Annotated in this window: 99 protein-coding genes and 2 tRNA genes (1 of these 101 running past the window's edge); 56 read left to right on the top strand and 45 right to left on the bottom strand. The window is 44.3% G+C overall.

Annotated features, from left to right (window positions below):
* From ABR189_RS12285 to ABR189_RS12250, 8 genes are all read right to left on the bottom strand, one after another.
* Positions 1 to 1,648 carry the 5' portion of a TonB-dependent receptor gene (locus ABR189_RS12285; protein ID WP_354660792.1) on the bottom strand. It extends 866 nt beyond the left edge of the window, so 1,648 of the gene's 2,514 nt are visible here — the first part of the coding sequence; the start codon lies at positions 1,646 to 1,648; its stop codon lies beyond the left edge, outside the window.
* Positions 1,649 to 1,680: 32 nt separating this feature from the next.
* Positions 1,681 to 4,266 carry a TonB-dependent receptor gene (locus ABR189_RS12280; RefSeq protein WP_354660791.1) on the bottom strand — a complete coding sequence of 862 codons (2,586 nt, stop codon included), beginning with the start codon at positions 4,264 to 4,266 and terminating at the stop codon, positions 1,681 to 1,683.
* Positions 4,267 to 4,496: 230 nt separating this feature from the next.
* On the bottom strand, positions 4,497 to 5,093 hold the full coding sequence (locus ABR189_RS12275) for a DUF445 domain-containing protein (RefSeq protein WP_354660790.1): 597 nt from the start codon (positions 5,091 to 5,093) through the stop codon (positions 4,497 to 4,499).
* An 82-nt stretch (positions 5,094 to 5,175) separates the two neighbouring features.
* Positions 5,176 to 5,249: transfer RNA gene (locus ABR189_RS12270), tRNA-His, on the bottom strand.
* Positions 5,250 to 5,307: 58 nt separating this feature from the next.
* Complete coding sequence (locus ABR189_RS12265) at positions 5,308 to 5,598, bottom strand: hypothetical protein (protein ID WP_354660789.1); 291 nt, start codon at positions 5,596 to 5,598, stop codon at positions 5,308 to 5,310.
* A gap of 158 nt (positions 5,599 to 5,756) precedes the next feature.
* Positions 5,757 to 6,467: a LytR/AlgR family response regulator transcription factor gene (locus tag ABR189_RS12260; protein ID WP_354660788.1), complete on the bottom strand. Its 711-nt coding sequence runs from the start codon at positions 6,465 to 6,467 to the stop codon at positions 5,757 to 5,759.
* Complete coding sequence (locus tag ABR189_RS12255) at positions 6,464 to 7,492, bottom strand: sensor histidine kinase (protein WP_354660787.1); 1,029 nt, start codon at positions 7,490 to 7,492, stop codon at positions 6,464 to 6,466. The genes ABR189_RS12260 and ABR189_RS12255 overlap by 4 nt, the downstream gene beginning before the upstream one ends.
* Positions 7,493 to 7,629: 137 nt before the next feature.
* The gene (locus ABR189_RS12250) at positions 7,630 to 8,319 is read right to left on the bottom strand and encodes a FadR/GntR family transcriptional regulator (protein WP_354660786.1); all 690 of its coding nucleotides are present in this window, start codon (positions 8,317 to 8,319) and stop codon (positions 7,630 to 7,632) included.
* A gap of 130 nt (positions 8,320 to 8,449) precedes the next feature.
* Between ABR189_RS12250 and ABR189_RS12245 the strand changes: the two genes are divergently transcribed.
* The 19 genes from ABR189_RS12245 to ABR189_RS12155 all read left to right on the top strand — a co-directional run bounded on the left by ABR189_RS12245 (position 8,450) and on the right by ABR189_RS12155 (position 32,349).
* Entirely contained in the window at positions 8,450 to 11,662 is a 3,213-nt protein-coding gene (locus ABR189_RS12245) for a SusC/RagA family TonB-linked outer membrane protein (protein WP_354660785.1), read from the top strand.
* Between the two features lie 9 nt (positions 11,663 to 11,671).
* Complete coding sequence (locus ABR189_RS12240) at positions 11,672 to 13,144, top strand: RagB/SusD family nutrient uptake outer membrane protein (RefSeq protein WP_354660784.1); 1,473 nt, start codon at positions 11,672 to 11,674, stop codon at positions 13,142 to 13,144.
* A gap of 28 nt (positions 13,145 to 13,172) precedes the next feature.
* The gene (locus ABR189_RS12235) at positions 13,173 to 14,306 is read left to right on the top strand and encodes a sialidase family protein (RefSeq protein WP_354660783.1); all 1,134 of its coding nucleotides are present in this window, start codon (positions 13,173 to 13,175) and stop codon (positions 14,304 to 14,306) included.
* Between the two features lie 12 nt (positions 14,307 to 14,318).
* A complete protein-coding gene (locus ABR189_RS12230; protein WP_354660782.1) occupies positions 14,319 to 15,017 on the top strand; it encodes an SGNH/GDSL hydrolase family protein in 699 nt (232 codons plus the stop codon).
* Positions 15,001 to 15,936, top strand: coding sequence for a succinylglutamate desuccinylase/aspartoacylase family protein (locus tag ABR189_RS12225; RefSeq protein WP_354660780.1), 936 nt, complete (start codon positions 15,001 to 15,003; stop codon positions 15,934 to 15,936). Before ABR189_RS12230 ends, ABR189_RS12225 begins: the two co-directional genes overlap by 17 nt.
* Complete coding sequence (locus tag ABR189_RS12220) at positions 15,926 to 16,741, top strand: SDR family NAD(P)-dependent oxidoreductase (protein WP_354660779.1); 816 nt, start codon at positions 15,926 to 15,928, stop codon at positions 16,739 to 16,741. Before ABR189_RS12225 ends, ABR189_RS12220 begins: the two co-directional genes overlap by 11 nt.
* A complete protein-coding gene (locus tag ABR189_RS12215; RefSeq protein ID WP_354660778.1) occupies positions 16,738 to 17,835 on the top strand; it encodes a threonine synthase in 1,098 nt (365 codons plus the stop codon). The genes ABR189_RS12220 and ABR189_RS12215 overlap by 4 nt, the downstream gene beginning before the upstream one ends.
* Before the next feature lie 11 nt (positions 17,836 to 17,846).
* Positions 17,847 to 18,776, top strand: coding sequence for a dihydrodipicolinate synthase family protein (locus ABR189_RS12210; RefSeq protein WP_354660777.1), 930 nt, complete (start codon positions 17,847 to 17,849; stop codon positions 18,774 to 18,776).
* A 9-nt stretch (positions 18,777 to 18,785) separates the two neighbouring features.
* Positions 18,786 to 19,433, top strand: coding sequence for an RraA family protein (locus ABR189_RS12205; RefSeq protein ID WP_354660776.1), 648 nt, complete (start codon positions 18,786 to 18,788; stop codon positions 19,431 to 19,433).
* A gap of 43 nt (positions 19,434 to 19,476) precedes the next feature.
* Positions 19,477 to 19,860: a RidA family protein gene (locus ABR189_RS12200; protein ID WP_354660775.1), complete on the top strand. Its 384-nt coding sequence runs from the start codon at positions 19,477 to 19,479 to the stop codon at positions 19,858 to 19,860.
* 6 nt (positions 19,861 to 19,866) lie between these two features.
* Positions 19,867 to 21,336: a M81 family metallopeptidase gene (locus ABR189_RS12195; RefSeq protein ID WP_354660774.1), complete on the top strand. Its 1,470-nt coding sequence runs from the start codon at positions 19,867 to 19,869 to the stop codon at positions 21,334 to 21,336.
* A 10-nt stretch (positions 21,337 to 21,346) separates the two neighbouring features.
* Positions 21,347 to 22,207, top strand: a complete 861-nt coding sequence (locus tag ABR189_RS12190; protein ID WP_354660773.1) for an SMP-30/gluconolactonase/LRE family protein — start codon at positions 21,347 to 21,349, stop codon at positions 22,205 to 22,207.
* 59 nt (positions 22,208 to 22,266) lie between these two features.
* Positions 22,267 to 23,292, top strand: coding sequence for a hypothetical protein (locus ABR189_RS12185; protein ID WP_354660772.1), 1,026 nt, complete (start codon positions 22,267 to 22,269; stop codon positions 23,290 to 23,292).
* A gap of 18 nt (positions 23,293 to 23,310) precedes the next feature.
* Positions 23,311 to 24,252 carry an aldo/keto reductase gene (locus ABR189_RS12180; protein ID WP_354660771.1) on the top strand — a complete coding sequence of 314 codons (942 nt, stop codon included), beginning with the start codon at positions 23,311 to 23,313 and terminating at the stop codon, positions 24,250 to 24,252.
* Between the two features lie 24 nt (positions 24,253 to 24,276).
* A complete protein-coding gene (locus ABR189_RS12175; RefSeq protein ID WP_354660770.1) occupies positions 24,277 to 25,074 on the top strand; it encodes an SDR family NAD(P)-dependent oxidoreductase in 798 nt (265 codons plus the stop codon).
* Positions 25,075 to 25,110: 36 nt separating this feature from the next.
* Positions 25,111 to 27,471, top strand: coding sequence for a sodium:solute symporter (locus ABR189_RS12170; protein WP_354660769.1), 2,361 nt, complete (start codon positions 25,111 to 25,113; stop codon positions 27,469 to 27,471).
* Between the two features lie 256 nt (positions 27,472 to 27,727).
* Complete coding sequence (locus tag ABR189_RS12165; RefSeq protein WP_354660768.1) at positions 27,728 to 30,106, top strand: alpha-L-rhamnosidase-related protein; 2,379 nt, start codon at positions 27,728 to 27,730, stop codon at positions 30,104 to 30,106.
* Between the two features lie 337 nt (positions 30,107 to 30,443).
* On the top strand, positions 30,444 to 31,652 hold the full coding sequence (locus ABR189_RS12160) for a hypothetical protein (protein ID WP_354660767.1): 1,209 nt from the start codon (positions 30,444 to 30,446) through the stop codon (positions 31,650 to 31,652).
* Positions 31,653 to 31,803: 151 nt separating this feature from the next.
* The gene (locus ABR189_RS12155) at positions 31,804 to 32,349 is read left to right on the top strand and encodes a DUF8685 domain-containing protein (RefSeq protein ID WP_354660766.1); all 546 of its coding nucleotides are present in this window, start codon (positions 31,804 to 31,806) and stop codon (positions 32,347 to 32,349) included.
* A gap of 11 nt (positions 32,350 to 32,360) precedes the next feature.
* On the opposite strand, the gene ABR189_RS12150 is transcribed toward ABR189_RS12155, so the two are convergent.
* Positions 32,361 to 33,473, bottom strand: a complete 1,113-nt coding sequence (locus ABR189_RS12150; RefSeq protein ID WP_354660765.1) for a lipase family protein — start codon at positions 33,471 to 33,473, stop codon at positions 32,361 to 32,363.
* Positions 33,474 to 33,597: 124 nt separating this feature from the next.
* Between ABR189_RS12150 and aspA the strand changes: the two genes are divergently transcribed.
* Positions 33,598 to 35,001 carry an aspartate ammonia-lyase gene (gene aspA, locus ABR189_RS12145; protein WP_354660764.1) on the top strand — a complete coding sequence of 468 codons (1,404 nt, stop codon included), beginning with the start codon at positions 33,598 to 33,600 and terminating at the stop codon, positions 34,999 to 35,001.
* A gap of 135 nt (positions 35,002 to 35,136) precedes the next feature.
* Entirely contained in the window at positions 35,137 to 36,471 is a 1,335-nt protein-coding gene (locus tag ABR189_RS12140; RefSeq protein ID WP_354660763.1) for an anaerobic C4-dicarboxylate transporter family protein, read from the top strand.
* Positions 36,472 to 36,626: 155 nt separating this feature from the next.
* Here the strand turns inward: ABR189_RS12140 and ABR189_RS12135 are convergent, their stop codons facing one another.
* Entirely contained in the window at positions 36,627 to 39,080 is a 2,454-nt protein-coding gene (locus ABR189_RS12135; RefSeq protein WP_354660762.1) for an MG2 domain-containing protein, read from the bottom strand.
* Positions 39,081 to 39,219: 139 nt separating this feature from the next.
* On the opposite strand from ABR189_RS12135, the gene ABR189_RS12130 reads away from it, so the two are divergent.
* Positions 39,220 to 40,461, top strand: coding sequence for a BaiN/RdsA family NAD(P)/FAD-dependent oxidoreductase (locus ABR189_RS12130; RefSeq protein WP_354660761.1), 1,242 nt, complete (start codon positions 39,220 to 39,222; stop codon positions 40,459 to 40,461).
* Positions 40,462 to 40,600: 139 nt separating this feature from the next.
* Here the strand turns inward: ABR189_RS12130 and ABR189_RS12125 are convergent, their stop codons facing one another.
* From ABR189_RS12125 to folK, 3 genes are all read right to left on the bottom strand, one after another.
* On the bottom strand, positions 40,601 to 42,088 hold the full coding sequence (locus ABR189_RS12125) for a catalase (RefSeq protein WP_354660760.1): 1,488 nt from the start codon (positions 42,086 to 42,088) through the stop codon (positions 40,601 to 40,603).
* 205 nt (positions 42,089 to 42,293) lie between these two features.
* On the bottom strand, positions 42,294 to 42,923 hold the full coding sequence (locus ABR189_RS12120) for a deoxynucleoside kinase (protein WP_354660759.1): 630 nt from the start codon (positions 42,921 to 42,923) through the stop codon (positions 42,294 to 42,296).
* Positions 42,924 to 42,974: 51 nt separating this feature from the next.
* The gene (folK, locus tag ABR189_RS12115; protein WP_354660758.1) at positions 42,975 to 43,481 is read right to left on the bottom strand and encodes a 2-amino-4-hydroxy-6-hydroxymethyldihydropteridine diphosphokinase; all 507 of its coding nucleotides are present in this window, start codon (positions 43,479 to 43,481) and stop codon (positions 42,975 to 42,977) included.
* A gap of 168 nt (positions 43,482 to 43,649) precedes the next feature.
* Here folK and sppA point away from each other — a divergent pair, with 168 nt between their 5' ends.
* The 6 genes from sppA (at position 43,650) to ABR189_RS12085 (ending at position 49,983) form a co-directional block, all read left to right on the top strand.
* Entirely contained in the window at positions 43,650 to 45,404 is a 1,755-nt protein-coding gene (gene sppA / locus ABR189_RS12110) for a signal peptide peptidase SppA (protein ID WP_354660757.1), read from the top strand.
* A 222-nt stretch (positions 45,405 to 45,626) separates the two neighbouring features.
* Positions 45,627 to 46,730 carry an ABC transporter permease gene (locus ABR189_RS12105; protein ID WP_354660756.1) on the top strand — a complete coding sequence of 368 codons (1,104 nt, stop codon included), beginning with the start codon at positions 45,627 to 45,629 and terminating at the stop codon, positions 46,728 to 46,730.
* Between the two features lie 75 nt (positions 46,731 to 46,805).
* Entirely contained in the window at positions 46,806 to 47,333 is a 528-nt protein-coding gene (locus ABR189_RS12100) for an SRPBCC family protein (protein WP_354660755.1), read from the top strand.
* Between the two features lie 61 nt (positions 47,334 to 47,394).
* Positions 47,395 to 47,934, top strand: a complete 540-nt coding sequence (locus tag ABR189_RS12095) for an SRPBCC family protein (protein ID WP_354660754.1) — start codon at positions 47,395 to 47,397, stop codon at positions 47,932 to 47,934.
* Between the two features lie 51 nt (positions 47,935 to 47,985).
* Positions 47,986 to 49,413: a glycoside hydrolase family 30 protein gene (locus ABR189_RS12090; RefSeq protein WP_354660753.1), complete on the top strand. Its 1,428-nt coding sequence runs from the start codon at positions 47,986 to 47,988 to the stop codon at positions 49,411 to 49,413.
* Between the two features lie 72 nt (positions 49,414 to 49,485).
* Positions 49,486 to 49,983 (top strand): DUF2911 domain-containing protein, encoded by a 498-nt coding sequence (locus ABR189_RS12085; protein WP_354660752.1) that lies wholly within the window; start codon positions 49,486 to 49,488, stop codon positions 49,981 to 49,983.
* Between the two features lie 85 nt (positions 49,984 to 50,068).
* On the opposite strand, the gene bioA is transcribed toward ABR189_RS12085, so the two are convergent.
* The 5 genes from bioA to ABR189_RS12060 form a co-directional block, all read right to left on the bottom strand.
* Positions 50,069 to 51,355 (bottom strand): adenosylmethionine--8-amino-7-oxononanoate transaminase, encoded by a 1,287-nt coding sequence (bioA, locus tag ABR189_RS12080; RefSeq protein ID WP_354660751.1) that lies wholly within the window; start codon positions 51,353 to 51,355, stop codon positions 50,069 to 50,071.
* Between the two features lie 79 nt (positions 51,356 to 51,434).
* Complete coding sequence (locus ABR189_RS12075) at positions 51,435 to 53,996, bottom strand: ATP-binding protein (protein ID WP_354660750.1); 2,562 nt, start codon at positions 53,994 to 53,996, stop codon at positions 51,435 to 51,437.
* A 234-nt stretch (positions 53,997 to 54,230) separates the two neighbouring features.
* Positions 54,231 to 56,393, bottom strand: a complete 2,163-nt coding sequence (locus tag ABR189_RS12070) for a TonB-dependent receptor (protein WP_354660749.1) — start codon at positions 56,391 to 56,393, stop codon at positions 54,231 to 54,233.
* A gap of 81 nt (positions 56,394 to 56,474) precedes the next feature.
* The gene (gene porY / locus ABR189_RS12065) at positions 56,475 to 57,746 is read right to left on the bottom strand and encodes a PorY family sensor histidine kinase (RefSeq protein ID WP_354660748.1); all 1,272 of its coding nucleotides are present in this window, start codon (positions 57,744 to 57,746) and stop codon (positions 56,475 to 56,477) included.
* A 45-nt stretch (positions 57,747 to 57,791) separates the two neighbouring features.
* Positions 57,792 to 58,469, bottom strand: coding sequence for a response regulator transcription factor (locus tag ABR189_RS12060; protein WP_354660747.1), 678 nt, complete (start codon positions 58,467 to 58,469; stop codon positions 57,792 to 57,794).
* Between the two features lie 62 nt (positions 58,470 to 58,531).
* Here ABR189_RS12060 and ABR189_RS12055 point away from each other — a divergent pair, with 62 nt between their 5' ends.
* The gene (locus ABR189_RS12055) at positions 58,532 to 59,101 is read left to right on the top strand and encodes a pentapeptide repeat-containing protein (protein WP_354660746.1); all 570 of its coding nucleotides are present in this window, start codon (positions 58,532 to 58,534) and stop codon (positions 59,099 to 59,101) included.
* 106 nt (positions 59,102 to 59,207) lie between these two features.
* On the opposite strand, the gene ABR189_RS12050 is transcribed toward ABR189_RS12055, so the two are convergent.
* On the bottom strand, positions 59,208 to 59,540 hold the full coding sequence (locus ABR189_RS12050) for an RNA recognition motif domain-containing protein (RefSeq protein ID WP_354660745.1): 333 nt from the start codon (positions 59,538 to 59,540) through the stop codon (positions 59,208 to 59,210).
* Positions 59,541 to 59,798: 258 nt separating this feature from the next.
* On the opposite strand from ABR189_RS12050, the gene ABR189_RS12045 reads away from it, so the two are divergent.
* A tRNA-Pro gene (locus ABR189_RS12045) sits at positions 59,799 to 59,872 on the top strand.
* Positions 59,873 to 60,053: 181 nt separating this feature from the next.
* On the opposite strand, the gene ABR189_RS12040 is transcribed toward ABR189_RS12045, so the two are convergent.
* The 3 genes from ABR189_RS12040 to ABR189_RS12030 form a co-directional block, all read right to left on the bottom strand.
* A complete protein-coding gene (locus ABR189_RS12040; RefSeq protein WP_354660744.1) occupies positions 60,054 to 60,977 on the bottom strand; it encodes a helix-turn-helix domain-containing protein in 924 nt (307 codons plus the stop codon).
* A gap of 93 nt (positions 60,978 to 61,070) precedes the next feature.
* Positions 61,071 to 61,958: an SDR family oxidoreductase gene (locus ABR189_RS12035; protein WP_354660743.1), complete on the bottom strand. Its 888-nt coding sequence runs from the start codon at positions 61,956 to 61,958 to the stop codon at positions 61,071 to 61,073.
* A 271-nt stretch (positions 61,959 to 62,229) separates the two neighbouring features.
* Positions 62,230 to 62,694, bottom strand: a complete 465-nt coding sequence (locus tag ABR189_RS12030) for a hypothetical protein (RefSeq protein ID WP_354660742.1) — start codon at positions 62,692 to 62,694, stop codon at positions 62,230 to 62,232.
* 304 nt (positions 62,695 to 62,998) lie between these two features.
* Between ABR189_RS12030 and ABR189_RS12025 the strand changes: the two genes are divergently transcribed.
* The gene (locus tag ABR189_RS12025; RefSeq protein WP_354660741.1) at positions 62,999 to 63,577 is read left to right on the top strand and encodes a dihydrofolate reductase family protein; all 579 of its coding nucleotides are present in this window, start codon (positions 62,999 to 63,001) and stop codon (positions 63,575 to 63,577) included.
* A 42-nt stretch (positions 63,578 to 63,619) separates the two neighbouring features.
* Here the strand turns inward: ABR189_RS12025 and ABR189_RS12020 are convergent, their stop codons facing one another.
* The 7 genes from ABR189_RS12020 to ABR189_RS11990 all read right to left on the bottom strand — a co-directional run bounded on the left by ABR189_RS12020 (position 63,620) and on the right by ABR189_RS11990 (position 67,336).
* On the bottom strand, positions 63,620 to 64,030 hold the full coding sequence (locus tag ABR189_RS12020) for a carboxymuconolactone decarboxylase family protein (protein ID WP_354660740.1): 411 nt from the start codon (positions 64,028 to 64,030) through the stop codon (positions 63,620 to 63,622).
* 141 nt (positions 64,031 to 64,171) lie between these two features.
* Positions 64,172 to 64,624 carry a DUF1569 domain-containing protein gene (locus ABR189_RS12015; RefSeq protein ID WP_354660739.1) on the bottom strand — a complete coding sequence of 151 codons (453 nt, stop codon included), beginning with the start codon at positions 64,622 to 64,624 and terminating at the stop codon, positions 64,172 to 64,174.
* Positions 64,625 to 64,632: 8 nt separating this feature from the next.
* A complete protein-coding gene (locus ABR189_RS12010; protein WP_354660738.1) occupies positions 64,633 to 65,043 on the bottom strand; it encodes a VOC family protein in 411 nt (136 codons plus the stop codon).
* Positions 65,044 to 65,090: 47 nt separating this feature from the next.
* Entirely contained in the window at positions 65,091 to 65,543 is a 453-nt protein-coding gene (locus ABR189_RS12005; RefSeq protein WP_354660737.1) for an AraC family transcriptional regulator, read from the bottom strand.
* Positions 65,544 to 65,699: 156 nt separating this feature from the next.
* Positions 65,700 to 66,143 carry a hypothetical protein gene (locus ABR189_RS12000; RefSeq protein WP_354660736.1) on the bottom strand — a complete coding sequence of 148 codons (444 nt, stop codon included), beginning with the start codon at positions 66,141 to 66,143 and terminating at the stop codon, positions 65,700 to 65,702.
* On the bottom strand, positions 66,127 to 66,624 hold the full coding sequence (locus tag ABR189_RS11995; protein WP_354660735.1) for a GNAT family N-acetyltransferase: 498 nt from the start codon (positions 66,622 to 66,624) through the stop codon (positions 66,127 to 66,129). The genes ABR189_RS12000 and ABR189_RS11995 overlap by 17 nt, the downstream gene beginning before the upstream one ends.
* Before the next feature lie 55 nt (positions 66,625 to 66,679).
* Positions 66,680 to 67,336, bottom strand: a complete 657-nt coding sequence (locus ABR189_RS11990) for a GIY-YIG nuclease family protein (RefSeq protein ID WP_354660734.1) — start codon at positions 67,334 to 67,336, stop codon at positions 66,680 to 66,682.
* A gap of 224 nt (positions 67,337 to 67,560) precedes the next feature.
* Between ABR189_RS11990 and ABR189_RS11985 the strand changes: the two genes are divergently transcribed.
* The gene (locus tag ABR189_RS11985) at positions 67,561 to 68,535 is read left to right on the top strand and encodes a 3-keto-disaccharide hydrolase (protein ID WP_354660733.1); all 975 of its coding nucleotides are present in this window, start codon (positions 67,561 to 67,563) and stop codon (positions 68,533 to 68,535) included.
* Between the two features lie 88 nt (positions 68,536 to 68,623).
* Here the strand turns inward: ABR189_RS11985 and ABR189_RS11980 are convergent, their stop codons facing one another.
* A complete protein-coding gene (locus ABR189_RS11980) occupies positions 68,624 to 69,238 on the bottom strand; it encodes a TetR/AcrR family transcriptional regulator (RefSeq protein ID WP_354660732.1) in 615 nt (204 codons plus the stop codon).
* 67 nt (positions 69,239 to 69,305) lie between these two features.
* On the opposite strand from ABR189_RS11980, the gene ABR189_RS11975 reads away from it, so the two are divergent.
* Positions 69,306 to 69,500, top strand: a complete 195-nt coding sequence (locus ABR189_RS11975) for a hypothetical protein (RefSeq protein WP_354660731.1) — start codon at positions 69,306 to 69,308, stop codon at positions 69,498 to 69,500.
* Between the two features lies 1 nt (position 69,501).
* Positions 69,502 to 69,900, top strand: coding sequence for a hypothetical protein (locus ABR189_RS11970; protein WP_354660730.1), 399 nt, complete (start codon positions 69,502 to 69,504; stop codon positions 69,898 to 69,900).
* A 57-nt stretch (positions 69,901 to 69,957) separates the two neighbouring features.
* On the opposite strand, the gene ABR189_RS11965 is transcribed toward ABR189_RS11970, so the two are convergent.
* Together ABR189_RS11965 and ABR189_RS11960 are read right to left on the bottom strand one after the other, a co-directional pair.
* The gene (locus ABR189_RS11965) at positions 69,958 to 70,341 is read right to left on the bottom strand and encodes a rhodanese-like domain-containing protein (protein ID WP_354660729.1); all 384 of its coding nucleotides are present in this window, start codon (positions 70,339 to 70,341) and stop codon (positions 69,958 to 69,960) included.
* 74 nt (positions 70,342 to 70,415) lie between these two features.
* The gene (locus ABR189_RS11960) at positions 70,416 to 76,115 is read right to left on the bottom strand and encodes a hypothetical protein (RefSeq protein ID WP_354660728.1); all 5,700 of its coding nucleotides are present in this window, start codon (positions 76,113 to 76,115) and stop codon (positions 70,416 to 70,418) included.
* 411 nt (positions 76,116 to 76,526) lie between these two features.
* On the opposite strand from ABR189_RS11960, the gene ABR189_RS11955 reads away from it, so the two are divergent.
* The 3 genes from ABR189_RS11955 to ABR189_RS11945 all read left to right on the top strand — a co-directional run bounded on the left by ABR189_RS11955 (position 76,527) and on the right by ABR189_RS11945 (position 83,595).
* Positions 76,527 to 77,195 (top strand): GNAT family N-acetyltransferase, encoded by a 669-nt coding sequence (locus ABR189_RS11955; protein WP_354660727.1) that lies wholly within the window; start codon positions 76,527 to 76,529, stop codon positions 77,193 to 77,195.
* Positions 77,196 to 77,855: 660 nt separating this feature from the next.
* Entirely contained in the window at positions 77,856 to 82,655 is a 4,800-nt protein-coding gene (locus ABR189_RS11950; RefSeq protein WP_354660726.1) for an Ig-like domain-containing protein, read from the top strand.
* A 25-nt stretch (positions 82,656 to 82,680) separates the two neighbouring features.
* Positions 82,681 to 83,595, top strand: a complete 915-nt coding sequence (locus ABR189_RS11945; RefSeq protein WP_354660725.1) for a PorP/SprF family type IX secretion system membrane protein — start codon at positions 82,681 to 82,683, stop codon at positions 83,593 to 83,595.
* Positions 83,596 to 83,745: 150 nt separating this feature from the next.
* On the opposite strand, the gene ABR189_RS11940 is transcribed toward ABR189_RS11945, so the two are convergent.
* Positions 83,746 to 84,327, bottom strand: a complete 582-nt coding sequence (locus ABR189_RS11940) for a PhnA domain-containing protein (RefSeq protein ID WP_354660724.1) — start codon at positions 84,325 to 84,327, stop codon at positions 83,746 to 83,748.
* A 224-nt stretch (positions 84,328 to 84,551) separates the two neighbouring features.
* Here ABR189_RS11940 and ABR189_RS11935 point away from each other — a divergent pair, with 224 nt between their 5' ends.
* The 3 genes from ABR189_RS11935 (at position 84,552) to ABR189_RS11925 (ending at position 86,866) form a co-directional block, all read left to right on the top strand.
* Entirely contained in the window at positions 84,552 to 84,971 is a 420-nt protein-coding gene (locus ABR189_RS11935; protein WP_354660723.1) for a VOC family protein, read from the top strand.
* Between the two features lie 99 nt (positions 84,972 to 85,070).
* Positions 85,071 to 86,018 carry a quinone oxidoreductase family protein gene (locus tag ABR189_RS11930; RefSeq protein ID WP_354660722.1) on the top strand — a complete coding sequence of 316 codons (948 nt, stop codon included), beginning with the start codon at positions 85,071 to 85,073 and terminating at the stop codon, positions 86,016 to 86,018.
* A 314-nt stretch (positions 86,019 to 86,332) separates the two neighbouring features.
* A complete protein-coding gene (locus ABR189_RS11925; protein ID WP_354660721.1) occupies positions 86,333 to 86,866 on the top strand; it encodes a GNAT family N-acetyltransferase in 534 nt (177 codons plus the stop codon).
* A 32-nt stretch (positions 86,867 to 86,898) separates the two neighbouring features.
* Here the strand turns inward: ABR189_RS11925 and ABR189_RS11920 are convergent, their stop codons facing one another.
* Positions 86,899 to 87,420, bottom strand: a complete 522-nt coding sequence (locus tag ABR189_RS11920; protein ID WP_354660720.1) for an SRPBCC family protein — start codon at positions 87,418 to 87,420, stop codon at positions 86,899 to 86,901.
* Entirely contained in the window at positions 87,404 to 87,748 is a 345-nt protein-coding gene (locus ABR189_RS11915; RefSeq protein ID WP_354660719.1) for an ArsR/SmtB family transcription factor, read from the bottom strand. The genes ABR189_RS11920 and ABR189_RS11915 overlap by 17 nt, the downstream gene beginning before the upstream one ends.
* A 143-nt stretch (positions 87,749 to 87,891) precedes the next feature.
* On the opposite strand from ABR189_RS11915, the gene ABR189_RS11910 reads away from it, so the two are divergent.
* The gene (locus ABR189_RS11910; RefSeq protein ID WP_354660718.1) at positions 87,892 to 88,404 is read left to right on the top strand and encodes a hypothetical protein; all 513 of its coding nucleotides are present in this window, start codon (positions 87,892 to 87,894) and stop codon (positions 88,402 to 88,404) included.
* Positions 88,405 to 88,413: 9 nt separating this feature from the next.
* Here ABR189_RS11910 and ABR189_RS11905 read toward each other — a convergent pair whose 3' ends face one another.
* Entirely contained in the window at positions 88,414 to 89,559 is a 1,146-nt protein-coding gene (locus tag ABR189_RS11905; protein WP_354660717.1) for a trans-sulfuration enzyme family protein, read from the bottom strand.
* A gap of 117 nt (positions 89,560 to 89,676) precedes the next feature.
* On the opposite strand from ABR189_RS11905, the gene ABR189_RS11900 reads away from it, so the two are divergent.
* Together ABR189_RS11900 and ABR189_RS11895 are read left to right on the top strand one after the other, a co-directional pair.
* On the top strand, positions 89,677 to 91,107 hold the full coding sequence (locus tag ABR189_RS11900) for an aminotransferase-like domain-containing protein (protein WP_354660716.1): 1,431 nt from the start codon (positions 89,677 to 89,679) through the stop codon (positions 91,105 to 91,107).
* Positions 91,108 to 91,182: 75 nt separating this feature from the next.
* Positions 91,183 to 91,701, top strand: coding sequence for a hypothetical protein (locus ABR189_RS11895; RefSeq protein ID WP_354660715.1), 519 nt, complete (start codon positions 91,183 to 91,185; stop codon positions 91,699 to 91,701).
* A 69-nt stretch (positions 91,702 to 91,770) separates the two neighbouring features.
* Here ABR189_RS11895 and ABR189_RS11890 read toward each other — a convergent pair whose 3' ends face one another.
* The 3 genes from ABR189_RS11890 to ABR189_RS11880 form a co-directional block, all read right to left on the bottom strand.
* Positions 91,771 to 92,187 (bottom strand): hypothetical protein, encoded by a 417-nt coding sequence (locus tag ABR189_RS11890; RefSeq protein WP_354660714.1) that lies wholly within the window; start codon positions 92,185 to 92,187, stop codon positions 91,771 to 91,773.
* Between the two features lie 139 nt (positions 92,188 to 92,326).
* Positions 92,327 to 92,965 (bottom strand): NAD(P)-dependent oxidoreductase, encoded by a 639-nt coding sequence (locus ABR189_RS11885; protein ID WP_354660713.1) that lies wholly within the window; start codon positions 92,963 to 92,965, stop codon positions 92,327 to 92,329.
* Positions 92,966 to 93,036: 71 nt separating this feature from the next.
* On the bottom strand, positions 93,037 to 93,852 hold the full coding sequence (locus ABR189_RS11880) for a DUF6597 domain-containing transcriptional factor (protein ID WP_354660712.1): 816 nt from the start codon (positions 93,850 to 93,852) through the stop codon (positions 93,037 to 93,039).
* Between the two features lie 167 nt (positions 93,853 to 94,019).
* On the opposite strand from ABR189_RS11880, the gene ABR189_RS11875 reads away from it, so the two are divergent.
* On the top strand, positions 94,020 to 94,478 hold the full coding sequence (locus tag ABR189_RS11875) for a DoxX family protein (protein ID WP_354660711.1): 459 nt from the start codon (positions 94,020 to 94,022) through the stop codon (positions 94,476 to 94,478).
* Between the two features lie 56 nt (positions 94,479 to 94,534).
* Here ABR189_RS11875 and ABR189_RS11870 read toward each other — a convergent pair whose 3' ends face one another.
* From ABR189_RS11870 to ABR189_RS11855, 4 genes are all read right to left on the bottom strand, one after another.
* Positions 94,535 to 95,083 carry a DUF4199 domain-containing protein gene (locus ABR189_RS11870; RefSeq protein WP_354660710.1) on the bottom strand — a complete coding sequence of 183 codons (549 nt, stop codon included), beginning with the start codon at positions 95,081 to 95,083 and terminating at the stop codon, positions 94,535 to 94,537.
* 106 nt (positions 95,084 to 95,189) lie between these two features.
* Positions 95,190 to 95,660: a response regulator transcription factor gene (locus tag ABR189_RS11865; RefSeq protein WP_354660709.1), complete on the bottom strand. Its 471-nt coding sequence runs from the start codon at positions 95,658 to 95,660 to the stop codon at positions 95,190 to 95,192.
* 78 nt (positions 95,661 to 95,738) lie between these two features.
* Entirely contained in the window at positions 95,739 to 96,344 is a 606-nt protein-coding gene (locus ABR189_RS11860) for an NADPH-dependent FMN reductase (RefSeq protein WP_354660708.1), read from the bottom strand.
* 28 nt (positions 96,345 to 96,372) lie between these two features.
* Positions 96,373 to 96,804, bottom strand: a complete 432-nt coding sequence (locus ABR189_RS11855; RefSeq protein WP_354660707.1) for an SRPBCC family protein — start codon at positions 96,802 to 96,804, stop codon at positions 96,373 to 96,375.
* Between the two features lie 253 nt (positions 96,805 to 97,057).
* Between ABR189_RS11855 and ABR189_RS11850 the strand changes: the two genes are divergently transcribed.
* The 4 genes from ABR189_RS11850 (at position 97,058) to ABR189_RS11835 (ending at position 100,139) form a co-directional block, all read left to right on the top strand.
* Complete coding sequence (locus tag ABR189_RS11850) at positions 97,058 to 97,756, top strand: HAD family hydrolase (protein WP_354660706.1); 699 nt, start codon at positions 97,058 to 97,060, stop codon at positions 97,754 to 97,756.
* Positions 97,753 to 98,376, top strand: coding sequence for a CatA-like O-acetyltransferase (locus tag ABR189_RS11845; protein WP_354660705.1), 624 nt, complete (start codon positions 97,753 to 97,755; stop codon positions 98,374 to 98,376). The genes ABR189_RS11850 and ABR189_RS11845 overlap by 4 nt, the downstream gene beginning before the upstream one ends.
* Positions 98,377 to 98,411: 35 nt before the next feature.
* Positions 98,412 to 98,759: a TfoX/Sxy family protein gene (locus tag ABR189_RS11840; protein ID WP_354660704.1), complete on the top strand. Its 348-nt coding sequence runs from the start codon at positions 98,412 to 98,414 to the stop codon at positions 98,757 to 98,759.
* A gap of 138 nt (positions 98,760 to 98,897) precedes the next feature.
* Complete coding sequence (locus tag ABR189_RS11835; RefSeq protein ID WP_354660703.1) at positions 98,898 to 100,139, top strand: DEAD/DEAH box helicase; 1,242 nt, start codon at positions 98,898 to 98,900, stop codon at positions 100,137 to 100,139.
* A 50-nt stretch (positions 100,140 to 100,189) separates the two neighbouring features.
* Here ABR189_RS11835 and ABR189_RS11830 read toward each other — a convergent pair whose 3' ends face one another.
* Positions 100,190 to 101,254 carry a sialidase family protein gene (locus ABR189_RS11830; protein WP_354660702.1) on the bottom strand — a complete coding sequence of 355 codons (1,065 nt, stop codon included), beginning with the start codon at positions 101,252 to 101,254 and terminating at the stop codon, positions 100,190 to 100,192.
* Positions 101,255 to 101,329: 75 nt separating this feature from the next.
* Here ABR189_RS11830 and ABR189_RS11825 point away from each other — a divergent pair, with 75 nt between their 5' ends.
* Together ABR189_RS11825 and ABR189_RS11820 are read left to right on the top strand one after the other, a co-directional pair.
* Positions 101,330 to 101,902, top strand: a complete 573-nt coding sequence (locus tag ABR189_RS11825) for a hypothetical protein (protein WP_354660701.1) — start codon at positions 101,330 to 101,332, stop codon at positions 101,900 to 101,902.
* A 266-nt stretch (positions 101,903 to 102,168) separates the two neighbouring features.
* The gene (locus ABR189_RS11820) at positions 102,169 to 104,718 is read left to right on the top strand and encodes a phosphocholine-specific phospholipase C (RefSeq protein ID WP_354660700.1); all 2,550 of its coding nucleotides are present in this window, start codon (positions 102,169 to 102,171) and stop codon (positions 104,716 to 104,718) included.
* A gap of 84 nt (positions 104,719 to 104,802) precedes the next feature.
* On the opposite strand, the gene ABR189_RS11815 is transcribed toward ABR189_RS11820, so the two are convergent.
* Positions 104,803 to 106,089, bottom strand: coding sequence for an alginate export family protein (locus ABR189_RS11815; protein ID WP_354660699.1), 1,287 nt, complete (start codon positions 106,087 to 106,089; stop codon positions 104,803 to 104,805).
* A 294-nt stretch (positions 106,090 to 106,383) separates the two neighbouring features.
* On the opposite strand from ABR189_RS11815, the gene ABR189_RS11810 reads away from it, so the two are divergent.
* The 6 genes from ABR189_RS11810 (at position 106,384) to ABR189_RS11785 (ending at position 115,301) form a co-directional block, all read left to right on the top strand.
* Positions 106,384 to 107,619 carry an ROK family transcriptional regulator gene (locus tag ABR189_RS11810; protein ID WP_354660698.1) on the top strand — a complete coding sequence of 412 codons (1,236 nt, stop codon included), beginning with the start codon at positions 106,384 to 106,386 and terminating at the stop codon, positions 107,617 to 107,619.
* Positions 107,620 to 107,646: 27 nt separating this feature from the next.
* A complete protein-coding gene (locus ABR189_RS11805; protein WP_354660697.1) occupies positions 107,647 to 108,192 on the top strand; it encodes an RNA polymerase sigma factor in 546 nt (181 codons plus the stop codon).
* 66 nt (positions 108,193 to 108,258) lie between these two features.
* Positions 108,259 to 109,179, top strand: a complete 921-nt coding sequence (locus tag ABR189_RS11800; RefSeq protein ID WP_354660696.1) for a FecR family protein — start codon at positions 108,259 to 108,261, stop codon at positions 109,177 to 109,179.
* A gap of 185 nt (positions 109,180 to 109,364) precedes the next feature.
* The gene (locus ABR189_RS11795) at positions 109,365 to 112,775 is read left to right on the top strand and encodes a SusC/RagA family TonB-linked outer membrane protein (protein ID WP_354660695.1); all 3,411 of its coding nucleotides are present in this window, start codon (positions 109,365 to 109,367) and stop codon (positions 112,773 to 112,775) included.
* Positions 112,776 to 112,797: 22 nt separating this feature from the next.
* Positions 112,798 to 114,582 (top strand): SusD/RagB family nutrient-binding outer membrane lipoprotein, encoded by a 1,785-nt coding sequence (locus ABR189_RS11790; protein ID WP_354660694.1) that lies wholly within the window; start codon positions 112,798 to 112,800, stop codon positions 114,580 to 114,582.
* A 137-nt stretch (positions 114,583 to 114,719) separates the two neighbouring features.
* A complete protein-coding gene (locus tag ABR189_RS11785; RefSeq protein WP_354660693.1) occupies positions 114,720 to 115,301 on the top strand; it encodes an RNA polymerase sigma-70 factor in 582 nt (193 codons plus the stop codon).
* Positions 115,302 to 115,343 lie beyond the last annotated feature (42 nt).

Below are 115,343 nucleotides of genomic sequence, written 5' to 3'. Positions count from 1 at the left end.
TTGGAAAAACATTAAAGAAACGGTTGTCAACTGTTGTATCTTTTGTAAAGGAATAACCTTTCAGGAAGGATTGTTCCATGCGGGCGCCTACCTGATAACCGAGGTTGCCGATAGCATTGGCAAAATTAAAGTAAGCCCCAAAAATATCTTCTTCATAGTTATAGGTATTGGATAGCTGATTGCTTTTTTGGTAAGACGCTATATCGTAGTCGTATACCATCGCGTTGTAATCGTTTTCGATCATACGCATGGTACCTTTTACACCCGCTTCGAGCTTACCTTTCTGGCCTATGGGAGAAGTATAATCTGATTGTATGTTCCAGAAACGGTTTTCATTATTGCTTTTGTTCTGTTGCAGTCCCGGCAGGTCGGGTTCCGGAGCACCGGCTTTTTGGTACTGGGTGCGGTAGTTGCTGTTGCTATTGCTGCCGTTGGTACTGTAGCTCACATATGCCGTTAACTCCTGGTTGGGCTTGTCAAAAGTATGTTTGTAATTAAAGTTGGTATTATGATGGCTGTTTTTATTGCTGCTGTTATTATTGCGTGCTCCGGATCTTAACGGCGACTGGTGCAGGTCCAGGTAGTTCAGGAGGATATTGTCCTCGCTGGCGCCGGTGTTTTTATTCATGCCCTGGGAAATGGTAAACGTATTATGATCATCAAGAAAGTAATCAAATCCCAGGCGGGCGCCATAACCATTACTGCTGTTATTATTGGCGCTTTGTTGTGTAAAGAAGGTAGTGCCGCTTTGGTCAGGGACCAGGTTCTGCCTTCTGCTGAATCCGCTGCCATCAGCGTGATTATCGCGTCCATTGAGATTGCCAAAGAAGTTGAATTTCCTGAGCCGCAGGCTGGCATTGGCGCTGCCGTTTAGTTGTCCGCGGGAGTCTACCCCTGCATTCAGCATTACATTGTATCCGATTGCCTTATCTTTTTTCAGCACAATATTAATGATCCCACCGCCCCCCTGGGCTTCAAATTTGGCAGAAGGATTTACGATCAGTTCCACCCGGTCTACGCTTTCTGCCGGAATCATCTGCAGGGCTGTTTTCGCGTCACCAAAAGGAGAGGGTTTGCCATCCACGTATACCGTAACGGATTTGCCGCGCATGGTAAGATTATCATCGATATCCACATCTACGCTGGGAACGTTCTTCAATATATCAGTAGCGGTGCCGCCATCCGCTGTTAAAATGCTACCGGCATCAAACACCTGCCGGTCTATCTGCATGGAGAATGCCGGTTTTTCTCCTTTTATTTCTACCGCAGCCAGGGTTTGTCCGCTGGTTTGCAACCGGAGGGTACCCATGATTACCGTATTTTTGCCCGGCGTTGTTTTTACCCCCTTTTCCAGTTTCTCATATCCCATGAAAGTAACCCGCACTACATACTGGCCAGGTGCGATTTTATCAAAAGTAAAGTGGCCATCAGGCGGTGTATACATACCCGATATTACCGCAGAGTCTGTTGCACGCAACAGTACTACAGAAGCATATTCCACCGCTTTAGTAGTATTGCCTTCCACTACCTTGCCCACTATTTTCACTCCTGTAGCAGGAGGTATTTCATTTTTGGTACCGGTAGATTGTGCATAGCCGGAGGCAGTAAAAAATGTTGCTGCCCATAGCAGTAATAAATGAGTGCGCATTACGTGGATAAGGATTTAAATATTGGTTGTCATCAGAAACCCTGACCAGGATCTCCCATTTGCATATTGCTGTCGTTATCTTGTTTCTTGTTTTTATTGCGTTTGAATAATTGTGAGTCGAACTTACCAAAACGGTAGCTGAACTGTAATTTCAGGATACGTGATTCCCGTTTCCGGATATAATCCTGCCAGAAAGAAGGCGTGGTCTGATCCAGTTCATATTGCCGGGTGTTAAATACATCCGACAGGCTAAGCGTAAGGGAGGCTGCTTTGTTTTTCAGGAAGTCTTTCCGGACAGCCACATCCACACTGCTGAACCCTTTGATCATACCCTGTGCCGAAGCAGGTACCATCATGAATCCACCACCCCGGCCACCGCCGTTATTAGGCAGCGCAATCGTAGGAGCCTGGTAGGTAGCATTTACCTGGAAGGTAAAATTAGCCGGCAACTTGGTTTCGGAATTGATTTTGGCAAACCAGCTGAATCCTTTATTGTTGAAGTTCTCTTTTGCGGTACGTACCTGTAATTCACTCTGGTAGAGATTGACGTTGGTAGTCAGGTCCCAGCCTTTTATGATCTGGTTCTTTACAGTAAGTTCTGCACCATAGGAATTATTTTTATTGGCATTCACAAACTGTGTTAACAGCGTGTCTTTACCAATAGGTGTACTGATGGTGGAGATCATATTGTTGGTATTGCGGAAATACAGGGTACCGAGGAAGTTTACATTGGTCCAGTTTTTAACGTAAGAAAACTCCAGGCTGTTGGTAAATTCCGGCTTCAGATTAGGATTACCTTCCCGTTGGTTCTGCGGATCTGTATAATCCCGGTAGGGGATTAACTGGAAGAAATTAGGCCGGTTTACCCTGCGGGAATAGTTTAACTGCAGTTCCTGGTCATGCTTCAGCTTCTGTGATAAATACAGGCTGGGGAAGAACCCTGGCGCTGCTTTGGTGGGGCTGTACTTTTTTTGCTGACTTGGAATCTCCCCGGCATATACATACTGTTCCACCCTTAACCCTGCCTGGTAACCAAAGTTGCCAACTGTATTGGCATAGTTCACATATCCTGCATAGATCTGTTCATTGTATTTGTAATCATTGGAAAGGGAGTCTACAAAATTATATTTTCCGGTAAGCGTATCCTGGTTATATACTTTGTAGATGCTGCTGTAATCACGGAAGGTAGCTTTGGCGCCCAGTTCCAGTTTACCATTTTTACCGATGGGATTGGTATAATCTGTTTGAATGGTGATAAAGGTACTTTTGCCATCACTGTTATTGTTTTGCAATACCGGTTGCCCCTTTGGTGTGCCATCCGGCAGGAGGCTTTGCGTATTAAAGTCTCCGTCACGGCCGTTTGAGCTGCGATTATAATTAAAGTCTCCGCTCCATTCTTTGTTAGGTTTGGCATAAGTATGCTTAAAGCCTACCTGGGTAGTATAGTTACGGAAATTAAAATTACTGTGATTGATACGGTCGTTCATTGCTGTCACTGCTTTGTTACTGTTAGAGAAAATGCTTTGCAGGTTCTCTGAAGTTTTGAAATCGCCCGCAACAATATTCTGCGAGATGGAGATGGTATTCCGGTTATCCAGGTAATAATCCAGGCCAAACCTTCCAAACTGGAATAAGGGCTGGCTGCGGCTATCACTGTTCTGAAACAGGTAGTTGGTATCGCCGGGCGTCCCATTAAACCCGCCGAAATTGGTACGGTGGGTAGTGCCCTCACCCACTGTTCTGTTGGCATTAATATTATAGTTGGCAAAAACGTTGAATTTGCCCTGGCGTACATTCAGGTTACCACCGGCATTGTATTTATCGCCTGTACCTACACCGGCCATTACCATACCGTTGATGCCCGCCTTTTTATTCTTTTTCAGTACGATGTTCAGAATGCCGGACATCCCTTCCGCATCATATTTGGCGGATGGGTTGGTAATCAGTTCCACGCTTTCAATGGCATCTGCCGGGATCTGATCCAGGGTGAGGGTAGAAGGTTTACCATCTACAAATATATTAGGAGAAGCATTGCGTACAGTTACATTCCCATCAATATCCACATTTACAGCAGGCACACTTTTAAGTACGTCAGTAGCCGTACCCCCTACGCTTACCAGGTTTCTGTCTACATTAAATACTTTTTTATCGATGCCCATGGTAAAGGCGCTTTTTTGCCCGGTAATTTCTACCTCCTGCAATACTTTGGTATTAGCCTTTAGTTTTATATTGCCCAGATCCTGATCTGTTGTTTGCGGAGTGATGGTCACCTTTTTGTAGACGGTAGTATACCCCATGAAATTGATACGCATGGTAAATGCACCAAAGGGAAGGTTTTCCAGGCTGAAGTCGCCATTGGGCTTAGTGAGCATCCCGGTTACCACGCTGGAATCTTTTTGTTTGAGGAGGGCTACGGAAGCGTATTCTACCGGTTTACCGCTCTGTGCGTCCACCAGTTTGCCATAAAGCCGGCCTATTTGCGGCATAGCCGGGCGCTGTCCGGAGGCGCCATTGGTTTGTGCTGGTCTGTTGCCTGAAGCGGGAGTACCTGGGGCCTGGGCCAAAACAGCTGTCTGCCAGAGCAGGAAACCCGCTAAAACTGCGTACCATTTTTTCATCGTAACTTATTTTTCCTTCCCGATAGGGGTTGATGGAGCAAAATTAGCTTGTCAGCTGTATGAATGGTTTATTATTGTGATGAGTGGGTTTTTTGCCCCCAGGAAATTAAAAAAAGGGGCGGTAAAAGGTCTTAACAGTAGTTAACAAAGCCATGGAGATGGGTTGCAGAGGAGAAGGGCAGCCCCCAGAGGGGATAAAGAAGAGGGAACCCGAAGGCTCCCTCATGCTATCAGAAAGGTTGGGTCATTAGTAATTGCAGCAGACCGATCAGGAAGCCCAGCACACCGCCAATGATTTCAACAAAGCGGAATTCCCTGGACATGATACCATTCAGGATATCTTCCAGTTTATCAGAAGAAAAGGAAGCTACTTTATCCGTTACTATTTTCTCCAGATCCAGTTCACTTTTTACATTATCCAGGTATTGATCTATCATTAAAGGAAAGAGGGTATGCAGTTCTTCCATTAATACGCCTTTGATTTGTGCGATGGTGCTGTCGCCAATAAACATGGCGAGCATAGGCATGGCCTTGGGGAGTTTTTCTTTCAGGAATTTGTGCAGGTGGGCTTCCACCAGTGGCATGATGTTCTTTATCTTTTCAGGATCCGTTAATTTATGACGGATATCCTCAAAAGACAGTAATTCTGACGCCACCAGCTTACCTAATTTTTCTGCAAATTGTTGTTGCCGTTTTGGAAAAATGCCCTGTAAAGTGAAAAATCCCAGTTTCAATGGCTGCCGGGGATGAAACAACATTTTTATAGCTACCCAGTTAGTAATCCATCCTATAAAAGCAGAAATAAATGGAATGAAATAAACAGACATCTTTAACCTTGTTTTGAACGAATTGCAAAGAAAATAATGAGAAAAGGCGACTCATTTCTGAATCGCCTTTTTTGCTTTTCCGGGTGGATGAGGGGGTTCGAACCCCCGACCCCTAGAACCACAATCTAGTGCTCTAACCAACTGAGCTACAACCACCGTTTGTTTGTTGGGAGTGCAAAGATAGCATAATTTGTTTTCAATTTCCAAATGAAAACTAAAATATTTTTTTGCCTGCTGGCGTATCCACGCCATGTGGCATGGATAGGGTGGTTTTGGCTGGCTCGTTGCAATGTGGCCATGCATGCTGTCCGTTAGCCCGGTTAAACGCGAAACGCATCAGCATGATGTTGACCAGGATGAACAGCACAATACTTAATATGGCAGCCACCCTTGCACCTTTTGCCAACCCTGGTTTTTTGGAGAAGCCACCGAAAATGTACCCGATAATGAATACCATACAAACACCAAATAGTATGCGTACGATAATAATGAATGCAAATCCCATGATCTGAAGTTTTGTAGTGAGTAAATCGTTTTCCCTGTTGATCCCTGTGTGATTACAGCGAATCATTTGAAGTCAAAGCTATTATAGAAAAACAGGGTGGCGATCCTGGTATAGACCTGATGGTGAAGTGTGTCGACAAAGCGGTAATTACCGGTGTTTTAAGGTTTGGGAGGATGAAGCAGGCGGGTCACATTCTCCTTATAAAATTCACTTACCGGAATGGCTATCTTGCCAATGCAAACCAGATCGCGTTTAATTGTGGTGATTTTCCCGGCTGCCACCAGGTACGATTTATGCGTGCGGATAAAAGCAGGAGCGGGGAGTTTTTCTTCAATGGCTTTCATCGTCATACGGGTCAGTACTGGTTTGGGGGTAGAAGACAGGTGGATCTTGATATAGTCCTTTAAGCCTTCTATATATGCAATGTCTGCTACTGTAATTTTAACCAGGGTGTATTCTACATTTACAAAGAAGTCTGCTATAGCATCAGCAGGAGTAGTGTTGTTTTGTTGTAAATGATACAGTTCATTCGCCCGGTTGCAGGCCTGCAGAAAACGTTCAAAAGGAAAAGGTTTCAACAGATAGTCTACCACCTGCAGGTTAAAGCCTTCCAAAGCATATTGTTCATAAGCTGTTACCAGTATCACCAACGGCGGATGCTGTAATGATTTCAGAAACTGTAATCCGCTGAGCCGTGGCATCTGAATGTCTAGGAAAATCAGGTCTATTTGTTCATGCTGCAGTATATCATAAGCCTCCAGTGCATTTTTACATGTTTTTACCAGCTGTAAAAAAGGTAGCTGCCGGATATTATCTTCCAGCAAATCACGCACCAATTGTTCATCATCAATTACAAGACAGCGTATCATATAAGTTCCAGCGTTAAGGTAATATGAAAGCAATTATTATCATCGCGAATCACCAGGTGGTGTTTATCCTGATATAGTAAATTTAAACGGTATTGAACATTGGGAAGACCTATGCCTGAACTTTCATCTTTGCTGGTATCTTGTTCCCGGTCAAATTTATTCCATACTTCAAAAGTCATCACTCCCTGTATAAGAGATAGCTTAATATTGATCTGTGGGTCCTGTATATAGCCTACGCCATGTTTAAAGGCATTCTCTACAAAAGGGATCAGCAACATGGGCTCAATCATATATGCACCATCCTCAGGAGGTAAGCTGATCTGACTGTTAATCTGTACGTCGTTGCCAAAGCGTAGTTTTTGTAATTCAATGTAGCTGTTAAGGTATCCGATTTCTTTTTCCAATGCTACCTTTTTGCCCTGGGCATCATACAGCATGTACCGCATCAGGCCAGACAACATAATAAGAGAAGGCTCCAGCTGATCAGATTTTTTCCGTGCCAGGGAAACGAGGTTGGTCAGCACATTAAAGAGGAAGTGAGGGCTGATCTGGGAGCGTAGAAATTTTAGTTCTGTAAACAGTTGCTGGGTACGTTTTTCCTTTTGCTCTTTTTCCCGGCGGATAGCATCTATTACCTTGCGATATACGATACTGATGATAAATATACCTGTTGAGGAGCCGTACACAAATTTGTAGGAGGCACTATCTTGCAGCATCTCCGGAAACCAGGCCGCCATAACCATGTATTTCAATTGGAAGGATACCAGGAGTAGTAATGCTACGGAAATGAAATAGCCCCACCAGAAGCGCCGGTTCAGCAATTTCGGATATAGGTAACAGGCATTGGTATAAAAAATACCCATATGGATTGTGCCCATGATGGTGAAGAGGAACCCCGGTATTGGTCCTATTTTATAATCATTGGAAGCCGTAGATACCAGATAAGGCAACAGCAGAATTGTGCTCCAGATAAGCGCATGGAGGGCAAATGCATTATAGGTCGATTTATTTTGAATGACTTTCATGGGCGACGTAGCTTAAAGTTACTACTTAAAGGGTTGCCCGGTTACATCTGTAGACAAGAAAGGCATTTGTGTATACGAAAACAGGTATATTCCCTTTAAAGAAAAGCTATTCCGGCATACTAAAATGGGAGTACCAACTATATACTTTGATAATAAGGTGACAGGTGTTTATGCATGGCTGCTCTGAATTTTTCAGGGGTACCTTTCTTCAGTACATTTACCAGATCTTTATGGGTCACAGGGTCCTGTATTTTAATTTCTACCTCTTTTTTGCTGTATTCATAAACATGATCAAATACGGGGAACAGTAATATCTGGAAGCGTTTCAGCGTTTCATTACCAGACATTTCATATAGTTTACCATGAAATTCTATTTCATCTTCCTTGCTAAGGGTTTTGAGCTGTACTTGTTTTTGTACAATGGCTTCCAGTTCAGTGATTGCTTTGGATGTTTTGCGTGCAAAAAGCAGTTCTGCCAGCCCCATTTCCAGGATTAACCGTAATTCAAAAATATCTTTCAGTGTATCTTTTCCCAGTATATAGGGATTGAGGACCCGTTCAATACCCCCTAGCACATCCGGGCGGCTCATAACCATTCCCCTTCGTGGGCGGGCTTCTATCATACCTAACATCCTTAACCTGCTCAGTGCTTCCCGTACTACACTACGGCTTACCTGCAGTCTTTCAGCAATTTCCAGCTCATTCGGGAGTGCATCTCCAGGCTTAAAAGCATTCTCTTCAAAGAATTCACGTAGCTTATTTTCTACCCGGTCTGTCATAGACAGGCTTTCCAGCGGCTTCAGTAATGGCTTTTTTTTCTGTGACATACTATTATATATATGGATGTTCCAGCGGTAAAATTAATCCAAATAATAATTATTGTATTTAAATATTAATTAGTAATTTGTCCTACAAATAGAATTATAGTATGAATGCCTAATTTATAAAAGCTACTTTATGTATCAACCAAGGTCATCTTTTTTGGCCCTCTTCTGCATGATGATGCTCGGGGGCAAGCTGTCTGCGTCTCCTACCTCTCGCGGAGTAACCGAATTTTCATCCCTACAACAGCATAAGTTATCCGGTACTGTCGTTTCCGCAGACAATATGCCACTTCCAGGCGTGAGTGTTTCAGTAAAAGGTACTTCCAATGGAGTAACCACTGATAATAATGGCAGGTACAATATTATTGCCAAACAGGGGGATGTGCTGCAGTTCAGGTATGTGGGATATATTACCCGGGAAGTAACGGCAGGTACTTCCGCAACACTGAATGTTGTATTACAGCCAGATGTTAAGACATTAAACAGTCTGGTAGTAGTGGGGTATGGCAAACAATCCCGGGAAATGCTTACCACTTCCATTTCCAAGCTCGATACCAAGGTGTTTGACAATGTACCTTATGCTAATGCGGCGAATGCTTTACAGGGAAGTATAGCAGGGGTGCGGGTACAAACCACTTCCGGCCAGCCAGGGGCTGCTCCAAGAATTATATTAAGAGGAGGGACCTCTATTAATAACCCTAACGGAGCTGCACCATTGTATATTATTGATGGCGTAATCCGCACAGATATGAATGACATCAACGGTGATGATATTGAATCATTGCAGGTACTGAAGGATGCGGCTGCTACTTCTATCTACGGCGCCAGAGGGGCAAATGGTGTAATTATTATTACTACCAAAACCGGAAAAGCAGGTAAAATACAGATCAGTTACAAGTATGATGTAACCGTTTCCCAGTTGGCTAAAAAATATGACCTGGTCTCTGCCAGAGACTATGTATACTATGGCCGTATGGGAATCCTGGCAAGGGCAGAAAAAGATCCTACCAAGCTAAACTCCCTGGGATTAGCCACAGGCTATGGTACAGGTAATAATCTGACAAAGAATACCTATGCTACCACACAATATTTAACGGCAGAAAATGAGCATAAGCTAAATGAAGGATGGGAGAGTATACCTGATCCGGCAGATCCTACAAAAACACTCATATTTAAAGGAACCGATTGGCAGGACATGCTATTTAGAACGAGTGTGTCGCACAATCATTACATAAATGCAAGCGGAGGGACGGAGAAAGCGAATTTTAATTTAGGAGTCGGCTATTTAACCACCGATGGGATAGCTATTAATAGCGGATTTAAACGATTTGCAGCCAATTTGAATGGGGGACTAAAACTAAAAGAAAATCTCCGGGTAAAAGCAATGGCCAATTTTACCAATTCAAAAGATAACCAGGTATTCAATGTAAACCAGATTTTTGAAAGGGCGCTGGCACTACCGCCTACTGTAAAATATACATTTGAAGATGGAACATTGGCGCCAGGTCAGAACAGGAGCATTGGTAATCCTGTATACCAGCTGAGCAGATCAGATTCTTATAATAACCTGAACAGGATTACGCTGGGAGGGGGATTGGACTGGGATATTCTTCCGGGGTTGAAATTTGAGCCCTCTGCCTCTTTATACGTTGTACAGACAGCGAATAATGCTTTTCAGAAATCATACTATGACGGTGTAGCGTCCTTTATTGACTCAAGAGTAGCGAGTACTTCCAGCTCTACTTATTGGCAAAAGCAAGCAGATGCAGTCTTTACTTACAATAAACAATTGAGTAAGCATAGCCTGGAAGCTAATCTGGGTGGTTCGTATTATGACCGCAAGGACCTGAGCCAGTCGGCCTCCGGAAGGGGGGCTACAACCGATCTGGTACCTACATTAAATGCGTCTGCGGAACCTGTGAGTGTAAGTAGTTCTTCCAGTAGTCAACGACTGATCGGTTTTTTTGGGAGGATCAATTATAATTACGATCAAAAATATTTGTTAAGCATTAATTCCCGCTATGATGGTGCTTCAAATCTGGGAAAAAATAACAGATGGGGTATTTTTCCTGGCATCTCAGCCGGATGGAATATGCATAATGAATCTTTCTGGCAAGGGAGTATAACAAACTGGGTGAATAAATTGAAACTGCGCGCCAGCTATGGTGTGAATGGGAACCTGGGGGGATTGGGAGATTTTCAGGCGCAGGGAGTGTATGCTGTTGGTGGTCGTTACAACAGCCAGGGCGTGATCCTGAATAATACCATGCCTAACCCTGATCTGCAATGGGAACAAACAGAAACATTTGATATGGGGTTTGATCTGGGATTATTGAATGATCGCATCAGTATATTATTTGATTATTACAATAAAAGGACAGACCACCTGCTTACCAACCTCAGTCTTCCCAAAGAAACAGGCTTCGAAAGTATTTTAACAAACTACGGAAGTCTGCAGAACCGGGGCATTGAAGTGGAACTGTCTGCTGTCATTATTCAATCTAAATCAGGGTTTAACTGGAATATGGGATTTAATATCGCTACTAACGTACAGAAAATATTAAGCCTGCCTGATAATATTAATGAGCGTAACCGTGTAGGAGGTGTGTATGTATATGATCCTGCGGCAGGTAAATATGATTGGAAAGGAGGACTGCAGGAGGGAGGAAGGATAGGTGATCTTTATGCTTACAAACAGTCAGGGATATATGCTACTGATAAAGAGGCGGCTGACGGGCCATATGATGTATTGGTGCAAGGGCTTGATAAAAGAAAGTTTGGAGGAGATGTAAACTGGCTGGATACTGACAGAAATGATACCATTGACACCCGTGATCAGGTGTATATGGGAAATATCTATCCCCGGGTTACGGGCGGGTTATCCTCCTATTTCTCTTACAAAAATATCTCATTGACTGTCCGGATGGATTATACACTCGGCCACACGATCTACAACTATTCCAGAGCAGGTTTTGACGGACAGTTTCAGGGAGATATCGGGATCACTTCAGACATTTACAGGTCCTGGAAAAAGCAAGGAGATCAGACAGACATACCAAGATATTATTGGGCGGATCAACAAGCGCAGAACAATATTTTCAGAGGGAATTCCATCTTTTATGAAAAAGGTGACTTTCTTGCCCTGAGAGAGGTAAGTATTGCTTACAGTCTGCCAACCTCTCTATTGTCGGTACTCAGGATCAGTAACCTGAGGCTGAATTTTACGGCGAATAATCTAAAGTACTTCACAAAATACAAAGGGTTAAACCCGGAAGATGGAGGTACTGACAATGGCAGGTATCCGATACCACGTAGTTATATTTTAGGTGCTAACGTAACATTTTAAATGATCATTATGAAAAAGATCAGCACATTTATCGTATTGGTAATTTCCTTCACAGTATACTCCTGCACAAATAAACTGAATTTAAATCCGATAAGTCAGGTAACCGTTAATTCTTACTGGAAAACGCCAGATGATGTAAAAGGATATGTGAACGGTATGTATGCCCGTTTCAGAATGCGTACAAATGCTACCCTCTTTTATCTGGGGGAAGCCCGGAGTGAAGTAATAGGAGAAGGCAGCATCCAAAACCCGGCAGAAAAACGCCTCTATTTTGAGAATACGTTGGATAAGATAACCGCTCCTGACTGGATAGGGTTGTATACCGTGATACATGATGCCAATTTGCTGCTTAAATATGTACCTGGTATTTCCTACACGGTGGAAGGGGATAAAAACAATGTACTCGCACAGGCGTATGCGATGCGTGCTTATATATACTATATATTGGTACGTACCTGGGGAGGCGTTCCCCTGGTAAAAGAGCCTACAGAGAGTTATGATGCAAACACTATATACCGGCCACGTAATAGTGCTGAAGAAGTATTCACGCAAATCAAATCGGATATAGATAAAGCACTGGAATTATTTTCAGATAACGCTTTCCGGAATAAACGGCATGAATGGAGTAACCCGGCTGTGAACGCACTAAAAGGAGATGTATATCTGTGGACTGCTAAACGGAATGGAGGTGGAGATAAGGATTTACAAATAGCATTGACTGCTTTGCAGGAAGCACAAAAGGCTGATATAACCCTGCTGGGCAACTTTAATGATGTATTTGATTATGCCAATAAAGGGAATAAAGAAATACTATTTGCCGTCAATTATGCCGACCTGGAAGCAGAAAGCAATTATAACCAGGACCTGTATATCCGGCCGGTAGATATTCCCCAAGGGCTGGATGATGCTACCAAACAAAAATTGGGAGCCGGCGGGGGAAATAATTGGATTACCCCTTCCGAAACGTTAAGGAAACAATTCAATGCGGATGATCTCCGTAAAGACAGAACGTTTCTTGAACTATATGCCAAAGATGCTGGGGGAAACGCCAAATATTTTACAGCCGTTGTTTTAAAGTATAAAGGATTTGTAGATGCAGGAGGGCGTAAGTTCCTGGATGATGTGATCATATATCGTTATGCTGATGTATTATTGATGATAGCAGAAGCAAAGAATGCACTGAAAATGGATCCCGCGAATGAAATAAACCAGGTGCGCCAAAGAGCATACGGTGTGAAATTTGAAGACCACCGGTTTGTATCAGCTTCATTGCAGGAAAATGATGATGCTATCTTGAAAGAAAGGCTATTGGAGTTATCCTTTGAAGCTAAACGCTGGTGGGATCTGGTAAGATTCAACAAAGCGTTTGATCTGGTACCTTCTCTGCAAAACAGAAAGGGAAAAGACTACCTGTTGTTGTTTCCTATTTCGGAAAGTACTATTAGCCTGAACGCAAAAATTACTCAAAACCCTGGATATTAATTATCAGTCACCTAAAATTAAATTCGCAATGAATGTTTTATCAAAAATAGGAATTGGCCTGCTGATGGCAGGGACCATTCTCGGATTTAAAAACATATCTGAAGATAACAAACACCCACAGGACCCAGGCAAGGAAGTGGTTTTAAGCCTTGACCCAGGTCCTGATAATCCAAGGAATAGTGAAGGTGATTTTATTGATCTGAAAGATGGGCGCATACTGTTTGTGTATAGCCGCTATACCGGTAAATCAGGAGGTGATCATGCCCCTGCTTTTCTGGCGGGCCGGTATTCCGGTGATGGTGGCAAAACATGGACTACTGAAGATAAAATGATTGTAGCGAAAGAAGGGGATATGAATGTAATGTCTGTTTCCTTACTCCGGCTGCAAAATGGTGCCATCGCCTTGTTTTATGTAAGGAAAAATTCCGAGGAGGATTGTATTCCTATGATGAGAATCTCCACTGATGAAGCTGCCACCTGGGGCGATCCGGTTCCATGTATTACTGATAAGAAGGGATATTTTGTACTGAACAACAATCGTGTTATCCAGTTGAAAAATGGCAGGATACTTTTGTCAGTAGCATTGCATAAGGTACCTGGTGAAGAGAAATGGCATGAAAACGGACGCTTGTTCAGTTACTATTCGGATAACAATGGTAAAACGTGGCAACCAGGTGCAGAAGTACCTAACCCGGACAAAGTAATCACTCAGGAACCCGGACTGGTAGAACTGAAGAATGGAAAAATTCTTATGATCATCAGGACAAATGGCGGGGTACAGTATTTATCATATTCAAAAAACAAAGGGAAAACCTGGAGCCCTGCTGTGCCCAGTAATATTAAATCTCCGGTATCTCCTGCTTCTATTGAACGGATTCCTTCAACAGGAGATTTGCTGCTGGTATGGAATAATAATGATGGTAGTAATCCAGACATCAAAGGCAAGCGCACCCCATTTAATGTAGCGGTTTCGAAAGATGAAGGTAAAACATGGGAGCATATCAAAACGGTGGAGGATGACCCGGATGGATGGTATTGTTATACAGCTATACATTTCACCGGTAAACATGTACTGTTAGGACATTGTGCAGGTGACCGGAGAAAAAACGGGCTGGCTGTGACCCATATCACCCGTCTCAGTTTGGACTGGATTTATAATTAATCAACTGCCATTATGATCAGACCTTTCAATAAACGGAAGCATGAGTTCGGGCAACTGCAAGGGATGCTTAAAGCTAAAGCTCCTTTGATCTGGGTATTTACTGGTGATAGCATAACACAGGGGGCTAAGCATACAAATGGCTTCCGGTCTTACCAGGAAGTGTTTTCAGAGCGTATCAGATGGGAGCTGTCAAGAGTACGGGATTTTGTGATTAATACAGGCGTGAGTGGAAATACTACCGCTAATGTATTGCCGGATTTTGACTGGCGGGTAGCGCAATTCAAACCTGCGGTGGTATCCCTGATGATCGGAACCAATGACTGTGCTTCCGACAGGCGGGTAGCACCGGATGATTTCAGGAAGAACCTGCAACTGTTGGTGACTAAAATCCGTGAACTGAAAGCCATTCCATTGTTGCAAACGCCTAACATTATCCGGATACAGGATGCCCCGGAACGGGCTACTCTGCCCGATTATATTAAGATTATTCAAACGGTGGCAGAGGAACAAAATGTGATTCTGATTGATCAATGGGAGTATTGGACAGCAATGGCAGCGCAGCATGATATCCGGAGTACCTGGTTGAAAGATCCATTGCATCCTAATGGGACAGGGCATCTGGAAATGGCCCGGTTGATTTTCAAAGAGCTGGAAATTTTTGATCCGGCATCATTCACCTGTTCAGCAAATATTCATGAAAATATTAAGTGACCCATTTAATGCCTATGCAATTACTGCTGAACAGCCAGGCCCGCATGTGCTCATTGCGGCAGGAGTGCATGGGGATGAATTTGAACCCATGCTGGCAGTCAGGGAATTATTGCAGCAACTGTCTGCTGGGTTACTGGTGGGGAAGGTAACGCTTGTTCCGGTCGTAAACACGAGTGCATTTGTAGCTGGTACGAGGTACGGCAGTGATGGAAAAGACCTGGCACGCATTTGTCCCGGAGATGCGGAGGGGACCCCTACAGCGCGGAGTGCTGATGCTATCAGTAAATTAATTCATACGGCGGATTACTTTATTGACATGCATACCGGTGGAATACTATATGATTTATATCCTTTGTGCGGCTATATGTTGCACCCTGTAGAAACAATATTGAAAAGTCAGCAAAAGATGGCATATGCCTTCGGGTTGCCGGTAATATGGGGTACTGATCATTATGCAGCAGGCAGAACACTTTCTGTGGCAAGAGATGCACAGGTACCGGCTATTTATGTTGAATATGGAGGCGGCACCGGTATCCGGCCGCAAGTAATAGATGCCTATGTAAAGGGCTGCAGAAATGTGCTGCGGATGTTAGGAATGACAACAGACAGCGGTGGAGAGGAGACGGAGGTATCCTATTGGGTAGAAGACTTTATAATCAACAGCGGGCACTTGCAGGCTAAGCTACCAGCACCGTCAGCAGGCATATTTGTACCGCAGGTAGCCTTGGGAAAACAGGTGAAGAAAGACGACGTATGGGGACATGTTTTGTCACCATACGGGGAGGAGGCAGTTGTATTGGCTGATATGGATGGGTTGGTATTTATGTTGCGTGCAGTGGTGCATGTTAAAAGGGGAGATGCCCTGGGTGGCATACTTCCTATTCTGAAACCGGGAAAAGTTGTAATACATGGAACTTAAAAAAGTGGTGATCATCACAGGGGCGTCCCGGGGGATTGGGCGGGCTGTTGCCGAACGGTTTGCAGCTGCCGGCTACCGGCTTGTACTGGCTGGTCAGGATAAGGAGGCACTACAGCAATTAAAAACACTGCTGGAAGAAAAATACAACAGTGAATGTTTGTTGTCGATAGGAGATCTGGCGGATACGAGTTATCTGAAAAGTATTACAGCGAAAACTATAGAACATTGGAACCGCATTGATGTATTAGTAAACAATGCTGCCTGGAGAACGATAGGTACGATGCGCACGCTGGAAATAAATACATGGGAACAGACCTTACGGGTATGCCTTACCGCTCCTGCATTTTTGGCTAAGTGGTGTGCGGCTGCCATGGAAGCGCGTAAGACAGGTGGCGCTATCATCAATATATCGAGCGTCATGTCAGAAAGGGCAGCAGGTAATAGCCCTGCTTACATTGCCGCTAAGGGAGGGATGGAGAGTCTTACATATGAACTGGCCGTTACCTATGGCAGGAGTAATATCCGCGTTACCGGTATTTGTCCTGGTTATATTGATACAGAGATGAGCAATGACTATGTGGATGCAACAGGTAAAAACGTTAGCAATGCGATGACTGCACACCTGCAGGGATTAACGCCGCTGGGCCGTGGCGGCACGGCGCAGGAAGTTGCCAATGCTGTTTACTGGTTAAGCTCAGCAGAGGCATCATATATTACCGGCACTACACTGTTGGTAGATGGTGGGTTCAAGCATAATTTCAACGATTATGCTATTAAAAAACTACAATTCCCTGAAGAGTTTTGAAAAGTATCTGGACATACGGCGACCTGCTTCCTGCTATTCCGGAAGCATACCGGGTAATGCTGGGTGAAGGACATACGCCATTGGTGAAATCAAGATCAATAGGTCCGGCCCTGGGATTGCCATCGTTATATTTTAAACTGGAAAACCTGAATCCTACGGGTTCTTACAAAGACAGGTTTGCTGCGGTATTTATCAGCCTGCTCAATAGTATGCAGCAGCGTTTATGTGTGGCTACTTCCAGCGGGAATACCGGTGCTGCATTGGCGGCTTATAGTGCCGCTGCAGGGATTACCTGCGCATTAGCCATCGTAGATGGTGCCCCATTACCTAAAGTCCGGCAGATGCAATTGTATGGTGCGATAGCATATATGGTAAAGGATTTTGGAATAGACCCGCAAGTAACATCCGGACTGTTTGAAATGCTGGAAAGGTTAGCTGCTGAAAAAGGTATTCCCTTGCCGGTAAGTGCTTATCGGTACTGTGAAGCAGGCATGCAGGGGGTACAAACAATTGCTTACGAATTGCTGGAAGAAATGCAGCAGCCTCCTGCGCATATTTTTTCACCAGCAGGTGGTGGTGGGCTCACCCTGGCAGTTGCCCTTGGTGTAATGGCATACGGTAATAAATACCAGTTGCCTCATTTGCCTGCTGTGAACTGTGTACAGCCGGAAGGTAATAATACGATTGCAGGAGCATTAAGAAACCAGGAGCTAAAGGCTACTGCTATCAGGAGTGCCACTACTGCTATCAGTGGGCTGCAGGTACCTGGTATACTGGATGGTAATGAGGTAATTACCGCCTGCCGCCAGTTAAATGGTAACGGCTATGTGGTCACCGATGCTGCAGTATTTTCCTGGCAGCAGCAGTTGGCTTCCAGAGAAGGTATTTTTTGTGAGCCGGCAGGGGCAGTAGCATTGGCTGGTGTGGAAGCTGCATTAAAGGAAAAGAAAATAACAGCAACGGATACGGTGGTTTGTCTGGTTACTGGCAGTGGCTTTAAAGATATGGCTGCTGTAGAAAAACATTTCGGATTGCCGCAATTGCAGCAACTGGATGGAATAAAAGCACTTAAAGAAATACTTATACAATTTTAAAAAAAGCAAATATGGGCAGTAAAAACAAGGAAGAACAGTTTCAGGGAGTTTGGCCTGCTATGTTCACACCAGTAAATGAAGCAGGCACGTTAAACACGACTGAACTGGAAAAGCTAATAGAATTACTGGTCAAAGAACAGGTAGACGGGCTTTATCTGCTGGGTTCTACAGGACAGGGATTTTTGTTCAGTGAAGCGCAGCGTATGCATGTTACAGAAGCGACCCTGGAAATCGTAAACAAAAGATTACCGGTAATGGTACAGGTAGGTGCTTTGAATACAGATGAATCTGTTCGTCTGGCTAAGCACGCAGCGCAAAAGGGAGCGGATGGTATTTCTGCAGTGGGGCCTATTTATTACGGAGCATCGGAAAAAATGGCTATCCAGCATTATAGCCGTATTGCATTGGCTACAGACTTGCCCTTCTTTCCTTATCAGATAGGTAAGGTGACAGCAGGTAATGAAGAGTTGATAAAAGTACTGCTGGAAATTCCGAATGTATATGGAATGAAACTGACAACACAAAATCTCCTGGAAATCAGTAGTATCCATCTCCGCGCCGGTAATAACTGGAAATTGTTCAGTGGTGCGGATGAGTTACTTTGTCATGCAGCATTGTGTGGTACGGCGGGTGCTATAGGTACTACTTATAATCTGATAGGCAGTACCTGCAAGTATATACGCCGTAGTTTCCTGGATGGGCAGGTGATGGAGGCCAGCACTTTTATGCTTGAATTGCAACACCTGATAGAACAGATCCTTCCGGTAGTATGGTCATTCTTCAGAAGAGCGATGATAGTAAAACATGGAATTGATATAGGTGATCCCAAACCGCCTTTATTACCAGGAAAATTACCCTGGAGTGATGAGGAAATACTGGAAATGGTAAATAAACTGGACAGGTTTGCTGTACAACAATTACCGGCTATTGATAATCATTAAACAAAGTATATGCTTCCATTGGATCAATTAAAAGAGCTATTATATGTGGCAGTTATAGCAGATGCATTAGATAGTATGGGATTCAGGCAACAGGCGGTAAGTATTCCTTTTCAGGCTTATACAGGGATTGCCAAGCTGGCAGGACGTTGTAAAACCACCTTGTGGGCAGATATGTATGATGAAGATAAACATCCGTATGAGCTGGAATTGGAGGCCGTAGATAGCTGCAGGTCAGGCGATATCCTGATCTGTGCTGCGGGCGGCTCCCGGCGTTCCGGTATCTGGGGAGAATTATTATCAACGGCTGCCATGAATAGTGGTTGCTGTGGTGCTATCGTACATGGTGCTGTCAGAGACATAGAAAAAATGCGTGCGATGCAGTTCCCGGTGCTGGCAACGGATAAAAGCCCGTATGATAGTTTGCACCGGCAGCGGGTGGTAGACGTAGATGTAAAAGTGGTAATAGATGGAGTAGTATTTGCTCCCAACGACTTAGTGTTTGCTGATGAAGATGGTCTGGTAGTGATACCAGCACATATCGAGGAAGAAGTGATCCGGAAAGCACTGGAGAAAGTGCAGGCAGAAAATATCACCCGGGATGCCATCAGGGAAGGCATGAAGGCAACGGCGGCTTACGAAAAATATGGCGTGCTGTAAAAAGGGTACATACACCGCTTTATCAGCAATTAAATGCATAAAGATGAAAAACAAGATCGTAATAAAAGGTGCACATGTACCTGCAAGCCCCTTGCCTTTTTCTCCGGCAATACTGGCGGGCGACTATTTATTTGTATCCGGACAGGCTTCAGTAGACAAAGAAGGAAACATTATCAAGGGAACCTTTGAAGAAGAATGCAGACGTTCCTTTGAAAATGTGAAGACGATACTCGCTGCAGCTGGCTGTAGCCTGGAAGATGTGGTGCAGGTAAGGAACTATGTAGGCAAACAGGAAGATCTGGCAGCTTTCAATGCAATATACCGGGAATACTTTAGTGAACCGTTTCCCGCAAGAACAACATTGATAGGTTGCCTGGGGGAGCTGCTGAAGTTTGAAACGGATGTGGTGGCATATGTTAAAAAGTAAAGGACGATGACTAAGCGGATTGCTTTGCTGGGGATTTATCATGAATCGAATACATTCATTAATACGCCAGTTACACGGATTAATTTTGAGCAGGCACGACTGCTGAAGGGAAAAGATATCCTGCACGAATACCGGGATGCCTTTCATGAAATTGGAGGGATGATGGAAGTGCTGGAGCAGGAGGCTATTGAATTGGTACCGGTCTTTTATGCTACCGCTACGCCCGGAGGTATTATTGCCGCCGAAACATATCAGTCATTGCTAACAGAAATGCTGGCGGCATTGCAGGAAGTATTACCAGTTGATGGTTGCCTGGTAGTGCCGCATGGTGCTGCTGTAAGTGAGGACTATCCGGATATGGATGGACATTGGCTCTCGTTGTTGCGGGAAATGGTGGGTCCGCTGATCCCCATTATAGGAACCCTTGATCCTCATGCCAATGTAAGCCCGGCTATGATAGCTGCCACGGATGCATTGGTAGCCTATAAAACCAATCCTCATATTGATCAGCGGGAAACAGGCAGAGCAGCTGCCCGGTTGCTGTTGCAGTGCTTGCAGGGAAAAATAAAACCCGTGCAATATCTGGGGATGTTACCACTGGCTATCAGTATGGAACAGCAATATACAATGCAGGAACCTTGTGTGAGCTTGTATCAGCTGGCAAAAGCAATCAACCAGCGGGCAGGAATCTTATCAGTGAGTGTGATCCTGGGATTCCCGTATGCAGATGTAGCCGAAATGGGGAGCGCTTTTATTGTGGTAACCGACAATGCACCTGCTTTGGGAGAAGACGCAATTGGAGAGTTAACTTCCTATATGCGGGAGCATAAAGCATTATTCACAGGCAATCGCCAGTCGGTCGGTGACTTGTTGCCATTGGTAGCTGCTGCCGAAAAGCCGGTCCTGATGCTGGATATGGGCGACAATGTAGGTGGGGGATCACCAGGCAATAGCACTATTTTGCTGGAGGCTATAGAAGAGGATTGCAGGTACCGTACTTTTATTTGTATCTATGATCCGGCTGCAGTGGCAATAGCATCCACTTTTAATCCAAAAGATACTTTTGATTTATCCTTTGGAGGTAATTGCAGCAGACAGGGAGCAGCTTTTTCTACCCGGGTTGTATTACAGCAGTTGTGTGATGGCGATTTTAAGGAAACTACACCCCGACATGGAGGGCAGGTGAATTATGATATGGGAAAGATAGCCATTGTAACAACTGCCAATGGAAATATGGTGATGCTGACTTCCTTGCGTGTACCGCCTTTCAGCTTGCAACAGCTCACTGCATTTGGTGTAGCACCTGCTGCATTTGATATCGTGGTGGCAAAAGGAGTGAATGCCCCGGTTGCGGCTTATAGTTCGGTTTGCCCTACTATCATGCAGGTAGATACTCCGGGTGTTACACAAGCTAATATGACCTTATTTGATTATAAGCACCGGCGTAAGCCCATGTTTCCTTTTGAAGAAATATAAAAGAAACTTAGTGAAAGCAATACCAGCCAATATAGTAACAGCACAACTGGCAGTATTACCGTTTTATACAGAGGGGCCTGTGCTGGATGCAGCGGGTAATCTTTTTTTTACCACACTTGCTGGCGGCAGTATAATAAAAATGGATACTACTGGCCAAATGATCACATGGGCAAAGGGGGAGCGTCCTAATGGCCAGGTGATATTACCGGATGGAGACCACCTGGTATGTGATAGTAAATCCGGCAGTATTCATCGGTTTGATCCGGATGGCAGGTTTGTAAAACATGAGCTGATGGGAAGTTGTGCAGGACACAAAGTGCATGCAGCCTGTGATCTTGTTTTCCAGGCTGGAGCAGGTATTTATTTTACGGATGCTGTTCGTGAAAGAGGAAACGTTTTCTTTATCGGCATAGATGGTCATCAAGAGATAGTAGCACAGGATATAGATTTTCCGAATGGGCTGGTACTGTCTCATGATCAGCGTTCCCTGTTTGTTGCGGAAAGTTATCGTAACCGTATTTTACAGATTCCGCTTGCTACACCCGGGGTGGCGGCTGGTCCTGCAGAGGTATGGGCAACCTTACCCGTACACCCATCCGGAAAGATGATAGACAATCTGCCGGATGGTTTGGAATTAGATGAGGAGGGGTATTTGTTGGTAGCCCATTACGGTATGCAGGCGGTGCAGGTGTTGGCGCCTGATGGAACATGGTTGTATGCTATTGATACGGGATTACCTTTAACTAGTAATGTAATGCTGCTTCAAGGGGAAGGCCCGCAAAAGACAATCATTGTTACCGGGGGATATGCAGAGCCGGGGCCGGGTGCTGTGATGCGCATTAATATTCAATGGGATCAAAATGAAAAATGAATATGATACCGGACAGGCTTAAAATATTGTTAACTGGAATTTTATTATTGGGTCATGTTATGATGAATGGTACTCAAACACAGGCACAGGATAAACTTACGTGGACAACATTACCTGCATTACCCGGAGAGGGATGGGCAGGGATGTTTGCAGGCGTAAGTAATGGAACGCTTTTTTGTATGGGAGGGGCTAATTTTCCGGGAAAACGGCCATGGGAAGGAGGCAAAAAGAAATGGTATGATAATATCTACAGATTGGAAAAGGGAAAAGGATGGGTACTATTAAAAGAAAAATTGCCATTGCCGCTGGCATATGGGATAGCCGTTAATTATGGCAACCAGATGATTATTGTGGGCGGAAGCTCACCGGATAGTTACTCCCGTCAGGTAATCGGGTTTAGCTGGGAGCATCAGCAGTTAAGCCAGACCCGTTACCCCGATTTACCGGTACCATTGGCCAATATGGCTGGTGCGCTTACCGGAAGTTTATTGATAGTGGCAGGTGGAAACAGTAGTATTACAGGGCCTCCGTTGTCTGAAATGTATGCATTGGACCTCGTGAATCCTGCCAATGGCTGGTTTGAATTACCATCCTGCCCTGGCCCGCAAAGGCTGTTGCCGGTATGTGGGGTGTATAATGGGAAGTTCTATCTTTTCAGCGGGGAAAATACAGGAAAGAATGCGAAGCACGGGAGCTTCCGGCATATTTTACAGGATGCTTATTGTTTTACGCCGGTGTGGTCGGATAACAAATGGTCCGGTACCTGGCAACAGCTGGGGCCCATGCCCAGGGGAGCGTCGGCGGGTGCAAGTCCATTACCGGTATTGCAGGATGGTAGTCTGTTATTATGGGGAGGAGTCGACGCTGTTACTGCATTGTATGAAACCCCTGCAACGCACCCGGGTATCACCCGGAGTGTACTGCGCTATTATCCGGAGAAAGATAGCTGGAAGTATGATAGTACTATGATCAACATATCAGCAAGGGTTACTCTCCCTGTAACCTATTGGGAAAATAAGTGGATTTATATCAGCGGAGAAATAAAACCTGGTACCAGAACCAACACCGTATACGCGGTACAGTAATGATTTAATTCCTGTGTTATGCAATATGTAAGTTTTAACGGGATGAAGGTATCGCGGCTCACATTGGGAACGGTACAACTTGGGATGGACTACGGAATTTCCAACAATAGTGGGCAGCCTTCCGGAGAAGAGAGTTTTGGTATTTTGAAGATGGCCATGGCGGCAGGTATCAATACCCTGGATACTTCGCCACATTACGGAAATGCGGAACAATTGCTGGGAACATGGTGCGCTGGTTTCGGGGCAACATCATCCCCTCAGATTGTCACTAAATTCAGGATCAGTGATCACCATTTAGGCAATGTCAAAGCTGCCCGGGAAGAAGTGATCGCAAGTGTACGTGCTTCCCTGGCAATGTTGAAAATACCGCAAATCCCCTGTTGTTTATTCCATAAGGGAAAAGACCAGCCGGTAGAACAGGTGCTGAGGATCCTACCTTCCATCCTTACCGAGCTGCAGGAACTTGGGTTGATCGATACCGGGGGCATTTCTGTTTATTACCCTCAGGAAGTAAACCAGGTACTGGCATATGATAACATTACCGCGTTACAGGTGCCTGTGAATATTTTTGATCAGCGACTGGTACATAACGGAATGTTTAAACAGCTGGCAGCAGCTGGCAGGTTGGTATTTGCCCGAAGCATATTCTTGCAGGGATTGTTTTTTATGGACCCGGATAGTTTATCCGGCACACTGACAGGGGCAAGGCCTTACCTCCGGCTGCTACAGGAACTGGCAGTAAAAGCAAACCGGAGTGTAGCAGCGCTGGCATTTACCTATATACGTGATATGCCAGGAGTGAGTAGTCTTGTTTTCGGAGCTGTAAATAGCCGGCAGGTACAGCAAAATGTTGACTGGTTAAAGGAGGCGGCTTTGCCCATTGAAATAACAGAATCTATTGAAAACATATTCAGGGATATACAGGAAGACATACTCACTCCTGGTGTATGGTTGCCCTAGTCAGAACTTTTAAATAATATCTGGATGCACACAACAAATATGTTCCGCCTGGATGGCAAAATAGCAATAGTAACAGGTGGTGCTGGTTATTATGGCAAGCCTGTTTCCCTGGCACTGGCTGAGTGCGGAGCAACAGTAATACTGGCCAGCCGCGATGTAGCAGCTTGTGAAGCATATGCGGCCGATTTACGGGCACAGCATCTGCAGGCGGCAGGTATGCAGCTGGACCTGGGTAATGAACAGTCCGTGAAAGATTTTACTGCGCAGGTATTAAATAGCTACGGCAGGATCGATGTATTGGTGAATAACGCCGTTTCGAGGGAAGGGTTTAAAAACCTGGATGATATTACTAAAGCAGAATGGGAAGGCGCACAACAGATTAATGCTACCGGAATGATGCTGATTACACAGGCTGTAATAAAACAGATGTGTATGCAGCAGTCAGGCAGTATTATCAATATAGGGTCTATCCAGGGAACTGTGGGGCCAAACTTTAAAGTATATGGCAACACAGGGATGACCAGCCCGGTGAATTACACTTACGATAAATGGGGGATGGTGGGCTTCACAAAATGGCTGGCTAATTATTATGGGCAGTTTAATATCAGGGCAAACTGTATCAGTCCGGGTGGGTATGGTCCGGGTATTGCGGCAAGTATTGGGGAAAATGAATTTGTAACTAATTATAAACGGCTCACGCCATTAGGCAGGTTTGCAACGGATGATGATATTAAAGGGCCGGTAGTGTTTCTGGCATCAGATGCTGCGGCATATGTTACCGGCCATAACCTTCTGGTAGATGGTGGCTGGACCAGCTGGTAGTATCAAGGATATAAACTGCACTTTAAAAACAACAGGATGAATAAAGCACTTTTGTTGGGGATATTATGTATATGCCTGTTCTTCTTGCCTTCCTATGCACATGAACCCCTTCCTTATAACAAGATTACCTGGGAAGTAAATACTGCTGTAACAGTAAGGCAATTGGATATCTTAAAACAACTCCTGGCTGCGGATAGCCTGAAGGCAGGCATTGGATTCGATGAACTGCGCATCGTATGTGCAGGTGGCGAAAGCGAGGCTGGTTTACAAACTACGGTATCCTTGCTGCGCTGGAATACTGCGCGGCAGGAATGGAAGAAGGAGACATTACCGGCTCTGCCTGTAGTACTAAAAAAACCGGGCGTATTACTGTACGAAAACAAGGTGTATGTAGCAGGAGGTACAACCACAACGGGCCCTGCTGATGGCATGTATATGCTGGACCTGCAGCAGCCGGATGCCTGGAAGCCGATGCCCCCGATGCCAGTGCCCAGCATTTACCCGCAATTGCTCGTACAATCGAATGGTGAATATCCTTGTATATATGTGTTGGGAGAGCAGCCCGGCAGGAATATGATGATATATGATCTGAGCAAAGGTATCTGGACAGTTGCACCTTTGAGAGATGATGCAGGATTATTGCCCGCTGCGCCTTTATCAGGTATCGCTACCGGCAGTACTTACCTGCTTTTTGCTCCGGGATCTCTGGCAGTATCTGATAGCAGTTACCGGCAGTTATGGATGTATAATACGATTACAAAGCGTATGAGTATTGCTGGCAGCTCCCGTTTTATGAGCGGTCGGAACTATCTCTTAAAAGATGAGGGACAGCTCTGGTTAGCCAGCCAAAATGAGCAGGGTGGTTTTACGCTGTACAAAGGGACCATTGTATATCCCGGTTTTTTTTCCATCTGGGATTACGCAGTGCTGGCAGCATACTTGTTGTTTACAGTTTTTATAGGGTTGGCATTTGCAGGCAAACAGCAATCCACCGCAGATTATTTTAAAGGCGGTGGTAAGGTGCCGGGATGGGCAGTAGGAGTAAGTATCCTTGGCTCACATTTAAGTGCTATTACCTTTATGTCAGTACCGGCTAAAACATACGCTACTAACTGGAACTATTTTTTTCTGATGATGTCTGTGATATTGGTAGTACCACTGGTAAACAGGTATTTCATTCCCTTTTACCGGCGCCTCAATATCACCTCTGCTTATGAATATCTCGATAAACGGTTTAATTATAAGGTAAGATTTATTGCATCGCTTTTATATATCGTGCTGCAACTGGGACGATTGGCTATTGTATTGTTATTGCCCAGTATAGCGCTGACAGTTATTACGGGAATAGATGTAAATGTTTGCATTTTATTGATGGGCGTGGTCACTGTATTCTATACATTTAAAGGAGGTATCAAGGCGGTAATCTGGACAGATGTAATTCAGGTATTTGTATTGCTGGGGGGAGCTTTCCTGTGTGTACTTTATATACCCACAAAATTACCGGCGGATGCTGCAACCATTTATCAGCATATTACAGACAATGGAAAATTCAGGATGTTTGATGGCACTTTCGATTTAAGCACACCTAATTTTTGGGTAGTGTTCATAGGAGGATGGACACTCAATTTTATCCTGTTCAGCAGCGATCAGACCACCGTACAACGTTATCTTACCACAAAAGATGAGGCCACTGCTAAACAAAGCGCCCGTATTGGTGCATGGATCACTATTCCAGCCGGACTTATTTTCCTGAGCATTGGGACTTTATTATACCTGTTTTATTATTATCACCCGGGAAAAGTGAATATTAGTCTGGATAAGCAGGACTCGATATTTCCCTGGTATATTGTAAGTGAATTGCCGGTAGGGGTAACGGGTTTACTGATAGCCGGAATTTTTGCCGCTGCCATGTCTACCCTGAGCAGTAGTCTTAACTCTGTATCTACTGCTTTTATCACTGATTTTTATAAGGTGCTGTTCACGCAAAAAACAGATCTCAGGTATTTGCGGGCTGCCAAAGTAACCACAGCCCTGGTTGGTATGCTGTCTACCGGCCTGGCATTATTTATGGCCCACAGGGGCGTAGTTTCTTTATGGGACCAGTTTAATACCATTCTGGGCTTGTTTACAGGGGGAATAGGTGGTGTATTCCTGCTGGGCATTTTTACTAAGCGGGCCAATGCTGCGGGAGCTATCGGCGGCCTGCTGGTGAGTGGAATCGGCCAATACTTTATTAATAAATACACCCCGCTGAATTTCCTTCTATATGCATTTACAGGATTGATTATCTGCTTTGTGACCGGCTGGCTGATCAGTATTTGTTTTCCTGGTAGCCAGAAAAATACAGCAGGGCTTACCGCGATGTCTACCTTAAAGGAAAAAAGTGTATTAGTATAAATCAGTCACCTCAAAGCGTCTTTCAGCGAAAGGCACTTTGAGGTTAGCTGATCTGCTCCGCAATAAGAATTGTTCAGCTCATAAAACCTTAAGCGCAAGACACCATAGGACACCTTTTTAGCCATTCTCTCCTAAATTCAGGCCGGAAACCAGCTTTAGACAAAACAGGTAATACCTTTACCTGTGTAAACCAAATGCCGGACAACAGGCATTACCGTTATACCTGTTGAGAAATACTTGTTAGCAATTGTAAGTTATGATGAGAAGACTATTAGGAGCCACGTTGATTTGCCTCTTTTTTATGGGTAGCCTTTGTGCACAGGATGTAAAGATGAACCCGGCTTTATTGCAGGGGCATTGGCCTGCCAATTGGGTGACCTGCCCGGATGTACCCCTCAGAGATTATGGGGTATTCCATTTCAGAAAGACATTTTCCCTGACCAGTAAACCAGGTAAATTTCTGGTACATGTAACAGGAGATAACCGCTACCGGTTGTTTGTAAACGGTACACCTGTATGTAGCGGACCAGCGCGGGGAGATCTGTATAACTGGTATTTTGAATCTGTAGACCTGGCGCCTTATTTAAAAGCAGGTGAGAATGTGATTGCTGCCCTGGTATGGAATATGGGGGTGTATGCGCCCGTGGCGCAAATCTCCAATCAAACGGCTTTTGTATTGCAGGGAGATAGCGAAGCTGAGCAGTTAGTGAATACCAATGGTACCTGGAAGGTGATGGTGAACCAATCCTACACCCCCTGTTCTACAGACAACATGCAGCGCCTGCGGGCCTACATGGTGATCGGGCCTGGTGATCAGATAGACGGCTCCCGATATCCCTGGGGATGGGAACAGCCCGGCTATAACGATGTTGCCTGGAAGGCGGCATCGGCAGTTGCCAATCCGGCTCCACTGGGATATGGTACCGACAATCAATGGACACTGGTACCACGTCCTATACCACTGATGGAAGAAACATTACAACGTATACCAGCAGTAAGGCGGGCTGAAGGCATGGAGGTAAATGCCGATTTTTTAGGAGGCAAAAAACCACTTACCATCCCCGCTAATAAAACTGTGAGCATCCTGCTGGATCAGACCTTTAATACCACTGCTTATCCTGAACTGCTGGTAAATGGAGGTAAAGGTACAGTAGTGAAAATGACTTATGCAGAAGCACTGTTCGATAAAAATAATCAGAAAGGGAACCGGGATGAAATTACTGGTAAAAACATCATCGGCAATTATGATGTGTTTCAAATGGATGGTGGCAACAACCGTTTATTCCGCCCTTTATGGTTCCGTACTTATCGCTACCTGCAACTGGATATTACCACGGCAGATCAGCCCCTGGTTATTACGGATATGTACGGGCAGTATACCGGTTATCCGTTTAAGGCAGTGGCTGGCTTTTCCAGCAATGATGCCTCTATGCAGGAGCTGTGGAAGGTGGGCTGGAGAACGGCCCGGCTTTGTGCGGGCGAAACCTATTTCGATTGTCCTTACTATGAGCAATTACAGTACGAAGGAGATACCCGTATTCAATCGCTCATCTCTTTGTATGTAACCGGCGATGACCGCTTAATGCGTAAAGCAATTATGGATTTTTACCACTCCCGTGTACCGGAAGGATTAACACAGGGGCGGTATCCCAGTAACCGTATCCAGGTAATCCCACCCTTTTCCCTGTATTGGGTAACGATGGTGTACGACTACTGGATGCACCGGAAGGACGATGCTTTTTTAAAGCCATTGCTGACCGCAGTAAGCGGCGTATTGAACTGGTACGAACAAAAAATAGATGAAGAGAAGAAAATGCTGGGACCTATGAAGTGGTGGAACTTTGTAGACTATACAGATGCGTTTGCGGATGGGGTGCCCGAAGGAGCTACCAATGGTAATTCATCAGTGATCACCCTGCAGTATGTATATACGCTTCAGCAGGCGGCCGAGCTGTTTACCTACTTTGGAAAAACATATGAGGGCGCCTACTACAAAAAGCTGGCTGCAACCCTGAGCAATGGTACTTATCAGCAGTGTTTTGATAAGGGCAGGGAAGAAATGGCTAATACGCCGGAAAAGAAAGCCTTTAGCCAGCACGCAGGTATTATGGCTATACTCACCAATACGATTCCTGCTAAAGATATCAAGGCGGTGATGAATAAAATCCTGAGTGATAATACCCTGGGACCTGCTACTTTCTACTACCGGTTTTATCTGAACCAGGCGTTGAAAAAAGCAGGGATGGCAGATCAGTATTATGGAGAGCTGACCCCGTGGAGAAATATGCTAAAGACCGGGCTGACCACCTTTGCAGAAAAGCCGGAACCTGCCCGTTCTGATTGCCATGCCTGGAGTGCCAGCCCTAATTATGATTTCCTGGCCACCATCTGTGGCATTATGCCTGACGCCCCCGGATTTGCTAAAGTTTTGGTACGTCCTGCTCCTGGTGAATTAACGGAGATCAACGGCAGTATGCCGCACCCGGCGGGTACTATTACCGTATCGCTGAAGCGCACAGGCAAATCTGACGGCATTGCTGGCGAAGTGGTTTTACCGCCCGGCATCAGCGGACGATTTGTATGGAATGGGAAGGTGGTGGTTTTAAAGCCCGGAAAGCAAGCAGTACGTTTATAACACAACTCCCATATTGTTGTTTTGAGCTAAGATAGCTGGCCATTGTGCCGGCTATTTTAGTTTATAAGCCCTCCAGCCAGATTTCTCCTGGTAGCATGCGGAACATGCCAGGAAAAGGCGTAACTTTGCAAACTCTCCCATTAAACGATTTATTTTATAAGCTATTGGTAATCAGGTGCTTGATATTTTAAGACCTGGAAAGGATGTGCCGTATTTTCCAGGATAACAACTATTTGGTAGCTAACCGACCCAAAAGATGAATGTTGGATGACAATTTATTGCCTGACAGACATACCAGCTTATAAATACTAAGTATTTATTTAATAATTATATACATATGATGGATCAGCTTAAACTGAAATTACAGGAGTATTATCAGCGTTACCGGCTTATTGGGCAGCGGGTAAAGTCTGCAAAGGAAGACACCGGTTTTGAGGATGTGCTGGACATGGAAAATGACATCCTTTCACAGTTTGGTTTACCAGCTTCCAAGCGTTTTGTACAAATCCTGCATGATTTTGTACAGCAGGGACAGGTAAATGATCATCTGTTGGACTACGTAAGTAAGAAATTGCGGTCGGCCGCCAAAAAATATCTTTTATCACCTGTTATGTCTGATATTGAGTTGCTGGAACATGCCCGTGAATTAAAAAGAAGCCCGTACGATGTATTACCGGAACTGGGATATCCTGCCCATGAATATTCGCTGTTTCTGGTAGGGGAACTATTGTACCGTCGTAATATGGCGGCTTCAGATGTTTTGGATGAGTTGAAGAAAATGCAGCATTTTGACAGCTGGAATGATTTGATGGTATTAAGTAAAATGAACAATTACTCTACTCATGAGTTATACACAAAGCTTAAAAAGCAGGAGCTGCGTTTTGTAGATGACTTTATCCAGTTCACCCGCCGGCAGGAAACCAGTAAGCAGGTAAACCGTAGGGCTACGCCTATTGAAGAAGGTTATAAACCTAATTATAAAACCATCAGCAAGGTGCAGGTGGAAGACATCGTTTTTGATGAACAAACTACGCCCAGCCTGTTTGGTAAGATTAAAAGCGGAAGGGGATATGCCCGCATCACTATCAGCCTGGAATTTTCAGAGTTGAATCAGATACTGATGAATAGTGATACGTTGGGTATTGAGATCAGTAATCTCATCAAAAAGCGTTTGTCGGACCCGGCCGCAGAAAAGCCTACGGTAATAGATATACGCGCCGAATTTGGAGATGTGTTAAAACTGGATAACTGTTATCTGGAAGTGTACAAACCACAGCACCGCGAGGGGCAGAAGTGGGTGGAAGACAAAGACAATTTTTATTTTGTTGACAAGATTCTTTCCAAAAAGGAGTTTGAAAAACGCAGCAAGGAAGCAGAAGTAAAACAGAAGATACAGGAGTGCCTGGAGCTGATAGGAGGTTCCTATGTGTATTACCAGCGTTTGCGCCGGTTAGGGATTACCGATGAGGAAGCCAAGTTGAGAGCAGGGTTACAGGATGAGCTGCTTTTTAAATTGTCCTTCTTTTTGAATAAGCTGAAAGATTAACTTTTACCTGCAATATATCTGTTAGTAAGGACCGTTTCTGTATTGAAGCGGTCTTTTTTTATGTAAAGCATGCCTGATGCAGACAGGTTGCTTCCAACCTGTAAAGCGTGCATCCGGCAGAAAAAATGTGTATGTTTGAAAAAAAAAGCACATGGAAGAATTAACACTGGGTATCGGATCGCGGGTACAGCACGCGCATTACGGGCCGGGCGTGATCATAGGAGTGAAGTATGCACAGTATAAAGTGATGTTTATCGATCATGGATTGAAAGAAATTGACAAAACCGATCATTTGTTCGAGGTATTGGTGGCAGAGAATGTAACACCTGAAGTAGAAACTACTTCCAGCCTGGAAATATCCCTGTTGAAGATCCTGCGTTTGTGGGGAGATGTAACAGAAGTGGTGAAAATCGGCGATCGCTGGGCAGGTGGTACCCTGGTATTACAGCCGGGAGATGCCAACCTGAAAGCGAAGGAATTACCTATTGAAACCTTCTTTCACAAAATAGTTATGCTGCGTGACCGTTTGCGTGTATTGGAGCAGAACATCAACAGCCACAAAGTATTGAGTGATGCAGATAAGGTAAATATGCAGCAGTACATTACCCGCATCTATGGTTCCCTGACTACCTTTAATGTTCTTTTCAAGGAAAAGGAACACTGGTTTGTAGGGGAAAAAAGCGGTAAGGAAGATTAATTACTTTCCGGTTAATCCTTTAGGTGGTAAATGGTTTTCAGCAGGTAGGCATAAGGCTCAAACATGTGATGTACAAAAACATTTTTCCCATCAAAAGGAAATTTCAGGTCGTAGGTAGCATCCGGATATAGAATCACGGGCGCACCTGCCGGCATGTAGTTATGGCTTTCCACAAAATCAGGACGCTGATAGCCTGGCATCACTTTTTTAACACGCTGATAAGCCAGTTTGCCCAATGTTTTTTGCATACGGCGGCTGGCTCTTTTTGTGGCGCGGTCCAGGCGTCCATACATATATCCCAGGGCTGTACGTGCCATGAAGGGTTGTTTTTTTAATGCCTTTTTTACATTGGAAAAGGGGCTGATTGCATTATAATCCCGGGTAGTCTGAATAGAAAAAGGGGTTTCCGGTACCCAGTCTTTTGCATTTACCACACGAAAAGCCCACCCGTTGCGGGTAATAAAATCAAAGTCGTACGCATAGAACAGATTGCCTGGTTTAGGAGCCGCACTGCAATAGGTTTTATAAACAATATCTTTTGGCAGTGCCGGATCATCCAGGTATTGCAGATAGGAGCGGAGCAGGAAAGCGATGGCACCACCCTGGCTGTGCCCTACAATGATAAATTCGTGTATCCCCTGCTGATAGCAGGCTTTTATACGGGAAACAATATCCGGTGCCATGGAAGCCATGCCCAGCGTCCATCCTGCATGTACGTAAGCCTGGGGATCGTTGGACATTGTATAGTGAAAAGTAGTGGTATCATCCAGCTGTAAAGTACCCTTGGCAGGGATCATACCGGCATAGAAGTTTTCCATCCAGGAGGGAGCCGTACCATTGGTACCGCGGATACTGATAATCCCCGTTTGATGTGTATCATCCACCCATAAATCCCACCGGTTTACCAGGCCGGTTTCCGGAGCGCGGTATACCAGGTGGCAATTTTCCGGCGGCGCACTTTTAATCTTTGTCCACGGCGTATCTGCCTGCCGGACAGATATTTTCAGCAAATTATAATATTCTTCCGGATCAAATCCAGGCTTCAGGTGTGATTGTGCGAAAGTGTTGCTGACAGGCATTAACCCCATCATACTGATCAGGAAAATACATAGTACTCTATACATAAACGCTAACAAATAGGTGCCTTAAAATAAGCTGTAAATATAGGGGGATTTTTTAGTGATAAACAATTCGTTAGTATTGTGTGTTTATTTGCTGATGTCCCTGTTACATTTAAAGCCTGATTATATGACTAAGAGAATTGAGCATGATTTCCTGGGAGAAAAGGAATTATCACCCGATGTTTACTATGGAATTCAGACATTACGGTCGCTGGAAAATTTCCACATTACAGGTATTCCCCTGAAAACGGAGCCTGTGTTTGTACAAGCGCTGGGTTATGTAAAAAAAGCAGCCGCACTGGCTAACCGCGACCTGGGGGTGTTGGACGCCAACATTGCAGATTACATTGTAAAGGCCTGTGACCGGGTTATCAAAGGCGAGTTTAATGACCAGTTCCTGAGCGACCTGATACAGGGAGGAGCTGGTACTTCTGTTAATATGAATGCCAATGAAGTGATTGCTAATATAGCGCTGGAGATGATGGGCAAACAAAAAGGGCAATATGAGTTTTGTCATCCGAATAATCATGTAAACTGCTCACAGTCAACCAACGATGCTTATCCCACTGCTTTCCGCATTGCGCTGATGAATAAACTCACCGGGTATAGCCATACGCTGGGTGCGCTGGCGGATGCATTTGAAGTAAAAGGAGAGGAGTTTAAAGACGTGCTTAAAATGGGCCGCACCCAATTGCAGGACGCGGTACCTATGAGTATGGGGCAGGAGTTTAAAGCGTATGCTACGAATCTCCATGAGGAATTGTCACGCATTGAAGACAGTAAAAGCCTGATTGCAGAGATCAATATGGGCGCCACGGCTATTGGTACCGGGGTAAATGCCCCTGCCGGATATGCAGATAAAGTAACGATGTATCTGCGTGAAGTAACGGGCCTGGATCTTAAGCTGGCGGGAGATCTGATAGAAGCTACTTATGATACCGGGGTGTATGTACAGCTTTCCGGTGTGTTGAAACGTACTGCTATCAAGGTATCTAAAATATGTAATGACCTGCGTTTACTTTCATCCGGCCCACGGTGCGGACTGAACGAAATAAATCTGCCTGCGATGCAGCCAGGCTCTTCTATCATGCCGGGTAAGGTGAATCCTGTAATTCCTGAGGTGGTGAATCAAACTGCGTTTTATGTGATAGGGGCAGACCTGACTGTTACTCTGGCAGCAGAAGCCGGACAGTTGCAACTGAATGTAATGGAACCGGTGATTTCCTATGCTTTGTTTACCGCCATTACCTACATGACCAATGCCTGCAAAACGCTGCGGGAAAAATGCGTGCTGGGTATAACTGCCAATGCAGACCGGACAAAGGAAATGGTGATGAACAGTATCGGTATTGTTACGCAGCTGAACCCTATTATTGGTTATGAAAAATCGGCTGCCATAGCAAGGGAGGCCCTGGAAACGGGTAAGTCTGTGCATGATATTGCCGTAAAAGAGCAAAAATTCATTACCCAGGAAAAGTGGGAGGAGATTTTTACCCCTTCCAATATGATCTATCCGCGGTTTATCCAATAAGGGTGATCCCATATCATATGGGAAGAGTGGAATTTATAAAAGCGCCTGCTGCTGTTGTGTGATATAAACGCGAACATGCAGCAGGCGCTGGTTTATTGTAAAATAAATATATAAATTGGCGCACAATTCCATATTATGATCTGGATACAGTTTGCAATAATGCTGGCTGCCATACTGGTAGGAGCACGAATGAAGGGCATTGGATTAGGGGTGATGGGGATGGTGGCGCTGGTGATTTTTATCTTCTTTTTCAGGATGCGTCCGGCAGAGCCACCCATTGATGTGATGCTGATTATCCTGGCAGTAGTAAGTACTGCTGCTGCGCTACAGGCTGCCGGAGGGATGGATTACCTGGTACGCCTTGCTGAAAAGATCTTACGGAGCAAGCCATCCCTGATTGTATTACTGGGACCTTTTGTAACCTATATCTTTACGCTGTTTGCCGGTACGGCACATATTACTTATTCGTTGCTGCCTATTATAGAGGAGGTGTCTGTTCAAAAGCGTATCCGTCCGGAAAGAGCGTTGAGCATATCGGTTATTGCCGCACATCTGGGCATTACAGCCAGCCCTATTTCTGCCGCAACAGCAGCCATGATTTCTTTATCTGCCGGTAAAATAGACCTGCTGCATATTTTAAAGATCTGTATTCCGGCTACTATTATTGGTATCCTCGCGGGGGTAGCGGTATGCTGGAAGAAGGGAAAAGACCTGGAAAAAGACCCTGCTTTCCTGGAGCTGATGAAAGACCCTGAATTTGCAAAAGAGCTGGAAGTAACAAAGGAGTATAAACCATTACTACCGGGAGCTAAGCTATCTGTACTGATTTTTGGGCTGGCAGTGCTCCTGATCGTATTGGTAGGAGCTTTCCCCGGTTTGTTACCCTCTTTCGAGCCAGGTAATGCAGGACTTACCGTAGATGCCAAAGGGCATATTAAAATGGCAGCAGTGATAGAACTGGTGATGCTGGCTGCCGCCGCGGGCATTATGATCTTTTGCAAAACTTCGGCCGCCAGTGTGGCCAAAGCCAGCCTCTTTACCGCAGGCGGACAAGCAGTGATTTCCATCTTTGGGGTGGTATGGATGAGTGCTACCTTTATGTTGGCCAACGATCAGGCAATAGAGCTGGCACTGGGAGATATGGTAAGGGCAGCCCCCTGGACTTTTTCCATCGCATTGTTTGTACTCAGCATGTTATTGTTCAGCCAGGCAGCGACTACCAAAGCCCTGATGCCACTGGGGGTAGCGCTGGGCATTCCTCCTGCCTATCTGGTGGCCATGTTCCCTGCGGTAAACGGGGATTTTGTATTGCCGGGTTATCCTACCTTATTAACCGCTATTAATTTTGACCGTACGGGTAGTACACATATCGGGAAGTACCTGATCAACCATAGTTTTATGATCCCCGGTCTGGTAGCAGTAGCCGTTTCTGTAATGGCAGGGTTTTTCTTTGCAGGGATTTTCTGGTAGCGGATGCTGATTTGCCAGTGGTACCTTATTGAAGGTGTCTGATGCTTTTGCAAATAGCGCGGCTCATTTAAATGACAACAGGCCTACCTTAGGCTTTCAAAAAGAAATGGCTGGCCATTTTCTGGCCAGCCATTTATATATCGTATTCTTTTGGATCAGAAGATTTCTTCTACTCTGCCTATACGGCCATCGTGGGATATACCTTCTACCACTACCCGGTAACGTTGGGTGAAGTCGTTGTTAAAGAATTCTATCTTGGCAGTATGGAAAACAGAGTCTACTGTGAGCGACGGATTCCAGTATAAAGTGAGCCGTTTGTCGGGCAGTACGTGTACTTCCTTCTTCACCGCATAGTTGGGCGAATAAAAATCTTTTACAACAGTAAATCCGCCTTTCTTCAGCAATTCGAATCCTTTGATATTGGGATCGGACCCGCCGCCTTCGCCACCACGTTTGGTATAAATAGCAATAGCCCCATTGGCGCCACCACCGAAACCACCCATAAACGGAGGACGAAACACTTTTACCATTGCGATATCTGTAATAGGAATAGTGCTTAACATGCCGGCGTCCGTTTGCATTTCATTCAGGTAGAGTACAGGAGCCCCACCACGCCAGGAAATGTTCGGATTATTCATATCCCCCATGATATTCAGTCCAGCTACCTTGGATTGCAGGTATTGGAACACGTTGAAGCTGGTGGGCTGTTCCTTGAGAAGGTCAAAAGTATAGCCATCGCCGCTGGTAAACATGCCGGTAGCATAGCGCTTGTCAATAGACTCCTCTTTAGGAGGTTTTCTGGCTTTTACGTTTACTTCCTTCAGGTATACCATTCTATTATTGATAGACCTGTTGACCTTATTGCTTTCCGATGCTGTTGTCAGGAAGCTTTTCAATGTACCTTCATTAATAGGCAGTGGCAATAATAAAGGAGTAGGTCTTTTAACCGGTGAATTATCAGTAAAGAAATGGGTATTGAATTTTACTTCTACATCTTTCCAGCGCTTTTGTTTGTCATTAGCCTGATAATATATCAGCGCTGTGTCGGGGAAGACAAGGCCGGAAAGGGAGAATTCTCCTTTTTCGTTTACCGGGCCAGAAGCAAACATGGAAGAGCTATCGTATGGTATTTTGATCATAAAATCGATCTTCCCGTTGGTAAGCGGGTATCGGCCGCCATTGGTGAAAGCGGTTCCTTTTACGGTGATACCCTGTTCATAGGAGTATTTGCCGGCAGGGAATTCGTTGTTGATAATTTTTTGCCAGCTGAAGCGTCTCCAGCCATTGGTCATCATCACCAGGTCGAGCGCCTGTAACGTTGCAGGCGCAAAATCCCTGAAATACCAGGCCGGATTAAATACAAATCCTTTGATATCGGATGTCAGCAGCAGACTGGACATGATATTGGTAGCATTGTCATCTACAGCCACCGCATCAGCATCCGTAACGGACACAGATAAGTTGGTTTGTAAACTGTCCGGTACTTTAAGCAGCAGGATATTTCTTTCCCGTACATTGGTACTGATGCTGGTAGGCTCCAGTACAAGGGAAAGGGTATCTGGTTGCCTTACAAAAGCCAGTCTTTCTGCCAGCGGTACTGCGTCCTTACCAAATAAGGTAATCTGCATGATACCGGAAGGAAGGTCGTCGGTAGGAATAAATCCGCTGATCCTGCCTTCTGCTGCATTAAGAGAGGCTTTATATACGAGTTGCTGCCCCATTTGTGCAACGATCATCATATCGTTAAATGAGCTGTCGTAATTATTACTGAATACAGACTGGTAAAAAACACGGGCCCCTTTGTTAAAGATTTTGAGGGCAGCACCGGTGGTAGCCACAGCAGGTAGGGGAAAGGTTTTGGATTGTCCTTTTGCCGATTTTACAGTAGCCTGGTAGGTTTCGTTAGGAGCGGGTGTTAGTTCAAACATTCCCATACCATCATGTATGGTGGTGATGGTTGCTACTTCTTTTCCTTTGCTGTCTTTCACTGTACCGGTTACGGCAATAGGATAGCCGTTGTTATCAATGGCTTTGAAAGCCACCTGTCCGGCGGCATCCTGTATCATATTCCCCCCTTCCGGAAAAAATTGTACAGCAAAGTCCGTTATAGGCATGGAGTCCTGTACGGCCGCATTTTTCTTTTGCGGGTCAAATACTTCCAGCGTTCTGTAAAAGAGGAATGCCGGGTCATAGTTGAGCATATAAGCGGTGTAGGCCCTCAGCTGGTAAGTGCCGGCTTTTTGGTTTTCGGGTAGTTCAAAGAAGCCCGGCGCTCCGGCACTGGAAGCCATAAATAGTTTCTTTTGTACAATGGTCCCGTTTTGATCGAGCAGCTCTACGTACAGATTGGTAGCCTGGGTAGCTGGCATATTCTGCAGGGTGATATATGCTTTGAACCAGATGGTTTCACCGGAAGCATAATAATCTTTATCCAGCTGCAGGTATACTTTTTCCTGTGGGTAGTGCTGGCCAAACTGCTGCAATGCCTTTAATACCTTATCCTGCCAGTTATCAGCAGGCAGGAATGCCAGTGCGCTGAAAGCACCGGTAATCAAAACAGGTATCAACCATTTCAGGCGTAGTTTTCTTTTGTACAGGGTGGGTCGCATGAATGTTAATTTAAAACCAAGATAGCATCAAAAAACGTGCTGTAAAAGTTTAGACATATAAGATTACGGCAGGTTTACTTATTATTGCGTATTTAAAGGGCTTTTTAAGAAAACTTTAATATTTAATAAACAGAATACGGTGATTCATAAAAGATTAGTGGTGGCAGGCGGTGGTGCAGCCGGTTTTTTTTGCGCGGTAAATGCTGCCCGGCTTTGTCCGGAGCTGGAAGTAGTGCTGCTGGAGAAGACCGGTAAGCTGTTGTCCAAGGTGAAGGTATCTGGTGGTGGAAGGTGTAATGTGACCCATGCGGCACCTGGGATACCTTACATGGTTAAACGTTATCCGCGGGGACAAAATTTTGTAAAGAAAGCCTTTAACCACTTTTTTGTACCGGATACGATCCAATGGTTTGCCGACCGGGGAGTAGCCCTGAAGACAGAAGCAGATGGGCGGATGTTTCCGGTTACAGACGATTCACAGACGATTATAGACTGTTTGCTGCGGGAAGCGGACCGCTACCGGCTGGTGATAGAGATGCAACAGGAAGTGACGGGGCTGCACAAAATGCCGGATGGAACCTGGGAAGTATACTTGCAGAGAGGACGGGTCCTGAAAGCTGATTTTGTATGTATAGCTGCAGGAGGCTATGCACAGGCCGACAAGTTTGCCTGGTTGCAGCAAACAGGGCATAGTATTGCTACTCCGGTACCTTCCCTGTTTACGTTTAACATGCCTAAACATCCTATTACGGCATTGATGGGCGTAAGTGTACCGGAAGCGCAGGTAAAAATTACCGGTACCAAACTGCAGGAGCAGGGGCCATTGTTAATCACGCATTGGGGGATGAGTGGTCCGGCTATTTTACGCTTGTCTGCCTGGGGTGCGCGGGAGCTGCAGGCGATGCAATACCAGTTTACCGCACTGGTCAACTGGCTGCCACAATATAATGAGCACAGTTTACGTACGGCATGGCAGGAACTACGTTTAGCCATGGGAGGGCAGCCATTGAAAACGAAGAACCCATTTGGACTGCCACAGCGGCTATGGATATTTTTATTACAGCATACCGGCATCCCCGAAGAAACCCGTTGGGCCGATCTGCCAGCCAAAGAGCAGAACCGCCTGATGAAAAATCTGGTAAGTATGGAATTCCCCGTGCAGGGCAAAACTACTTTTAAGGAGGAGTTTGTTACATCCGGTGGTATTACCCTGTCGGAAATAGAGGCCACTACGATGGAGAGCCGGCTGGCTCCTAATTTGTTCTTTGCCGGGGAGGTAATGGATGTGGATGGGGTAACAGGAGGGTTTAATTTCCAGCATGCCTGGACCAGCGGCTGGATAGTAGCCAGTACTATTGCGGGCAGGTGTATGGAGGTATAAACAGGCTTATTGATAAAGATGATAGTAATCAACGGGGGCTGGCCAAAAGTTTGGTCAGCCCCTGTTTTATTTGAATACCAGAAAAGTGCGTTATTTAAGCTGTCCGCTATACTATCTGCTTACAGCGGTTCGCAGTTGTTTACTTCGTGTGTGCGGCCGGTATTTCCGCTTCAACACCTAAACCTTTGGCGATGCCCATTCCAAACTGGATATCTGCCCGGAAGAAATGACAAAGTTGTCTTTGAATGATCATATCCTTTTTAGGCCCCGTGATGCCAGACATACTGGTTACCACATTATGGATGGTATTTTGTTTTTCCTGTGCAGTCATTAACCGGAACAGGTTGCCTGGTTGTGTATAATGATCATCTTCACCAGGTGCATTACGATCGTACCAGTCGGCCGTTAAGGAATCGAGATCCATACCTGGTTCTTTATATGCAGGGTCTGGTTCGATATTATCAAAGCTGTTGGGGAAATAGTTGGGATTGCTGCCACCATTGCCATCTACCCGCATAAAGCCATCGCGTTCATAGTTATTTACCGCATAAGGGCAACGGTTTACAGGAATCTGTTCATAGTTTACTCCCAGGCGGTAGCGGTGTGCATCCGGATAGGAAAGTAAGCGGCCCTGCAGCATTTTATCCGGAGAGTAGCCGATACCATCCACCACATGGGCGGGTGCAAAAGCAGCCTGTTCTACCTCGGCAAAATAGTTGGCCGGGATTTCATTCAGTTCCATTACGCCTACATCAATCAATGGATAATCGGCATGCGGCCATACTTTGGTGAGGTCAAAAGGATTCCAGCGGTAATCTTTGGCTTCAGCTTCCGGCATTACCTGGATTTTAAAGGCCCATTTTGGAAACTCTCCACGGTCAATAGCCTCAACCAGGTCGCGCTGCGCATGATCCGGGTCTTTGCCTCTCATTTCCCCTGCTTCTGCATCTGTAAAGTTTTTGATACCCTGCATGGTCAGGAAATGGAATTTTACATAGAACCTCTCATTCTTACTGTTGAGGAAGGAGAAGGTATGGCTGCCAAAACCATGCATATGACGATGGCTGTAAGGTGTACCCCGGTCGCTCATCAGGGTGGTTACCTGGTGAAGGCTTTCCGGATTGAGGCTCCAGAAGTCCCACATCATGGTTGCACTCTTGCAGTTGGTGCGGGGATCCCGTTTTTGTGTATGGATAAAGTCACTGAATTTCTTAGGATCCTTAATGAAGAAAACAGGCGTATTGTTTCCCACGAGGTCCCAGTTCCCTTCTTCTGTATAAAACTTCAATGCAAAACCACGGGGATCGCGTTCTGCATCTGCGGAGCCTTTTTCGCCACCTACGGTAGAAAAACGTGCCAGCATCCTGATCTTTTTACCTACCGTATTAAAAATTTTGGCCTTGGTATAAGCGGTGATATCATGTGTAATGGTGAGGGTACCATAGGCGCCGGTACCTTTGGCGTGTACTACTCTTTCAGGTATTCTTTCCCTGTTAAAATGGGCCATCTTTTCATGCAGGATAAAATCCTGTAGTAAAATAGGACCGCGTGGTCCGGCCGTCATAGAGTTTTCATGTTCAAAATACGGAATACCAGCTGCGGTAGTAAGCTTCTTCTTTTCAGCCATAAGGTTAATGTTTTGTAAGTGAACAAATAGAGATGCCTTATTAGAAAACAAGCAGAACAGCATATTGTTTTCACAATGTTTGTACGGACGATTCGATAGTCACTGCCTGTTGTGTATGCAACAAAAATAGGCTTACGGGGGTATAAGCCAAAATAATATTATTTATTATCGTATAGATAAACTAGATATCTGTATTTCGTAGATTTTACAGCTTCATATAATTGATGCCAGGTGCATAGTCTTCTTCCAGGGCAGTGAGGAGGCGTTGAAAATCATCCGGTTGGCGTACAAAGTCCCATTTGGAAGTATCGATCATCAGCGTACGTACCGGATGTTGCTTAATATATTGCATATACATATCATGTACGTTCCGGAGATAGTCGTCCGGGATTTGTTGTTCGTAAGAGCGGTTCCGGTGACGGATATTTTCCTGGAGCCTGCTAACCGGTGCGTTTAAAAAAATGAGGAGATCGGGTTGAACCAGTTGGGGGTTAATTATATCAAACAATTTCTGGTATAGTGCATATTCTTCTTCCGGCAGGTTTACTTTGGCAAATAAGAGGCTTTTGATGAAGAGATAGTCAGACACCACCACTTCGCGGAAGAGGTCCTGTGTTTGCAGCATATCTTTCAGTTGTTTATAGCGTTCTGCCATAAAGAATAGTTCGAGCGGAAAGGCGTATTGCTGGGGGCGTTCATAAAAAAGCGGCAAGAAGGGGTTATCTGCAAATTCTTCCAGGATAAGCTTAGCATGAAAATGGGCAGCCAGTTTACTGGCCAGGGTTGTTTTTCCGGCGCCAATGTTTCCTTCAATTGTGATAAACCTGTATTGCATGCTTAGCTGTATTCCGTGGCATACCGTTGCGGCGGCCGGGTGATTAAAAAGTTATTGTCCTGTGGAAGAGGTATCTGCCTGGTACCTGGTAGCTGGCAGTAGGTCCGGACAAGCGGCCAGCAGTTCTTTTACGCTTTGGTGCAATACCGGGTGTACATAGCCGGGAACGATCTCATTTAAGGGCACGAGTACAAACTGCCTGCTTTGCATCCTGGGATGGGGGATTTTGAGGTCGGGCAGGTTGATAATAGCATCATTATAAAAGATCATATCTATATCAATCACCCTGGCTCCCCATTTATGCTGGCGGATACGGCCAATCTGCCGTTCTGTTTCCAGCAGCGTATGCATCAGCGGAAGCGCTGCCAGCGGGGTCGCTATCTGCAGCGCCTGGTTGAGGTAGTCCGGCTGTTCCACATTACCCCAGGGCGCCGTTTCGTATAAGGCGGACGCTTTTACTATTTCTCCTGCATTACGGGCAATCAGTTGCGTGGCTTGTTGCAAATGCCCGATACGGTCTCCTAAATTGCCACCTATAAGTAATATTGCTGTATTCATGTATCTTTGACGGCCCAAAAGTAGCCATATTCCTTATTTTTGGAAAGGACTGTGGAAATTAAATCCTGCTTTTACACGTAAACATAGTTTAGCGCTCTTTTGCAAAGGACTAAAACAGGTAGCAAGAGGCGTGGATAAAAATGGTATCTTGAATTTATAATTTCATTTATGCGTAGTTTTTTCAAAATTTTCTTCGCCATGTTGCTGGCATTGATCATCTTCACCATTGTGGGGGTGGTTATATTACTGGGCATTATTGGCCGGTCTGTTACCCCCGAAAAAGTGGTCATTGCTCCCAACGGGGTACTGGTGCTGGAAACCAGCCAGCTGTATCCGGAACAGAAAGTGGCCAATCCGTTTGGCGGACTGAAGATCGGGCCTGATGAAACCCCTGGCTTGTATGATGCCGTACGGCTTATCCGGTACGCTGCTACCGATGATAATATCAAGGGCATTTATCTCAAAACCAGTGGTAATCCTAACGGATACGCTACCAATGAGGAAATCAGAAATGCCCTGATTGCGTTTAGAAAAGCAAAGAAGTTTATCTATGCCTATGGAGAAGGGATGAGCCAGAGCGGGTACTATATGGCTTCCGTGGCAGATAAAATATACCTGAACCCTAAGGGTGGGGTGGATTTTGGCGGGTTTGCCGTACAGCTGATGTTCCTTAAAGGAACGCTGGAAAAGCTGGACATAGAACCACAGATCTTCTATGATGGGAGATTTAAAAGTGCTACAGAGCCTTTGCGCGAAACGCAGATGACAGCAGCCAACCGTATTCAAACCAGTGCTTTCCTGGATGAACTATATGGCAATTTCCTGCAAAAGATCGGTGAAATCCGTCAGATTGATACCGCTGTTTTGCATGGCTATGCTAATGTAGGACTGATTCAGGAAGCTTCGGATGCATTGCAATATAAACTGGCAGATGGCCTGAAGTATGATGATGAGGTGATAGACGAGATCCGGCGTAAACTGGGGCTGAAACCAGACGATGATGTGAACTTTGTATCATTGAAGAAATACGAGAAAAGCGCTAATTACAATTCCGGCAGTGCTGATAGTAAGATTGCCCTCATCTATGCCCAGGGGAGTATCGTAAGTGGCGATAGCGAAGGGCCGGATGTGATCAGCAGTGGCCAATACCTGAAGGAAATACGGAAAGCCCGTTTGGATAAAGATGTGAAAGCCATTGTTTTCCGGGTAAATTCCGGTGGAGGTAGTGCCCTGGCTTCCGAAGTGATCTGGCGGGAGTTACTCCTGGCCAAAAAGGAAAAGCCTGTGATTGTATCTATGGGAGATTATGCTGCTTCCGGAGGATATTATATTTCCTGTATGGCAGACAGCATCTTTGCACAACCGAATACGTTAACCGGCTCTATTGGCGTGTTTGCGGTAATGCCGAATATGCAGGGATTCTTCAAAAATAAGCTGGGTGTAACATTCGACGGGGTAAAAACAGCGCAATATGCTGATCTGGGTACAGCCAGCCGCCCGCTCACAGAGATAGAAAAGAAATTTGTACAAAACTCCGTAGACAGCATTTATGCTTCTTTCAAATCCAGGGTAGCTACCGGCAGAAAGCTGGATCCTGCTATTGTGGATAGTATTGCACAGGGCCGTGTATGGAGTGGCGTACAGGCCAAAGCGTTAGGGCTGGTAGACCGCCTGGGTGGTGTAGATGATGCACTGGCCTGTGCTGCTAAAATGGCCAACCTGTCTACTTATTCATTAAACGAATACCCGGAAGCACAGGATGTAGTGACCCGGTTCATGAAACAGCTGGGAGGAGATGCCAGCGCTGTGATGATTAAAAAGGAACTGGGAGAAAACTACAAGATCTACCAGCAGATTAAAAATGTACAGCAGATGAATGGGGAAGTGCAGGCACGGTTACCGTTTGATTTTCAATTAAAATAGCATAAAAAGAGCTGTTAGCCATTAGCAGTTAGCTTTTAGCCAAAGTCCGTAATGCAGGCTTTAATAATGATAAAAGCCGCAGTGTTATACTGCTTAGGTCAGCTAATGGCTAAAAGCTAACTGCTAATAGCTAATAAAAGAGCCTGCCGTATTCCGGCAGGTTTTTTTATGGAAATGGGCAAAACAATAGTAGTTTTACGCGGTTTTTAATCAAGCAATCAGATGAATGGAGTGAAGTACAACCAGATCAGAGCAATGTTGGCGGTTACCAAGGCCAGTTTGAGAGGGATATTCCGCAGCCCGTCCGCAGTCGTTTTCAGTCTTGGGTTTCCCCTGGTATTTATCCTGGTATTTGGATTTATAGGGGATAGCGTTGTATCTGTAAGGGTAGGAGTGGATAAAAACGCGGATACCAGCAGCATTATCTATAAAGGGTTGGCTAATACCAAGAGTATCAGATTGGTAACAGACAAAACGACGGAGGAAATGGAAGAGGACCTGAAAAAGGGCCGTATTACCGCTGTTATTAACATTACCACCAAACCCAGTGAGGGCACAGCACCGGCTTATGATGTAAAGGTGCGTACTTCTACGGCTGCCGTAGATAAGATCCAATTGTTTGAATCCATTTTGAAAGATGTATCCACGCAAATAGACGACCGTTATTATAAGCGTCCGAGTGTAGCCACCGTTGAAACAGCGGTGATACAGGGAAGGGAATACAAGACGATTGATTTTGTGTTGCCAGGGCAACTTGGTTTTGCATTAATGAGTGCTGCCGTATTTGGCACTGCTTTCCTCTTTTTTAACTTACGGCAAACGTTGGTACTCAAGCGTTTTTTTGCCACCCCTATCAACCGCACCTATATTGTATTGGGCGAAGCACTTAGCAGGATGGTTTTCCAGTTACTGAGTTCTGTAGTGATCATTGGTTTGGGACACTTTGCTTTTGGATTTACCCTGGTGCATGGTTTTGTTACTTTTCTGGAGATGCTGGTATTATCAGTATTCGGGTTGGTGGTATTTATGGGATTCGGGTTTGTGGTGAGCAGTGTTGCCAAAAATGAGAGTACGATTCCGCCTTTTGCCAATATGATCACCCTGCCACAGTTTCTGTTGGCCGGCACTTTCTTTGCCGTAGACGCGCTTCCTACCTGGCTGCAACCTATTTGCAGAATGCTGCCGCTTACTTACCTCAATGACGCCTTCCGCAAAGTGGCCTTTGAAGGGCAGCACTTATGGGATGTGGGGTTCGAGATAGGTATTATCACACTTTGGGGAGTGGTGGTATATGCAGTAGCTATTAAGATATTTCGTTGGGAATAAGACCTTTATTTCACTTTTTTCACTCAGATAATATCCTTAACTTATAGAAGATTGGTTCCCCTAAAACCTGTACATATGCAAATTTTTTTATTGATAATAGGTGCATTGGCGGTACTGATTCTTGGAATAGTAACTTATTCCATGTTCCTTCCTCCTAATGTAAAGGTAGAACGGACGCTTCTGATAGCGGCTCCTGCGGCGGCTATCTTTGACCGGGTAAATATTTTACGGAACTGGGAGTTATGGTCTCCCTGGCAGCAGCTGGATCCGGCGATGAAGATTGTATATGGTGAAAAGGAAAGCGGGGTAGGTGCAGGATTTAGCTGGGAAAGCCGGCACCGGCATGTAGGAAATGGGAGCATGACTATCGTTGAATCCCGGCCGGTGGAATACATTGCAACCAACAGCAATTTTATGCATCAGGGGATAGCCAGGGGATATTTTCGCTTTGAGCCGGTAGCGGGTGGTACACAGGTAACCTGGGGTATGCAGGCTGATATGGGGCAAAATCCCATAAGAAAACTCCTGGGGTTGGTAATGGATAAATGGGTAGGCAGCGACTTTGAAAAAGGGCTGGCCAACCTGAGGCAGGTACTGGCCTGATAAAATAATGTTGAAGTAATACTTAGTCTGTCTGTCATTTTCTGGATCTTTTATTTTTTATATGCGATTTGTCAAGTTGTTTTTTATCAGTGTAGTGATTTTTGCAATAGTGATCTTCCTCATCTCATTAATGTTTCCTTCGAGATTAGTGATAGAACGGACAGGAGTTATTAATGCACCAATGAGTAAAGTATACACGGTAGCCAATGATCTAAAGGGCTGGAGGGCATGGAACCCATGGATGATAGCTGATAGTGTAGCGGTAATAAATTTTTCCGAGCCAGCTTCCGGTACCGGTGCCTATTATACCTGGGAAAGCACTAAGCCGGGAGGGGGAAGTGGTAAAGTCACCGTGTCGGACAGCAATCCTCAGAAAGGAATTTACTATCATATGGATTTCAGCAGTATGAAGTCTGTTTATTCAGGATTAGAAATGAAACCTTCTACTGATGGGAGTGGCACAGCTATTCACTGGTACCTGGAAACAGATCTGGGATGGCTGCCCTGGTGGAAATTCAGAGGGTTTATGGGGGATAAACTGTTTGGTCCGCAGATGGAGGAGGGGCTAAACAGATTGCGTACCATATGTGAACAACCATAAGCATTTTCTACTGTAGCATAGAATAATTGGTAGAACCCCAATACGCCTGTTATGAGAATATGCAGCCTGATGCTGATCATAAGCATTACATGGAGTTGTAATGCCGGCACCCCAACCACAGTACCTGGTCCTGTAACGGTATGCACTACCGACATGAGTGACCTGGTACTCCTCAAAATAACCGATTCCCTGACATGGAAAGCGTCAGGTGCCAGAACACGGGAAGACTCTCTTGTTATTGAAGTAGATACCAGCCGTACTTATCAGCAGATAAATGGCTTTGGGGCTGCTTTAACAGGAAGTGCAGCTTATGTGCTGCATAACTATGTAAACCCGCTATCGCGTGACAGCCTTTTCCGCCAGTTATTTACCCCCGCAGGGATAGGGCTGGATTTTTTAAGGGTGAGCATCGGCCCTTCCGACTTTTCACCACATAATTTTGCTTATCCTTTTCAGTTATTCCCGGATAGTACCCTAACATTGAACCTGGCAGAAGATACGCTTCATGTATTGCCCATACTCCGTGAGATATTGTCAATAAACCCGGCGTTAAAAATTATAGCCAGTCCCTGGAGCGCTCCGGCTTCATTTAAAAGCAATAAGCAGCTGGAGGGAGGCAGCTTGTTGCCAGCTTATGAATCGTTGTATGCCCGTTACCTGACAGGTTATTTACAGGCTATGCAGCGGGCTGGCATCCGGATATATGCGCTTACACCGGTGAGTGCGCCACTGGCAGGAGAACAAGCATATCCCAGTATGTCTTTAGGGGCAGTGCAGGCGCGCAGGCTGGTAAAAAACTTTTTAGGTCCTTATCTGAAAGCTTCCGGATCAGATGCCAGGCTAATGGTATATGATGGCAACCTGGATGGGGCAGAATATGCCGATAGTTTGCTGGATGAAAAGACGGTAAGTCAGTATGTAAGCGGAGTAGCTTTTCATGGATACGCGGGGTCAGTGTCCAATATGAGCCTGGTAAAGAAATTGCATCCTGAAATGGAGGTAGTCTTAACGGAAATCTCCGGAGGTGAATCCACTCCTGTTTTTGGAGATAATTTGCGTTTGTATGTACGTCATATGCTGATAGGGGGAATGCGTAACTGGGCCTCCGGCATATTGTTTTATAATCTTGCATTGAATGAGCATCATGGCCCTCAGAATAATGGGTGCAAAGATTGTAGGGGAGTGATCACCGTTTATTCCAAAACGGGACAGACAATCCGTACAGAGGAGTATTTTGCCCTGGGGCATTTCGGTAAGTTTGTCCGTCCGGGGGCTTACCGGGTTTTTTCTACTGAAATGCCGGCACATCAAATTTACAATGTGGCATTTTACCGGGAGGGACAGTATACCGTGGTGGTCATGAATGAAGCCAGGCATGCCCAACGGGTAAGTGTGGTCAGTGAAGCGCACATTTTTTCCTATACACTGCCGTCAGAAGCAGTGGTTACCTTTAGCTGGAAAAGTGGAGCAGGTAAATGATGGATGGTAAAGCGATTTTGGGAGGATTACAGTACATTCATGTATAAAATTTTAATCATAAAAACGCGCTTTATGAAACAGATGATCTTATTACTTTCCTTCCTCGTGGGCGCCAGTAGTATGGTGTTTTCACAGGCCCCTAAAAGCCCGGCGGTAACCGCAGAAGGCAAAAATGTAAAAGTCGCTTACGGACAACCTTCTAAACGCAATCGGGTAATATTTGGTGAGCTGGTACCTTACGGTCAGGTATGGCGTACTGGTGCGAATAAAGCTACGGAGATTACTTTTGCCAAAGATGGTACTTTGGGTGGTAAGCCGGTAAAGGCAGGCACTTATACTTTATTTACCATTCCTGAAGCAAAGGAGTGGACTATTATTCTGAATAGTCAGCTGGGTCAGTTTGGTGCATTTGACTATGACAAAAACAAGGGTAAAAATGTAGTTGAAGTAAAAGCCCCTGTAAAGACGATTAGCGGAGCAGCAGTAGAAAAATTCACTATTTCTGTACCGGCGGGTAAGTTGGTGTTTGAGTGGGATAAAACAAAAGTAGAAGTACCTGCACAGTTTTAAGCAGGTCATCACTAAATATAAATGTGCTGATAATGCCTGTCGGAAATCATTTCCATCCGGGTACTATCAGCACATTTTTTATACATTAATGCATCAATTCTTCCGCACAGGCGATAATACTTTCATATACCTGCGTCAGTTGCTCATTGGTAATGCAGTAGGGGGGTAAAATATAGAGTGTATTACCCAGGGGACGCAACATAATTCTTCTTTCACGGAAAAAACGGTGCAGGTAGTCAGCCAATTGATTTGTATAGCCATCTTCTCCTGCTGTGATGATATCAAATGCCAGAATAGTACCCAGTACGCGGGTATTTTTAATCACCGGCAGGGTATTCAGCCGGTCGGCAAACTGCCGGTGTTGTACATGGATTCTTTGTCTGTTTGCTGCACAGGCAGGTTCCAGGAAAAGGTCGAGGCTGGCCAGGGCAACAGCACAGGCTAGTGGGTTAGCTGTAAACGAATGTCCGTGGAAAAGCGTTTTCAGCTTATTGTCCGAGAGGAATGCATTATAAATAGCAGCAGTACAGGTAGTAACCCCTAATGCCATATTTCCCCCTGTAAGCCCCTTGGACAAGCAGATGATATCCGGTGCTACTGAAGTATACTGCATCGCAAAGTTTTTGCCTGTTCTGCCAAACCCGGTCATTACTTCATCTGCGATGAGTAATATGTTTTGTGACTGACAGTACTGTAATAATTCTTCAAAAGCAGCAGCCTCATACATCAGCATACCAGCAGATCCCTGGATGAGAGGTTCAAAGATAAAGGCCGCAATTTCTTCCGGTTGCCAGGCTGCTATTTGTGATTTTAAGCTGGTAATATTGCTGGCTGTTGGCAGGTCGATGAAGTGTACCTCAAAAAGAAAATCATCAAATGCACGGGTAAAAACACTTCTGCCGCTGACACTCATTGCTCCAAAGGTATCTCCATGATAGGCATGATGAAAAGCGAGTATTTTTCTCTTTTTGATATCCTGGTTATGCCAGTATTGCAACGCCATTTTAAGAGCTACTTCTACCGCTGTAGAGCCATTGTCTGAATAAAACACGCGGCTTTGCGGGCCTGGCAATATCTTCAGCAGTCTTTCTGCGAGGTTTACGGCAGGAGGGTGGGTATACCCGGCAAAGATGCAATGCTGTAACTGTCTGGCCTGTAAGGCCAGTTGTTCTGCAATATAAGGATGTGCATGTCCGTGAATGTTGACCCACCAACTGGAGGTAGCATCTATATAGCTATTGTTTGCTTCATCAAAGAGCAGCGCACCTTCTCCCCTTAGCAGGGCAACAGGTGCCGGTGCCGTCTGCATTTGGGTATAAGGATGCCAGATCACGGCCAGATCACGTGCTGATAAATTTGAATTGTCCATCATTGAGCCTGTAGTTTATCCTAAGCATTCAAAATTAGGGCATTTTGTTATGGCAGGGATCATAGCTGGCATATAAAAATAATCAGTGTTTTGCTTGTTGTTCCTGTAGTACTATTTGAAGGGTTTTATACAGGACATCCGGTTTAAAAGGCTTTTGCATAACATGCCGTACTTGGAGGGCCGCCAGTTTTTCTGTTACCTCAGGCATAATATCCGCTGTAATTACAATGATAAAAGCTTCCGGAAGCAGGGCCCTGATATAGGGGATTGTTTCATAGCCATTCATTTCCGGCATATGCAGATCCAGGATAACACCAATAAAATGTTGTTGTCCCATTTCTTTGACTGCTTCTTTACCATTCGTGGCAACAGTAGTAACAGCGCCGGTTTTATTAAGGTGGTGCTGTATTACCATTACATTGATCGGATTATCTTCTACAATCAATACCGGCATATTTTTCAATAATCCGGGAGGTAATTGAAATGGTGGTGCTGGTTTTTGCACTACTGTTTCCTGGAGATCGTAGCGGAGGGAAAACCTGAATTCCGTACCTACTCCTGGTTGGCTGATCACATCGATGTGGCTGTTGTGGAGTTCTATCAGGCTTTTGATGATAGCGAGCCCAAGTCCTGTGCCACCATGTTTGCGTGAGGTGGCAGAGTCGGCCTGCATAAACAGCTCAAATATTTTCTGCTGTATATCAGGGTCAATACCTTCACCGGTGTCGGTTACAGCAAAAGAGATGACCGCCTCATCTGACTGGAGCTGTTCCAGCAGTACATCCAGTCGTACATACCCCTTGCTGGTGAATTTGATGGCATTGTTAAGCAGGTTATTTAATATTTGTGCTAACCTTACATGGTCGCCTACTATAATAGTGGGTAGCTTTTCATCGAAAGAGGTAAAGAGTTCGATATTTTTATTGTTGGCCGAGGGCTGGTGGTTATTGGCAATGGAGTGCAGTAATTTGGGAAGATCAAAAGGTTGGTGTTCCAGTTCCATTTTACCGGCATCCATTTTACTGAAGTCGAGAATATCATTGATCAGGGACATCAGATGCTGTGCAGAAAATTGCAGGTTCTGGACGAGCTTTGCATTTTCCGGCATATGTTGTTCCTGCAGGATATTGGTAATCCCAATAATTGCATTCAGTGGTGTACGTATTTCATGGCTCATTGTAGATAAGAAACCACTTCTTGCCTTTGCGGCTTTCTCCGCCACTTCCTTTGCCTGGATCAATTCCAGTTGTGATAGTTTTTGCTCAGTGATATCCATTATAACACCCCTGTAATGGGTGAGTTTTCCATCCTGAAACATGGGGATACCTATGGCACGTACCCAGGTTTCTTTTCCTTTAGCAGAAACGTGTCTTAGTTCCAGGTCATAGGGGATATTCTCGGAGAATCCTTTGCGGGCAGCCTCCCGTAAAATGGCCTGGTCATCCGGATGATAAAAGCTGTATCCTGCCTCAATGCTAACCGGGAAATCAAGGGGTACTTCCCGCAGTTTATACATATATCTGGTCCAGAACATTTGCTGTGTCTGAGGATTTACTTCCCAGCCCCCCAGCCGGGCAATTTCCTGGCTTACATCCAGGAGTTGGTTAGCTCTTTCCAGTTCTTTCCGGGCAGCTATTAATGCCTGGTCCGCCTTTTTGCGGGCAGTGATATCCTTGATAATGATAGCAATACGTTTGGGTCCCTGTGGTCCCTGACTTTTCAGCAAGGTAATTTTAAGGCTGTACCAGTATGCTTTATTTTCCCGAATATCCGGATAATCCCATTCCTGCGACTCTCCGGTTTCCAGTACTTTATCTATTAGTTTGTTGGACATTTCCGTGTGTTTTCCCATGACTTCCCTTATATGCCGTCCTATCAGTTTGTCCTTGGGTAAAAACAACATCTCTTCATTATTGCACCATACCTGTGTGAAGATTTTTTGTTCATTCATTTCCATCACAATATCATCCAGGGAAGTAATCAGTGCTTCCATTTCCGACATCAGCTGATGGTGTTGCTTTTCAATCAGGGAGCGTTGCTCGTCTATGTGGTGTGCATGGATTAATGTACCATAGGTAGATAGCAGGGGTTGCAGAAAATCTGCCATACTTTCCTGGTACCCGCCTGGTTTATTGGCTATTCCTATCATACCAATCATTTCCTGATCGCGTATTACAGGAAGGCCCATAAAGGAATGGAGGATGGGATGGCCCTGAGGAAGTCCGGACCGGCGGTTATCCGTATCCGGGTTGTTACTGATAACCGGTGCAGCCGTTTTGAGTACTTCTCCAAAGAGGCTGTTTAAATTGGAAAAGATCATCTCTTTTCCAAGGTGATCATTATAATACTGCAACATCTCGGGATTCCAGGCATTATTTGTAACTGCCTGGGTGTGGAGATACGGGTTTCCTTTATCATTTTTCAGTACTTCTCCGATAAAACCATATTCGCTGCCTGTAATTTCAAGGGTACTATTAAGCAATGTTTCAAATACCTGCCGGGTACCTTTTTGTATGGCAAAGTCTGCATGCACTTTGCAAAGCATTTCCAGCATGCGGTTTTGTTGTAAAAGCATTGGGTCTACCTGCATAAGGGCACTACCAGTGGTATCGGTTTCAGGCTTACGGTTATTGGTCACATTCATCAGCGCTTTTTTAGCGAATAAATAACGGGGCTGGCATGGTTATTTTATTCCCTGTTCGGTTTATTGGTTACTCAGGTGGGCTAAATTTACAGAATTTACTTTGATAATCTATGGGCGGACGTAGATATGCCCATCTTATTTAAACAGTAGTTTATAAGATGGGCAGACTTTTCAATATGTATTGTTACGAAAAACAGTCGGGCTACATTTTACAGGTAAATGAGCCACTACCTGTTAAAGATCAAATTTGGCAGACAGATTAATGGTCCGTCCGTCAATAGGTCCCCATAGTGGTACAAACTGGGGATTGTTGACATTTCCGGTATATAAAGGGGCATTTTTTCCCTGCCGTGCATCAAAGATATTTTCACCATTGAGCACAATGGTGACATGCTCTCCTAATTTCCTGGAGATCATGGCCGCCCAGAACCAGTAGGAGGGGGCTTTTTCATTATTGTACAAATATTGATTGCCATTCCAGCTGTTTTCAATACCGAAGCGCCATTTTTCTGCTATTTCATAGGCCAGTGTTCCCGCAAATTTATCCTGGGGAGCAAATGGGATAAAGATAGCGGGTGTGCTGGTGTACTTTGAGGTGGTATGATTATAACCAAGATATAGTTCCAGGTGTTCCAGGCTAAGACGAATATAGGTGTCGGTGCCCAGGCTATTGATATGATAAGGCTGATTTTGCAGGGATATCGTACCATCCACCTGTAGTATTGGTAGAATAGGATTATTTATATGTGTATAATAAAGAGCCTGATTAATGGTAACATCTACTTTGCCCAGTGTGGTGTGGTAGTTAGCATCAAAATTTACGCCTTTACTTTTTTCTGATAATATATCCGCAGGAAGCGGGTGTAAGTTGCGATAACCAGTAGTTTGGGTCTGAGAAGAGAAGATGGCTGGTGTTTTGTAACCCGTACCTCCACTGAGCCGCAGGGATAGGTCTGATATAGGTTTGTATACAAAAGCGACACGGGGCAGAATGAACCAGCCATATACATTATGATAATCAGCGCGTATGCCGGCTTCAGCCATCAGCTGTGGAGTAAGGTAATAGGCGTCCTGTAAAAATGCACCTGTTGTATTGTAGGTATAGTTATTCAGCAAACTGCTGTCTGTACCATTTTTGCGGAATATTTCACCAGTGTTGTTAAAACCTATTACCCAGTCGTGCTGTTTGTTTTTTTTGTTGTAGGATATTTCGGCGTAGGTGTTGGTCTGATTACCTTGTAATAAAAAATCTCCTTCTTTATGCGATAGGTGATAAAAACTCCCGGCGCCTTTGACATGTAAACTGCCACCTGCCAGGGATCGTTGTGTAAATTGCAGATCTATACTGTGTCTGTTGCTGTTGTTGGATTCCGTGTATTGATGCAAGCCGTTTTTACCTTGGTCCAACACCTGCATGTCACCCCCTTCCCGTTTTTCGATAGTGCCAGTATATCCTGCCACCAATGTGGCATTCGGATTAATGTAATAGAAGAAGCGGGGATGAAGGAGGTATTGCCTTACTTTTGGAACATCGCTGAAGCCATCTTTATTCACATCTACCGGATTTTGAGTGGTAACACCGGCAAATAAAGTGAGCCCGGTTTTATGCCAGCGTTGTGAATACCAGGTGTTAAAGTTATTTTCTTTCAAGGTAGAGCGGTTGGCAAGGAGCGTTAGTTCTGGTTTGCTACCAGGTGTTTTGGCAATAAAATTGATCATCCCCGCAATAGCGCCACCACCATACAAGGTGGATACGGAGCCTTTTATAATTTCAATTTGTTTCAGGTCAAGAGGAGGGATGGCCAGTACCCCAAAGTTACCACTAAGGCCTTCGTAAACGGGTAGTCCGTCGCGCAACAATTGCGTGTATTTACCATCCATACCTTGCATACGAATGGAGTTGTTGCCATTTACTGCGGAGGTATTCTGAATATGGATCACTGAAAGATCACCCAATATACTGGCTACATTACCTGGCTTGATACCACTTTCTTCCTGCATATCTTCCAGGCCCAACACTTCTACTTTCATGGGCAGGTCTTCTACACGGCTGTTGGTACGCGTAGAACTGATCACTACTTCCTGCATATTTTCACCTTGCTGCTTCAGTAGTACAGGAATCGTATCAACACCTGTATAAGGAAACGTTAAGTTAAGCGTGGCCGGTTCATAGCCAATTGAAGAGAACCGGAAAATGATTGTTCCTTTATCTTGCCGGGGTAAACGAAATATGCCATTATTGTTGGTAGCTGTTCCTTTCTGGCTGGTAACATTTAATACAGATACACCAGGTATTGGTTGCCTGGTAGTACTATCTTTTACGGATATGATGATGTCCTGTGCGCTTACTATAAAGCCTGTACTTATCAAGATCAGTGTGAACAGTGCCTTTTTCATGCCTGCTAATTTGATACAAAGTAACAGGGTGATTTTGTAGAGAATCTGAAGCTGGAAAAATGTAGGCTGTTGACGGTATAGTTATGAGGTTTGCGAAATGATAAAACGATGGGATGGCTTTTGGTAGTTATAGGTAATGTTCAGGTGATTGGTATCCGTTATTTTCTTTACGATAGCGAGTCCAAGTCCGTTGGAGTCTGGGTTGGCTGCTTCTCCGGATTTTTTAAAACGTTGAAACAGCTGTTCCGGTTTAATTACCGGTAAGTAACTGGTGTTACTGATAGTGAGGGTTGTTGCTGTTAGATGCAGTACTATTTCACCTTGGGGGTAATTGTACTTAATAGCATTTCCCAGGAGATTACTTATCAGGGTATCTGCCAGGAACGGATGAATAGCCCATTGCACATCGGTGGCAATATCCCTGTGAATAACCAGCTGTTTATCCTGGATGAGTTCATCCAGCAAGCGCAGATACTTTTCTATTACCTGTCCCAAGTTTATGGTGGAGGTAGTAATGTATTGTTGATTTTCTATTTTAGCTAAGAGAAGCAGGTTTTGGTTAAGCCGGGAAAGGCGCTGCAAGGCTTCACAGCTTTGCGCAATTGCCTGTAATTGTGCGGGGGTGAGTGCATCATCCTGCAACAACAATTCCAGTTTGTTTTGCGCTATGGCCAGTGGCGTTTGCATTTCATGCGCTGCATCTTCCGTTAATTCTTTCATGTGGACATAATCTTCGTATATCCGGGTGGTCATTGTTTTTAATGTAGCGTTTAGCTGGTTAAATTCATGGACAGTGGTACGTTTGAATTGCAGGTCCGGCATTTCTTTTAATGCCACATGATGGATCTTTTCCAGCGACTGATAAAACGGCTGCCATATCCTTTTGCTGACCAGCCAATTAAGTAATAAAGTGAAGCACAACAAGCCGGCAAAGACACCGAGCATTACCTGAAACACATTTTTTATCAGGTCGTTTTTCTCAATTAAAGATTTACGGATAGTTAATAAGTATGTTTTACCATGAACAGGAATGGCCTGTGTCAATTGCCGGAAGGGGGTTTTCTGACCCGCTACTTCCTGGAAGAGCATGACATCCTGTAATACAGGTTGTTTTTGAGGGGGAAGGTCTACAGGTGTAATGCTGAATTCAGGTGTGGATAATGCTAATACTGCACTGTTCATAGGAATGGTATCCAGGTATCTTATCCATTGCAGCCGGTCATTCAACAGCTCTTCTTCCATTTCGTATTTTATTTCCTTGTTGAATTGAAAAAACAGATAAAATGCTCCGGCAGTAAGCACAGGTAGCATGATGATCAGGAAATAAATTGTTGTTTTGGTAAGCAGTTTCATGCAAAAGGATTGAAGATACAGCAAGTGTTATGAATCAAAGACTATTCAACTATCTGTAAAGCGGTAGCCGGTGCCATATATGGTTTTGATATAATCCTCACTGCCGGCTTCCAGCAGTTTTCTGCGTAGGTTTTTGATATGTGTGTAGATAAAGTCATAGGATCCTGCTTCGTCATAGGCATCTCCCCATAGGTGGCCGGCAAGGGCTGAACGGGTAATTACCCGCCTTTGATTAGCAATGAAATATAATAACAACTGGTACTCTTTGCCGGTGAGGTCTACGGGCTTGTTATGTACGTGAACGCTTTTTAAGGAGGGTTGCAGTACTATTTCATTAAAAGTAATTAAGGTATTACCCTCAAAATTTTTCCGCCGCAGAACAGCATTAATACGGGCATTTAGTTCTGAGAGATGGAAGGGTTTGGTGAGGTAATCATCAGCTCCCAGTTCCAATCCTTTTAATTTATCTTCCAATGAATGCCTGGCAGAAATGATAATGATGCCAGCAGTGGATTTCAGTGTTTTCAGTTCCTGTACAATCTGCAGACCGTTGCCATCCGGTAATCCGATATCAGCTACAATACAATCGTAGTCAAAATCATTTACCTTGTTAAGGGCCTGCTGAAGTCCGGCTGCACTTTCGCATATAAAGCCCTGCTGTTCAAGGTATTGCTGAACAGATGCCAGCAATACAGGTTCATCTTCTATAATCAGCACTTTCATAAAAGTAAATGTAGGATATATTTATTTTCGTTTACTTTTACAAATTACATAAAGATGAAAAAATGAATACGATACATGAAGACAAAACATTTGAAAATATTACCTGGGACGATAAGAAAGTGCCAGGCAGAACGTTCGAAGTTTGTGTGTTCAGAGGGTGTTCTTTTTCCAATACTGATTTTTCTACCAGCAAATTTATAGACTGCACCTTTGAGAATTGCAATCTTTCTATGATTCAGGTAGAAGGCACCAGTTTGCAGCAGGTAGTGTTTAAGGATTGCAAAATAATGGGTGTAAATTTCAGCAAGTGTAACGGATTTTTGTTTGGTGTACACTTTGAAAGGTGTATTCTGGATTATACCTACTTTTATCAACGGAACCTTAAAAAGACGAAGTTTTTATATTGCTCTGTACGGGAAAGTAATTTTACTGCCTGTGATCTGACAAATGCAGTTTTTGATAACTGTAACCTGGAGATGACTGTTTTTAACAATACGGTGTTAAAAGAGACAGATTTTACAACTGCCTACAATTTTATAATAGATCCGGAATTCAATAAGATAAAAAAGGCCCGGTTTGGATTAGAAGGATTACCTGGATTGTTGACCAAATACGGCATTGAAATAGTATAGGCCAGCTATACCTGCAAAAAAAGCCAGAAGTGCTTACGCATTCCTGGCCTTAATATCCTCATATTTTACTTTTTCGCTATGGAAAATGAATGCTGTATGGCTGTGATCAGTACCTGTTATTGTAGCCACCACGGCCACCACCACCACCGCCTCTGTTATTGAAGCCACCACGGCCACCACCGCCAGGGCGGGTATTGGTTCTTGGCTTGGCTTCATTAACAATAATCGTACGTTGCATAAATTCAGTTTCATGTAATGCAGCAATGGCGGCTTCCGCTTCTGCCTGTTCAGCTATTTCCACAAATGCAAATCCTCTGGACTGGCCTGAGAATGAATCTCTTACAACTTTTGCTGAGCTGATAGCCCCAAATTCGGCAAAAAGTTCGTAAAGTTCCTGTTCACCCGCCTGGTGGCTGAGATTACCGACATAAATAGTCATGGTATTAATATTTTAAATTAGTGAATGCTTTAGGATAGCCAATGCAGAAGAACTGAGGAGCAGGGATGATCATCGCAGCGATAATGGAGTGGCAACACTAAATACCTCGTGAAGATACTCATTATTTTTTCAAATACAGGTTTCCTGCTAAATCTTTTAAAACGGGGATATGGGGGAGTAGTAGGCTGGTAACCGGCATCGTCCTGGAAAGAAAGTTTTGACAAATAAAAAAGGTGTTTTAAATTGTTGCTCCAATTTCGGGATGTAGCGCAGCCCGGTAGCGCGCGTCGTTCGGGACGACGAGGCCGCAGGTTCGAATCCTGTCATCCCGACTTGAGCCTTAAAGCCATACTGTAATGGTTTTGAGGCTTTTTTATACATGTTGTTTTCCTTGTTTACTTATAAGAATTAACCTGGATTCGACCCGCTAAATCCCGGTTTGGGTTTCATAATGGGTATCAAAGACAACTCAGTGAATGAAAGTAAGCCCGCTAAAACACAAATCTTCTCTTATCAGTTAAATGATTGCCTGAACGCTAAAGGTGATTGATGGGTTTTGCTTTTGAAAAGCCTGCTAAAAGCCTGTGGATGTTCGAAGCCCAGCCCGTAAGCTATTTCGCTTACAGAAAGTGAGGTTGTAGATAGTTTTTCTTTGGCTTTTTCAACTAACCTATTGTGTATATGTTGCTGTGTGCTTTGTCCTGTAAGTACGTTTAGCAAACGGCTAAGATAGCTTACCGATACGTTTAATTTTCCTGAAACGTATTGAACTGTTGGTTGCCCCTTTGAAATCAAATCATCGTTGCCGAAATAATCAGTTAGCAAATCTTCCAGACTTCCAAGGATTTGATGATTCGCTTTTTTGCGGGTAATAAATTGTCGTTTATAAAACCGTTCGGAATAGTTCAACAAAGTTTCAAGCTGTGAAATAATAATATTTTGACTAAAATCATCAATGTTCGTGTGATATTCTTGTCGGATGTTCTCAATAATGGTATTAAGTATTTTTTCTTCTTTATCTGATAAGAAAAGGGCTTCATTTACTGCATAATCAAAAAAATCGTATTGCTTAATTGTTTTCGCAAGCGGTGAGTTCCAAATAAAATCAGGATGGATTAACAGTAACCACCCTGTATGAAGTGGCGCTGTTTCCTTCTTTGCATGCTGAATGCTGAAAACCTGATTGGGCGCTAAAAAAAACAAAACGCCCGCATCAAAATCATACAACTGTTGCCCATATGTTATTTTAGCATTGGTTGTGTGTTTCAGGGAAACGGAATAAAAGTCCTGAATGAAACTTTCCGTATTTCCATCTGAACTGCTTTTGATAAGGCTATAATCAATCACGCTGATTAAAGGATGTTCAGGCTTTGGCAGGTTCCTGAACTGATGAAACTCGCTGATGGTTTTAATTCTTTTTGGCGTTTGGCCTTTCATTTGTTAAATATGATTTCTTCCTGATATTTCTTATTTACTGGACAGGATATTTGGTAAAGTAAATATTTTATGCTCCTGATAATGTGCTAAAAGCTATCCTTTATAGAAAGCATCAGCAAATTCCTTTGCAAAATCTTCCACTTTTATTTTGCCCATCGCAGGTTTGTTCAGTTTATAATCTTCTCCCATTGCACCGCTGTGGATGCTTGCGTTCAAGTCAACAAGGTCTGATGCAATACTCGCAGGTATTCCGTTTTGTTCCATTCCTTTTTTAGCCTGCTCATCGGTAAAGGTTAGCCATTGTAAACCGGGTTTGCTTATGGCGTTGCCCAAAACTAGGGCTGTTTCGCTCGCTGTCCTTTCATCACTTGCCACATATCTTACCTTTCTTGTTTCCGTAGGTGTTTTTTCCAGTTCTTCGGCAACAGCTGCCGAAATATCAATCGGATGCGCCCAAACTATTTTATCATCGCCACCATAGTTTGCACCTATAAAATCTACGGATTTTATCATACTGATAAACCCTAATAAGTTGTAATAGTAAGAACCGGGACGGATATGTGTAATGGAAGCATCCTGCAAACGGTTCAGCATAGTTTCTACATTATGAGAACCTAATATAATTCCTGTTCCCTTGTCTAAATGCGCTCCCCAACTGCTAAGATGAACTATACGTTTTACGCCCGATTGCTGAATGGCTTGTGCATAATTGTTTCCAATTTTTTTATAATATTCTACCTGATTAAGTTCCGAAAAATTGGGCGGTATCATACAATATACGGCATCTGCATCTTTAAAAGCGGATATTAAGAAATTGACATTTTCCAATGAACCAATTGCCGCTTTTGCGCCCAATGCTTCGATTTCTTCTTGCTTTTGCGCATTACTGCTGATAACTGTTACTGAATGTCCTTTTTGTACCAATGCTTGTGCAACCAACTTACTAATATGTCCTAACGAGCCTGTGATAACTATTTTCATTTTCTGATTTTTTGTTAATGCAAAGTTGCAACCAAGCGGGAAAACAGTTGTAACTAAAATTGACTTTGTTGTAACCAAAAATGAAGTTTGTATAGACAGAACGTAATAAAACAGACGATAGTCTTCGGATACACTTATCAAAAGGTTGGACGAGCAAGACGAAAAATGAAGGTAAAGGCTAATGGCTTTATAGTTACAACGCAATGAATATTAGTTCATTGCGTTGTAACTGTTTAGATACCAGCGCCTTGTTAGTGGCGGACTTTTCTTGTCAGTTTGATATTTCTAAGTTTTCAATCCATTGTCTTGCCTGTGTCGGGTCAGGAAAGAAATGTTCATTGTCGCTGCTGAATTTTGTTTCATACAAGTCCATTTTCGTTTCATCCTGATGCGAGTGTGCAGCCCCAACACATTTTATTCCTCTTGTGTTCTTGTATGTCATTGTCTTGGCTTCTTCCTCAAACAAGCCCAAATAACCTACTTTCCAACCATAGTCAGCAAGTGTCAGAGGAACAATACCCCTAAATCTTTTATGTGTGTCAATGTTTACCGCTTTAAAACCATACATATTGACAAAGATTTTAAACGTTGTGTTGTCTGGAAGTTGCTTCAATGTATCTTTGAAGGATTTTTCCCATTGTTCAATGTCTGTCTTTTCAAGGTCTCCGCTGATATGAGTTACAACTAACTTTTTGTCCGGATAGTAATTTGTTGCTGTAATTTTTTTCGTTGCCATTTTGGGATTATTTTTTATCTGTTTAATGTTTTTGGGGCATTCTTAACTTGCCATTAAACTTTAAATATACGCAATACTATTCATATCTGCCGCGAATGCGCTGTGATATGGAGAGCCCCAAGCCAGGTCATCACCTACCAGGTTATAAATGGACAGTAGTATTCCTTTACTTAATCAAAAATTTAATATATTTATAAAGATAAAGCGAAATACTTTTATAGCGTTTGATTGCCGAAGTCATGTTTCGTTTATGCTGATGTTAGCGATCATTTTAGGACGCCCCACAAAACAGATAGCAAAAAATATGAAAAAAGTAATTGCAGCAATCAATATGACGCTTGATGGTTTTTGTGACCATACCTCAGGTATCCCTGACGAAGAAATACATCAACATTACGCAGACCTGCTGAGAAGTGCTGATACCATTTTATATGGGAGGATAACCTATCAGCTTATGGAATTTTGGCGAACTGTGCTGGAAAATCCTACAGGCGATAAAGCAATGGACAACTTTGCAGTCGCAATAGACAACACCCCGAAGATTGTTTTCTCTCACACACTGAAAAATGTTGATTGGAAAAGTGCGAAATTAGCAAGTCAAGGCCTTGAGAAAGAAGTTTTGGAACTCAAACAACAATCGGGTAAAGACGTTTTTGTGGGCAGTCCGAGCTTGATTGTAGCTTTGACGAAACTTAATTTGATAGACGAATATCAACTTTGTGTTCACCCTGTTATCGCAGGAAGTGGTTTGCCGTTGTTTAAAAACATCAGCGAAAAAATTATACTTAAACTCATGAAGACTAAAACGTTTAGCGGTGGTGCTGTCATTCTTTATTATGAACCGGTAAACGAAAGAAGTACTAAATACGAAATGAATCGATAGTTGACATCCATATGGTACAGTTTGGACCGATTTAAATATACCCTAAATGCGCCCTTTATCTCCGCTGGCTTCTTCGAAAAGGCGCATCGCCATCAATCCATTTCCAACAGCTCCACCGGCGCGAAGGGCGGCAGCAATAAATACGGTTTCAGCGATTTCTTCGCGTGTTGCGCCCGCTTTAACGGCATTCTCAATATGTGATTCGATGCAATAAGCACACTGTGTAGTAAGAGCAACTGCTACTGACATTAGTTCGCGGTACTTGACGGGAATGGCGCCGTCCTTTCTTTCTGCGGTATGTTTTAAATTCATAAATGCAGCGGACTCCTGTCGGGCTGCACTTAGCAGGGCTTCTGTATAGGCCCGGTCTTTTGGACTTTGATATTCAGCCATCATTGTTGTGATTATGTTATTGAATAGTGTTTTAGCTATAACAAGATAATGAAAATGCATCGCTTAATCTATAGCGCACTATATAAAGTCCGGATAAGTTTATGGAGGCTCAGAGGAAGATAGCTGACATCCGCCACGCGGGTATCACTGGTGATAAGCAGGCTGTATTACAGGGAAATGGGCAGATCGAATAACAAATTTTTAACTATTGAATTGCCTTAGATGATGATCTGTATGCTTGTAGGCTAATATCCCAACCTGTTCCTTTGTCATTTTACCAAAGAAGTCATGTATAAATGTTGGGTTGGAATAGTTCTCATATTGTTGAATTAAGGCTATCCATTTCAGCTTTTCCGCAGCTATATCGCCATGTTGTTCTTTGATCTTGAATGCAGTAGAGGTAGGTACATTTTTTGAAAATGGCCGGTCATCTTTTATCATTCTTTTCAAAGCCATTTTCCCAAATATAAAGCCAATAAACTCTTGTTTATATACAGGTTTATTGACGCCTAATATCCATGTTTCCCATACGGTACAATGTTTTACCATCTGATAGACATTCATTTTACCCCATGCAGCAACACTGTTTTTATCAATTGTATGGATCCTGCTGATTAATTCATCCCGGTTCGCTTTGTCAAATATTGTTTTCATAACGAATATCATGGTTTAGGTTGTAATGAAAAGTAATTTCCTGAATCATCTTTGAACAGGGCTTCTGTGGCATAAAATTCTTTGGTAGGAGGCTTCATGAATTCAACTCCTTTGGCTTTTAATTCTTCATAAGTAGCAAAAATATCATTGCAGTATAAAACCCCACAACCAAAGGTGCCCTTTTTTATCAGATCTATCATTGTCTCAGCAGTCTCTTTCGGAAACATTTTGCTGACTGTAATTGGGAATAATACAATTTGAAGATCTGGTTGTTCCGGAGGGGAAACTGTGAGCCAGCGACTGCCAGGTCCCATGGGAATATCATCTATGAGCTTAAACCCGAGTTTGTTTACATAAAAATCACAGGCGCTATCCTGGTTGATAACATAAATATTTGTGATCCCCATTTTTGTAATCATTGTTATTGTTTTTAATTGTTTATGTTGAAGCAAATGTCGGGAATGACTTACAATAGTACTTCTTCAAAATTGCTATTTTCTCCCCAGCCATTTTGATAGATATAGCAACTGGGTACAAAAGCGAAAGGTGTCTTGCTGATTTGTGCTTTTTTTTGCTGGTGTTGGGTTAGGTAGGCTGATGGGGATAGGCCGACAGTTCGCTTGAATAGCCCGCTGAATGAAGTTAAACTGTCAAATCCAACTGAAAAGCAGGCATCCGAAACGGCATTGCCTGCCTCTAATAGTTGTACCGCTTTTGCCATTCGTACTGCGATCAGATATTGGTGCGGTGTTTTACCATAAATAGATTTAAAAAGCCGTATGAAATGAAATTTAGAAAAATAAGCCTCGTCAGCAATGTTGTCCAAATCAATCTTGTCCGGATAGTTATTGTCAATGAAAAGTTTCGCCTGAACAATGCGTCTGTATAAATAAATCCTTGGATATTGTGCTGTTGTCATCGTGACGGTCGTTTGCTTAGTTGGACCAAAGTACAATCTTTGCCAGATATGCATAAGGTGGTATTACGACAAAATAGCGGGTATTTTTTGCCATAAAAATATCGGCTGTAATTGTTGCTATTAGCTAGCTAAACATAGCAATTAGTAGGTTATTACTTATTTCGGGGATTTAATTTTAGAGATGGTTTGGCCAATTGATTTGGTGGGCTTCTCCATATCTTTAATGGCAAAGTCAACTGACGATTTTATAAGATCGTTTACTTTTTTATTCCGATAGTCTGTTGTAGCTGCAACAGGAATATGCCTTATCAGATTTCCTGTTCCTGTCAGTAATTGATGAGGATCATGCAGTAGGGTACCTTTATTGAAACCAAGGTTCAGATGACTGGTGTAGATCGGGATCATACAGAATGCATCAGACAGTTTATCCGAAATGGAAAATACTGCCGTTAAAGCATGCGTATGGTACAATAATTCGTTACTGTTGGGGGATATTTCGAGTATATATGCCCGGAGATCTTTAAAGAGACTGCATAAACGGGCCTCTTTCAGCTCTAAAAGAAACAGAAAGTCGGGATGTATATCACGCTTGGTAGCCATTTTTTTCGTCATTTAACAGGTCTTTTTTCATTACAACGATATGCCTTTCTCCCAGGTTTAGCCTTTCTATTTCATCCCAGCCAAGCCGTTTGTAAAGCCGTTCTGCGGTATCAGTAAAGAGATGGATTTTATCAAGCCCGATATGTTTTGAGTAATCCTGAATATAATTGCAGATGGCTGCGCCATAGCCTTGTTGCCTTTTATCCGGTGTTGTATAAACCAGGGCCAGCCAGTTTTTGAAAACTTTAAACTTGGGTTCTCGGTCAAGTAATCCAACATGGCTATAAATGCCACCGGTTGAAACAGGCACATTGTCAAGTGTCATTAAAACCTGAAACTGCGATGGATCAGCAGTAATGGTCTGCAGCCTTAGGATCGTTTTGTCGATAGGGAGGTGCCATTCGTTAAGATACCAGTTGGCGATAAGCTCAATTGTTTGATTGTCATTTGGGGTGACAAGATGGAATTTTATGTTTGCCATTGCTAAGGTGGGGGTTTGTCTTTTTTATTCTATCTGAAAAGTAGGGAAAATATTGTCAGTATAACTGGTTCCGTAAGATCCTTTTGATCATTTGAATGGTGGGGCGGCTGATTTGACCTTTGTATTTTTGGAGGATATTGCTTTCCGTAACGCCTTCACTGAGCTCATTTACCACCCGCAGCCATTTGCCCAGAAATTCCGAATTGGGAGTGCGGTACCTCATCAGTCTTCTCACTGTTTCAATAACAGCCTTACTGACGGTGCCTTCATGCAATTCAAAAACCTCTTCATTATTGAGGCCCAGGTTGATATCATCTGCAATTCTTGAGTAGTCCTGCAGGTACTTTTCATTTGCTTCCATTACCTGTAACATGGGATTCTCGCTAAAGGTAATATCTGTAAATCTCCGATGCTGCTTCTGCAGGGAGTGGAGGGCATAGCTTCTGGCCACATTATCGCAGATGATCAGATCATCTTTACTTAACTCAAACCATTCGCCTTTTACCCGTTTATGCTGAAAAACGATATGGAGACTTTCTTCCAGGTCGGTCATATTCAAAGCCGCATACTGCCTGATAACACGGAACATGACGGGCAGGTGTGTATGATAAACAGCCAGCCGTTTATGGAGGTCCTGTGTTTTACCTATCTTATACAGGTTGCGCCCCGTATTCAGGATATACACACATTTACCAACTTGTACTTGCTCCATTCATTGAATTTATCAGTGTAAAAACGATAATTGCGATATCAATTTACGACTATGATTTATTATATGCAAAAAGTAAGTAATTATGTTAATTTCTAATTTTATATGGTGGTGGAGGCTTTGGGGAAAGAAATAATGCATTATCTTGTTCCATCTTGATAATGGGGAAAACAGGAGATGTACCATTGTTGGAAAATAAAACAGTTGTATTAAAACAAACCGTTCATATGCATAAAAAATTTCTTGTATTTGGTGTAAGTTGTTTATTAACGTTGGGTGCCGCAGGAGTAGTGTCTGCATCTGACAGGCACCAACCCGCTGCTGCTAATACTGTAGCTGATTCCTCCGCGCTTATTGGCCGTTGGGATATAACAATTGACGAGAATGGAAAATCAGCCCCTTCCTGGCTGGAAGTAAAGCTTTCGGGCAATCGTGCTTTAGTAGGACATTTTGTAGGTGCTTCGGGTAGTGCCCGTCCGGTGTCGAGGGTGTATTTTGACAACGGGAAATTCAGGTTTGCCATTCCTCCACAATGGGAAAGTGGTGACCAGGATTTTGTGATTGAAGGGGAATTGACTGGTACAGGTATCCAGGGAACTATGGTGACCAGTGAAGGGAAGAAGTTTAACTGGAAAGGGGTAAAAGCACCTTATCTGAAGAGAACTGCTGCTCCGGTTTGGGGTAAACCCATTAATTTATTTAATGGAAAAGACCTGACAGGGTGGACTGCTGCCGGTGAAAATCAATGGGAAGTGAGAAATGGTGTTTTAACCAGCCCGCACTCCGGTGCAAATTTAATTTCAAACCAAAAGTTTACTGATTTTAAATTGCATGTAGAATTCCGGTATCATAAAGGAAGTAACAGCGGGATATATTTAAGAGGACGTCATGAGGTACAGATTGAGGATAGCCCTAAGGAAGCGCATCCTTCCAGTGTGTTGTTCAGTGGTGTTTACGGATTCCTGGCACCCAGCGAAATTGCCGCTTTAGGTCCTGATCAGTGGCAGGCTTATGATATTACCCTGGTAGGCCGGATGGTTACCATTGTGGCTAATGGTAAAACCGTTATCAGCAATCAGGAAATACCAGGTATTACCGGCGGGGCGCTGGATAGTAATGAAGGCGAACCCGGTCCTATCTATATTCAGGGAGACCATGGTCCTATAGAATTCAGGAAAATAGTGATTACACCTGTAAAGTAATTAACGATTCATTTTTAAGAGGGCGGATAACCATGGTGTTATCCGCTTTTTTTATTGGTAAAACATAGCATTTTTACATGTGCAGCAATCACGCTTCTGAATGACCGGATAAGGAGGCGGGCACTGATAAATAAGGATAAAACATATTGGAGAATATATTGCTGTAATGCGCAATCGCTTTGCTGCCCTTCAGCTTTAAGGTTAATTCATTGTTTGAAAGCCAGAAGTCGCCCACAATAAATATCTGTGTAACGAGTGTTTGCAAAACATCTTCCGGCAGATCCTCTCTGAAAACACCGCTCGCTTTAAGTTTGCCAAAAATGGATAAAAACTCCTGTTCTCTTCTTTGGGTTAATGCAAAGTAATCTTTCCTGATGGCGGGAATGCGCAGACTTATCTCCACAAAATGTAAAAATATAAAACGGTATTTATAGACCAGTTCACAGGAGCGGTTAATAAAATCCCGGATGGTATGCAGGTCTACATGATCCAGCGATTCCATTGCCAGCACAAGCATATCAAAATCTATCGATAACCGGTCATACAGGGTTTTTACAATCTCATCTGTATGTTTAAAGTGATAGTGCAGATTACCCGGACTGATCCCCATTTTGGCGGCAATGTGCCGGCTGGTAATGGTTGTTACGCCTTGACTGTTATAAAGCTCCGTGGCTGTTTTGAGAATGCGCTCTTTCGTATCCATTCCCAAATTTAGAACTATTGTTCTAAAATGAGAAATGATTAGTACATTTGTTCTAAATTGAGATCGTATGAACAACGAATCAAATGATCCGGCAGAAGAATCGAAGTCATTATTTGAACGATTGAGAAATAGTATCTTTCCTATAAATCCTACAGACGGATTACCAGTGAGGATGTTGAAAAACAGTGGGTTTTACCTGTTTGCAGTAATGGTACTGCTTATTTCGCTGATATTTGGCGGGGCTATTATGCTGGTATTGTAAAATGAAACAGTTATTTGACCCTCTTTTTATAGCCTACTGTCTTGCCTGGTGTGTAATCCACCTATTCCGGTATGCAGGTCAACCATTACCCTTGTTGAATGGTCATCTGACCGATTTTCTGGCTGTACCGGCTATGGCACATGTGGCAGTTACTTTCACACGCAGGTGGATTGTCCGGGACCGATCGTATACTTATCCACTTAGTTACCTTTTGTTTATCGCATTATATGTATCCATTGTTTCAGAATGGGTAATGCCCGATTATTCTACGAAATATACCCGTGATGGGTGGGATGTAGTGGCGTATTTTGCCGGGAGTATCTTTTATTATTATTGCCATGGCAGTATCGGGGGCCACAACAAACCGGCAAACAACATACATCCTCCCACGCTTTCATAACTCCGGAAAGCGCCCGATGAATAGGTGATCACACAGGATTTTACTTTATGCTTGTAATCATGTTGTTACAGGCTTACCTGCTTCTTTCCATGCTTTAATACCACCATCAAGATGTGCTACATTTTGATAACCCATCTGCTTTAAGGTTTGTACGGCCAGGGCAGAACGGCCACCGGCAGCACAATGGAGGATGAGCCTTTTTCCTGTATCAAATGCTGGTTTGTGATAAGGCAGGGAAGCATCAGCATAAAACTCAAGCATGCCCCGCGGCGCATGTACCGACCCAGGTATTTTCCCGCTTTCTGTTAATTCTTCACTTTCCCGGATATCAATCAGCGTTGCATTACCTGTTGATAACTCTTTTTGTACCTGTTCGGGAGTCAGGTTTTCGATTTGTTGTTTGGCTGCTTGCACCAGATCAGCAGCAGATTTTGCGGTCATAAGATTACTTTTTAGTAATGATGAATATGGAACGGGGAGTGTATTTCCCCCCGTTCCTGAAGGTAGTTAAATGATTATGCCGGATTAACCGGGAATAGTGTATCCACTCTTGCCTGATTGGCTGCTTGCAAACGGTCAATTGCACTGATACCATTATCCGTGAAATTGGATGGCAGTACAGGGCTGGTATGTGAATTGTCGACCAGTCCGGTTCTGTGTGTAAATGTCCGCTGGCCACCGGGATTCATAATATCATTTGCAATAGCCGTTGGATTGTGTGCATTGCCGGGGCTGGTAGAGATCAATCCGAGTATGGAATGAAGAATTTCATGCGCGGTGGTTTCTCCGATCAGCCTTCCAAATACCTTTACCGCAAAGTCTTCCAGGGCCGGATCGGCAATGGTCATGGAAGACAGTTGTAATACCAGGGCCTGTGTTTCTACATCCACGCCAAAGTCAGGGTCAGGGGTGGAATTAATATAGGCGGCCGGATATATTTCTATGCTTTCATTGAAGGTATTGGGGCCCCAGCCAATGTTATGCGGATCTGCATGTCCCAGCAAGGAAGGGTCTGTAGCACTCACATCCAGGATTTCCACTACAGAAACGTTGGTTGCCGGAACATGTGCCGGTACGGTTTCTGTGAATCCGCCCAATTGCCAGATGGTACGGAGGTTGACAGACTGTAATATGGAATCACAGGTAGCTTTCATTTCTGCTACGATACGGTTTTTAAGATGTTGCACATGATAGCCGGTAAGTACTGCATTGAATTTTGTCGCGTCTTCTGTAATACGGATAAACTGTGGTACGCATACTGTAAAGGTAGCATTTCTGGTAACCGGTGTCATGGTAGCGGCGCTTCTGGCGGTGATTCTTACCTGGTGTAGTCCCGGTATGATACCACTGATCTGTGTATTGACAGCGCTGCTGTTGGAGAAGCTTACATTGGCACCGGTACCTACATTCTGCCAGGTAATAACAGGGGCAGGCATACCTGTTACATTGGCCTGTACGCTGATGACGCCTGTCTTGTCATTCGTATTGGGGTGAAAAGCGCGAAGGTCGGTGGTATTATTCACCAGGGATACCGCTGCCGGACTGTCTGAGGCTTCCGTGTCACCAATGGCAACAGATTCTACATTGCCATCGGAATCGGTGCGTTGTGCTGTTACCGGTCTGCCATCACTGGCGGCCTGTATCGCAGCCGTTGTAAGAGAGGGCCTTTCCGCTTCTCTTTCTCTTTGTGCTTCCGTTCTTCTACTGTCCCCACCATCTATCTGCTGTTCCAGGTGTTGCCTTACCAGGTCTGAATGTTGTTGTGGGGAGATCGCACCGGATTCTCTGGCATTGTTCAGGGAATTCATGATGTTGTCAGAATTGGCCGTATTGTGTTCCTGCATAGCCATTCCCTTTGCCATCTCTGCCAGTGCTTTTACATTTTCCTGATTAGAGAGGTAGGTTTGCATCGCATTTTGCTGATTGCCCTGCAAGCCGGTGATGTCATTAAATACACCTGCTTTACCCAGTAATTCGGACAGGCCGGTAAGTCCGGCGCCCGGTGCTGGTGCAGCGGGAGCATTTTGAATATTCACGATGGGTTGTGCAAATTCCTTGAATACGGCTTTCCAGTCTGTGACTACCGGGGTAGGTGTTACTACCGGGGCAATTGCCGTTGGTTCTTCAGTAGGGAATTTATCCCAGTCCTGCGATGAATTGGGTTTTACTTTTTCACAGGCATCACAGCTGCCCTGAACAGCTTCCAGGAATACGCCCCGGTTAGGCACACTGATCCTGTAAGGTGGGGCGGGGGTAAGCGGTTTGTAATGATTGAACAAGGCTTCTGTTACAGACATGGTCACCTCTTCCTCACTGTTCATTTCCATGATATAGGATTTGCTCACCCGGTAGCCCTCTGCTACAGGGAATACGAGGGAGTTACCTGTAATGGTGATCAGCTGATTTTTGATGACGGAGGCCAGGCTTCTGAACCCTATTGGATTTCCGAATTTAGAAAAGATCTGGATACTGAAACCGTCCATTAGCATAAACCTTCTTTCCTGGTCCAGGTTAAACCAGAGCATCCTGTTATAGTGCTCCAGGTTGCTGTTCAGGTGTTGGATCAATTGTTTGGCAATGTATTGATCTTCTTTTCTGGGGTTGCGTTTTTCTTCATAGTTCAATGGGGTGGGAATCGGCAGCACGCTGTCCCGGAGATCGTCCTGCAACGACTTTTGCAGAATGGTATTATTACTGAATGCGGTAGCGTAGTCTATCCGGATACTTTCTGCCTGGAAGGTGACGAAGTCAAAGAAGATATCATGCTTCGGCGAGCCGGCCAGCGGTGAGCTGTATTGTATAGTAATGGTATTAACATCCTTCCTGGCGAGGGACGTAGTGCCCCGCAGTTTACATTCTATAATTCTTTCGCCTCCATGATATTTACCTGGAATGGTAAGGTCTATGGGGGCAAGCGGAGATATTTTCAGCCGTGGCTGTCCTGTACTTGTATTGAGCAATCTTTCCAGGATTTTAGGTGCAATGTTTTCATTGAATATTCTGTCCCAGTCAGCTACCACATTATTATTGAAATATTTGAACAGCTCTTTCAGGCTCATGCCCAGAATGGTGGCATAAGCCTCCCATAAAGCTTTCTCCTGATTCATCCCGGCAAAAAAGTCCATCGGGGTGGGCGTAACATCTCCATTGAAAACGAGGGTCAGCGGCGTTTCAAACATGTCTATCGCATCAAAATTTACCCGGATGCATTGCGCTGGGGGAACAGATTCATAATTGGCATCGAGCACCATAAAGATGTCGAAAATGGCGCCCCGGGTCAATACTTCGGTGCTGTTGGTTTCATATTTGATACTGGGGCCTTTTGCTGCACAGGGTACAACGGCACCGATAATGCTGTCTTTGATGTTGTCGCGTATGGTACCTGCCACATCTACATCGCCCCGGGAGGTAATTGTTTTTTTGATCACCGGAAAAGAGAGAATGCGGTCGAACCTGGTCTTGGGCCGGGGAATATTTACCCGCAGATTAATTTTACCGCTGATCTCGGTCATCCGTTCATCTGCGTAACGGCCCAGCGGATAATCTACCTGGGTGTAGTTGGTTTGTATCCGTTCAATAGCATCAAATGCTTTCATTAATGGATGCCGGTATTTCATTAAATACACACCCAGAGGCTGGAGATAGGTATTAGAGTTTACCGGCAGCAGGTGATTGGCCAATACATCTTTCCATTTGTAGATATTCTCATTCGTAAAGTTGGTCATCAGCAGTGGTACAAATACACACTCTTCTACGCTGGCCAGTTCCTGGTACACCGCATAATGACGCAGTACTTCAAAGTACATCATAGTCAGTGCATGGCAGTGATTGTGATTAGCTACTGCTTCCGTTGCAACGGCATACTGTTGTCCTTCTTTTACGGTGGTTACCACAGAAGCATTTAGCTGGCGGTAAGAGTCGGCATTTTGGGAAATGGACTGCCTCAACCGTTCATTGAAGAATTGGGAAATATTCCGGGAACTGTTTTGTGAAGCAGAGGAGTTGGAATTGGAATACCCGCCGGAAACACCTAATACGCCGCTGATAGGGCCTATAGAACCACCTAGTCCTAATCCTGCGCTGATACCAGAGGTAGAAGCAGTGCTGCTGCCAGCCATGGCTTCCGAAATGCCGCCACCTATCTGGTCCAGGATAGACCGGTCGCTGATCAGATTGGCAGACAGATTTTCCGATTGTGAAATGGTTTGTGATTCTGCCCCGGTCAGAGAATGGGAGGCATCGAATATAACAATCTGTTTTTTCTGGCCTGGTGCCAGTGGCAGGGAATATAGCAGGTCGCCCAGGGAATAGCCATCTGATTTAAATACTGTTTTGTAATGAAGAATATGCCCGGTGGCAACAGAAACTGCCTGATAAAACGACAGGTTTTGATGCGCATCAGGGGCATCCTGCCATCTGATGGGATTTTGAAGATTTACCACTTTATTCCGTGGAATCGTTTGGGTACCGCCGGTTAATCTGAATGCCAGATAATCGCCTTGCTGTATCTTCTCCAATACATAATTGGCTACATCCGGGTCGGAAGTTCTGACAATAGCTTTATAGAAATATTCTTTTAAAGTTCTGTTGGGTGTAGTGAGGTTTACACAGGAGCCACCTATATCCTGGGAGTATTCATCCGAGTTGACAAGGTCTTCCTGATCGGGAAGACGTTTAGCTTTTTTAGGGTTATGGCAATCACAGTCATCTGCTTCCGCTGCTTCTTCCGGTAACACAACATCATGATCTACCAGCAGGATATAGAGAAAATCATCTGAAATGGTTTCATTCTCCTGATCGTTTTTGATCTCAATATTGACAGGTGAATTGGGCATCAGCGCTACCAGTGCCTGAGCTTCCACATAGTTGCCATACGGATAGCCGATGGTGAAGTTGCCACTATGGTCTGTTTGCTCTGCCCCTACGATACGAAATAAAGTATCCCCCTGCTGTTTAGCCTGGATCAGTACGGTGATATTGTTCAGGTTGTATTTGTTGCCTTGTTGTATCACCTTGCCCCGTAGCTTTTTGCTGGTCTGCGTACTTCCCACAGGAGTATTGGTGATCGTATTGGCTTTCTTTAAAGGTACCCGGATATGAATTTTCTTTTGTTCAGCCACTTCCTTGTCACTGGCAGTATATTCCTGCTGCCAGAGTAATTCCCCGCTCACTCCTTTTACAGCTAGCTTGATGAGCTGGCTGATGCGTTCCCTGATCTCAAATTTAAAGTCGATCGGTTTGTTCTCAATAAAGTCAATAGATGTGTTCCAGGTATGATAGATGGTTTTTACCACCTGGCCGTTGTTATATTCCAGGGACAGCTCATAGGCTTCCAGGGCCTCGGCAGGTACATTGGTTTCACTGGTTACTACGGTGAGGTCACCGGATAGCTGTAATGGTTTGCCTGTGATCTCAGCCAGCTGCAATGGGAAATCAAATAAGGAGTTGCCGTTTTTCCTGATCGTTTGAATAAAGTGTTTGATCTTCTCCACGTTCTCCGGTATCTCTTCCTGGTTGCTGTTAAAGCGGGGAAAGATGGTGGAAAGGGAGGCCGTCAGAGCGGCTTCCAGTTCCTCCGTGAATTGAAATACCGGCATTTTCTGCTGGTAGGAAAAACCGGATGCGATGATTTGCAGTATACTATGACTGTGGTGACCAATATTCAGGTCATCTACCAGCTTACTGAATGCATCTTTGTTTAAAAGGAATACAAAATCATCCACAGACAAAAACGGAGCTTTGGTACGAAGCACAGCGGTATTTAATCCTGTAGAGGTACCGATGGCACTCCGGGTGTATTTCAACAGATCAAATGCTTCAAATGCCTGGGTACCCAGTACTGCACCGGTATCCTGGTTGTAAATGGTAGCGGTGATCTTGAAGGAAATATCGTCTGTATCTATGCCTTTGTCATCAGTCAGCTGTTGCTGGTATTGTACATAGAGACTTTTATTATCATTTTCTTCAATGATACTGCCAATAACAGGAATGTCTGCGGAATATTCCCTTATACCTGCTGCTATCTGTTTTCGGACATCCACCGTACCGGTCTTTTCCCGGAAGATGTTTAATCTGCCTGTTTTGCCGGTAGTAGCTTCGGTATTTTCAAGATTGGTAAAGTACCTGAATTGGGGAATCTGAAAGACGACTTCCAGGTTGATATTATCAACCTCTGCTGCATTGCCCAGCAGCACGGACTTCTGTAACGTTGCCATAATTTGGGGTAATTTGGGGTGAAACGATTAATAAGCGGATTGGGTATGCACATGCTTATACATGCTGCAATAATATGAATAGTGGATTTTGGGGTTCAGTAAATATGGGGTTCTTTGGGAGAAAGCCTACCTGTTGTGCTCTTATTTTTTGTGTGCTTCAGTGCTTCTATTCATCTATGTGGAATAGTATGTGGCTGAACGAATCTAAATAAATTACCTGACTTTCCAAAAAATATTGTGGTAAGGAACAGTGGCAGGTATGGTAGTAATGTCCGCATTTTGACATTGGAAATTGTAAATTTACTTTAACAGGAAGGAATTGGTAATGATAATAAAGCGAACAGATACCTGCCAAAAGCATCCCTATGCGGGCATAAGGGTTATCCTGGAGCTGCTGACAAATAATAAGAAATGTACAACAATGTTAATATATCATCTGTAGGTCCGCACCTTGTTGAAATATGGGTAAGGGGATGGGCTATTGCGCGGGAGGTAGCACCACCTGTAAAAGACAGTGGCGCACTCCGGGTAGAGGTAGGCTGGCCGGACCAGCAGCGCCGTTATGTTTTTCCTGCCGTTTCAAACAGCTTCCGGCATCTGGCAGCTACGATCGTTGAACCGTGGGTGTTCCTGAAAGTGTGCGCACCGCAACAGGCTGTCAGCCCGTTACTCCCTTCCCGTTGGCAAATACAGGATCCGGGCTTTATGATGATTTGTTCCAGTCCGATGGCTGCCCTTCCCGATAACCTTCCCGGCAATTATACACTGGATGTGATACCTGACTTGCCTGTGCCGGTGGCAAGGATATTAACTGCTGCTGGAACAATCGCAGCTATGGGACGCATTGCGCTGGTAGACAACTACGTTATATACGACCGGATAGAAACACATCCGGATCACCGCCGCCGCGGTCTGGGCAGTAGATTGATGAAAGCGCTGGAATCATTAGGTGCTGCACATGGGAATAGGAAAGGGATCCTGGTGGCTACCACAGCAGGCAGAGCATTGTATGAAACGCTGGGCTGGCAGCTGTATTCCCAATATACATCCGTGGTGATTCCGGGACCCCTCGCAGTATAACTGAACATCAGCCGCAAAAATGACGTTTGCAGGTCTTCTTGCTGCAAATAATTATTCAGGTCAACCCCCGTTAAGGTTTATTAATTGCCTGAAATGCGTAGGTGGGTAAACAGGCAACTAACTGTCATACCCCTCCGGTTATTAGTCCGTATATCGTCAGGTAAATATGATTCAAAACGCTTATTTGTGGAGGATTGTAGCTGGCACGAATGAATAAAGTATTGTTATGAATAAAAATATTTTATACATTTGATCATCATTTGAATAGGAGCCCTACCAATTTAAACCCAGCATCATATCACCAAGATCTCTTATTCAGTAACCATGATCCTTAAGTCTTTTATCATATCCTAATAAATCAGAATGTCATGGAACCGTTCTACGCTATGATTCATTTGCAGACCATCTGCTGCCAATTTCCACGGATATCACATTATTATCCTCACCAGGTATTGCCTGCCGGCATGACGGGCAAACAGTTAACAGCCTGTAGGATTTCAACCAAAGAATAATTGTTAATACCGGTATAGCGCCTCGTTTGTCTGCCTTTGTGATGGCAGATAAGCCATTTCCGTTTAATCTAAACTTACTGATAGTTGTTGCTGAAGGGAAGTGTATTTCCCTCATAGTGGCATTTTAGAATTATGTTAATCTGAAAGTATGTTAAACTTCTACTCTGGTAGTCAAAGTCTGTTTGGCTGGATTATTTTGTTAAGCGCAATGATCATTCATGATAATGGGCTGACTGTTACACGTCCACCAAATGCAAACAGTGCAGCATATACTGCTGCCAGGATAGCACAAACGCCACCTGTTGCTGTGCAGGACAGTATTAAGCTCTTTGTAGATATTTCTGCCAATGGTAATGTACTGACCAATGATACTGATCCCGAAGGAGATGCACTGACGGCCTCCCTGGTTACAGCTCCGGTTAATGGTACCATTGTGTTGAATGCAAATGGTAGCTTTACCTATACGCCTAATAATGGTTACACCGGGCTTGACAGCCTGCTGTACCAGGTTTGTGACAACGGCACCCCCAGCCTTTGTGATACAGCTACTGTGATTTTTAAAATAATGAAGATAAATACCCCTCCTTTGGTATTACCAGACAATATTACCGTGACAGAAGATGTCCCTGCTGTAGGGAATGTACTGACCAATGATCTGGATCTGGAAGGAGATGCACTGACGGTGTCTCTGGTTACGGCGCCTGTCAATGGCACGGTAGTACTGAATGCGGATGGCAGCTTTACTTATACACCTAACGCGAATTATCATGGCCTTGACAGCCTCGCTTACCAGGCTTGCGATAACGGTGCCCCCAGTTATTGTGATATCGCTAAGGTCTTCTTTAATGTAACATCTGTAAATGATGCACCCATAGCGATACGGGACAATATTACCGTGACAGAAGATGTCCCTGCTACGGGCAATGTGCTGACCAATGATAGTGATCCGGATGGGAATGCACTGACGGCATCACTGGTTACGGCGCCGGTCAATGGTACAGTGGTCCTGAATGCAGATGGAAGTCTCACGTATACGCCTAATGCAAATTATAATGGTCTTGACAGCCTGATTTACCAGGTTTGTGATAATGGTACCCCCAGCCTTTGCGATACGGCTACAGTCATCTTTAGTATAGGCGCTGTAAATGATGCGCCCATAGCAATAAGGGACAATATCAATGTGACAGAAGATATACCTGCCACAGGCAATGTGCTGACCAATGATAGTGATCCGGAAGGAGATGCACTGACAGCATCGCTGGTTACAGCGCCGGTTAATGGTACAGTGGTCCTGAATGCGGATGGGAGTTTCACGTATACGCCTAATGCAAATTATCATGGTCTTGACAGCCTGATTTACCAGGTTTGTGATAATGGTACCCCTAGTCTTTGTGATACAGCCACAGTCATCTTTAGTATAGGTGCTGTAAATGATGCGCCCATAGCAATAAGGGACAATGTTACCGTGACAGAAGATGTCCCTGCTACGGGCAATGTGCTGACCAATGATAGTGATCCGGATGGGGATGCGCTGACGGCATCCCTGGTTACTGCACCGGTTAATGGTACAGTCGTGCTGAATGCGGATGGCAGCTTTACCTATACGCCTAATGCAAATTACAATGGTCTTGACAGTCTGATTTACCAGGTTTGTGATAATGGTACCCCCAGTCTTTGCGATACGGCTACTGTTATCTTTAATGTAACATCCGTAAATGATGCGCCTATAGCGGTACGGGATAGCGTTAGCCTGCTGGAAAATGTTCCTGCTACAGGTAATGTGCTGACCAATGATAGTGATCCGGATGGGAATGTGTTGACGGCGTCCCTGGTTACGGCGCCGGTTAATGGTACGGTAGTGCTGAACGCAGATGGTAGCTTTACTTATACACCTAATATGAATTACGGTGGCCTTGACAGCCTGGTTTACAAGGTTTGTGATAATGGTACGCCCAGCCTTTGTGATACCGCTACTTTACTCTTAAAAGTAACGGGCGACAATGATCCTCCACTTATCTCCGCCCCGGCAAATATCGCCGTAACTGAGGATGTACCCTTGCCGCTTAGCGGTATTACTTTCAGTGATGAAGATGCTGGTACCGCTTCCGTAACGGTTTCATTTACCGTTGGTGCCGGAACATTAACGGCGGCCTCTTCGGCTGGTGTGGCTGTAAACAACAGTGGCACCAATAGTATTACACTAAATGGATCAATAACGGCTATTAATACTTTCATTGCAGGTAACAAGCTTGCTTATACTCCTGTATTGAATGCGAACGGAACCGTAGTATTGGATATACTTATTGATGATAATGGACATACCGGTGGCCCTGCGGCAACGGCAAATGAAGCGGTGGATCTTGTAATCAATGCCGTAAATGATGCGCCTGTGATTAATAATGTACCGGGACAATCAACAGATCAGGATGTGCCTTTCCATTTCAATAGCGCTAACAATAATCAGATAAGCATTACGGATGTGGATGCCCTGAACGGTAGTATGACCGTGAAGTTAACAGCTGCCAACGGGAAAATGACCCTGGTAACAACCGCTAATATCACATTTGCCACCGGATCAGGTACACTGGATCAGACCATGACGTTTAGCGGACAGCTGGCAGATCTTAATAATGCTTTAGCAGATGTTGTATTCACTCCGGATGAAGGATTTGCCGGATCTGCGCAATTGCGGATTGATGTGGATGATGAGGGGAATACCCCTGCACCTCCTATGCAGGCCGGTTTAACAATACCTGTTACTGTAACTGGCATCCCGCCGGTAATCACAAATGTGTCCGCAACTACAGCAAATGGTACTTATAAAGTGGGAGATGAAATCCTGGTTACCATTGCATTCAGTCAGCCTGTTCAGGTCAATACGACCCATGGTACACCAGATCTGCTGCTGGAAACAGGTAATACAGACAGAAAGGCGGTGTATGCATCCGGAACAGGAAATAAAACACTTACTTTCTCTTATAAAGTACAGGCCGGAGATGTGTCTGCCGATCTGGATTATGTAAATCCGCAGTCGCTTTTATTGAATGGAAGTACCATCCAGACAGGCAGTAATATAGCCGCTACATTGGCATTGCCTGCTACCGGCGGGCCAAATTCCATTGCCGGCAATAAGGATATTGTGATTGATGGTATTGCTCCGGTAGTTACCAGTGTGGCTGTGCCTGCTGCTAATTTGTACAAAGCCGGAGCCCAGCTGGAATATATCGTTCACTTTAGTGAAGCCGTAATGGTGGATAACGCAGGCGGCAATGTGACCATTCCATTGACAGTAGGCGCTGCTACCAGGACGTTGACGTACGTATCCGGTACTGGTACTTCAACATTACTGTTCCGCTATCAGGTACAGGCGGGAGATATAGATGCTGATGGGATACAAGCGGCTCCTGCAATGGTATTTAATGGGGATCAATTGGCAGATAAAGCTGGGAATCCTGCGGTACCTGCCCTGAATAATGTAGGAGCACAAGCCAATATAAAAGTTGATGCAGTACTTCCTGTAGTCACTGCCGGGCAGGTGTTTACCATACCTGAAAACAGCCCGGTTGCAACTGTGGCAGGCACGGTAGCAGCTACGGACGCCGGTGCGGTATTGCCACTACAGCAGTTTACCATCATCAGCAATGTGGATCCGGATGGCGATGGAACGCCGGCGTTCCTGATTGATCCGGCTACAGGCATTATTACGGTCAATGATACCGGAGACCTGGATTATGAAAAGGATAATTCCTTTAACTTATCCATTACTGTGAGTGACGGGGTAAATACCTCCGCTGCTGAAACCGTACGGATCAATCTGAGTAATACACCCGAAAAGCCATTGGACATAAGTCTTGGCAACAATACCATTTTTGAAAACAATGCGATTAATGCGGTTATTGGTACATTGTCGGCCACTTCTGCTGAAACAGGAGAAACCTTTACTTATACTTTAGTGCCGGGCACAGGCAGTGCTGATAATGGTGCTTTTAGCATTGGAGGTGATCAGTTGATGGCCGGACAACAATTTAACTTTGAAGAAAAATCCAGCTACCAGATACGTATACGGGCTACTACCAGCGCTGGTGAATTCCTCGAGAAAGCATTTGTGATAACGGTGCAGGATGTAAATGAGGCACCTACTATCCAGGCTATTCCTAATCAATCTTTCTGTAACACGACTGCGGATCAAACCATTGCACTGGCAGGTATTACCGCCGGACCGGAAAGCAGTCAGACTACTACGGTGACAGTCTCTGCTGATAATGCAGCGCTCTTTACGCAGCTATCTGCTGACCAGACTCACCTGCGGTTCCGTTTTGCTGCTGGTGCAGCTGGTAGTACCAATGTAACCGTAACGGTGAAGGATAATGGTGGTACAGACCATGGCGGAATAGATCAAACCAGCTATACCTTCACCTTAGGTGTTACAAGTATGGCTGTTCCCGCTATTACCAGCAACAAGGGCACAAAAGTGTCTAAAGGAATCCCGGTGGAATTAACTGCGACTGGCGGGGTAACTTACGCATGGGATAATGCACCTGGTATTATCAGTGGGCAAAATACTGCGGTGCTCGTTATCCGTCCGGAACAAAATGTTACCTATCGTGTTACGGTTGCCAATGCTGCGGGATGCACTGCTACTGCACAGATCGAAATGGAAGTGATAGAAGATTATAAAGTAGAAGGTAATAATCTGATCACCCCCAATGGCGATGGTATCAACGACCGTTTTATCATCAAGAACATTGATAGTTACCCCAATAATGAAGTGAAAGTATTTGACCGCTCCGGGCGTATGATATACATCAAGCGTGGTTATCAGAATGAATGGGATGCCACCGTAAATGGAAAGGCATTGGAAGAAGGTACCTATTATTATATTCTGGATTTCGGTACAGGCCTTCCGAAGGTAAAAGGCTTTATTTCAATCATACGGGATAAATTCTAAAATGATACTGCAAATATTCAATACAATGAGAAATTTTATTAGGGCTGGTATCGCAGTGCTGCTATTAAGCACCTCTGCTCAGCAGGCAGTGGCGCAAAGCTGGGGAAACACCAGTACACAGGTGGATCCTCTGGCATCCCAGTATTTTCAGAATCAATATCTGGGCAATCCCTCTTTTGCAGGGATTGATTCCGGCTTACATATTAATGGCGCCTATCGCAGGCAATTTAATAATGATCCTGGGGTGCCGGTAACAATGGCATTTACTGCAGATTACCTGGTAGGTAAAAGGGTAGGGGCAGGTTTGAATGTTTACCGGGATGAGGCAGGATTGATTAACAGAACCCGTGTGTCGCTTACCTATGCTTACCATTTGCCTTTAACCGTATCCGGTACCCAACAGCTTCATTTTGGGTTGTCTGTTGGCTTGCGTAGTGACCGGCTGGATGTGAAAGGGATCATTGGAAATCCAAATGATCCTTCTATTGGATTGTTTAACCGCCGGGACAATTACTTTGATGGGGATTTTGGTATGGCTTACACAGATGGGCACCTTACACTGCAAGGGGCACTGCCCAATGTAGTGGGATATTTCAGGAAGGATAACCAGGATATTAGCAACAGTGCTGGTTTTTATGCCGCAGCGGGTTACAGGTGGGATATTGGCAATGAATTTACCGCTATTGAGCCTAAAGTGTGTTTCAGAGGAGTGCGCGGTTTTGATAATATATTCGATTTTGGTGCCAATGTCCTGCTCCTTAACAATAGGATGAATGTATTCGGGCTATATCATACTTCCAAAAACTACACGGTGGGCGCAGGATTCAATTTCCTTTCTACTGTTGGGCTACAACTGATCTATACCTCTCAGACATCAGGGGTACGCACTTATCTTGATAACAACTTTACACTGGCTTTGACTGTTAATTTATTCCGGTAATTTCCATGGCACGTACCACTGGAGGAAAAGGAGAGATCGGGTAACTGAGTTTTGAGGAACTCCGGGAAAAAAGGAAGTTAGCAGATCATTAGCTTTATAAAATAAAAAGAACCGCTCCGCAGCGGTTCTTTTTATTTTATAAAGCTACCATTACCCTTGTTTTCTCACATATTTGGTGAGGATTACAATTACCTGGCCTTCTATTTTACCTTCAATTTGTTCTGTGTTCTCTGGCACCAACCGGATGTTCTTGACTACAGTTCCCATTTTTGCATTGAGTGTAGAGCCTTTTACATCCAGTGATTTTGTTAGTACAATGGTATCCCCGCTTTGTAATATATTACCGTTCGCATCTTTATGAAGATCTACGGTGCCATCACTATCATGATCACCAGTGGCTTTTGCCCATGCTAATGTTTCATCAGAGAGATACATCATATCGAGGTTATCCATTGCCCAGCTTTCGTTCTTTAAGCGGTGCAGCATACGCCAGGATACTACCTGTACTCCTGGCACTTCACTCCACATGGAAGTGGAAAGGCAGCTCCAGTGGTTACTGTCCAGCTCTTCTTTTTTATCAATCTGGGCCTGGCATTTATCACAGATGAAGATGGTATTATCCTGATTGCTGCTGGAGGTAGGAGGTACTTCATATATCCTTAAATTATTACTGCTTTGGCATAATTCGCACTTGTTTTCGCTCCTTTGTTGTACTTGTTCTTCCAGTTTCATGATAGATTGTATTAAAAATGTGCGCAAAGATACTGTTTTTTCATGCGGAAGGAAAATGAGGCAGCAGCGTCGTGTTTTCCCCCTTATATTGTCGCGATTGGCCTTCCCCGGAAACCGGAATTGTGGCTAAGTTTGTTTTACCGGGCTGGTGTACAGCTGCTGCAGCAGCTATCGTACCGCTGGTGAAAAATTATCTGTTTTATTAAAACCTTAAATTGAACATAATGGCACTACAAATAAATGCCTATCTGAATTTTAAAGGCACTTGCCGGGAAGCTATGACATTTTACCAGCAATGCCTGGGTGGGGAGCTTACTTTACAAACGGTGGCAGAAACCCCTATGGCAGCACAATGCCCTGCGGGTATGCAGCATCATATCATGCACAGTATGCTGATCAGTGGTGGGATGGTACTGATGGGATCTGACATGATCGGACCAGATGGATTTATTCCGGGTAATGATGTGACATTGAGTGTTGGTGGCGGAAGTATACAAGAAACAGAAGCCCTGTTTAATAAGCTGGCGGAAGGTGGCCAGATCGCAGAACCATTTAAGGAAATGCCCTGGGGGGCTAAATTCGGCGCTATCGCCGACAAGTTTGGTAAGCGCTGGATGTTTAACAGCGAAATTAATGGTAAGTAACCCCCGTTATAGTCCGTTTCCCCGGGGGAATGCATAGTGCTGCTAAAGCAAATTGCCTTCATCTTTGTTGCTGGATTAATCACCATCAAATCAACAAAGATGAAGGCAATTATTTTGAATCAATATGGAGGTCCTGAAGTATTGGAATGGCAGGAAACGGCAAAGCCATTGCCCCAGGCAGAAGAAGTGCTTATCAAAACAACAGCCATCGGTATTAATTACGCGAGTGTGCTTATCCGGCAGGGAAAATACCGGGCATTTTACCCTTTACCCGCGAAGATGCCGGCAGAGATAGAAGGAGTGATTGAAGCTGTAGGCGCCAACGTAAAACATCTTACCGCAGGGCAACGGGTAACAGGGATAGCAGGCAATGGCTATGCTGCATTTGTAGTCATCAATGCAAAAGACGTTTTTTTAATTCCACCCGGCCTTCCCCCTACGCAAGGGCTATTATCACAGGGTCTCACCGCCCGGTATCTATTGGAGCAGGCTAAAGATTACCAGTCCGTGATCATTACTGCTGCAGCAAGTGGTGTAGGCTCCTTTGCAGTACAGCTGGCTAGGCTTAAAGGAGGGAAGAACATTATTGCACTTGCAGGGAATAAAGAAAAAGTAATCTATGCAAAGTCCTTAGGAGCTACCTATGCCTGCAGCTATTTTGATGCCGACTGGCAGGAGCAGATAGCTAAGGCTACGAACCATACAGGAGCCGACCTGATCCTGGATGCCATTGGCGGAGATACCGGTACGACCCTGGCTGCTATGATCGCTCCAGGTGGTACCATGGTGGCCTATGGTAATATGTCGGAAAAAAGTATGACCATAGACGGAAATACCCTGGCGCTTAAAGCCAACCGTATTACAGGCGCATCTATATACCATGCTACGCCGGAAAATAAACAGCAATGGTGGCATGAAATGGTCACCTGGATACAGGAAGGTAAACTGAAGTCAGAGGCGGCGGTATTCCCCTATACAGCAGTGGCCGCAGCATTCCGGTCAATAGAAAGCAGAAACGCAACAGGAAGAGTCGTACTTACACTTTAAAAACACCGGGAACCGGATTTTAAGTAGGTAAGCCTGGGTAAAATCCGGGTAAACCCTGCCATGGACCTACGTTTCGTTATGGATATCCCGTAGATATCCCGTATATGTCCCGTAGATATCCCGTAGATATCCCGACAATAGGATTAGTCGGAATATCTATGGGATATCTACGGAATATCTCCGGTTTATATCTGGATAATGTGTAAGGAAATGTAGCAGGAGCGTGTGGAAAGCAGTATAGTTGAATTGGGCTATATTTGGTATTAGGGAGGTGCACCGGCAACAGGTGGGCATCACCTCATTAAATCAAGGCAATGGGTATAGTAACTGCAATTACAATCCGGGAAGAGATAAAAGCGGACCAGGAGGCTGTTTTTAATATTAATGAGCAGGCATTTGGGCGAAAAGAGGAGGCCCTGCTGGTAGATCGTTTGCGGGACAGTACCGCATTTATCCCCGCGCTTTCCCTGGTAGCCATTTATGAAAATAAACTGATAGGGCATATCCTGTTTACGAGGATCAGCATAACCGCAGCAGGGCAAAGGGAAGCTACTGCTTTGGCCCTTGCCCCGCTGGCGGTATTACCGGAATATCAAAAAATAGGCGCTGGTACGTTGCTGGTCGAAAAAGGACTGGCAAAGGCTGCCCGCCTCGGCTATAATGCGGTGATCGTGCTGGGGCACGCGCATTACTATCCAAGATTTGGATTTGTTCCTGCAGAAAAATGGAATATTACGGCACCTTTTGAAGTGCCTGCGGCAGCTTTTATGGGGAAGGAGTTATTTCCCCATGCGTTGGATCATATTACCGGTGTGGTAACATACGCGCCTGAATTTGAAATCAGCTAGTACAAATACGAGGGGCTGGTACTTTGTTCGTACTATCTGGATGTACCTGAGTGTTGCTGCAGTTGCGCCTCCAGGATATCCAGCATGTCCAGCCAGCTTGGGTAAGCGCCGGTACGTTTGGCCAGTGTTTCAGCTACTGTTTGATGCAGCGTGAATTTTGTTTTTTCCCCTTCTTCCGCAAATGTAACCGTTACGGTTGTTTCCTCGGGCCAGTCTGGTGCCATGCCTGCTTCTGCTGATGAGATCAGGTTGCCATGTTCATCCGACACGGCCATCCGGAACACAATCTTTTCAGGCGCAACAATTTCAAGATATGTACCCTTGCACCAGCAGTCTTTCAGATCAGGTGTCCGGATACAGGAGTGAAAGCCACCTCCCGGCCGTACATCTATCGCGGTGAAATGCAGGCTGCAACCCCTGGGGGCAAACCAGTGCTTCAAATGTTCAGGATCTGTCCAGGCTTTAAATACCAGGGCCCGGGGTGCATTAATGGTCCGGGATATGAAGGTATCCTGCTCCTGGACCGTTGCGAAAAGCTCATTTTTGTTTGTCATTTTTTGTTTTTTTAGATTGTAAATCGTTTATATAAATTTCCATTGCATCAATTGTTTCATTCCAGTATTTCCGGTACTGTTCTACCCAGGTAGATACCTCTGCAAGTTGCTCCAGTTTGGCTTCGCAATACCTTTCCCGCCCCTGCTTTTTTATAATGATCAACCCACATTCTGTCAGTATTTTAATATGCTGCGATATCGTAGGACGGCTGGAGTCAAAATGCCCTGCTATGCTGTTGAGATTAAGGGGCTGGTGCGATACCAGCTGTATGATCTCCCTGCGGGTAGGATCCGAAATTGCCTGAAACACATCTCTTCTTTTTTCCATTATGAAGTCATTTGGCTACAAATATAGGTAAATGTAGTTAAATGGCTACATATTTTTTTATTATCCGGTATTCAACAATGGAATAACCTTGCTGCTATTGATATTCAGACCAGAAATAAAATAAATACCTGTAACTTTCCGCCATGAAAATGAGCCATTATCTGCAGCAGGGAAAATCAGAGAACTATCAGGATGCGGAAACAAAGGGGCTACTAAAAGCAGGTGAAGTGGCTGCATTATTGTCCAAAAAATTCCATGCAAAAATTACAGCAAAAGAGCTGGAGATATTTGCCACCGAATGGCATCATGCAGGCGTGTTTAAAAGCGGCCATTCCTTGCGGGGCAGAAAGGTCTACTTTTTTACGGCTAAGGCCATCGAGCTGATTACCCTGGATAAGATACTGGCCAACCGGCAACTGGTGAGCAGGAAAACTCCTGTGGATACCAAGCCGGTAAAGGGCTGGTATGTACAGTATTTCAGGATGACGGACCCGGTAAGCCGGAGAATGTATAATAAACCTTTTGTAGGGATCTACGAAGGCCCGGCGCATAAAGCCCCCAGGGGATTTAAACCCTTGCCGGATGAGGCTTTTGCGGAAGCACAGCGCCAGCGTGGCAGGGAAATAAAAGCAGGAGAGCAGGTAAAGTTTACCTAGCCCTGCCTGTTAATGCATGGCCTTTGATATGGCGGTATCAATATCTGTTATCAGATCATCCACATTTTCAATACCCACAGACAAACGTAGCAGATTATCTTTTATTCCCAGTTCCTGCCGCTGGGCTGGCGTTAATCCCCGGTGGGAAGTAACGGCAGGTGCGCAGATAAGACTTTCTACCCCTCCCAGGCTTAGTGCAGGACTGATGATCCGGAGTGCTTTTAAGAAAGCCGGGATTTTTTCAGCCGGGATATCCAGCTCAAAAGACAGCATGCCCCCAAAACCAGTCATCTGTTCGCAGGCGATAGCATAACCGGGGTGCGAAGGTAGCCCGGGATAATAAACTTGTCTGGTCAGAGGCTGGGCAGACAGATATTCCGCCAGTTTAAACGCATTTTCATTCTGGCGTTGTACTCTTAATGCCAGCGTTTTAAGGCTTCTTTCCACCAGGTAACATTCGTAAGGAGACAGTGACCCACCATATAGCTTTGCGGTGGCGTGGATCCTCGCTTTATGCGCTTCGCTGGCCGATATCAGTACGCCAAAGGGCAGGTCATTATGCCCACCCAGGTATTTGGTGCCACTATGCACAGAGATATCGATGCCATGTAACAGTGGTAACTGATTAATGGGAGAAGCAAAAGTGTTGTCTACAATTGTAATCGCACCATGTGCTTTAGCCAGTGCTGCAATCTCTTTGAGGGGTACTATACTGAGCAGTGGATTTGCAGGTGTTTCAATGTAAATAACTTTTGTATTGGGTTGCAGGAGGGCTTTAAACTGCTCCGGTGAATGGGCGGCATAACTGCAGGAGATCCCTCTTTTAGGCAGCTCTTCTTCTGCCAGGCGGAAGGTGCCGCCGTACAGGTCCCGGCAGAAAATAATATGATCATGCTGGCCGGCAAAAGAGAGGATAGCCGTACTGATAGCTGCCATACCTGAGCTGAATGGCATGCCCCAATTGCCCTGTTCCAGCTGTGCCATAATCTTTCCTACCCGCTGCTGGTTATAGGTAGAATAAAAACCCGGATACCGTAGTTCGGCTGCATCCTGGTAATCATAGGCAGCAGAAAGGAATACCGGGGCGGTAACAGCGCCTTTACTATCTTCTTCCAGCTCCACCGGGTGGATGCATCGTGTTTCTAATTTTTTCATAAGCCTTATTTCAGAGAACCCCGGCAAGTTAATGAATTGTGTAGCATATATGCCATGAACAAGGTATCTTTAGCATACAGCTATTGAAATTGTAAATTTACCTGGTACAGTGAGTGCATGAAACATTACAAGTACGAAGCTATTGCAGCTGAAATTGAAGAACATATTATTGCTGGAAGATACCGGCCCGGCGATAGGTTGCCGTCTATCCGGATATTGAAAGAGAAGTTTAATACCAGCATCAGCACGATACAAAATGCCTACGATTATCTTTTAGCCAAAGGGCTGGTGGAGAGTTTGTTGAAGTCAGGGTATTACGTAAGTGCCAGTGCCCACCAGCATCAGGAAAACACGCCGGTCAAAAGTAAGCCGGTAATTGTACGGGATGCGGTGTTTAAACATCATCTGTCTGCTATCACCACCTGGAACCAGCAGAGAAACGCTTTTTCCGAGTTTAATGTGGCAGCGGCAGGGGATGCTTTTATCCCGCAAAAACTGGTATTACGTACCATGCAGCAGGTAATCAGGTCACAGGGAATTGGACTGCTGAGATATTACCCTGCTAATGGCGCCTTCCATTTAAGGGAGCAGATTGTTCGGAGAGCTGCACAGTATCACACGGGATTGCATGCCGGAGAACTGATTATAACAGATGGTGCTTTGCAGGCGCTGTATATTGCCCTGGCATCGGTATGCGCTCCGGGAGATGTGGTAGCATTGGAAAGCCCGTGTATCTTCTCTATACTGGAAGTAATCAGGATGCTAAAGCTGAAAGTAGTGGAGATACCAGTGGATGTTAATAACGGATTTGATATTGATTATTTAAAGAAGGTTTGTACAAAACACACGGTAAAGGCGATTGTAGTAACGCCTAACTTTCATAACCCCACAGGAACGTTGTTGTCAAACGATCAGAAAAAATATTTACTTCACCTGGCACAATTGCATCAGATAGTGTTGATAGAAAATGATGTATACGGCGACCTGAACTTCACGGAGCAGCGGCCCTGTAATATAAAGGCTTTTGATGACAGTGGGCTGGTAATGACTTATACCTCTTACTCCAAATCTTTAGCAGCTGGTGTCAGGCTGGGCTGGTTGTCGGCAGGCAGATTTTTTCACCGGGCGGAACAGCTCAAATTTGCAATAGGCAGTACCGTGGCGCCCATCTATCAGGAAACTGTAGGAGCATTGCTGCAATCAAACAGTTATGACAGGCATATCCGGTCGTTCCGTATGCAGCTGGCCAAACAGGCTTATCATACGCTGGGCTTGCTGGCTTCTGCTTTCCCGCCCGGTACCCGCATCAGTACTCCAAAAGGAGGATACAATATGTGGGTACAAATGGATGCCAGGGTAGATATGACCGCTTTTTACAGCTATTGTGAAAAGGCGGGTATCCGCTTTACGCCAGGATATACTTTTTCATTTGCACAGGTGTATCATCATTTTTTCAGGGTAGTGTTTGCAGACAAGTATTCGCGGACCAAAGAAAAAGCGATCCGGCTTGCCGGACAAACCGCACATACCCTCATCTGTACCGATTAGTTTTTTGCATTGTGTACCGGTATCCCTACCCGGAATCTGCCTAATTTTATCATTCAATTTAAAAGAAGGATTAAAATGGGAGCAGAGATCATAACAAAATTCAGGGTAGCCTCTGATGAAACGGTGAGCCAGTTGTTACACCTGATAACTACCAGTGCGGAGGAAAGGTTTTCAAAGACCCTTACACCGGCAGCTTTAACGCAATATCTCTCCAACAGATATACGCCTAAAACATTGGTGGATCAAATCAATAATTTCGCTAATCAGTGGTTGATCACATATGTGGATGGGGTGCCTGCGGGATATGCTTTTTTAACTTCCAGAGGACCTGTACAGGAAGGGTATGCAGGAAAAAAAGTAGTACATCTGGTAGATTTTGAAATATTACATGCATACGCTGATACAGTGGCCAGGCAATCATTAATTGAAAAGTGTATGGCTACCTACAAAGGGTTTGAGGCAATGTGGCTGGTTACTCAACGTGATCATCCTTTAACTACATTTCTGGAAACGCAGGGCTTTGTAAAAGGAAGAGAAGCCGTTGATTTTAATGGAGTGCCGGTACCTGCGGTGTACTTGGTGAAAGAGATATAGTGATGATCAGAAAAGAGAAGCGCCTTATCTGTAGATAAGACGCTTGCACTTTTTTACTGAATTTTCTTATTATAAGTTTTTACAAGACTTCTCTATCTTATAGCTTTTAAACTTTTTTCCAGCACCATATTCAATCTTTATCATTCCTGATGCAGTAGCTCCGGCAGATAGATTGGCGGATACCGGTAATGGTGAGGTTTCTTCGTAGTTTGTATTGTCAGTAGTAGTGACAGTTGCTTTTACCATAATCATTTTTGCACCCTCTGTGATATCATAATTTGTAGTGGAAGTGTTTTTGATATCAAATGTTACAAAAACCGTATTGCTACTTGGATAATCTTCCACTTTCGTTTGCGTCATGGTAATCTGATCTGCTAAGCAGGCACCCTGGCCTGGTTGTGGGTTATTGTCTTTTTTACTGCATGCGGAGAGCACTGTCATACTAACGCCAATGGATAAAAGCAATGCTTTTTTCATCATTTTCATGTTTCCGTTTTAGGTTTAATATTTAAGATATGGGTTTTAGAGATACTAAAAATTGTGCCAATTAATAGTAATCCGGGGCGCAAATATAGATATTTATATCTTTTAAGATCACTTAAACGGCTATCTTTTCATACAGGCGTTAGTAAGATAGCCCAGGTGTTTTACGGAGGTAGGTATCCGTTGTTAATTGTTTCAGCATAAATTCAGCTACATCGGCGCGGGAAATTTTTACCTTAAGGTGAGGGGCTGCCGGTGAAAACCCATGCTGATAAGTACCGGTACGTACCCCATCTGTCAGGTTGCCGGGGCGTACAATTACCCAGTCCAGCTGGCTCCGTTTGATATGTTCTTCCTGTAGGGCATGGTCTGCAAATCCTTTTTTTAAGATAAAGGGGACAATCAGGTATTTAAAATAAAAGGGAGTACTGTCCAGCACCTTGCGGCTATCGCCATAACCCAGGGATGTTTGACACACCAAACGCCTGACACCTGTTTTTTGCATGGCGAGGATGATATTTTGTGTGCCTTGCGACCGTATTTTACCTATTTTATTCGCTGGTGAACCGATAGCAGATAGTACTGCTTCCTGATCTTTCACAGCATGTTCCACCGCAACGGGGTCTAATATATCTCCCTGAAAAACGGACAGTTGCGGGTGCCTGAGTTGAAATTTTGCAGGGTTGCGTACAAAAGCTTTTACAGTATGTCCCTGTGCCAGGGCTTGTTCTACCAGTTGGGTGCCGGTACCTCCGGAGGCGCCAAAAATAATTACTTTCATGGGTCATTTGTTTTATGACTCAAAATTAGTGGCGTCATACGGGTTAAAATAGAATAAAACCGACAGCCGGGCTATTGAGTAAGCTGGGAGAAGTTTTCCATTACTTCAATGGATGTTTTCTGGTATTGAAAAGGGGAGCAGCCCGCAAATTCCTTGAATGAACGTATAAAATGGGATTGATCTGCATAATCATTGCCAAAAGCAATATCTGAGAGTTTATCATAGGTATTGTTTCTCAGTTGGTCCAGGGATGCCTGGAATCGGGAGATCCTGGAGAATAATTTAGGAGAAATGCCTATGTATTGTTTAAACTTACGCTCGAAACTCCTTTCGGAGAGTTGTAATTTTTCGTGCAGTTCTTTCAGAGGAATGCTGCCTTTTGTTTGAAGTATGCTGAATAAGGCATATTGCATGGCCTCATCAGTACGATGGCTGTTTTTTCTGATCAGAAAAAGCAGGTAAGCGGAAATAATGCCGATCCGGTCTGCGGGAGCAGTGGTGCCGGCAAGTTGTTCTGCCAGGTAATAGCCTTGTTTTAAGGCCATTTCATCGAGGTTGAGACAGGTATTGGTGAGGATTTCCGCATTAAATCCGAAGATAGATTTAAGTGCGTTGGGATAAAAATAAATCCCTATGGTACTAAATTTTCCGGCAATACGTATTTCTGCGTGCCTGGTGGCCTGCCCATATAAAAAAATTCCCGGGAGCTGCTTGCTATTCTGATATAATACCCCTTCATCCGGGTGCTGGAAAATAAGACCAGGACATCCATCCGCCATCGTCCGGAAAGAAGTAGCTGCCGGGTCGGCAGCATGGCTTTCCAATACCCAGTAATACCGGATATAATCCTTAAGTGATGCAGGCGGTGGTATTTGCTGGTAAATCATAATGCCTCCCTGTATGGTTACTGAAATAAACAGATGTACTATAAAGATACAAATGTTTCATATGTGCTGAGAATATTAAAAATGCAAACATTTGATTCAGGGAATGTGTTGCTATACTATACACTGCTGTGTATAAGCAAATAAATCTTTACTTAAATCCAGTTAAAATGGCCTCAATAATTGATCAGAACTGGTTCCGGAAACCAGGCACGTCCAATACCGTTGCTATTGTACTGTTGGTGTTACGTATAGTAGCAGGTGCAGCTTTCGTTTTTCATGGCTGGCAAAAGATTCAGCAACCAGCTTCCTGGGTACCCCCGGGCGGACCAGTAGAGATACCGGGTGTTTTCCAGTTCCTCGCTGCTGTTGCCGAATTTTTAGGAGGTATTGCCTGGGTGCTGGGGATAGTTACACCGGCAGCATCCCTGGGCATTGCCTGTACAATGATGGTAGCCCTTTATTTTCACCTGATTGTATTTGGAGATGCTTTTGTAAACTTAGCAGGAGGATCTTCTTTTGAACTCCCTATGGTGTATCTGTCTATCGCGCTTGTATTGCTGGTACTGGGGCCGGGAAAGTTCTCCATGGACTATCTGATATTTGGAGAGCGGGACAAGACAATATAAAAAGGGGTGAAAATGGCATATAGCACTGCCATTTTCAGCCCCTTCTCAGGAAACTATTAATTAGCAGGCTGCAAATGACCGGGTTGCTTCTTTTTTAATATCAGGGCACTGATCACTGTAATGAGGATACCTATTGGAAAAATCTCCGCATAGGTAATCAGTATCACCATCAGCGGATTTTTATACAGCTCCTTAAAATTGGCCATTTCTTTAGCCTTCGCTGTCAGCTCAGCAGCCGTAGCGCCATCTTTTTGGGCGGCTTTGAGCACCTGCGCTGTATACCGGTCCATGAAATCGGGCACAAAGAGATAGTAGTCTATCAGCCATACAATTACGTAAACACTGGAAGCAATCAGGGTAATATACAACCCTATTTTAAAGGCCTTTCCAAAAGTGATCACCCCATTATTGTATTTGTCCCTGAAGTTCCTGATCCCCACAAATATGAGGGAAAAAGCTATGATCATGGCTGCATAGCCAAGTACTTTGTTGCCTTCAAAATCCGGGTTGCCATAACAGGCAGCAACAGTCACCACCATCATGATGGTAATAATAAGTCCGGAGATAAGGCCGAAGGTCAGTACATTTTTTTTCATCGGTTTCATATGGTAGCGTTTAGGCTCAAAATTGATGAATAACGCGCTTTTTCCGGTCATACTTTAGGATGATTTTGGGACTAAACCGGATATTTGTACTTAAGTATTATTATTGTTATGGTATGATACTCAGTCTTTTAGCTTTGTCGATTGCCTGGGTCCTGCGCTTTACGTCCATTTTTTCGAAGAGATTGGAGGAATGCGTTTTAACGGTGCTTAAAGAAACAAACAAACGGGCGGCAATTTCCTGGTTACTCAATCCTTCCGCCATTAGTTGCAATACTTCCAGTTCCCGGGTGCTTAATCCTGTTTTAGCAAGCTCATTTTCATTGAGCATGAAATTGACAGGAGGCTCCTGTATATATACTTCTTTTTCAATGATGATGGTTTTTACTTTGGGACGGGTGAGTTTTAATGCCAGCCAGATACCCAATGCAGTAAAAATGAGGGCGATGGCACCAATATAAATTTCAAAGGCATGGTCAATGATCAGCAGCCGCAACTCCAGCCATTTAAGTAAAAACAGCAGTATTGCCAAAGACATGCCATAAAGGATGGCATGCTTATTTTTTACGAAAAAATTCATGACCATACAGGTATTATTGAGATAAGGGTTACTGGGGTAAAATTAAGTTATTTCCCCGGTATGGGAATGCCTGAAGCCTTATCTGGCAGAAGGTGCTGGTAAATACACAGGAACACCATTCCCGGTAATAACATCCGTGAAAGCATGGATGAGTTTGTTCACCTGGAAGAGGGTGTCCGGATCCGTTATTTTTCCCGCTTTACTTACTTTGGTTTTAACGGAGGATACCACCAGTTGCATTTCGTCCGTTATTTTAGATTCAATGATTAAAAGGGTACCCAACAGGGCTTTGTGTGCAGTGATGCCAGAAGTGGCGGCAGTGATCAGCGCTACTGGTTTTTGAGAGAAGTCCATACTGGAAACGGTCCAGTCAAGCGCATTTTTCAAGGTTCCCGGCACACCAACCGCATATTCGGGGGTACATATCAGTACCCCATCCGCTGCTTGTAATTGCTGACGGAAATTTACTACGGCCGGTGGTGCATTTTCTGTGTCCAGGTCCAGATCCGGATTAAAATGAGGAAGTACAGACAATCCTTCAAAAATGGTGATGGAAAAGCGGTCGGCCGTCAGATCAGCAATGGCTTTTATCAGATCAAGATTGGAGGATTGCGCTCTTGTACTTCCTGAGATGGCTAGAATATTTATCTTATTATTATGGGTAAGCAGTGGCGGTTGAGTCATACTCAAATGTAGGATACCCTCCTTGTTTTTAAGCTGCTTTTTCCAGGAATGGTTTTAACGAAGTATCCAGAATCTGTGTCCAGCCCTGTACAAAGTTTCCTTTAACCAGATCAGGATTGCTGGTTGGGAAGGTATCCAGTCCGGCATGTGTGAGCTTCAGTTTGGTTTTATCTCCATCCGGAAATAATTCAAAGGTGACAAAGGAGTTGCCTTCATAACCATCATACCGCCAGCTGTAAGTCAGTTTTTTACCTGGGACTACCTCCGTTACTTTGCAAAGATGAAGGTATTGTTTGGGATCATCTCCCGCCGTAAACTGGAATTCATATCCTACTTCGGGTTTAAACCCCGGCAGATTAAAATACCATTGTTGCATATCATTACTATCAGTGATGGCCTTCCATACCCTTGCTACCGGAGCGTTAAAGGTGCGCTCAAATACTACAGGTTCATTTTTCATGTTACTTAGTTTTTGATGATGGATGATGATTATTTGGGTGCTGGTACACCGTTTCCTCATGAGGGAAACGGATCATGTAACCATTCGGTTGTAAATATATGTGAAACCATTCGGTTACGCAAATATTTTTGTATTTACGGCTTAAACTGATACCATCGCTCCTTATTTGATTTTATCCCAAAAGACTTACATTTGGAGCTTTGACATAACCCTCCATTCAAAGTTGATCAACAATTAAGCTGTTTAAATTATCATGAATAAGGACCGGATAAAAGTAATCGCATTTGATGCTGATGATACCCTGTGGGTAAATGAGCCGTTTTTTCAGGAAACAGAGCGGAAATTCTGTACCCTGCTGGAAGATTTTATACCGCATCATAATGTGTCCCAGGAGTTGTTTAAAACAGAAATGGCTAATCTGTCACTGTATGGATATGGTGTCAAAGGGTTTATGCTTTCCATGATTGAAACCGCCTTGCGGGTATCAGATAAGAAAATGAGCGCGGATGTGATAGTGAAAGCCATTGAGTATGGCAAGGAATTATTGGAGCGGCCTATTGAAATGCTGGAAGGGGTAGAAGCGGTATTACAGGCGCTTAAAAAAGAATACCGCCTGGTAGTGGCTACCAAAGGTGATTTACTGGACCAGGAGCGGAAACTTAAGAAGTCCGGACTGGCACATTATTTCCATCATATTGAAATCATGAGTGATAAACAGCAGGCAGATTATACCAAATTAATCAGGCACCTGGATATTGCACCGGAATCTTTTTTGATGGTCGGCAATTCATTAAAGTCTGATGTCATCCCTGTATTGGAAATCGGCGGATATGGTATCCACATACCTTATCATACTACCTGGGAGCATGAGCAGGTGGTACAAACGATTACACACGAACGTTTTAAACAAGTACAAACAATCACTGATATTTTACCGGAATTATTATCATGAAAAAGATACTGGATATAACTACCTGGCCCAGAAAGGCGCACTATGAATTTTTTAAACAATTTGAAGAACCTTTTTTTGGAGTTTGTGTATCGGTAGACTGCACCAAGGCTTATCATACTGCCAAAGAACAGGGGCATTCCTTTTTCCTCTGGTATCTGCACAAATCATTGGCTGCGGCAAATGCGATTGCGCCATTCCGGTACAGGATCATAGATGATATCATTTATGAATACGAAGTGGTGCATGCATCACCTACCATTAACCGTCCGGATGGCACTTTTGGGTTTGCCTATATGGATTACCATCCGCAGTTTACCGACTTTGCAACGGCTGCACAGCTGGAAATAGACCAGGTACAGGCTACCACCGGTTTGATACCTGCCAATAGCGGAGAAAATGTGATTCATTATTCTTCCATGCCATGGATCGATTTTACATCGTTGTCGCATGCCCGGAGTTTTTCCTTTAAGGACTGTATTCCAAAAATATCTTTTGGCAAGATGAAAGAGGTGCATGGTAAAAAGGTAATGTCTGTTTCCATACATGTACATCATGGATTGATGGACGGATATCATGTAGGACAGTTTATAGATCATTTTCAGCAGCTGCTGAATGCGTAGGCAAGTATTTATTTTCAGATTTAAAATCCTGTTTTATGTCTTATGATGAAAAGCTTACTGACAATATCCGGGAGCTGATAGCTGATACGGGCAGAAAGGTAGAGGAGAAAAAGATGTTCGGTGGTTTGTGTTTTATGGTAGATGATAAAATGTGTGTAGGGGTGAATACGGGCCGGATAATGTTGCGTTTGGATCCTGCGCTCAATGAAACGGTGCTGGAAGAGGAAGGATGTACCCCAATGGTGCATGGAGGCCGCATGATGAAAGGCTATGTATATGTAAGTGAATCCGTGCTGACCACCAGGAAACGGCTGGCGTATTGGATAAACCTGGCATTGGCTTTTAACCTGATAGCCCAGCCGGCAAAGAAGAAGAAGAAATAATATGCTGTACCCCGGCATGAACGGGTATAGATTGCCTGCTGGCAGGAAACCCCACATAGAAAGATACTTCCGCTGATTACGGGCCAAATTTTTACCTTTGTGGCCCTAAGCATAATGCTTCAGGATCAAAGACCGAACATGAAATTTGAACAGTACCGCATTTCCGAAGAGATAAAAAGGAGTTTGGAAGAGCTGGGTTTTAAAAAACCTACAGACATTCAGTACAAGGCAATTCCTTCCATTTTAAATGGAGATGATGTATTGGCTATCGCACAAACCGGTACCGGTAAAACAGCTGCTTTTGCTATCCCGGTACTACATATGTTGCAGCGCCAGCGTACTACCAAAATTCCCGGGCAGGTAAAATGCCTCGTGATGGTGCCTACCAGGGAACTGGCTATTCAGATAGCAGAAGTATTTATACAAATCGCCAGATATACAAAGCTCAAAATACTGGGTTTGTTCGGCGGGGTAGATCAGGACCCGCAGATCAAAAAGCTGGAAAAGGGGGTAGACGTTCTTATCGCTACACCCGGCCGGATGTTTGACCTTATTAACCAGCAGCATATTGATTTAAGCCGGGTAGAGATACTCATCCTGGATGAAGCGGATCATATGCTGGCACTGGGATTTATCAAAGATATACGGGATGTGATGAAGTTCCTGCCGCGTAAACATCAAACGCTGTTCTTCTCCGCTACTATTGATAAAGACATTAAAGACCTGGCTTATTCCATTGTAACTAATCCCATACGCATACAGATCTCTCCACAGGATCCGGTGTCCAAAAATGTAACCCATTCAGTGGCCTATGTGAAAATGGATGACAAACGTTTCTTCCTGGAGCGTATGGCTAAAGAATTCCCGGAAAGTAAGATCCTGGTTTTTGTACGTACCAAAGTACGGGCAGAAAGAGTGTTTAACGCAATGCAGCGGGTAGGGGTGGAAACACTTACCATGCATGGTGGAAAAGAACAGGACGACCGCCTGCAGGTAATGAAGGAATTCAAAAAGGGCGACGTGAAAATATTGATTGCTACTGATGTGAGTGCCCGTGGTATTGATATTCCCAATGTTGATTATGTAGTAAACTATGATTTACCGGATGTACCGGAGAACTATGTGCATCGGGTAGGTCGTACAGGACGTGGTGTACAGAAAGGAAAAGCAGTTTCATTCTGTAGTGACGAGGAAAAACCGGTACTGAAAGAAATTGAAAAATTCCTGGGCAAGGAAATACAGGAGATGAAAATTGAAAAGGATGAATACCGTGAAACCATCAGCTTTTCGGAAGATACCCCTAATGATAACTGGCAACTCCTGATTGACCAGCATGAAAATAGCCTCCGGGAACAGAAAAGAAAAAAGAAAAAGAGATAAACTGCCGGTATAATACCTGCAGCCTATCTCTTTCCTTTTTATCAGTATAATTATTTAAGGCGGAGTTCCACAAATTTTACGTTACGGCGGTGATAGGTATAAGTAATATACAGGTGTCCGTTTTTACCCTGTATGATAGCCGGATAACTGAATTCTCCCTTGGGTACGTTTTCCAGTTCATATACGTCTGTCCAGTTTTCTCCATCCTTGGAAACAGCTACATTCAGCACATTACGGCCATCAGAATTTTTACTGTTTACAGTAGGATTGTATACCATGGCTTGCAGGCCGTTTTTCAGCGTTACCCCATCAATACCCGAATTGGGGTTTTTTACATGGAGCGCGGTTAAAGGAGACCAGGTTTTACCATTATCATCCGACCAGGTTTGAACAATCACCTTTTGCAGACTCCTGTTGATCATCTGCAGCCGGCCGTCGGGATAAGTTAAGATACTTGGTTGAATAACACCATAGTCACCGCAATCGATTTCCGTTTTGGACCAATTATGACCGGTACTGTCAGATTTCTCCACATGAATTTTCCATATTTTACCCTTTACGCTTTCCCAGCTGGAGGGATGCAGTATATCGCCATTGGCCAGCTGAATAGGTTTATTTTTGATGGGGCCGAGTATGCCTTCCGGCAGTTTCTCTGCCTTGGACCAGGACTGGCCATTATCTGTACTATATTTCATTTCCCCCCACCATTGTGACGGTCTGGGGCCTACTTTATAGAACAAGAGCACCTTACCGGTAGCAGTGGTTAATAACACCGGATTCCAGCATGGATAACGCGTCCCGGCATCAATGATACCATCGGCTACCTGTACAGGAGGTGCCCATTTTCCATCTTTTTTTTCTGACGTCCATATACATACGTCTTTATTTCCTTCATCTGTACCACCAAACCAGGTAGCCAGGAGGCGCCCGTTGGGTAATTCAGTAATGGAAGATGCATGGGACGACGGGAAAGGTGGTTTGTCCATAATCAGTTCTGACTTTACCAGTACTGCTTTTGCTGCTTTTCCTGTTTGCGCATAGGATTGCCTGTTAGGTACAGTCAATGCAATCATCAGGAGGGCCAAAGGCCATTTGGAAGATAGTTTAGGGATCATGAGCGTTAAGATAATAAATTATTGATTTATTTTTAAATTTATAGGATAACCCTTATTGACCGTAATATTAATAAGATGGAAGCATTTAGCCACGTTAAAGTTGTTATTGGTATAATGTTGGGATTGAGTATCCGGCATTTATTAAATGGTGCCATCAAATTTATACAGCATCCAGGCAGAAGTAAGCCCTACTGGATACACCTGTTATGGAGCTTCTATGTCTTTTTACTGCTGATTCATTTCTGGTGGTGGGAAATTCATTTAAGTGCCATAAAGCACTGGACATTCCCGGCCTATTTCTTTATAGTAATATATATCGGGATCTATTACACATTGTGTGCCCTGCTGTACCCGGATGATGTAAAGGAGTATGATGGATTTGAAGCATACTATTATTCCAGGAAGAACTGGTTTTTTGGGGTATTGGCAATTTGTTTCCTGGCCGATTTCGTTGATACCTGGATAAAAGGGAATGATTATTTTTTAATGCAGCAGCTAGAATATCCCATCCGGAATATTGCGCATATTATATTATGCCTGGTAGCGATGAAAGTAAACAATAAAACCTTTCACGCCTGGCTGGTGATCCTGGCTATCCTTTACGAATTGTCTTTTATCCTCAGATTATTCATGGTAGAATCTGTTTAAGGCACGCAGAATCCTGGGAATAGTGTATGTGGGACCTTTCTAAATTGACGGTGATAGTTTTTTATCATTCATCATTCATTTCTTGATTTCTTCATTTCTTTTTTTATTTTTCAAGTCATAACTGGTTACATTTAAGTAATAAGAGCAAATTAGTCCCGTACCTGTACACGTTAACATTCGTTTAATTCTCTGTTACACCATGCGGGAATCCATTAAAAAGAGAGATTTTACTATACTTTTATAAATTATCACGCTGGTAAAAGATTATGGATACAAGAAGAGATTTTATTAAAAAAGCAGCGCTGCTATCTGGCGCTACAGGCATCTTTAGCGCTTTGCCTGCTTCCATTCAGAAAGCATTAGCCATTGATCCTAAGGTAGGTAGTACTTACCTGGATGCAGAGCATGTGGTATTCCTGATGCAGGAAAACCGCTCGTTTGATCATTGTTATGGTGCATTAAGAGGAGTACGTGGATTTAATGATCCCCGCGCCATTACGTTGCCTAATAAGAACCTGGTATGGCTGCAATCCAATGAGCAGGGAGAAACCTTTGTTCCTTTCCGCATGGATTTCAAGGAGTCAAAATCTACCTGGATGAGTTCATTGCCGCATTCCTGGGAAAACCAGGTAGATGCGAGAAATGAAGGTAAATATGATAAGTGGTTGGTGGCCAAGCGGTCTGGCAACAGAGACTATGCTAAGATCCCTTTAACACTGGGGCATTATACCCGGGAGGATATTCCGTTTTATTATGCTTTTGCAGATGCATTTACCGTATGTGATCAGAATTTCTGTTCTTCTTTAACAGGTACTACGCCTAACCGGCTTTATTTCTGGTCTGGTACTATCCGAGCTGAAAAAAGCGGTAACGTAAAAGCTAATGTATGGAACTCCGATGTGGATTATGGATCAGAAGCAAGCTGGACTACCTTTCCGGAGCGCCTGGAAGATAATAATATATCTTGGAGGATTTATCAGAACGAAATCAGCCTGGATACCGGACTGGAAGGAGAAGAAGATTCATGGCTGGCCAACTTTACCGACAATCCGATTGAGTGGTTTACCCAATACCGGGTAGGTTTTCATCCTACTCACTATACTTACCTGCAAAAAAGGGGAGAACAATTACCTGCGGAAATAGCAGCATTGGAAAAAAGCATTCCGGCTATGGAAGAAGGTAGTAAGGCCAAAGCTGAGGCAGTTAAACAACTGGAACAGAAAAAGAAGAGCTTGCTGGTAGTAAAAGACAGGCTCAAACGGTTCAGTCCGGAAGAGTTTGCAAAATTACCGCAGCGGGAAAGGAACTTATGTGAAAAGGCCTTTACTACCAATAAAAATGATCCTGATTATCGCAAGCTGACCACCTTAAGCTATAAAGATGGTTACATGGACCGGGAGCTGCAGGTGCCTAAAGGAGATGTACTGCACCAGTTTCGTCATGATGTTAATAATGGGAAATTGCCTACCGTGTCCTGGCTGGTAGCACCATGTAATTTCTCTGATCATCCGGGAGCTCCCTGGTATGGAGCATGGTATGTATCTGAAGTGCTGGATATCCTTACCAAAAATCCGGAAGTATGGAAGAAAACCATCTTTATCCTGGCATATGATGAAAATGATGGTGATTTTGACCACGTACCTCCATTTGTAGCACCGCATCCGCAGAGAACAGATACTGGTAAGGTATCGGCAGGTATCGATACTGCAGCAGAATATGTGATGAAAAAAGATGGACCTCGGGAGAGTCCTATTGGTCTTGGATATCGTGTACCCCTGGTAGTGGCATCGCCCTGGAGCCGTGGGGGATGGGTAAACTCTGAGGTGTTTGATCATACCTCTTCGTTGCAATTCCTGGAAGGCTTTTTGAATAAAAAATTTGGCAAGAAAATAGAAGAATCCAATATCACTGACTGGCGTCGTACGGTATGTGGTGACCTGACCTCTATCTTCCGGCCATATAATGGTGAAAAGATGGAAGTGCCTCCCTTCCCGGATAAAGAGGTATTTTACCAGACAGTGCATAAGGCGAAGTTCAAGGATGTGCCATCAAATTATAAGATACTCAACGCGGAGGAAATCGCACAAATTAACCGCAATCCGCATGCATCACCTTTGATGTCCAAGCAGGAAAAAGGTATCCGCTCATCCTGTGCATTACCTTATCAGTTATATGTAGATGGTAAATTAAGTGCCGACAAACAGCACTTTGAGATGAAGTTTGAAGCACGTGATGAAGTATTTGGAAAACGTACGATGGGATCGCCGTTTAATGTATATGCACCGGGTAATTTTATGGTGCAGCACCCCGGCAAGGAAGCTGCATATGAAGCTGCCAGGGCATGGGCCTATGCCGTAAAGGCAGGAGATGCACTGGCAGATACCTGGAAGGTAAGCGATTTTGAAGATGGGAATTATCACCTCCGCGCATATGGACCTAATGGCTTTTTCAGAGAGTTTAAAGGAAACAGCCAAGATCCTGCAGTAGATATTTCCTTTGAATACAGTCGCCACAAACTACATAAAAATACACTTACCGGTAATGTGGAGATCAGGTTGACGAACCTGGATAGCAAGCAGAAGGTAACCGTGGAGATCAAAGACAATGCTTATAAAAAAGGTACTGTTACGAAGGTGCTGAATGTAGCGAAGTCGGCCGGAAGCCAGGCCAGCATTATGCTGGAGTTGGGTAACAGTTACGGCTGGTACGACTGCAGTGTAAGAATAGCAGGAAATAAGGACTTTGAAAAACGTTATGCAGGTCGTGTAGAAACAGGCAAGGCAAGCTTTAGTGACCCTGCCATGGGAAATATTTAGACAACAGTAATATGCAAAGTAAAGGCTTTATGCAAACCGCATAAAGCCTTTATTGTTTTGAAGTGTAACAGGGCTGAGCTGCAACTATTTTTTGATATGGAGAAAGGTAGGGGTAATATTGACGGCCAGCCATCCCCAGGTACTTAATTTGTTTTTATCCCCTCCAGCTACTGTTTGTAAGGTAGCAGTACCTGAGAGTACTGAAAAGCCTCCCTGAACATTCACTACGGGAGAGAGTCTATAACCCGCTACGATGTCTGCTTCCATACCAAGATATCTGTTGAGCTGATCACCGTTTTTATCCACTACTTTAACCATGGTATTGAAGAGATGTAAGCCTGCTTCTATGCTGAATGGATCCGGCATGTAAACAGCGGTGGTGTAAATGTCATGTAAACCTGCATTATCTTTATATCGCCCGCCTACGTAAAAAAAATCGAGGTAACCATTGAACTTGTGATTGGTACCATACAGCGGATTGAAGGACCTATTTTCCCCTTGTGCAGTTGTAGTGGCAGCAGTGCCTGAAAGTATTTCTGTTCCGAGGGTTACCTGCCATTTATCTGGTTTGACAACAGCTTCAGCAATAAGATCATATGCACTTAAGGTATGGTGAACATCATCTTTTCCACCTTGGTAATATCCTTCCATGTTAAATCCCAATAGCGCTTTACGGAATTCCATACGGGCACCTATAGTTTGGCTATAAGCAACAGCGCGGCCCGCAGCTCCTGTTTGGGAAGAGTCTTTAGTATATTCCATCCCGTTATTAAGAAAGAGCAGGCTGATGGTTATATGGCTTATTTTTTTATTGAGCCAGAGGAACTGCAGGTTCTTATAATTCCTGATTGTATATATTTCCTTACGTAAGCTTTCCTTACCTGCGCTTAATGCATAACCGGCTTTTAAGTTAAATACCCCGCTGTAATTAAGTAATATCGCATCATGAGAGCGGGCTTGCTGTGCCCAGTCAAGATTACCTAAAATACGGGCATTGTCCAGGTTGATTTCCTGCCGTCCTAATTTAAGGTCCCATTCCGGAGAAAAAAGGATGGCGGCCCATCCTTCATGGATACCAAAGTTGTTGTTTTCTTCCAGGGTAGTTTGCGGATGGTCTCCCCATACTCTTATATCCTGCAGGCTCAATCCAAACTTTACTTTATTGCCGGCATCATTATACAGAAAATTCAACCGGGTCCTTCCAGAGATGAAAGCAGCTGTTTGGTCAGCAGCCGGAGCCGAAGGACGTAGTTGGCCAAAACCATTCCGTACTTCCAGCCGTGGCCGTAATTGTCCGTCTATCTTAAATTCCTGTGCATACAATATGCTGCTGATACCAGACATGATAAAGAGGAGTAGTAATTTATGCATAGTCCCTGATTTAGAATATGAAGGTAGAACCAGGTGGTTTTCTATTCAATGATGCCTGTCATGATCTGAATATTTTTACTCACCGGAAAAACTGATAATTGTTAGCCTGGTCTGCCCGAAAGGGCTTTTTCCGGTTTTCTATTCTCAAAAGCTTATTTTATAATTTTTTTTAAAAAGATTGCGTTTGTTTAAATAATATATTATTTTGGATGATATAATGAAGAAAAGGCTTCTTCGATAGCAAAACTGTAAGCCTGCGCAACTAAATGTGCGCAACTAAATGGAAATAAAAAAATGGGTAGTGGCCAAACTTTTTTTGAGGAATTAGGGAATGAGAATATCAGCGGGGTGGCATACAAGAACCTGAATCTTAAAAAAAAGATCATTGCGTGGTTTGCCAATGTGGGGAATGCTACGATCACCGACTTAAGTAAAGAACTGAATGCCAGCTCTCCTAAGGTAACCAATCTGCTGACAGAGCTTGCCCAGGAAGGGCTCATTCAGGATTATGGCAAAATTGATTCAGTCAGTGGCCGCCGCCCTAATTTATACGGCCTTACGCCTGATGCCGGATTTTTTATAGGGGTGGAGGTGCAGAAATATCATATCAACCTGGGATTACTGGATTTTAAAAGGAATCTGGTCACTTTTAAAGGTAAGGTACCTTATACACTGGAAAACTCTCCCGCTTCGCTGGATGCCTTGTGTAGCATCATTCAGGAATTTATGGGAGAGCTGCCCGTCAGTAAGCAGAAAATACTGGGGGTAGGGCTGAATCTGACAGGAAGGATCAACTATGCCACGGGATATAGTTACAGTTTTTTTTACTTCAATGAAGAGCCACTCAGCAAAGTAATAGAGTCCCGGCTGGGCGTGCGTACATTCCTGGAAAATGATTCCCGGGCAATGGCATACGGTGAATTCTGCTGTGGCATTGTAAATACAGAGAAAAATGTGCTGTATATCAACCTGGATCATGGCATTGGCATGGGGGTAATGATCAACGGGCAGCTGTATTACGGCAAGTCCGGCTTTTCCGGCGAATTTGGCCACATTCCTTTTTTTGATAATGAGCTGATCTGTCATTGTGGAAAAAAGGGATGCCTGGAAACAGAGGCCTCCGGGATAGCCCTTTTGCGCAACTTCGGGGAAAAGCTGAGAGAAGGGGTTTCCTCTGTTATCGTAACGCAGCATGGGATAAAGCCGGAAGAAATAACCCTGGAAGATATTGTGCATGCCGCCAATAATGATGATATGCTGGCGATTGAACTGATAGCAGAAGTAGGGGAGAAATTGGGAAAAGGGATTGCTATGCTGATTAATCTTTTTAATCCTGAAATGGTGATATTAGGGGGTTGTATGGCTACTACAGGGGATTATATCAGATTACCGGTAAAGAATGCGATCAACCGGTATTCATTGAGCCTGGTAAATAATGATACGCAACTGGCATTTTCACGGCTGGGAGAAAAAGCTGGTATCATAGGCGCCTGTTTGCTGGTAAGGAATAAATTGCTGGCACTGGCATAAAGCAGTATTAAGTCAACCATTATTATTATGTCACTGAAAGAGAAGGACGACCTACAACTGATGACGTTAATGAAAGCAGACTATATCCCCGCTTTCAACGAACTTTACGAAAGGTATTGGGAAAATGTATTTGATGCGGCATTCAGGAAAACACAGGATATAGAATTGTCTAAAGATATTGTACACGATATCTTCCTGGCAATATGGGATAAGCGTACCCAGCTACAGATCCATAAAACATTGGGAGGCTACCTTTATCAATCTCTGCAGAATAAGATAATTGACATAAAACGCAAGGAAGTTTGCCAACAAAAGCACCAGCATACACAAATATACAATGCGGTTACGGACGAAAATGAAAGTCTGCACGCTTTTACTACCAAAGAGTTGCAAAAGGCGCTGGTGCTGGAGATAAATAATATGCCTGCCAGGGTGCGGGAAGTGTTTAAGCTAAGCAGGGAAGAGCAGATGAGCATCCGGGAAATTGCTTTGCACCTGTCCTTATCTCCGCAAACAGTGAAAAATCAACTTAGTTACGCATTAAAGCAATTGCGAAGCAGGTTATTGTCCTGAATGCAGATGCATCAACATTGGTACTTTTATTACATTTGTCCGTCAATACGTAAATCATCCACTTGAATGGAGCAGCAAGATCAAAACGACCCGTACAGGATACCCCCCAATACTGATACTCCCTCATCTAACCAGGCAAAAGCACAGATGCGGCAGGAAATACTGGACCGCATTCATCAAAGCCGTTTAAATAATGAACTGGCTGTGGATATGGCCAGGAAAAAGCGGGTAGCACGTATAGGGTGGAGTATAGGGAGTATAGCAGCGGCGGTTGCCCTGTACCTGCTGGCTTCTCATTTTCTTTTTCAGCAGAAAGCCGTGGCGCCTGAATGGGTGGTGATCTCCAACCCAAAGGGAAGTGTAAGAAAGGTGATGCTCCCGGATAGTTCCTGGGTATGGATGAATGCCGGGGCACAAATGCAATATGCTGCTTCCTTCGGTAATAAAGAAAGGCTGCTGGAATTAAATGAAGGAGAAATTTTTGTGGAAGTGCAGCCTGATGCAGAACAGCCTTTCCGGGTAAAATCGGGAGAACTGAATGTCCAGGTATTGGGAACTTCCTTTGTTGTTAAATCTTATCCGCAGCTGAATAACATTGCTGTTGCCGTTAAGACCGGAAAGGTGGCGGTGAAACAGCAGCTTAATGAATTAGGGGCGCTTATGCCGGGTCAGGTATTGCAATACGATGCTATGAAAAAAACATTTTCCAGGGATACACAGGAGGTCGATGAAATGGCCAGCTGGACGCAGGGGAAAATTGTATTAAAACAGGCAGGCTTTGATGAAATAGCGATTGCTATTGAGAACACCTTTAATGTTACACTACAGTATAATCATAATAACTTTAAGCATTGTACTAATAATATCCGCTTTAACCGTCAGCAGCCTTTACCCGAAGTGCTGGACATTCTGAGGGATATACAACATATCAGCTACACTATAAAAGGAGATATCGTATTGATCACCGGACCCGGCTGCAATCAATAGGGACACTGTTATTCTTTCCCAGTACAAATTTATTTTACAGGCATTTAGTACTACCTGCCACCTGGTTCGTCAATCAGAATGGATGCAGTCATTCCCTGCAATGTATAATGATTTTATCAACCTGTACCCACGATGCTAATACCATTCGTTCGGGCAAATTCAATCTCTGGCTAAAGGATAGCACTATGAAGAAAAAGTTACTGGGTAATTCCATGAAGGCAGGCGCCGTATTATTATGCCTGCTGCTGGGAACGTGGCTGCCACTAAATGCAGCTGCTTTTAAGGACGATCAGGGCGAACGCCGTATTTCTGTTAAGATACCGGCAGGCACCCTGGATAAAGCTGTTATGCAGATCAGCAAAGCGGCGAACGTAGATTTTTCCTACAACATCAATGAATTAACCCGCTTCCAGGTAAAGGCTACAGCCTTTAGGAATGAAGCACTGGATAAAGTGCTGGCCACTTTATTAGGGGAAACAGACCTCAGCTTCCGGAATGCCAGCACCAGTGTGGTAATTTACCGCAAGCCGGGGCAAACGCCACCCGCGGTGGAAAAACGTAGCCCTGCACCTATTCAGCAACAGATCACGGTAACGGGTAAGGTAACGGACGAAAAAGGAGAACCTTTGCCAGGTGCTGTTGTGCGGAGCAAAGCCACCGGAAAGGGGGCCATCACAGATGGTACCGGTAATTACAGCATTACCCTCCCGTCTGCACAGGACACCCTGCTTTTCTCCTATGTTAGCTTCCAGTCAAAGGAAGAGGCAGTGGGAGGCCGCAACACGATCAATATCCAGCTGACACAGTTATCCCAGAAAGTTGGGGAAGTGGTAGTTACCGCTCTGGGGATCAAGCGTGAACAGAAAGCACTGGGGTATTCCATGCAACAGATCGATGGGAGTGAAGTGAGTACTGCTAAGGAAACGAATGTGATCAACAGCTTATCTGGTAAGATTGCCGGCTTACAGCTCTATCAGGGAAGTGGTGGTCCCGGAGGTTCTGCCAAAATTATCATCCGCGGCTTTAACTCCCTGAAAGTGGATGGAAATGAACCTTTGATCGTTATTGACGGGATGCCATTGCAAAATGACCAGACTTCAATGGGCACTAGCCTTTGGGGCGGTATGGACCGGGGATCTGATGTGTCTAATATCAACCCGGATGATATTGAAACCATTTCTGTGCTGAAAGGCCCTGCTGCTGCAGCCCTGTATGGTACCCGCGGAGGAAACGGGGTGATCCTCATCACTACCAAAAAAGGAAAGGCCGGCAAGGTAAGGGTAAACCTGAATTCCAGTTTTACCGCTGAAACCCCCTTGGTGTTCTATGATTTTCAGAATGAATATGCCCAAGGCACTTCGGGCCAGTTTAATACCAATACGATTGAAAGCTGGGGCCCAAAAATAACTGGTCAGGAAGTAACCGACTGGACTGGCAAAAAACGCCCGCTGAAAGCAGATCCCAACGGGGTAAAGAATTTCTTTAAAACCGGTACTACGTTTACCAATACGGTAGAGGTAGATGGAGGAACAGATATTGTTACCTATCGCCTGGGATATACCAACCTGCGTAATGAAAGTATTATGCCTGGATATGATCTGAGCCGCGATAACATTACCGGCCGTATTAATGCTTTCTTGTTTAATAAGAAGTTATCTATTGATGCGAAACTGAATTATATCAAGCAGGACGTTAAAAACCGCCCGTTTGCTGGTGGGTATTCAGATAATATCTATTACAACTTTATCAAAATGCCCCGTTCTGTAACCGTATCAGAACTGAATCCGCCGGAAGAGGCGAACGGCATGCCAAGATCTTATTACCCAACAGAGCAAAATCCATATTGGGTATTATATAACATGCAGAACAATGATGATAACGACCGTTATCTCAGCCTGATCAGCCTGCAATACCAGTTTACAGACTGGCTGAAATTACAGGCCAGGCATACGATGAATTTCAATGCCAGCTTTAATGAGGTGAAGACACCTATGAATACCATAGGTTCTCAGGCTATCAACAAAGGTTCTTATTCTTTTGGCAGTGGAACAGGAAAGGAAACGAACGTCGACTTCCTCCTGACGGCCAACCGTACATTTGGTCCCTTGCAGGCTAGTGTAAGCCTGGGCGGCAACCAGATGCGTGCCACCTATCGTGGTGATGGCGGACAAACGACCGGCCTCCTGGTAGATAAATTGTGGAACATTACCAATAGCCCTACACCGGGATATTACAACCGCTCTATCACCAAAAGAGGGATGAACTCCTTGTATGGATTTGTGAATTTATCCTATAAAGACTTCCTGTTCTTTGACTATACCTATCGTAACGACTGGTCTTCCACGCTGGATAAGAAAAACCGCTCCTTTGGTTATCCTTCTTATGTAGGAAGTGTCATTATAGACCAGGTGCTGAGAAACTTTAATGTGGAAGTACCCCGCTTTATCTCGATGGTGAAAGTAAGAGGAGCTATCGCTGAAGCAGGTAATGACCGTGGCCCTTATGGTACCGCACCCACGTATGATATCAGGCCTATACCTGGTACAGACGCGATTGGTACAGAGCTGCCTAATTCCCGTCCCAACTATGAGCTGATGCCGGAAATTATCCGTTCATCAGAAATCGGACTGGATCTGAAACTATTAGGTAACCGCCTGGGCATGGATATGACCTGGTATAAGAAGAATGCCTTTAATCAGATTATTGACCTGGGCGTTTCTTCCACCACTGGCTACAATACCCGGTTGATCAATGCGGGCAATGTACAGAACAAAGGATTTGAATTTACCTTAACCGGCAGCCCTGTCCGCCAGGAAAAAGGGTTCAACTGGGATATTACGGTCAACTATTCCCGTAACACCAACCGCATGGTGGAGCTGCATCCGGAAGTAAAACAATCCATTTTTACCTATTTCGGCACGATCATGTCTTTGGTATTGGAAGGCAAGGACTATGGCGACTTTTACGGAACAGACTTTACACGTAATGCAGAAGGAAAGGTGGTAGTGGATGAAACCGGACTGCCCAAACCAATGGCTTCCGGAGCCAATACCTTACTCGGTAATTTCCAGCCTAAGTGGGCAAGCGGGGTGTATAATACTTTCAGCTATAAAAATCTGAGTATGGGCTTCCTGCTCGACATCCGCCAGGGTGGCCAGATCTACTCCGGTACACTGGCTTCTATGTACTATTACGGTACTGCCGCAGGTACCGTAAATGGGCGTGACGAAAAATTTGTAGTAGATGGTGTATTTGAAGATGGAAAAACGAACAATGTACCGGTTACCGCTGAAGAGTACTGGAAACGCGTAGCTGGCCTGAATGGCGGGGGCATTAATTCTGCATTTGTATATAATGCCAACAGTGTCCGGTTGAGAGAGGTAACACTCACTTACCAGCTGCCACGCCATATACTTAGTAGAACGGTTATAAAAGACCTGAGCCTTGGATTTGTTGCCCGTAATCTGTGGATTATCCACAATAGTGTGCCCGGTATTGATCCGGAATCAAGTATGGCAGCCTCTGCCAGCGGTTTCGAATATGTAGGGATGCCATCTACCCGCAGCTATGGCTTAAATCTTAAAGTAGGTTTCTAGTAAAACATTAAAGCGCATTATTATGACAATCAAGCACAGATATATTTCTTTACCCGTGGCGGTGTTAGGCGCTGCCATGACATTAATGCCTCTTAGCTCCTGTGATAAGGGCTTTGATGAGATGAATGTAAATCCCAATGCGGCTTCCGCGGATAAGGTAGATGCTGCCTACCTGCTGTCTGCCGTGATGTTCCGGACCGGAATGGATGTAAGTATCCACCAGCGTATACAAAATCTTTTCCTGGATGTATTCAGTCAGTATGTGGCCAATGAAGGGTTTGACAGCCAGCAGTACCTCCCGGTAGTGGGATGGAACAATGACTACTGGAGTGCCAATTACCATGCCGGCTGGGTAAAAAACCTGAATGAGGTGATCCGCTACGAAAATGAGGTCAGGAAAGGGAAAAGTAATGTATTGCAGATCGCCCGTATTATGAAATGCCTGGTATCCTCCTGGTTTACCGATATCTATGGGGATGTACCATATTCCCAGCTGGCAGATGGTTCAGGTAAGCCTGCGGTATACGACAAGCAGGAAGATATCTACAAGGACCTGCTGAAAGAACTGAAGGAAGCGTCAGAGGCACTGGATCCCGATGCTTACACGATGAGCGACAGGCAGGACATTATTTTTAAAGGAGTGATAGAAAAATGGAAACGGTTTGCCAATTCCCTGCGCCTTCGTTTGGCTATGCATTTAACGGAAAGGGATCCTGAACTGGCTAAACTGCATGCAGAAGAGGCGGTGGCTGCCGGGATTTTACGGGATATCGGAGATGAGTTTAAAGCCCCGCGCTCTAATCAGTGGACCGCCCAGTATACTAATATGGAAAATGGTTATTTCTATTATGGCCATGAATGGGATGGTGCGGCGATGAGCCGTTCTATGGAATACCTCCTGACCGGCCTGGGCGGACAGCCTTTCCCCGTAGTTAAAGATGAAACCGGGCAGGTAGTAACACCGGTATATGACGATGCCGGTATATTGCTGGGGAATCCGGAGAATAAAGCTGAAAACCCACTGGACCCTAAAGCCAACAGGATAAGGGTAGGGGTACCTTCCAAAGTGGATCCCCGCGGACCGGTGTTTTTTGCTGTTACTAACAAGGGAACCAAGGCCAGCGATGAGGTGATGATAGAAGATAAAAAGTATAATATGTTATACCGGTGGGTAGGCGTGCCGGCAGGACTGTCTCCTACCAATAAAAGCAAAATACAATATAATGTAAAGGATTATGCGCGTATGGGAGATAAGTATACCGATGGGATGCGGGCCTATGACCGGCTGAGCTACCAGGAAGTATGTTTCCTCCGTGCAGAAGGGGCCTTACGGGGATGGAATATGGGAAAGGATGCTAAAAGTCTTTACGAAGAAGGGATCACCATTTCCATGAAAAAGAATAATGTTCCGGATGAGGTGATTAACCAGTATTTGCAATCTACTTCCCCCAATGCTTACGGCACTACCGTAAAATTTGGCCATAACTCAGGTGCTGGTTTTAATGGAAAACCAGTGGATACCGACCTGGATAAGATCATTACCCAGAAATATATAGGGCTTTTTCCTGATGGGTCGCTGGAAGCCTGGAATGATCACCGCCGGCTGCATAAGCCTGTGCTGCTGCCTTTTGCAGCGCCCGATCCTTCTACCATTAAAGCTAAGGACGGCTCTCCGGGCAATTATATCAAACGGATGACTTACCCTCCTGGTGAGAAAGTATCAAATGAAGCAAACTATATGGATGCAGTGAACAGGATGGGGGGAACGGATGCAGTTTCTACTAATGTATGGTGGGATAAGGAATAAAATTGTTTCAAAAAGAGGTGCAGGCAGTTGATTATTTAGTCAACTGCCTGTACCATTTATAAAGAAATCTATTATTTAGTAGTACTTTTTAAAAAAAATTTCTATTTTGCAGCTATACGGAGGTGACGATTATCACTATGGAGGAGCTGCTATATCGCATACAGTTTAAAGACGACCAACTTGCTTTCAAAGCATTTTATCAACAACAGGTGTTCCGTCTTTTCCAGTTTGCCTACACGTTTATCAAAAACAGGCAAATGGCAGAGGAAGTAGTGAATGACGTTTTTGTAAAACTTTGGGAGAAGCGGAAAGTGTTGGATAAAATATCCAACATGAAAGTATATCTGTATGTAGCGGTCAAGCACACTGCATTGAATCATTTACGTACAGTAATCCCTTTTCAGGAATTGGACCTTGATAATGTGCATGTACAGCATTTTCAGCTATCCCTGAATGCAGAGCAGCTACTGCTTACCAATGAATTGCAACAGGCTATTGCTGCAGCGATTCAGCAGTTGCCTCCCAAATGCAAATTGATCTTTAAGCTGGTAAAAGAAGATGGATTGTCTTATAGTGAAGTGGCAGATATTTTAGGGATTGCTACAAAAACGGTGGATGCACAATTGGTGATTGCTCTTAAAAAGCTGTCACATTTGCTGCAGCCCTTTCTGCAGCGCACATCCAGCAAAAAAATAATAGGGGATACCATTCAAGATTAACCTCCCTTCTCTACTTTATTGTCATCTTTTTGTAACGAAGTA

The organism is Chitinophaga sp. H8, assembly GCF_040567655.1.
Classification (GTDB): Bacteria; Bacteroidota; Bacteroidia; order Chitinophagales; family Chitinophagaceae; genus Chitinophaga; species Chitinophaga defluvii.
The sequence above is the reverse complement of the archived record's forward strand: the minus strand, read 5'-3'. Positions and strand labels throughout refer to the sequence as shown.

What these genes read in the sequence shown, in the direction of transcription:
- ABR189_RS11960 (WP_354660728.1), bottom strand. Translation starts at nt 76,115, where the DNA reads ATGGCAACGTTACAGAAGTCCGTGCTGCTGGGCAATGCAGCAGAGGTT.
- ABR189_RS11840 (WP_354660704.1), top strand. Translation starts at nt 98,412, where the DNA reads ATGTCTTATGATGAAAAGCTTACTGACAATATCCGGGAGCTGATAGCT.
- ABR189_RS12070 (WP_354660749.1), bottom strand. Translation starts at nt 56,393, where the DNA reads ATGAAAAAGGCACTGTTCACACTGATCTTGATAAGTACAGGCTTTATA.
- ABR189_RS11860 (WP_354660708.1), bottom strand. Translation starts at nt 96,344, where the DNA reads ATGACTCAACCGCCACTGCTTACCCATAATAATAAGATAAATATTCTA.
- ABR189_RS12165 (WP_354660768.1), top strand. Translation starts at nt 27,728, where the DNA reads ATGATGAGAAGACTATTAGGAGCCACGTTGATTTGCCTCTTTTTTATG.
- porY (WP_354660748.1), bottom strand. Translation starts at nt 57,746, where the DNA reads ATGAAACTGCTTACCAAAACAACAATTTATTTCCTGATCATCATGCTA.
- ABR189_RS11925 (WP_354660721.1), top strand. Translation starts at nt 86,333, where the DNA reads ATGGGTATAGTAACTGCAATTACAATCCGGGAAGAGATAAAAGCGGAC.
- ABR189_RS11800 (WP_354660696.1), top strand. Translation starts at nt 108,259, where the DNA reads ATGGAGCAGCAAGATCAAAACGACCCGTACAGGATACCCCCCAATACT.
- ABR189_RS12195 (WP_354660774.1), top strand. Translation starts at nt 19,867, where the DNA reads ATGACTAAGCGGATTGCTTTGCTGGGGATTTATCATGAATCGAATACA.
- ABR189_RS12140 (WP_354660763.1), top strand. Translation starts at nt 35,137, where the DNA reads ATGATCTGGATACAGTTTGCAATAATGCTGGCTGCCATACTGGTAGGA.
- ABR189_RS11835 (WP_354660703.1), top strand. Translation starts at nt 98,898, where the DNA reads ATGAAATTTGAACAGTACCGCATTTCCGAAGAGATAAAAAGGAGTTTG.
- ABR189_RS12090 (WP_354660753.1), top strand. Translation starts at nt 47,986, where the DNA reads ATGAGAATATGCAGCCTGATGCTGATCATAAGCATTACATGGAGTTGT.
- ABR189_RS11900 (WP_354660716.1), top strand. Translation starts at nt 89,677, where the DNA reads ATGAAACATTACAAGTACGAAGCTATTGCAGCTGAAATTGAAGAACAT.
- ABR189_RS12020 (WP_354660740.1), bottom strand. Translation starts at nt 64,030, where the DNA reads ATGCATTTTCATTATCTTGTTATAGCTAAAACACTATTCAATAACATA.
- ABR189_RS11845 (WP_354660705.1), top strand. Translation starts at nt 97,753, where the DNA reads ATGAAAAAGATACTGGATATAACTACCTGGCCCAGAAAGGCGCACTAT.
- ABR189_RS12100 (WP_354660755.1), top strand. Translation starts at nt 46,806, where the DNA reads ATGCAAATTTTTTTATTGATAATAGGTGCATTGGCGGTACTGATTCTT.
- ABR189_RS12060 (WP_354660747.1), bottom strand. Translation starts at nt 58,469, where the DNA reads ATGAAAGTGCTGATTATAGAAGATGAACCTGTATTGCTGGCATCTGTT.
- ABR189_RS12105 (WP_354660756.1), top strand. Translation starts at nt 45,627, where the DNA reads ATGAATGGAGTGAAGTACAACCAGATCAGAGCAATGTTGGCGGTTACC.
- folK (WP_354660758.1), bottom strand. Translation starts at nt 43,481, where the DNA reads ATGAATACAGCAATATTACTTATAGGTGGCAATTTAGGAGACCGTATC.
- ABR189_RS11805 (WP_354660697.1), top strand. Translation starts at nt 107,647, where the DNA reads ATGTCACTGAAAGAGAAGGACGACCTACAACTGATGACGTTAATGAAA.
- ABR189_RS12245 (WP_354660785.1), top strand. Translation starts at nt 8,450, where the DNA reads ATGTATCAACCAAGGTCATCTTTTTTGGCCCTCTTCTGCATGATGATG.
- ABR189_RS11830 (WP_354660702.1), bottom strand. Translation starts at nt 101,254, where the DNA reads ATGATCCCTAAACTATCTTCCAAATGGCCTTTGGCCCTCCTGATGATT.
- ABR189_RS12030 (WP_354660742.1), bottom strand. Translation starts at nt 62,694, where the DNA reads ATGGCAACGAAAAAAATTACAGCAACAAATTACTATCCGGACAAAAAG.
- ABR189_RS11865 (WP_354660709.1), bottom strand. Translation starts at nt 95,660, where the DNA reads ATGAATTTTTTCGTAAAAAATAAGCATGCCATCCTTTATGGCATGTCT.
- ABR189_RS11985 (WP_354660733.1), top strand. Translation starts at nt 67,561, where the DNA reads ATGCATAAAAAATTTCTTGTATTTGGTGTAAGTTGTTTATTAACGTTG.
- ABR189_RS11825 (WP_354660701.1), top strand. Translation starts at nt 101,330, where the DNA reads ATGGAAGCATTTAGCCACGTTAAAGTTGTTATTGGTATAATGTTGGGA.
- ABR189_RS12015 (WP_354660739.1), bottom strand. Translation starts at nt 64,624, where the DNA reads ATGAAAACAATATTTGACAAAGCGAACCGGGATGAATTAATCAGCAGG.
- ABR189_RS12225 (WP_354660780.1), top strand. Translation starts at nt 15,001, where the DNA reads ATGAAAATATTAAGTGACCCATTTAATGCCTATGCAATTACTGCTGAA.
- ABR189_RS12125 (WP_354660760.1), bottom strand. Translation starts at nt 42,088, where the DNA reads ATGGCTGAAAAGAAGAAGCTTACTACCGCAGCTGGTATTCCGTATTTT.
- ABR189_RS12135 (WP_354660762.1), bottom strand. Translation starts at nt 39,080, where the DNA reads ATGCGACCCACCCTGTACAAAAGAAAACTACGCCTGAAATGGTTGATA.
- ABR189_RS11855 (WP_354660707.1), bottom strand. Translation starts at nt 96,804, where the DNA reads ATGAAAAATGAACCTGTAGTATTTGAGCGCACCTTTAACGCTCCGGTA.
- ABR189_RS12250 (WP_354660786.1), bottom strand. Translation starts at nt 8,319, where the DNA reads ATGTCACAGAAAAAAAAGCCATTACTGAAGCCGCTGGAAAGCCTGTCT.
- ABR189_RS11945 (WP_354660725.1), top strand. Translation starts at nt 82,681, where the DNA reads ATGAGAAATTTTATTAGGGCTGGTATCGCAGTGCTGCTATTAAGCACC.
- ABR189_RS11910 (WP_354660718.1), top strand. Translation starts at nt 87,892, where the DNA reads ATGAAAATGAGCCATTATCTGCAGCAGGGAAAATCAGAGAACTATCAG.
- ABR189_RS11810 (WP_354660698.1), top strand. Translation starts at nt 106,384, where the DNA reads ATGGGTAGTGGCCAAACTTTTTTTGAGGAATTAGGGAATGAGAATATC.
- ABR189_RS12055 (WP_354660746.1), top strand. Translation starts at nt 58,532, where the DNA reads ATGAATACGATACATGAAGACAAAACATTTGAAAATATTACCTGGGAC.
- ABR189_RS11965 (WP_354660729.1), bottom strand. Translation starts at nt 70,341, where the DNA reads ATGACCGCAAAATCTGCTGCTGATCTGGTGCAAGCAGCCAAACAACAA.
- ABR189_RS11890 (WP_354660714.1), bottom strand. Translation starts at nt 92,187, where the DNA reads ATGAAAATGATGAAAAAAGCATTGCTTTTATCCATTGGCGTTAGTATG.
- ABR189_RS12095 (WP_354660754.1), top strand. Translation starts at nt 47,395, where the DNA reads ATGCGATTTGTCAAGTTGTTTTTTATCAGTGTAGTGATTTTTGCAATA.
- ABR189_RS11820 (WP_354660700.1), top strand. Translation starts at nt 102,169, where the DNA reads ATGGATACAAGAAGAGATTTTATTAAAAAAGCAGCGCTGCTATCTGGC.
- ABR189_RS12010 (WP_354660738.1), bottom strand. Translation starts at nt 65,043, where the DNA reads ATGATTACAAAAATGGGGATCACAAATATTTATGTTATCAACCAGGAT.
- ABR189_RS12280 (WP_354660791.1), bottom strand. Translation starts at nt 4,266, where the DNA reads ATGAAAAAATGGTACGCAGTTTTAGCGGGTTTCCTGCTCTGGCAGACA.
- ABR189_RS11990 (WP_354660734.1), bottom strand. Translation starts at nt 67,336, where the DNA reads ATGGAGCAAGTACAAGTTGGTAAATGTGTGTATATCCTGAATACGGGG.
- ABR189_RS12120 (WP_354660759.1), bottom strand. Translation starts at nt 42,923, where the DNA reads ATGCAATACAGGTTTATCACAATTGAAGGAAACATTGGCGCCGGAAAA.
- ABR189_RS12025 (WP_354660741.1), top strand. Translation starts at nt 62,999, where the DNA reads ATGAAAAAAGTAATTGCAGCAATCAATATGACGCTTGATGGTTTTTGT.
- ABR189_RS11785 (WP_354660693.1), top strand. Translation starts at nt 114,720, where the DNA reads ATGGAGGAGCTGCTATATCGCATACAGTTTAAAGACGACCAACTTGCT.
- ABR189_RS12005 (WP_354660737.1), bottom strand. Translation starts at nt 65,543, where the DNA reads ATGACAACAGCACAATATCCAAGGATTTATTTATACAGACGCATTGTT.
- ABR189_RS11950 (WP_354660726.1), top strand. Translation starts at nt 77,856, where the DNA reads ATGTTAAACTTCTACTCTGGTAGTCAAAGTCTGTTTGGCTGGATTATT.
- ABR189_RS12185 (WP_354660772.1), top strand. Translation starts at nt 22,267, where the DNA reads ATGATGAATGGTACTCAAACACAGGCACAGGATAAACTTACGTGGACA.
- ABR189_RS11885 (WP_354660713.1), bottom strand. Translation starts at nt 92,965, where the DNA reads ATGAAAGTAATTATTTTTGGCGCCTCCGGAGGTACCGGCACCCAACTG.
- ABR189_RS12085 (WP_354660752.1), top strand. Translation starts at nt 49,486, where the DNA reads ATGAAACAGATGATCTTATTACTTTCCTTCCTCGTGGGCGCCAGTAGT.
- ABR189_RS12170 (WP_354660769.1), top strand. Translation starts at nt 25,111, where the DNA reads ATGAATAAAGCACTTTTGTTGGGGATATTATGTATATGCCTGTTCTTC.
- bioA (WP_354660751.1), bottom strand. Translation starts at nt 51,355, where the DNA reads ATGATGGACAATTCAAATTTATCAGCACGTGATCTGGCCGTGATCTGG.
- ABR189_RS11795 (WP_354660695.1), top strand. Translation starts at nt 109,365, where the DNA reads ATGAAGAAAAAGTTACTGGGTAATTCCATGAAGGCAGGCGCCGTATTA.
- ABR189_RS11905 (WP_354660717.1), bottom strand. Translation starts at nt 89,559, where the DNA reads ATGAAAAAATTAGAAACACGATGCATCCACCCGGTGGAGCTGGAAGAA.
- ABR189_RS11940 (WP_354660724.1), bottom strand. Translation starts at nt 84,327, where the DNA reads ATGAAACTGGAAGAACAAGTACAACAAAGGAGCGAAAACAAGTGCGAA.
- ABR189_RS12210 (WP_354660777.1), top strand. Translation starts at nt 17,847, where the DNA reads ATGGGCAGTAAAAACAAGGAAGAACAGTTTCAGGGAGTTTGGCCTGCT.
- ABR189_RS11875 (WP_354660711.1), top strand. Translation starts at nt 94,020, where the DNA reads ATGGCCTCAATAATTGATCAGAACTGGTTCCGGAAACCAGGCACGTCC.
- ABR189_RS12200 (WP_354660775.1), top strand. Translation starts at nt 19,477, where the DNA reads ATGAAAAACAAGATCGTAATAAAAGGTGCACATGTACCTGCAAGCCCC.
- ABR189_RS12000 (WP_354660736.1), bottom strand. Translation starts at nt 66,143, where the DNA reads ATGGCTACCAAGCGTGATATACATCCCGACTTTCTGTTTCTTTTAGAG.
- ABR189_RS12220 (WP_354660779.1), top strand. Translation starts at nt 15,926, where the DNA reads ATGGAACTTAAAAAAGTGGTGATCATCACAGGGGCGTCCCGGGGGATT.
- ABR189_RS12230 (WP_354660782.1), top strand. Translation starts at nt 14,319, where the DNA reads ATGATCAGACCTTTCAATAAACGGAAGCATGAGTTCGGGCAACTGCAA.
- ABR189_RS12265 (WP_354660789.1), bottom strand. Translation starts at nt 5,598, where the DNA reads ATGGGATTTGCATTCATTATTATCGTACGCATACTATTTGGTGTTTGT.
- ABR189_RS12155 (WP_354660766.1), top strand. Translation starts at nt 31,804, where the DNA reads ATGGAAGAATTAACACTGGGTATCGGATCGCGGGTACAGCACGCGCAT.
- ABR189_RS11935 (WP_354660723.1), top strand. Translation starts at nt 84,552, where the DNA reads ATGGCACTACAAATAAATGCCTATCTGAATTTTAAAGGCACTTGCCGG.
- ABR189_RS12175 (WP_354660770.1), top strand. Translation starts at nt 24,277, where the DNA reads ATGCACACAACAAATATGTTCCGCCTGGATGGCAAAATAGCAATAGTA.
- ABR189_RS11915 (WP_354660719.1), bottom strand. Translation starts at nt 87,748, where the DNA reads ATGGAAAAAAGAAGAGATGTGTTTCAGGCAATTTCGGATCCTACCCGC.
- ABR189_RS11815 (WP_354660699.1), bottom strand. Translation starts at nt 106,089, where the DNA reads ATGCATAAATTACTACTCCTCTTTATCATGTCTGGTATCAGCAGCATA.
- ABR189_RS12160 (WP_354660767.1), top strand. Translation starts at nt 30,444, where the DNA reads ATGATGGATCAGCTTAAACTGAAATTACAGGAGTATTATCAGCGTTAC.
- sppA (WP_354660757.1), top strand. Translation starts at nt 43,650, where the DNA reads ATGCGTAGTTTTTTCAAAATTTTCTTCGCCATGTTGCTGGCATTGATC.
- ABR189_RS11930 (WP_354660722.1), top strand. Translation starts at nt 85,071, where the DNA reads ATGAAGGCAATTATTTTGAATCAATATGGAGGTCCTGAAGTATTGGAA.
- ABR189_RS12275 (WP_354660790.1), bottom strand. Translation starts at nt 5,093, where the DNA reads ATGTCTGTTTATTTCATTCCATTTATTTCTGCTTTTATAGGATGGATT.
- ABR189_RS12150 (WP_354660765.1), bottom strand. Translation starts at nt 33,473, where the DNA reads ATGTATAGAGTACTATGTATTTTCCTGATCAGTATGATGGGGTTAATG.
- ABR189_RS12260 (WP_354660788.1), bottom strand. Translation starts at nt 6,467, where the DNA reads ATGATACGCTGTCTTGTAATTGATGATGAACAATTGGTGCGTGATTTG.
- ABR189_RS12075 (WP_354660750.1), bottom strand. Translation starts at nt 53,996, where the DNA reads ATGAATGTGACCAATAACCGTAAGCCTGAAACCGATACCACTGGTAGT.
- ABR189_RS12255 (WP_354660787.1), bottom strand. Translation starts at nt 7,492, where the DNA reads ATGAAAGTCATTCAAAATAAATCGACCTATAATGCATTTGCCCTCCAT.
- ABR189_RS12240 (WP_354660784.1), top strand. Translation starts at nt 11,672, where the DNA reads ATGAAAAAGATCAGCACATTTATCGTATTGGTAATTTCCTTCACAGTA.
- ABR189_RS11790 (WP_354660694.1), top strand. Translation starts at nt 112,798, where the DNA reads ATGACAATCAAGCACAGATATATTTCTTTACCCGTGGCGGTGTTAGGC.
- ABR189_RS11920 (WP_354660720.1), bottom strand. Translation starts at nt 87,420, where the DNA reads ATGACAAACAAAAATGAGCTTTTCGCAACGGTCCAGGAGCAGGATACC.
- ABR189_RS11970 (WP_354660730.1), top strand. Translation starts at nt 69,502, where the DNA reads ATGAAACAGTTATTTGACCCTCTTTTTATAGCCTACTGTCTTGCCTGG.
- ABR189_RS12050 (WP_354660745.1), bottom strand. Translation starts at nt 59,540, where the DNA reads ATGACTATTTATGTCGGTAATCTCAGCCACCAGGCGGGTGAACAGGAA.
- ABR189_RS12205 (WP_354660776.1), top strand. Translation starts at nt 18,786, where the DNA reads ATGCTTCCATTGGATCAATTAAAAGAGCTATTATATGTGGCAGTTATA.
- ABR189_RS12035 (WP_354660743.1), bottom strand. Translation starts at nt 61,958, where the DNA reads ATGAAAATAGTTATCACAGGCTCGTTAGGACATATTAGTAAGTTGGTT.
- ABR189_RS12040 (WP_354660744.1), bottom strand. Translation starts at nt 60,977, where the DNA reads ATGAAAGGCCAAACGCCAAAAAGAATTAAAACCATCAGCGAGTTTCAT.
- ABR189_RS11850 (WP_354660706.1), top strand. Translation starts at nt 97,058, where the DNA reads ATGAATAAGGACCGGATAAAAGTAATCGCATTTGATGCTGATGATACC.
- ABR189_RS12180 (WP_354660771.1), top strand. Translation starts at nt 23,311, where the DNA reads ATGCAATATGTAAGTTTTAACGGGATGAAGGTATCGCGGCTCACATTG.
- ABR189_RS11975 (WP_354660731.1), top strand. Translation starts at nt 69,306, where the DNA reads ATGAACAACGAATCAAATGATCCGGCAGAAGAATCGAAGTCATTATTT.
- ABR189_RS11980 (WP_354660732.1), bottom strand. Translation starts at nt 69,238, where the DNA reads ATGGATACGAAAGAGCGCATTCTCAAAACAGCCACGGAGCTTTATAAC.
- aspA (WP_354660764.1), top strand. Translation starts at nt 33,598, where the DNA reads ATGACTAAGAGAATTGAGCATGATTTCCTGGGAGAAAAGGAATTATCA.
- ABR189_RS11955 (WP_354660727.1), top strand. Translation starts at nt 76,527, where the DNA reads ATGTACAACAATGTTAATATATCATCTGTAGGTCCGCACCTTGTTGAA.
- ABR189_RS11895 (WP_354660715.1), top strand. Translation starts at nt 91,183, where the DNA reads ATGGGAGCAGAGATCATAACAAAATTCAGGGTAGCCTCTGATGAAACG.
- ABR189_RS11870 (WP_354660710.1), bottom strand. Translation starts at nt 95,083, where the DNA reads ATGAAACCGATGAAAAAAAATGTACTGACCTTCGGCCTTATCTCCGGA.
- ABR189_RS12235 (WP_354660783.1), top strand. Translation starts at nt 13,173, where the DNA reads ATGAATGTTTTATCAAAAATAGGAATTGGCCTGCTGATGGCAGGGACC.
- ABR189_RS11880 (WP_354660712.1), bottom strand. Translation starts at nt 93,852, where the DNA reads ATGATTTACCAGCAAATACCACCGCCTGCATCACTTAAGGATTATATC.
- ABR189_RS11995 (WP_354660735.1), bottom strand. Translation starts at nt 66,624, where the DNA reads ATGGCAAACATAAAATTCCATCTTGTCACCCCAAATGACAATCAAACA.